116 protein-coding genes, 1 tRNA gene and 1 rRNA gene (1 of these 118 running past the window's edge) are annotated in these 115,343 nt (G+C 33.5%); 46 read left to right on the top strand and 72 right to left on the bottom strand.

Annotated elements, in window-relative coordinates; genetic code table 11:
- The 67 genes from AACW45_RS11365 to AACW45_RS11035 form a co-directional block, all read right to left on the bottom strand.
- Nucleotides 1-661, bottom strand: the 5' portion of a protein-coding gene (locus tag AACW45_RS11365; RefSeq protein ID WP_190627765.1) for a hypothetical protein. 215 nt of this gene lie to the left of the window's left edge; only the first 661 of its 876 coding nucleotides appear in the window; its start codon is at nucleotides 659-661; its stop codon lies beyond the left edge, outside the window.
- A 109-nt stretch (nucleotides 662-770) separates the two neighbouring features.
- Nucleotides 771-1,073 (bottom strand): hypothetical protein, encoded by a 303-nt coding sequence (locus AACW45_RS11360; protein ID WP_190627763.1) that lies wholly within the window; start codon nucleotides 1,071-1,073, stop codon nucleotides 771-773.
- A gap of 159 nt (nucleotides 1,074-1,232) precedes the next feature.
- Complete coding sequence (locus AACW45_RS11355) at nucleotides 1,233-1,505, bottom strand: hypothetical protein (RefSeq protein WP_190627760.1); 273 nt, start codon at nucleotides 1,503-1,505, stop codon at nucleotides 1,233-1,235.
- 219 nt (nucleotides 1,506-1,724) lie between these two features.
- Nucleotides 1,725-1,907, bottom strand: a complete 183-nt coding sequence (locus AACW45_RS11350) for a hypothetical protein (RefSeq protein WP_190627757.1) — start codon at nucleotides 1,905-1,907, stop codon at nucleotides 1,725-1,727.
- A 72-nt stretch (nucleotides 1,908-1,979) separates the two neighbouring features.
- Entirely contained in the window at nucleotides 1,980-2,135 is a 156-nt protein-coding gene (locus AACW45_RS11345; protein ID WP_190627755.1) for a hypothetical protein, read from the bottom strand.
- A gap of 152 nt (nucleotides 2,136-2,287) precedes the next feature.
- On the bottom strand, nucleotides 2,288-2,548 hold the full coding sequence (locus AACW45_RS11340; protein WP_190627753.1) for a hypothetical protein: 261 nt from the start codon (nucleotides 2,546-2,548) through the stop codon (nucleotides 2,288-2,290).
- Nucleotides 2,549-2,580: 32 nt separating this feature from the next.
- Nucleotides 2,581-2,653, bottom strand: a tRNA-Ile gene (locus AACW45_RS11335).
- 212 nt (nucleotides 2,654-2,865) lie between these two features.
- Nucleotides 2,866-3,093, bottom strand: a complete 228-nt coding sequence (locus tag AACW45_RS11330) for a hypothetical protein (RefSeq protein ID WP_190627751.1) — start codon at nucleotides 3,091-3,093, stop codon at nucleotides 2,866-2,868.
- A gap of 409 nt (nucleotides 3,094-3,502) precedes the next feature.
- Nucleotides 3,503-3,784, bottom strand: a complete 282-nt coding sequence (locus AACW45_RS11325; protein ID WP_190627749.1) for a hypothetical protein — start codon at nucleotides 3,782-3,784, stop codon at nucleotides 3,503-3,505.
- Nucleotides 3,784-4,194, bottom strand: coding sequence for a hypothetical protein (locus tag AACW45_RS11320; RefSeq protein ID WP_190627746.1), 411 nt, complete (start codon nucleotides 4,192-4,194; stop codon nucleotides 3,784-3,786). The genes AACW45_RS11325 and AACW45_RS11320 overlap by 1 nt, the downstream gene beginning before the upstream one ends.
- Nucleotides 4,195-4,959: 765 nt before the next feature.
- Entirely contained in the window at nucleotides 4,960-5,202 is a 243-nt protein-coding gene (locus tag AACW45_RS11315; RefSeq protein WP_190627743.1) for a hypothetical protein, read from the bottom strand.
- A 121-nt stretch (nucleotides 5,203-5,323) separates the two neighbouring features.
- On the bottom strand, nucleotides 5,324-5,698 hold the full coding sequence (locus AACW45_RS11310) for a hypothetical protein (RefSeq protein ID WP_190627741.1): 375 nt from the start codon (nucleotides 5,696-5,698) through the stop codon (nucleotides 5,324-5,326).
- A 169-nt stretch (nucleotides 5,699-5,867) separates the two neighbouring features.
- Nucleotides 5,868-6,626 (bottom strand): hypothetical protein, encoded by a 759-nt coding sequence (locus AACW45_RS11305; RefSeq protein ID WP_190627740.1) that lies wholly within the window; start codon nucleotides 6,624-6,626, stop codon nucleotides 5,868-5,870.
- Nucleotides 6,627-7,358: 732 nt separating this feature from the next.
- Nucleotides 7,359-7,952 (bottom strand): hypothetical protein, encoded by a 594-nt coding sequence (locus AACW45_RS11300; protein ID WP_190627738.1) that lies wholly within the window; start codon nucleotides 7,950-7,952, stop codon nucleotides 7,359-7,361.
- A 316-nt stretch (nucleotides 7,953-8,268) separates the two neighbouring features.
- Entirely contained in the window at nucleotides 8,269-14,364 is a 6,096-nt protein-coding gene (locus AACW45_RS11295; RefSeq protein WP_199330919.1) for an A1S_2505 family phage non-structural protein, read from the bottom strand.
- 89 nt (nucleotides 14,365-14,453) lie between these two features.
- Nucleotides 14,454-15,566: a hypothetical protein gene (locus AACW45_RS11290; protein ID WP_339385079.1), complete on the bottom strand. Its 1,113-nt coding sequence runs from the start codon at nucleotides 15,564-15,566 to the stop codon at nucleotides 14,454-14,456.
- Nucleotides 15,567-15,876: 310 nt separating this feature from the next.
- Entirely contained in the window at nucleotides 15,877-16,410 is a 534-nt protein-coding gene (locus AACW45_RS11285) for a hypothetical protein (protein WP_190627735.1), read from the bottom strand.
- A 121-nt stretch (nucleotides 16,411-16,531) separates the two neighbouring features.
- Nucleotides 16,532-17,011, bottom strand: a complete 480-nt coding sequence (locus AACW45_RS11280) for a hypothetical protein (RefSeq protein ID WP_190627732.1) — start codon at nucleotides 17,009-17,011, stop codon at nucleotides 16,532-16,534.
- An 81-nt stretch (nucleotides 17,012-17,092) separates the two neighbouring features.
- The gene (locus AACW45_RS11275; protein WP_190627730.1) at nucleotides 17,093-17,524 is read right to left on the bottom strand and encodes a hypothetical protein; all 432 of its coding nucleotides are present in this window, start codon (nucleotides 17,522-17,524) and stop codon (nucleotides 17,093-17,095) included.
- A gap of 71 nt (nucleotides 17,525-17,595) precedes the next feature.
- Nucleotides 17,596-18,009: a hypothetical protein gene (locus AACW45_RS11270; protein WP_190627728.1), complete on the bottom strand. Its 414-nt coding sequence runs from the start codon at nucleotides 18,007-18,009 to the stop codon at nucleotides 17,596-17,598.
- Nucleotides 18,010-18,154: 145 nt separating this feature from the next.
- Entirely contained in the window at nucleotides 18,155-18,739 is a 585-nt protein-coding gene (locus AACW45_RS11265; protein WP_190627726.1) for a hypothetical protein, read from the bottom strand.
- Between the two features lie 139 nt (nucleotides 18,740-18,878).
- Nucleotides 18,879-19,370, bottom strand: a complete 492-nt coding sequence (locus AACW45_RS11260) for a hypothetical protein (protein ID WP_190627724.1) — start codon at nucleotides 19,368-19,370, stop codon at nucleotides 18,879-18,881.
- 71 nt (nucleotides 19,371-19,441) lie between these two features.
- Nucleotides 19,442-19,579, bottom strand: a complete 138-nt coding sequence (locus tag AACW45_RS11255; RefSeq protein ID WP_190627722.1) for a hypothetical protein — start codon at nucleotides 19,577-19,579, stop codon at nucleotides 19,442-19,444.
- 72 nt (nucleotides 19,580-19,651) lie between these two features.
- The gene (locus AACW45_RS11250) at nucleotides 19,652-20,323 is read right to left on the bottom strand and encodes a hypothetical protein (RefSeq protein ID WP_190627720.1); all 672 of its coding nucleotides are present in this window, start codon (nucleotides 20,321-20,323) and stop codon (nucleotides 19,652-19,654) included.
- An 89-nt stretch (nucleotides 20,324-20,412) separates the two neighbouring features.
- Nucleotides 20,413-20,877, bottom strand: coding sequence for a hypothetical protein (locus AACW45_RS11245; protein WP_190627717.1), 465 nt, complete (start codon nucleotides 20,875-20,877; stop codon nucleotides 20,413-20,415).
- A gap of 73 nt (nucleotides 20,878-20,950) precedes the next feature.
- Nucleotides 20,951-21,622: a hypothetical protein gene (locus tag AACW45_RS11240; RefSeq protein ID WP_190627715.1), complete on the bottom strand. Its 672-nt coding sequence runs from the start codon at nucleotides 21,620-21,622 to the stop codon at nucleotides 20,951-20,953.
- 69 nt (nucleotides 21,623-21,691) lie between these two features.
- On the bottom strand, nucleotides 21,692-22,237 hold the full coding sequence (locus AACW45_RS11235; protein ID WP_190627713.1) for a hypothetical protein: 546 nt from the start codon (nucleotides 22,235-22,237) through the stop codon (nucleotides 21,692-21,694).
- Between the two features lie 70 nt (nucleotides 22,238-22,307).
- Nucleotides 22,308-22,739, bottom strand: a complete 432-nt coding sequence (locus AACW45_RS11230) for a hypothetical protein (protein ID WP_190627711.1) — start codon at nucleotides 22,737-22,739, stop codon at nucleotides 22,308-22,310.
- A 6-nt stretch (nucleotides 22,740-22,745) separates the two neighbouring features.
- Nucleotides 22,746-23,327 (bottom strand): hypothetical protein, encoded by a 582-nt coding sequence (locus AACW45_RS11225; RefSeq protein WP_190627709.1) that lies wholly within the window; start codon nucleotides 23,325-23,327, stop codon nucleotides 22,746-22,748.
- Nucleotides 23,328-23,397: 70 nt separating this feature from the next.
- Nucleotides 23,398-23,961, bottom strand: a complete 564-nt coding sequence (locus tag AACW45_RS11220; RefSeq protein WP_190627707.1) for a hypothetical protein — start codon at nucleotides 23,959-23,961, stop codon at nucleotides 23,398-23,400.
- 75 nt (nucleotides 23,962-24,036) lie between these two features.
- A complete protein-coding gene (locus AACW45_RS11215; protein ID WP_190627704.1) occupies nucleotides 24,037-24,462 on the bottom strand; it encodes a hypothetical protein in 426 nt (141 codons plus the stop codon).
- Between the two features lie 72 nt (nucleotides 24,463-24,534).
- On the bottom strand, nucleotides 24,535-24,828 hold the full coding sequence (locus tag AACW45_RS11210; RefSeq protein ID WP_190627702.1) for a hypothetical protein: 294 nt from the start codon (nucleotides 24,826-24,828) through the stop codon (nucleotides 24,535-24,537).
- 76 nt (nucleotides 24,829-24,904) lie between these two features.
- Nucleotides 24,905-25,375, bottom strand: coding sequence for a hypothetical protein (locus AACW45_RS11205; protein ID WP_190627699.1), 471 nt, complete (start codon nucleotides 25,373-25,375; stop codon nucleotides 24,905-24,907).
- 75 nt (nucleotides 25,376-25,450) lie between these two features.
- Nucleotides 25,451-25,735, bottom strand: coding sequence for a hypothetical protein (locus tag AACW45_RS11200; protein WP_190627697.1), 285 nt, complete (start codon nucleotides 25,733-25,735; stop codon nucleotides 25,451-25,453).
- A 193-nt stretch (nucleotides 25,736-25,928) separates the two neighbouring features.
- On the bottom strand, nucleotides 25,929-26,414 hold the full coding sequence (locus AACW45_RS11195) for a hypothetical protein (protein WP_190627694.1): 486 nt from the start codon (nucleotides 26,412-26,414) through the stop codon (nucleotides 25,929-25,931).
- A 164-nt stretch (nucleotides 26,415-26,578) separates the two neighbouring features.
- Complete coding sequence (locus AACW45_RS11190) at nucleotides 26,579-26,983, bottom strand: hypothetical protein (RefSeq protein ID WP_190627692.1); 405 nt, start codon at nucleotides 26,981-26,983, stop codon at nucleotides 26,579-26,581.
- A gap of 678 nt (nucleotides 26,984-27,661) precedes the next feature.
- Nucleotides 27,662-28,162, bottom strand: a complete 501-nt coding sequence (locus tag AACW45_RS11185; RefSeq protein ID WP_190627691.1) for a hypothetical protein — start codon at nucleotides 28,160-28,162, stop codon at nucleotides 27,662-27,664.
- A complete protein-coding gene (locus AACW45_RS11180) occupies nucleotides 28,155-28,760 on the bottom strand; it encodes a hypothetical protein (RefSeq protein WP_190627689.1) in 606 nt (201 codons plus the stop codon). Before AACW45_RS11180 ends, AACW45_RS11185 begins: the two co-directional genes overlap by 8 nt.
- A gap of 53 nt (nucleotides 28,761-28,813) precedes the next feature.
- Nucleotides 28,814-29,251, bottom strand: a complete 438-nt coding sequence (locus AACW45_RS11175) for a hypothetical protein (RefSeq protein ID WP_190627687.1) — start codon at nucleotides 29,249-29,251, stop codon at nucleotides 28,814-28,816.
- Between the two features lie 20 nt (nucleotides 29,252-29,271).
- The gene (locus AACW45_RS11170; protein WP_190627684.1) at nucleotides 29,272-29,562 is read right to left on the bottom strand and encodes a hypothetical protein; all 291 of its coding nucleotides are present in this window, start codon (nucleotides 29,560-29,562) and stop codon (nucleotides 29,272-29,274) included.
- Nucleotides 29,563-29,564: 2 nt separating this feature from the next.
- Complete coding sequence (locus tag AACW45_RS11165) at nucleotides 29,565-30,044, bottom strand: hypothetical protein (RefSeq protein WP_190627682.1); 480 nt, start codon at nucleotides 30,042-30,044, stop codon at nucleotides 29,565-29,567.
- Nucleotides 30,031-30,243, bottom strand: coding sequence for a hypothetical protein (locus AACW45_RS11160; protein WP_190627681.1), 213 nt, complete (start codon nucleotides 30,241-30,243; stop codon nucleotides 30,031-30,033). Before AACW45_RS11160 ends, AACW45_RS11165 begins: the two co-directional genes overlap by 14 nt.
- Before the next feature lie 39 nt (nucleotides 30,244-30,282).
- A complete protein-coding gene (locus AACW45_RS11155; RefSeq protein ID WP_190627679.1) occupies nucleotides 30,283-30,864 on the bottom strand; it encodes a sugar transferase in 582 nt (193 codons plus the stop codon).
- A complete protein-coding gene (locus AACW45_RS11150) occupies nucleotides 30,861-31,877 on the bottom strand; it encodes a glycosyltransferase family 2 protein (RefSeq protein ID WP_190627677.1) in 1,017 nt (338 codons plus the stop codon). Before AACW45_RS11150 ends, AACW45_RS11155 begins: the two co-directional genes overlap by 4 nt.
- Nucleotides 31,870-32,286, bottom strand: a complete 417-nt coding sequence (locus AACW45_RS11145; protein ID WP_190627675.1) for a hypothetical protein — start codon at nucleotides 32,284-32,286, stop codon at nucleotides 31,870-31,872. The genes AACW45_RS11150 and AACW45_RS11145 overlap by 8 nt, the downstream gene beginning before the upstream one ends.
- On the bottom strand, nucleotides 32,273-32,560 hold the full coding sequence (locus AACW45_RS11140) for a hypothetical protein (protein ID WP_190627673.1): 288 nt from the start codon (nucleotides 32,558-32,560) through the stop codon (nucleotides 32,273-32,275). The genes AACW45_RS11145 and AACW45_RS11140 overlap by 14 nt, the downstream gene beginning before the upstream one ends.
- 48 nt (nucleotides 32,561-32,608) lie before the next feature.
- Nucleotides 32,609-33,499, bottom strand: coding sequence for a glycosyltransferase family 2 protein (locus AACW45_RS11135; RefSeq protein ID WP_190627671.1), 891 nt, complete (start codon nucleotides 33,497-33,499; stop codon nucleotides 32,609-32,611).
- A 3-nt stretch (nucleotides 33,500-33,502) separates the two neighbouring features.
- Nucleotides 33,503-34,654, bottom strand: a complete 1,152-nt coding sequence (locus AACW45_RS11130) for a polysaccharide pyruvyl transferase family protein (protein ID WP_190627670.1) — start codon at nucleotides 34,652-34,654, stop codon at nucleotides 33,503-33,505.
- Nucleotides 34,651-35,907, bottom strand: coding sequence for an oligosaccharide flippase family protein (locus AACW45_RS11125; RefSeq protein WP_339381973.1), 1,257 nt, complete (start codon nucleotides 35,905-35,907; stop codon nucleotides 34,651-34,653). Before AACW45_RS11125 ends, AACW45_RS11130 begins: the two co-directional genes overlap by 4 nt.
- On the bottom strand, nucleotides 35,897-37,108 hold the full coding sequence (locus AACW45_RS11120; RefSeq protein ID WP_190627665.1) for a hypothetical protein: 1,212 nt from the start codon (nucleotides 37,106-37,108) through the stop codon (nucleotides 35,897-35,899). The genes AACW45_RS11125 and AACW45_RS11120 overlap by 11 nt, the downstream gene beginning before the upstream one ends.
- Nucleotides 37,089-38,426 carry a hypothetical protein gene (locus AACW45_RS11115; protein ID WP_190627663.1) on the bottom strand — a complete coding sequence of 446 codons (1,338 nt, stop codon included), beginning with the start codon at nucleotides 38,424-38,426 and terminating at the stop codon, nucleotides 37,089-37,091. Before AACW45_RS11115 ends, AACW45_RS11120 begins: the two co-directional genes overlap by 20 nt.
- Before the next feature lie 52 nt (nucleotides 38,427-38,478).
- On the bottom strand, nucleotides 38,479-39,426 hold the full coding sequence (locus AACW45_RS11110) for a cellulase family glycosylhydrolase (protein WP_190627661.1): 948 nt from the start codon (nucleotides 39,424-39,426) through the stop codon (nucleotides 38,479-38,481).
- Nucleotides 39,427-40,025: 599 nt separating this feature from the next.
- Nucleotides 40,026-40,250, bottom strand: a complete 225-nt coding sequence (locus AACW45_RS11105) for a hypothetical protein (protein ID WP_190627659.1) — start codon at nucleotides 40,248-40,250, stop codon at nucleotides 40,026-40,028.
- Nucleotides 40,241-40,447, bottom strand: coding sequence for a hypothetical protein (locus tag AACW45_RS11100; RefSeq protein ID WP_190627657.1), 207 nt, complete (start codon nucleotides 40,445-40,447; stop codon nucleotides 40,241-40,243). Before AACW45_RS11100 ends, AACW45_RS11105 begins: the two co-directional genes overlap by 10 nt.
- Before the next feature lie 13 nt (nucleotides 40,448-40,460).
- A complete protein-coding gene (locus tag AACW45_RS11095) occupies nucleotides 40,461-40,910 on the bottom strand; it encodes a hypothetical protein (RefSeq protein WP_190627655.1) in 450 nt (149 codons plus the stop codon).
- On the bottom strand, nucleotides 40,907-41,797 hold the full coding sequence (locus AACW45_RS11090; protein ID WP_190627653.1) for a hypothetical protein: 891 nt from the start codon (nucleotides 41,795-41,797) through the stop codon (nucleotides 40,907-40,909). The genes AACW45_RS11095 and AACW45_RS11090 overlap by 4 nt, the downstream gene beginning before the upstream one ends.
- Before the next feature lie 8 nt (nucleotides 41,798-41,805).
- Nucleotides 41,806-42,531 carry a hypothetical protein gene (locus tag AACW45_RS11085; protein ID WP_190627651.1) on the bottom strand — a complete coding sequence of 242 codons (726 nt, stop codon included), beginning with the start codon at nucleotides 42,529-42,531 and terminating at the stop codon, nucleotides 41,806-41,808.
- Nucleotides 42,532-42,849: 318 nt separating this feature from the next.
- The gene (locus AACW45_RS11080; RefSeq protein WP_190627649.1) at nucleotides 42,850-43,047 is read right to left on the bottom strand and encodes a hypothetical protein; all 198 of its coding nucleotides are present in this window, start codon (nucleotides 43,045-43,047) and stop codon (nucleotides 42,850-42,852) included.
- Between the two features lie 284 nt (nucleotides 43,048-43,331).
- Nucleotides 43,332-44,087 carry a prohibitin family protein gene (locus tag AACW45_RS11075; protein WP_190627647.1) on the bottom strand — a complete coding sequence of 252 codons (756 nt, stop codon included), beginning with the start codon at nucleotides 44,085-44,087 and terminating at the stop codon, nucleotides 43,332-43,334.
- A 548-nt stretch (nucleotides 44,088-44,635) separates the two neighbouring features.
- Nucleotides 44,636-44,998 (bottom strand): hypothetical protein, encoded by a 363-nt coding sequence (locus tag AACW45_RS11070; RefSeq protein WP_190627645.1) that lies wholly within the window; start codon nucleotides 44,996-44,998, stop codon nucleotides 44,636-44,638.
- 54 nt (nucleotides 44,999-45,052) lie between these two features.
- Nucleotides 45,053-45,205 carry a hypothetical protein gene (locus tag AACW45_RS11065; protein ID WP_190627644.1) on the bottom strand — a complete coding sequence of 51 codons (153 nt, stop codon included), beginning with the start codon at nucleotides 45,203-45,205 and terminating at the stop codon, nucleotides 45,053-45,055.
- A 57-nt stretch (nucleotides 45,206-45,262) separates the two neighbouring features.
- Nucleotides 45,263-45,580, bottom strand: a complete 318-nt coding sequence (locus AACW45_RS11060) for a hypothetical protein (protein WP_190627642.1) — start codon at nucleotides 45,578-45,580, stop codon at nucleotides 45,263-45,265.
- Nucleotides 45,567-46,151 carry a hypothetical protein gene (locus tag AACW45_RS11055; protein ID WP_190627640.1) on the bottom strand — a complete coding sequence of 195 codons (585 nt, stop codon included), beginning with the start codon at nucleotides 46,149-46,151 and terminating at the stop codon, nucleotides 45,567-45,569. The genes AACW45_RS11060 and AACW45_RS11055 overlap by 14 nt, the downstream gene beginning before the upstream one ends.
- Nucleotide 46,152: 1 nt before the next feature.
- Nucleotides 46,153-46,359 carry a hypothetical protein gene (locus tag AACW45_RS11050; protein ID WP_190627638.1) on the bottom strand — a complete coding sequence of 69 codons (207 nt, stop codon included), beginning with the start codon at nucleotides 46,357-46,359 and terminating at the stop codon, nucleotides 46,153-46,155.
- A gap of 66 nt (nucleotides 46,360-46,425) precedes the next feature.
- A complete protein-coding gene (locus tag AACW45_RS11045) occupies nucleotides 46,426-46,602 on the bottom strand; it encodes a hypothetical protein (protein WP_190627636.1) in 177 nt (58 codons plus the stop codon).
- Nucleotides 46,603-46,708: 106 nt separating this feature from the next.
- Nucleotides 46,709-47,491 carry a WecB/TagA/CpsF family glycosyltransferase gene (locus tag AACW45_RS11040; protein WP_190627635.1) on the bottom strand — a complete coding sequence of 261 codons (783 nt, stop codon included), beginning with the start codon at nucleotides 47,489-47,491 and terminating at the stop codon, nucleotides 46,709-46,711.
- 235 nt (nucleotides 47,492-47,726) lie between these two features.
- Complete coding sequence (locus tag AACW45_RS11035) at nucleotides 47,727-48,230, bottom strand: hypothetical protein (protein WP_190627633.1); 504 nt, start codon at nucleotides 48,228-48,230, stop codon at nucleotides 47,727-47,729.
- A 72-nt stretch (nucleotides 48,231-48,302) separates the two neighbouring features.
- Between AACW45_RS11035 and AACW45_RS11030 the strand changes: the two genes are divergently transcribed.
- From AACW45_RS11030 to AACW45_RS11000, 7 genes are read left to right on the top strand one after another with little or no spacing between them, the layout of a single operon-like run.
- A complete protein-coding gene (locus AACW45_RS11030; protein WP_190627631.1) occupies nucleotides 48,303-48,680 on the top strand; it encodes a hypothetical protein in 378 nt (125 codons plus the stop codon).
- Nucleotides 48,673-48,927 (top strand): hypothetical protein, encoded by a 255-nt coding sequence (locus tag AACW45_RS11025; RefSeq protein WP_190627630.1) that lies wholly within the window; start codon nucleotides 48,673-48,675, stop codon nucleotides 48,925-48,927. The genes AACW45_RS11030 and AACW45_RS11025 overlap by 8 nt, the downstream gene beginning before the upstream one ends.
- Nucleotides 48,906-49,163: a PAAR domain-containing protein gene (locus AACW45_RS11020; protein ID WP_190627628.1), complete on the top strand. Its 258-nt coding sequence runs from the start codon at nucleotides 48,906-48,908 to the stop codon at nucleotides 49,161-49,163. Before AACW45_RS11025 ends, AACW45_RS11020 begins: the two co-directional genes overlap by 22 nt.
- A complete protein-coding gene (locus AACW45_RS11015) occupies nucleotides 49,163-50,008 on the top strand; it encodes a hypothetical protein (RefSeq protein WP_190627626.1) in 846 nt (281 codons plus the stop codon). The genes AACW45_RS11020 and AACW45_RS11015 overlap by 1 nt, the downstream gene beginning before the upstream one ends.
- Nucleotides 49,999-50,364 carry a hypothetical protein gene (locus AACW45_RS11010; protein WP_190627624.1) on the top strand — a complete coding sequence of 122 codons (366 nt, stop codon included), beginning with the start codon at nucleotides 49,999-50,001 and terminating at the stop codon, nucleotides 50,362-50,364. The genes AACW45_RS11015 and AACW45_RS11010 overlap by 10 nt, the downstream gene beginning before the upstream one ends.
- On the top strand, nucleotides 50,361-50,621 hold the full coding sequence (locus AACW45_RS11005; protein WP_190627622.1) for a hypothetical protein: 261 nt from the start codon (nucleotides 50,361-50,363) through the stop codon (nucleotides 50,619-50,621). Before AACW45_RS11010 ends, AACW45_RS11005 begins: the two co-directional genes overlap by 4 nt.
- Nucleotides 50,618-50,902, top strand: coding sequence for a hypothetical protein (locus AACW45_RS11000; protein ID WP_190627620.1), 285 nt, complete (start codon nucleotides 50,618-50,620; stop codon nucleotides 50,900-50,902). Before AACW45_RS11005 ends, AACW45_RS11000 begins: the two co-directional genes overlap by 4 nt.
- Here AACW45_RS11000 and AACW45_RS10995 read toward each other — a convergent pair.
- A complete protein-coding gene (locus tag AACW45_RS10995; RefSeq protein ID WP_190692774.1) occupies nucleotides 50,891-62,002 on the bottom strand; it encodes a hypothetical protein in 11,112 nt (3,703 codons plus the stop codon). The two genes, AACW45_RS11000 and AACW45_RS10995, sit on opposite strands and share 12 nt — an antisense overlap.
- A 117-nt stretch (nucleotides 62,003-62,119) precedes the next feature.
- Between AACW45_RS10995 and AACW45_RS10990 the strand changes: the two genes are divergently transcribed.
- From AACW45_RS10990 to AACW45_RS10980, 3 genes are all read left to right on the top strand, one after another.
- Nucleotides 62,120-62,482, top strand: coding sequence for a hypothetical protein (locus tag AACW45_RS10990; RefSeq protein WP_190627616.1), 363 nt, complete (start codon nucleotides 62,120-62,122; stop codon nucleotides 62,480-62,482).
- A 263-nt stretch (nucleotides 62,483-62,745) separates the two neighbouring features.
- Nucleotides 62,746-62,937 carry a hypothetical protein gene (locus tag AACW45_RS10985; protein WP_190627614.1) on the top strand — a complete coding sequence of 64 codons (192 nt, stop codon included), beginning with the start codon at nucleotides 62,746-62,748 and terminating at the stop codon, nucleotides 62,935-62,937.
- A 73-nt stretch (nucleotides 62,938-63,010) separates the two neighbouring features.
- The gene (locus AACW45_RS10980) at nucleotides 63,011-64,588 is read left to right on the top strand and encodes a phage portal protein family protein (RefSeq protein WP_190627612.1); all 1,578 of its coding nucleotides are present in this window, start codon (nucleotides 63,011-63,013) and stop codon (nucleotides 64,586-64,588) included.
- A gap of 27 nt (nucleotides 64,589-64,615) precedes the next feature.
- Here the strand turns inward: AACW45_RS10980 and AACW45_RS10975 are convergent, their stop codons facing one another.
- From AACW45_RS10975 to dps, 3 genes are read right to left on the bottom strand one after another with little or no spacing between them, the layout of a single operon-like run.
- A complete protein-coding gene (locus AACW45_RS10975; protein ID WP_190627610.1) occupies nucleotides 64,616-65,035 on the bottom strand; it encodes a hypothetical protein in 420 nt (139 codons plus the stop codon).
- A complete protein-coding gene (locus tag AACW45_RS10970; RefSeq protein WP_190627608.1) occupies nucleotides 65,032-65,967 on the bottom strand; it encodes a hypothetical protein in 936 nt (311 codons plus the stop codon). Before AACW45_RS10970 ends, AACW45_RS10975 begins: the two co-directional genes overlap by 4 nt.
- The gene (gene dps, locus AACW45_RS10965; RefSeq protein ID WP_190627607.1) at nucleotides 65,960-66,439 is read right to left on the bottom strand and encodes a DNA starvation/stationary phase protection protein Dps; all 480 of its coding nucleotides are present in this window, start codon (nucleotides 66,437-66,439) and stop codon (nucleotides 65,960-65,962) included. The genes AACW45_RS10970 and dps overlap by 8 nt, the downstream gene beginning before the upstream one ends.
- 133 nt (nucleotides 66,440-66,572) lie before the next feature.
- Between dps and AACW45_RS10960 the strand changes: the two genes are divergently transcribed.
- From AACW45_RS10960 to AACW45_RS10885, 16 genes are all read left to right on the top strand, one after another.
- The gene (locus AACW45_RS10960) at nucleotides 66,573-68,117 is read left to right on the top strand and encodes a hypothetical protein (RefSeq protein ID WP_190627606.1); all 1,545 of its coding nucleotides are present in this window, start codon (nucleotides 66,573-66,575) and stop codon (nucleotides 68,115-68,117) included.
- Nucleotides 68,118-68,141: 24 nt separating this feature from the next.
- Complete coding sequence (locus AACW45_RS10955; protein ID WP_190627604.1) at nucleotides 68,142-69,455, top strand: major capsid protein; 1,314 nt, start codon at nucleotides 68,142-68,144, stop codon at nucleotides 69,453-69,455.
- 117 nt (nucleotides 69,456-69,572) lie between these two features.
- Complete coding sequence (locus tag AACW45_RS10950) at nucleotides 69,573-70,664, top strand: hypothetical protein (RefSeq protein WP_190627602.1); 1,092 nt, start codon at nucleotides 69,573-69,575, stop codon at nucleotides 70,662-70,664.
- 9 nt (nucleotides 70,665-70,673) lie between these two features.
- Entirely contained in the window at nucleotides 70,674-71,195 is a 522-nt protein-coding gene (locus AACW45_RS10945; RefSeq protein ID WP_190627600.1) for a hypothetical protein, read from the top strand.
- Nucleotides 71,196-71,207: 12 nt separating this feature from the next.
- Nucleotides 71,208-73,400 (top strand): hypothetical protein, encoded by a 2,193-nt coding sequence (locus AACW45_RS10940; RefSeq protein ID WP_190627598.1) that lies wholly within the window; start codon nucleotides 71,208-71,210, stop codon nucleotides 73,398-73,400.
- Nucleotides 73,390-74,157 carry a hypothetical protein gene (locus AACW45_RS10935; protein WP_190627596.1) on the top strand — a complete coding sequence of 256 codons (768 nt, stop codon included), beginning with the start codon at nucleotides 73,390-73,392 and terminating at the stop codon, nucleotides 74,155-74,157. Before AACW45_RS10940 ends, AACW45_RS10935 begins: the two co-directional genes overlap by 11 nt.
- A complete protein-coding gene (locus tag AACW45_RS10930; protein ID WP_190627594.1) occupies nucleotides 74,154-75,128 on the top strand; it encodes a hypothetical protein in 975 nt (324 codons plus the stop codon). Before AACW45_RS10935 ends, AACW45_RS10930 begins: the two co-directional genes overlap by 4 nt.
- A complete protein-coding gene (locus AACW45_RS10925; protein WP_190627593.1) occupies nucleotides 75,121-78,837 on the top strand; it encodes a hypothetical protein in 3,717 nt (1,238 codons plus the stop codon). The genes AACW45_RS10930 and AACW45_RS10925 overlap by 8 nt, the downstream gene beginning before the upstream one ends.
- Nucleotides 78,838-78,839: 2 nt before the next feature.
- Complete coding sequence (locus AACW45_RS10920) at nucleotides 78,840-79,187, top strand: hypothetical protein (RefSeq protein ID WP_190627590.1); 348 nt, start codon at nucleotides 78,840-78,842, stop codon at nucleotides 79,185-79,187.
- A gap of 83 nt (nucleotides 79,188-79,270) precedes the next feature.
- On the top strand, nucleotides 79,271-81,565 hold the full coding sequence (locus AACW45_RS10915) for a phage tail sheath C-terminal domain-containing protein (protein WP_190627589.1): 2,295 nt from the start codon (nucleotides 79,271-79,273) through the stop codon (nucleotides 81,563-81,565).
- 136 nt (nucleotides 81,566-81,701) lie between these two features.
- Nucleotides 81,702-82,391, top strand: a complete 690-nt coding sequence (locus AACW45_RS10910; protein ID WP_190627588.1) for a hypothetical protein — start codon at nucleotides 81,702-81,704, stop codon at nucleotides 82,389-82,391.
- 123 nt (nucleotides 82,392-82,514) lie between these two features.
- A complete protein-coding gene (locus AACW45_RS10905; RefSeq protein WP_190627587.1) occupies nucleotides 82,515-84,398 on the top strand; it encodes a hypothetical protein in 1,884 nt (627 codons plus the stop codon).
- Entirely contained in the window at nucleotides 84,391-85,296 is a 906-nt protein-coding gene (locus AACW45_RS10900; protein ID WP_190627586.1) for an HNH endonuclease, read from the top strand. Before AACW45_RS10905 ends, AACW45_RS10900 begins: the two co-directional genes overlap by 8 nt.
- 3 nt (nucleotides 85,297-85,299) lie before the next feature.
- Nucleotides 85,300-86,835, top strand: a complete 1,536-nt coding sequence (locus AACW45_RS10895) for a M15 family metallopeptidase (RefSeq protein ID WP_190627585.1) — start codon at nucleotides 85,300-85,302, stop codon at nucleotides 86,833-86,835.
- Nucleotides 86,836-86,838: 3 nt separating this feature from the next.
- Nucleotides 86,839-87,315 (top strand): N-acetylmuramoyl-L-alanine amidase, encoded by a 477-nt coding sequence (locus AACW45_RS10890; protein ID WP_190627584.1) that lies wholly within the window; start codon nucleotides 86,839-86,841, stop codon nucleotides 87,313-87,315.
- 142 nt (nucleotides 87,316-87,457) lie between these two features.
- Entirely contained in the window at nucleotides 87,458-88,798 is a 1,341-nt protein-coding gene (locus AACW45_RS10885; RefSeq protein ID WP_190627583.1) for a M23 family metallopeptidase, read from the top strand.
- Here the strand turns inward: AACW45_RS10885 and AACW45_RS10880 are convergent.
- Nucleotides 88,795-89,424: a hypothetical protein gene (locus AACW45_RS10880; RefSeq protein WP_190627582.1), complete on the bottom strand. Its 630-nt coding sequence runs from the start codon at nucleotides 89,422-89,424 to the stop codon at nucleotides 88,795-88,797. The two genes, AACW45_RS10885 and AACW45_RS10880, sit on opposite strands and share 4 nt — an antisense overlap.
- Before the next feature lie 37 nt (nucleotides 89,425-89,461).
- Here AACW45_RS10880 and AACW45_RS10875 point away from each other — a divergent pair, with 37 nt between their 5' ends.
- From AACW45_RS10875 to AACW45_RS10780, 20 genes are all read left to right on the top strand, one after another.
- The gene (locus AACW45_RS10875) at nucleotides 89,462-90,139 is read left to right on the top strand and encodes a hypothetical protein (RefSeq protein ID WP_190627580.1); all 678 of its coding nucleotides are present in this window, start codon (nucleotides 89,462-89,464) and stop codon (nucleotides 90,137-90,139) included.
- A complete protein-coding gene (locus tag AACW45_RS10870; protein ID WP_190627578.1) occupies nucleotides 90,112-91,434 on the top strand; it encodes a hypothetical protein in 1,323 nt (440 codons plus the stop codon). The genes AACW45_RS10875 and AACW45_RS10870 overlap by 28 nt, the downstream gene beginning before the upstream one ends.
- A 4-nt stretch (nucleotides 91,435-91,438) precedes the next feature.
- Nucleotides 91,439-95,107, top strand: coding sequence for a hypothetical protein (locus AACW45_RS10865; RefSeq protein WP_190627576.1), 3,669 nt, complete (start codon nucleotides 91,439-91,441; stop codon nucleotides 95,105-95,107).
- A complete protein-coding gene (locus tag AACW45_RS10860) occupies nucleotides 95,104-95,481 on the top strand; it encodes a hypothetical protein (protein WP_190627574.1) in 378 nt (125 codons plus the stop codon). The genes AACW45_RS10865 and AACW45_RS10860 overlap by 4 nt, the downstream gene beginning before the upstream one ends.
- Nucleotides 95,481-95,903, top strand: coding sequence for a hypothetical protein (locus tag AACW45_RS10855; protein WP_190627572.1), 423 nt, complete (start codon nucleotides 95,481-95,483; stop codon nucleotides 95,901-95,903). The genes AACW45_RS10860 and AACW45_RS10855 overlap by 1 nt, the downstream gene beginning before the upstream one ends.
- Nucleotides 95,904-95,929: 26 nt before the next feature.
- Entirely contained in the window at nucleotides 95,930-96,952 is a 1,023-nt protein-coding gene (locus AACW45_RS10850; protein ID WP_190627571.1) for a baseplate J/gp47 family protein, read from the top strand.
- 7 nt (nucleotides 96,953-96,959) lie between these two features.
- The gene (locus AACW45_RS10845; RefSeq protein ID WP_190627569.1) at nucleotides 96,960-99,446 is read left to right on the top strand and encodes a hypothetical protein; all 2,487 of its coding nucleotides are present in this window, start codon (nucleotides 96,960-96,962) and stop codon (nucleotides 99,444-99,446) included.
- A gap of 1 nt (nucleotide 99,447) precedes the next feature.
- Nucleotides 99,448-100,284, top strand: coding sequence for a hypothetical protein (locus AACW45_RS10840; RefSeq protein ID WP_190627567.1), 837 nt, complete (start codon nucleotides 99,448-99,450; stop codon nucleotides 100,282-100,284).
- Entirely contained in the window at nucleotides 100,285-101,394 is a 1,110-nt protein-coding gene (locus AACW45_RS10835; protein WP_190627565.1) for a SidA/IucD/PvdA family monooxygenase, read from the top strand.
- Complete coding sequence (locus tag AACW45_RS10830) at nucleotides 101,378-101,959, top strand: hypothetical protein (RefSeq protein ID WP_190627563.1); 582 nt, start codon at nucleotides 101,378-101,380, stop codon at nucleotides 101,957-101,959. The genes AACW45_RS10835 and AACW45_RS10830 overlap by 17 nt, the downstream gene beginning before the upstream one ends.
- Before the next feature lie 6 nt (nucleotides 101,960-101,965).
- Complete coding sequence (locus tag AACW45_RS10825; RefSeq protein ID WP_190627561.1) at nucleotides 101,966-106,342, top strand: DUF4815 domain-containing protein; 4,377 nt, start codon at nucleotides 101,966-101,968, stop codon at nucleotides 106,340-106,342.
- Nucleotides 106,332-109,145, top strand: a complete 2,814-nt coding sequence (locus AACW45_RS10820; RefSeq protein WP_190627559.1) for a DUF4815 domain-containing protein — start codon at nucleotides 106,332-106,334, stop codon at nucleotides 109,143-109,145. The genes AACW45_RS10825 and AACW45_RS10820 overlap by 11 nt, the downstream gene beginning before the upstream one ends.
- Nucleotides 109,146-109,151: 6 nt before the next feature.
- A complete protein-coding gene (locus AACW45_RS10815) occupies nucleotides 109,152-109,343 on the top strand; it encodes a hypothetical protein (protein WP_190627557.1) in 192 nt (63 codons plus the stop codon).
- 29 nt (nucleotides 109,344-109,372) lie between these two features.
- The gene (locus tag AACW45_RS10810; RefSeq protein ID WP_190627555.1) at nucleotides 109,373-109,903 is read left to right on the top strand and encodes a hypothetical protein; all 531 of its coding nucleotides are present in this window, start codon (nucleotides 109,373-109,375) and stop codon (nucleotides 109,901-109,903) included.
- Nucleotides 109,904-110,309: 406 nt separating this feature from the next.
- On the top strand, nucleotides 110,310-110,996 hold the full coding sequence (locus tag AACW45_RS10805) for a hypothetical protein (protein ID WP_190627554.1): 687 nt from the start codon (nucleotides 110,310-110,312) through the stop codon (nucleotides 110,994-110,996).
- Nucleotides 110,997-111,170: 174 nt separating this feature from the next.
- Complete coding sequence (locus tag AACW45_RS10800; protein ID WP_190627552.1) at nucleotides 111,171-112,088, top strand: ferritin-like domain-containing protein; 918 nt, start codon at nucleotides 111,171-111,173, stop codon at nucleotides 112,086-112,088.
- 243 nt (nucleotides 112,089-112,331) lie between these two features.
- Nucleotides 112,332-113,120, top strand: coding sequence for an isoprenyl transferase (locus AACW45_RS10795; RefSeq protein ID WP_313933722.1), 789 nt, complete (start codon nucleotides 112,332-112,334; stop codon nucleotides 113,118-113,120).
- Nucleotides 113,121-113,466: 346 nt separating this feature from the next.
- Entirely contained in the window at nucleotides 113,467-113,724 is a 258-nt protein-coding gene (locus tag AACW45_RS10790) for a hypothetical protein (protein ID WP_190627548.1), read from the top strand.
- Nucleotides 113,725-113,936: 212 nt separating this feature from the next.
- Complete coding sequence (locus AACW45_RS10785) at nucleotides 113,937-114,575, top strand: histidine phosphatase family protein (protein ID WP_190627547.1); 639 nt, start codon at nucleotides 113,937-113,939, stop codon at nucleotides 114,573-114,575.
- Nucleotides 114,576-115,247: 672 nt separating this feature from the next.
- A 16S ribosomal RNA gene (locus AACW45_RS10780) occupies nucleotides 115,248-115,343 on the top strand; the annotation flags it as partial.

The raw sequence follows: 115,343 nt of genomic DNA, 5'->3' as shown, positions 1-115,343 counted from the left end.
AGGTATATTCTACCTTCTCATTCCAAGCGTTTAGAATACCATAGTCACTTAGATTAAAGTGAGTAGGAGTAGTATCCAATATAACCTCTACTGAGTAGGGGATATGTTTTTGTTGGTGCCATATTTCTAGGGGCACCAGACCATACCCATTAACCCAAACAAGCCGCCCTTCTCCATATTCACTAGGATATGGAAATGATTCAGGTAATAGATATACCTTTAAGGCAGATACCCCATTCTCTGCTAAGTCTCTAGCTTCCTTTAGACCTAATGAGGGATTAGCATTTCTAAGCTTATTAATCTTGGTAATAATATCATCTGTTGATTCAAACTCAACATTTAACAGAAATCTATTCTGTTCTTCTAGAAGGCTAATCAATCTACCAGCTAACTCACAAGCTTTCTCTTCGCCTATTAAAGCTTCAACTAACTCCTCTCCTAGTTTTAGTGCTAGGTTACTATCATCACTTTGAGTAGCCTCACTTATTCTCTCTTTTAGATTAGGTACCGCACTTCTAGGAAATTTAATAACTCTATTATTGATTCTATCAGGAGAAACAATATGTACCTCCCCATCTAATACGTAGATTAAAGATAAGCTATCTACATAATTAGCACCTATGGGTAAACCGTAACTCTCATCTAATTTAACAGTAACCATCTCATCCTCCAATAACTTTAAATAGAACTGTTAATAATACTATTTAAATAGATACATTCTTCTAATGAGGTAATACTATCTCTAATAGAAGAATGTATCTATTTAACTATCACCAGGTTCCCATATCAGTCTTAGGTAGAAGGGGGATCTCTTCTTCTTGCCGCCTCGCTACAATATCCTTAATCTTTTCTACTCCTTCCGCAGAGAGGATATCTAGTTGGGCCTTAACAATACCATTCTCGCTACCCACTTCCTTCAGCACTTCATCCCCGCACATTTCAAAATCACAAACATTGTGCGGGTCAAGGAACTCTACTACAGCTTCAATATCCTTTAACGAATCTGGTACCAGAATATAACTAATATTACGTGTAGTTAACTTGTTATTTGTCTTCTTTAAGAAATAAGCCATATCCTCATCCTCCACTAACTAATCTACTTAACCTAACTAGGCGGCTAGTATCGCCGCCTATCACCATTAACCTAATCTAGTTAAGTATAGTACATTTCCTTTTGAATCAATAGAAACATACTATACCTATCTAGACTATTTACCAGCCCCTTCTATATCTCATCTACCCCAATAGCCTTTCTTCAAACCAGCAATACAAGAGCCGCCAACATAACGACCACCACCAAGGAACTTATCATTTCCTGATGCACATTCTAATGCATCATCAGTTTTATAGGTACTTTTAGTAATCCATCTATAGGACTTCCATTGCAGACACTTACCTAGTACCTTCATACTGCAATATTTAGGTGCCGCCTCTTTAGCACTAACAGGAACATTACTACCAATTACTAAACCAACTACTAACCCAACCACTAATACCTTTCTCATCTGACTCTCTCCTGGAGATATTTTTACCAATTGTTGATTGATGGGTAGGTATACCTACCAATTACGACCCGCCCCGTAACCTTTATATTCAACGCGGCTATAGTCTGTAGTAGCTACTACAAATAGGCTATAGATTCCTTGAATACCTAGTATCCCCACTAGGCATATTAAGATTACATGTAATAGTGCGCTTCTGATTGAAATATCCATATCTACCTCCTAAAAGTAAATGTCACCTTCGTAACCACTTCCATCGCCTAATCTAACAGGCGAATATATATGAACCTTACTGAGGAATTCATCCAGTAAGGCTCTCACTAACTTCTCATGCCCTCCTTCGTGGTATTCATTACTGCTAAAATGGTATGAAGCTTTCTTCTCTCCTGATTTACAGGATTCCATAACCTTATTAAATTCTCTTTCCCAAGCTTCCATAATTAATTAGGCGGCTAGAATGCCGCCACTACTACTAAACTATTGATAGGGGATAACTACTTCCCCTTTGTTGAAGAGAGTGGTTACTGGACTAGGTTTTAAGTCATACTTAGCATTCACTAAGCTTAGACCTATAATCGCGCTACCTAAAGTTCCAACTACCACTACACTAGTTAATACTTCAACGATTCTCATGGAACCCTCTCCAATAAACAATTAACCACAAGGATAGTTGCTAGTTATCCTTATGGTTAATTAGTACTAGATAGATGCGCCGCCCTTAGTACTAGATAGATAATACATTCTTCTAATGAATCATTAGGAACATATATATCTACCTAGTACTATTAACCTGGAATCAATCCTTTCATCACTTCTCCAATACTAAACATAGCTGAATAGTACTTCCAATTAGGTCTATTCTCTACGACCCATTTAGTTAAGTGATGCGCCTTCCTCCACTCACTTTGAGGAAGCCCATACACTTCCCAATCTTCAACATAGACAGAATCATCTATATTGTTAGCAACATGGTCAACTACGGTATGACCTTCTTCAGTGATAATAACTAACGCATATTTATCTTTAGCTTCTAATCCATAAAGCATAGTAATTCCTCCAGTTAAATTAATTGGTTAAATAGACGGTGTGAGGATCGAACTCACCTATGGCGGCTTATGAGGCCGCTACTATCTCCAGATAGTTAACCGTCCAGAACAATACCGCTCTGTCAACTGCCCTAGTTATAGATGCACCCTAAATTAATTATTTCTTCTGCAATCCCTCATTAGCAGTCCAAACTATCTTATCTTCCCAAATGAACCATAGATCCCCATATGGTTCTACTTCAGAGCTTGTGGTATAGAACCTTAACTTTAGAGGATGTAGATTCAATTCTACACTCCCTCTAGTGAATTCTAACTTACTAATCAATAGTAAGACTAGAGTAGTCAAGATTCCCAGAAGATACGTAATCATAGTTTCTTCTTTTCCTCTTCCTAATAGGTCTATCAACTGGAATGTATCTGAATATAACCTTCTTCTTTAGATGAACAAGGATATCACCTTCCCATTCCACTTCATTCACCGCCCTAGTTCCCCTTAGTATTCCTATAGTAGGATCTAAGGTTTCACTCATTATCTCTGGAACCATATCACTCCACTCCAGAACCCGCGCCCTCTATCACCTACCCATGTAGGAGTAGAGATAGTAACCTTCTGACCTATCCCTATGAAATGAGTAATCAGAAGGTTATATAAATGTTCGTAAGCCAAGTCATTATACTCTGCCCCACTAAGGTAGTAGGTACAGAGTATAGAGTTAGGCTGCCTCCATACATCCAGTATCTCTTTGAACTCTCTAGTAGCAGCCCTTTCGTAGAGAGGTATAGTTACTTGGATTGTTCTATTGGACATGGAGGCTCCACTTTAGATATTTGATATCTAGTCCAACCAATGCCAGCTAATACACCCACCATGAATATAATGAATGCAGAGATAGCTATATTAGCTAACTTCAATTCTAAATAATCGTTATCTTCCTCAAACATGCCGCCCCTAACCTAAACTTTTACGTCTTGATAGAACTCACTATCAGGAAACCACACCTTTCCTACATACGTTTCAGTATGACCAAACCAGATAGGCGCTTCAATAGATATGTTCTTCACTCCTTGAGTAACTATAAGGCTGCTACTCATATGCCCAAATGCATTAGAGTGATATTCATTAGGAGTGAAGGAATAGCTAACGACTGCCATTCCTTTCTTCCACGCTTCTATCACTCGCTGATATTCCCTCTCAGCGACATCTGCTACTTGAGAAGGAGATAGTTTAGATTCCATTACTCAGTTACCTCGCAGCTATTAACTATCGTCTCTCCTTCTACAGCTAGATTTAATACCTCTCTTTCAAAAGGAGAGATACGAAGGATATCATTACTCCCTTCTGCTTGGGTTAGAGTATAAAACTCCTTCACCTTTTGTACGAAGATTGTTTTCAGTTTCTCGCTAACTGAATCCTTATGTAAGGCAGACATTACCTCACAGATATTCTCTAATTTATGTATCTTAATAGTTTCTCCATTTCTTAATAGGGCGGTCATTATCATCTTCACTTCAAAGGTGATATAGTCATCATCATCGTCATCATCTACTTGAGAGACATACACCTCTTTCATCTCAAAGTAGACTAGTTCCTCCACATCTACTATTTGAATAGATTCGCCAACAGAAATATCTCTAAATTTAGCCATGACCCAACCTCCAATTAAATAAATTAGTTAACAATACAGGTTAGAGGAATCGAACCTCCCCTACTGATAAATGGGTCAAGATCGCCACCCAAGTTCAATAGTTCCGTATACCTGTTACCAGTCATTCGGTCTCCTATCTATTGCTAGATAAGAGTTTGGAGCAGTTCCACCAGCTAATTGTTATAGGAGGTAACCAGCCTCCTATTAACTTAAAGGCAGATTAACACTACCTAGTTAGCATGGTTCTCTTATAGATGAAGCTACCACCCTTCATCTATATTTCTTTACGTCCTTTGGTAGGACTTAAGAACGGGGTACCAAGCCGTCCTTTATAGGTTAGAGAACATGAACCTAAGATTCTATTCAATAGTGGTTAATCTATCTCCTAGAATATCTACTTCCCTCTAGATAGGAAATAGCCCAATCTTTTCTTAATCTCCCTATCTCTACTTTTGAAAGATAGTTCGACACCTTTTCATCTAATAGGCACCTATCAGAATCAAGGGGGCTTATTGAGTTACCCTTAATCATTAGTTCATCAACTGTTACTTGGGAGGCTTATAACTTGTTCATCTTCTAAAAGCTGCCTCATAACTCCTAGAAAACTATTACCTAATCCACCATACCTTATTAACTAATCAGTTAATAAGAACATTTCCACTATAGGTAACATAGTGATTATCTTCCTAATGGAAAGTGGGCAGGTAGTTCTACCACTAAAGCCGCCTAAAACATTAACGGATTAGACCAGCTTTTGCCAGCTCTCTAAAGACCGCTTACAAAAGCTTGGCTCTTAGATGGGTGCCTTTCATTCCAAGCATGAACCGCCTGGATGATTTCCACTGGAGCATCTAAGAAATTTCTAGATTCCCAGCTAATACACATCTCTAGAATATTCTTGGGAACATCCTTACTGATAGACATGGCAAAAGGCCCTTTGCCATCTTCCTTACGAGTTATGTACCAGCAGTCAAACTTAACATTATATTTAGTAATATATGCAGACATACATTTTTCTCCTTATGGTGTAAGGTTTACAAATGACTATGGAATTATTGCTAGACTTGGGACTAGCCTCTTCACAAGAAGGGTTCCTTAATGCAGATAGAGAAATATCTGCATCCCTCGGTTAATTATTCTGAGACAACATATATTCATTGACTATTTCCATAGCTTTGTTTCTCTGCTTTTGAGATATCACTTTTGTCTCTAGAGAATTGTTTCCTTCTAAGAGATAAGTAACCAACGCAGCTAGACTTCCAAAGTCTACTTCTAAATTAGAGGTCTGTTCTCCCCTTACTAGCTCGTAAAGGTAACTAGTAAAAGTTATTCCTTCTTTCTCAGCCTCTACTCTAAGCTGGCTGTATATGCTGATACCTTCTTTAGGGTCAGCATATAAAGAGGCAAAGATTAGATGACTAACAGTTAAACGGAAAACTCTAGTTTGTAGAATGTTTGGGCTGTTGACTTCTAAGTAAGTTAGTAAGTCGCGTAAATTGTTCATGTTTGATTCTCTCGGACTCTGATATTGTAATAGCATTTTCTCCGTGTTCGATCAACAATTGTCTTAGGGCTGTTTCTATCAAGGCGTGTTGTGTTTGCATATCCCCAACTTGTTGCTGTTCTTTATGGTCTAGGTAGTTAGGGAACTAGGAGTCCCCTAACTAGATAGGCTACACGCCTACTTTACTGAGATCTTCTTCGCTAATCTCAGCTACTTCAGAAGGCTGAAGGTCAGGTTGAGTAGTTTGCGAAGTTTGAGCAATAGTATTACCCATCATCATATTGCGACGAGCAGCCCGACCTGCTTCAATGCGATTATTACGAATTTCAATAGAGGTAGCCCGATTAGCCCGTGCTAATTCTCTTTGCTCCTCGGCAGTAGAAGGTTGAGTGCCTTTAGGGGCAACCATGTCTCCTAACCACTTTAGCCCATTTGCAAAGAAGATACCGCTAACATTCATGGTGAATGTATCACTGGTAATCACATCGAACTCTACGGCTCTGCCTCTCTGACTACTTTCTGGACGGGCATTGAAATTGCTCTCAAAGATTTCCATGTCTTCCAGCGACATACTGATAGCAATAGTGCTTTCAAGCATGGTATCTTCTGGATGATTTGGGTCATTCCATGCCAGCTTATCTTTGGTAGAAGGAACTGTAGTGTAGGCAATGCCTTCCATGCTTGTACACTTAGCATAGATTACCCCAGAAGCAATCTCTGGATGAGATTCACGTAAGAATCCTCCTTTAGTACCAGATGCAGCAACTACTAAGGTATATCTTATTTCGCCTTCATTAACCGTCTGAAGAGCAGCTAGCTCTGCCTCCCGTTCTTCTTGTAACTTCTTGTGTAGCTCTTGTTGCAACTTCTTGATAGCTTCTTTGTCTTCAGCAGAGCGGTTAGAAAACTTTCCATATAAACCAGCCATGAGGAACCTCCATTTGAATACTAGTATTGGCTTATTGGTGCTGGTAATGAAGCGAATAGACCATGCACCAAAGAAGCGAGACATGTTAGCATGGCTACTAGCTAACTCTTCTCGACTTATTAGTGAAGGTCAGCTAGCTTACAAGCGGCTCGACAATCAGCACACTAATAAGCTTCCAATAAGCATACTTCACCAGTCCATCTAGTGATGGTCAACTGGCGCACAACCAGCACACTTAGAGCATACTAAGACAGCTCTAACGGTGCATGGACAAAGAGCATACAAAAAGCTTACAAAAAGTACTCTTAGGGAGTACCCCAGATATCACTGATTATCTATTTAAACTTATAGCTACCCTATCCTCCCCGGCATTCTTTCTTCAAGCGATCAACGGTATAGATTCTAGAGTGATAGCTACCTAACTTACATTCCGGCATTCTTTCTTCAAGCGATCAACGTTCAGTTTGTTAGGCTTCTAAATATTTACTCTACTCCAGGATAGCCATAGGCCATACAACCTTCGTAGAATAATTACATAGAATTTGTTTATCTAGATAAACAATTTATCTGAAGATGTTCTGTGTGTCAAGCAGAACACTAAAAGAAAGAAGGGGGATATCCCCCTTCAGTTATTTAACTAGCTTTGATTATTGCTCAGTTACTTCGTGTCTTTTCATTCCACTTAAGTAACGTTTAATCAATTCGATAGCAATAGGATCCAGTTTTGTTAATTCACCACTTGTATTCAAAGCTACTTATTGGACACTTACCTATGATATCAAAGAACTCTTTAGTGTTTTTCTTGAATATATACACTCTAGGGTTTCCTTGATTTGTATGTAGGCTTGTATTTAGATTAGTATACTTTGCTATTTTGTTACTCAATGCTTCAGCTTCTTCAAAGCTAAATCCATCAGTAGCAAAGTATATTCCTCCTTTTGTAGCTTTGCTTCCATCATCTAAGTACCAATGAAGTAATAGATGTTTATCTATTATCAGGTCATTAGGCAGTATCTTTTTACTCCCTATATACCACCTACTTCTTTGGTTCTTGAAGAATAAACTACTTTTAGTACCTATGTAATAAGAATAGTAGGTCTTTCTTGTTCTTTTATCAAAGACAAACTTATTCCAAATAGGTCTATTAGTAAAGTAATTTACTTTTGTAGAAAGCCAGATTAGATATTCTTTATGCTTAGAATAATGTAGATATCTAGGAGCATTTGTTTCTTTGCTCTTATAGACTATGCTACTATCTCCCAACATATTGCCATCAAATCTTTGCTTCTCTTCAAAACTTAGATTATATTCTGTTAATATAGTCATTCTCTGCATCACATTTAATTATGCAGAAAGTTTAATTAACAGAATCAGGTGAATGGTAGGCCGTTACTTTATTCCTCCTACCTCTTTCTTTTATTACCCTAATGTTAGTTAGTGTTGGATTATTAGAAAGCTCAGACTGTATATTAATCCATACGATTACTATGTTATTAGTAACCCTTTATTGTGGATTGGGTTGTCAGTCGTTTGCACCTCTTAATAGTATTTCAACTATCAGTGTTGTGTCAGTCTAGAGTATCCCTACCTTTAACTGAAATTCCCCTTATTTCCATGTAGATTACTCTACAAAGCGGCAATATTATTTACCGTCACCATCACCACGATTGGATTTAGCCCATAGTAGAGCATTAACTTCAATGTGACCCAGTGATACGTTCTCATCCATTACTACAATGCAATAGAGTTTAGCAATCTGAGGTGTTCTATAAACTGCCACCACAGATCCTTCTATGTAACCTCCTACCTTGACGATATCGTCATTTGGATTCATCTTCACTACTGGAATAGAATACTCTACTCCTTCATGAGTCACAATCTCATTCGGACAGGAATGGCTAGACATTACTTTACCACCTTGAGCAAATGGTTCAGTTCTGCCTATTCTACGTAAGAGTCCTGCTTTTAACATTTCTCTCATTTGACCTTGGATACCAGCTAGGGCATTTCTAGCTTTAGTAGTCCAGTTCTTAGGTCTATTCTCGTAACGATCTACCATTCCATGTAGCAATTCGACAATGCTTAAACCAATACCAGTAGAAGAACCGCCTCCCATAAATGCAGCACTCTTTAGTAAAGCGCCAAAGTTAAAGTACACTTCCAGATCGGTTTCTTTGTCTGGATTCTTCCCATCGATGGAACATATAACGCATCCATTAGGATAACGATTATGTGCCATCTTCAGAGTTTCCTCAGCGCTTAAGGCTTCAGTCCAGAAATGCAATGTTTCATCAAACTGATATTCTGTACCATTGAAGTCGGTTACTTTGTAGACTGACTTTAGTACTTTGGTAGCATCAGCTTTCCGATACTTTGTATCTCTCTTTCCATCTTCACCAATAGGACAGAATCTTCTTACTACTTCAAAAGCACCTCCTAGTTGCTTAAACTTTAAGAATTCTGTCGAGCCGCTAACTACAGTTCCATAGTTATCTTCGTCTACTGAACTGTACTCCAATGGAATAAATGGAAGATCAATATCTGCATCAGGTAAAGTGACTAGAACTCTACTTTCTCCTGCATTAGCAGTAGGTTTCCGTTTAACTCTTGGTGACTCATTCTTTCTTAGTGAAGTTTCATCGCCAGCCGCACTAATATTACGAGTCAAGTCAGCAAACTCTGTTTGAACAATCATAGATTTGTAGATCTTCCTACGGAGGAAGTAAGGTACTTTGTTTTGTACATCTACCCATCTTTCTCTCAAGAACATCCAAACTGAAATACCACCAGCTTCAGAATTGTCTTCTTCTTCTGGTGTTAGGAAGTTTGCAAATCTTCCTTGGTCACATCTACGCATCGCGCCGCATAATGCAACCATATCTAAATCTTCTTTATCTTCTACTCCTTCATCAGTTAAGTTAAACGCTTTAGCAACACCTTCAGGCCCAGAAGTATATTTCTCAAGAGCAGAGATAGCACGAGCTATTCTATACGCCCATAAGAACATAATTACTTCATTATCAGAGAATTTAGTATTAGCTATCTTCTCTAGTTGACCCTTAATCTGTTCGATTACCGCCGAGAAATTTACCTCCTCATTATCTTTTGATTTAGCCACATAACCTTTTCGGAACATGTGAAGTTTGTTAGCCAACTCCATGCCTTTTAGGTTATAACCACACAACCAGCTATCTTCATAGCCTGTTAGCCAACACATACCTTGAACCTTAGCTACAAGCTTCATTTTCTCCATAGCTTTAGCAAAAGCTACTTTGTCTTTAGCCTTACTAGCCTTGATCCACTCATATCGAGTCATAGCCGCTACACAGGCCATTACGCTTGACATATTATATCCAGAACCCACGTTTACTTGATAGTTCCACGCAGTACCTTCAATAACATCTCTTACGCTGAAGTCTACCTTACCGCCTTCCATTGGTGCATTGATGCCTACTTGGTTGACTAAGACGGACGGTTTGAACTTCTTGTCTGTTCCTGGTTCGCTGAAAGCTAGGAATGGGTCATCACTCTCACCATAGATATTTGCATATCCCATAGAGAACATACTAGGGTTGAGACTTTCTGCTATTTCTTTTGCAGATATGTCTTTACTACCTACTTCCCAATCTTTACCTTCTACACTCAACTCTCCACTATTGTTTAGATCCAGTAGAGTTGGATCATTTAATGCCATAGCTGCACACCCAATGATTGCATCTTCAGTCTCTTGTGCATTCTCTAGCAGTGCATATCCTAAGGAAGGATAAGCTGCATAAGCGGAGCATAGTTGTTGAAGCGTTGGTGATTGTGCTGCTACTGTTGTTTCTCTAGTAGTAGCCATTTCGACTTGGAAGGTGTATGGAGCTAGTACACCAGTTACTCTCTCTTCTATTAGTACTAGTCCATCTTCTGTTAACGCCTCCTGGATTTTATTAGTTGGTTTACCAGTCTTGAGATTAATCAGGGTAATAACAGCATTAGCTTCATGAGATAAAGCTTTCTCTACTAGAGAGTAGTCGCCTTTATTACCCATCTTTGCATGACCAAGAACTAAAGTTTGGAAATAGTTCTCATAGTCTACATAGTCGCGAATGAAATAACTTTCGCTTCTGCCTTCCCACCACTTGTAGAAGTGACAGGTTTCATCAGCTAAGTCTTGTACATCATATACACCTTCTTCAGTCAATGAAGGTGTATGCAGTCTTTCAAACTCCTTTGTTTGATAATCTGTTACTAGATAAGAAGACTTACCAGTTTGTTCTAGTAGCCACTCGCAATATTGGTGAAGCCTAGCAGCGTTACCCTTTAAACACTCGCTGTTTAGGGCTACTTCCCAGTTGAGATCACTACCATCTCTTCTGGAAATGCTAACTTTTCTACCATCCTTTAGTACAGCTTTGATGCCAATACCGCGACCCTTAATTTCGTAGTCGCTAGCAAAGTATACTACGGTTAATTGGATAGATAGAGATTTAGATGTAGCTAGCTTGCGCACTTGGAAGCTACAACCATACTTAGAACTGAGGATTATGTCTTGGTTTAGTCCACGGTATTTAATTAACTCCTTACCACGGAATTTGAAGATGACTTTATCCTTGTGTTTCGAGTTATGAGTAATGACTTTATCACTCGCTAATATTGCCATTAACTCTTTCTCTATCTCAGCTTTCACTGAGTCTAAGCTTTCATCTTTCTTCAGAGAGACAGCGTTGAAAGTAGCTCTTAATGTCTTGCGAGCACTATAAGCAAACTTCTTGCGTGTTAAACCTACACCAGATCCATTTGTTAGGAATCTACCATCGTGAGTTAGGGTCATTGCTTTGTCGCCCTTAACTACGATATCAGTCTCTTCTCCTTCTTCGCTAATGTGTTTAAGCACAAGACCAGCTTGTTCATAAGGCTGGTATCCGTCTTGGAAATCTAAACCTTGCTCTGCTGCGATCGCAATTTTGTTCCAGCCTCTATTCAATACTTTACCTGGTTTCTTAACGTCCAAGATAGTAGAGAATATATCTAGATCGAAGTCCATTGCTACGCATAGAGCTGTAACACCAGCGCCAATAACAATTCTCTTCATGGCATTCTTATCAGTCATGAAAGGAATTCGTTTGATGCTAAAGTATTCTACAGCCTCTGCTACACCGTCCTTACTATTATTGTTTTCCAGTCTGAAGTATGGGAATATTGGATCAGGACTAACTTTTAGTAAAGAACAAGTGTTCTCTCTAATTGTTCTTAGTTCCTGATTAGTATCCATCACTTGACCATATAGGTCTTGCTCTTCCCACAATTGAGTTAGTCCAGCCACAATACCATCAAGAGTGGTTTGACCTACTGACCATTGATTTAGCTTGCCAATTTGAAGACCCAGCAATACCATTAGAGTAGTGTTTGTCATAACACCAACTCCACCTAAGAAACCTTGACTTCTTACGTTGTGGTCTCTACCAGTTTTGATAACAGCATTATTGAAGTCAAAGATAGCTTCACTATAGCCAGCAGTTATTCCACTAGGAGAAAGAGTTAATACGCCTGGTTCTATTAGCTTGAACGAACTAAAGCCGCTTAAGAATTCAGCTTTCTCATGGTTAGATAGAGATTCACTGATCTTTGTAATATGTGCAGCATCAAGCCACTCAAGAGGTCTAACCCAAGGGCATTTAGAACGACTAGACAAGTATAAAGTGTTTGGTTGTCTAGTGTCGTACTGATATTCTAGTACTCCATATGTTTGATAAGATTTACTGGGCTTCAGCTTCTTTTCTTTTCCATCCCATAAAGCGCTATAAAGAGGAATCCCAAACTCTTTTATAGTTTTGATTTTAGTTAGGCTATTGACACTATCTACTAAGACAATAGCATCATATTTAGCTAACCATCTTGGGAATGGTGTAGAGTTAGCGTTTAAATAGCTAGCTAATACTCTCGCGTAGAATTGCAAAGTAGTATTTGTCCAGGTTTGGTAACTTTCCATGCTGCGGTTAAGCCACATAGAGTCAATTAAATCCAAACGCTCATCCTTAATGATTTCCTCGAATAAAGCAATAGCTTCTTCTTTAGGCATCTTAGGATCGTTCACAAGTGCATATTTCATATTGTTATCTTCAACCACGCCAAAAGGGTTCAGGGAAATATCACCCACTACTGAGTCGTCAGACTCTTTCCCTGTAGTAGTGGACGTTAGGTAATCTACAAACTCTCTAGGGAGTAGTACATTACTGGGAATATACTTGTCAGCAAAAAGGGTAGCTATCTCTTTGACAGCATATCCAGCAAGGCCGCATCCTAACTTGGTAACCAGAAATTCTAATTCAGGATGTTCAGTAGCAAAGGTTAGGAATATATCTATTTCCTTCTTGATACTTTCTAATGGAACACCTCCTTTAGTTAAATCTTTAGTTACTATTGCGTAGCTTTGACCTTGTAAACCACGAGCTTGACCATAGATAGCTCCAAATTTATCACGAGCTAACTTAGCTGCACCTTTACCATGTCTACCTTGAGTATTGCTACCAAAGACAAATACTTGGTTAGGGAGTATAGTTTTTATCTCTTCAGGTGCGATTCTGTAACTTAATGATCCACAAGCTACTCTTGCTTTCAAAGTATATTTCATCTCCTTTATTACTAATTCAGGATTGAACATCAAATAGTAAGCTACTGATTCATCATTAGGTAATAACTCTTTAAGAGTTTTAATGCCTAACTCTTCATAGTAACTATCAGCAAATAGTCTCTTCATTTCACCTAAAACTGCTTCAGCATCAATACTAGCTTCTTCACCTACTAGTTCTTTTAGTTCATCTAATGGCATCTCTTTAGGGAATACTCCATTATCCTGACCCAAGTGAACTAGCTCATGAGCTAGTATGTATTCTGCTAATGCACCCTGATTATTGAATGTATCTTTGATATGGATTACTTTTATATCCTTTTGGATATAACCTGCCTCATCAAGATCACTGAACTCAACAACATAACCATAATTCTCAGCTAGATTAACTAGCTCTTGCCAGTGGTTATTACTGGCAGCCTCAATTATTGATTTGTTAAGAAAGCTTTCTACTAGAAGACATTTCTTGCCACTTCTAGCTTTTGCAGCAGACTTACTCACTCTATTAGTTGAGCGAGGCTTGTCTTTGAACTTCTTACCTACACAAGTACGACCCTTAATACTTTTCTTCTCTTTTCTAACCTCCTTCAATGATTCAAGTATTGTTGGTAATCCACCTGTCTTTCTAACTATTACCTCCTCTTTACGTAGTATTGGTTTCTCAACAGGCTTCCTATCTTTCTTTAAGATAGGTTTCTCGAATGTTTTAACTGGTTTATCTTTCTTAAGAATAGGTTTAGGAATATCTAACTCCTCTTTTATTCTTATAGATAAATCCAGTTCATCAAACATCTCTCTAACTACTCTACCCACTTGTTTAGTTAGTAGACTCCATTTCTTAGGAGCTTTACTAACAGACTTAGGCTTTCTATTAATCTTCCTAGATAATTTAGCAATCTTCTTTCTATTGCTCTTCTTTCCTCTAGGTAAAGAACAGTATTTAGCAAAACCTATGCCAGAAGTGTCTGGTAGTGTATTTGCATAATATGTAGTTTCATGTCCCACTAATGTTGGAACTTTCACTTTAACTGTACTAACTATTTCTCCTTTAGCTCCAAGGATATTCACTTCCTTGTTGATAGAGCTAACAGAATAGAAACGCACAGTTGTAGTTGTGATAAACATATATTTCTCCTAGTGGGCTGGTAAAGTAAATGCCCTACTAGAAAGAAAAGAGGGGGAGTTTCCTCCCTATCCCCTATTCAATTAAATAATTAGATACCTCCCATTGACATAGACATCATATCGTCTTCATCGATCTCTTCAACTTCAGCTTTGGATTGTTCTACTTCTAGATTCCTTGCGGCTTCATTGAGTAGAAATTGCTCCTGCTTCTGTTTACGGCGAGCTCTCTTATAGTCAGCAGTACGACGACTAGTACGAGTACCAGCAACGCCTCCTTCATCTGGAGTTAAAAGATTAATCGCAGCTTGAGCCATTGCGTTGGCGGCTTTGATTTCGGCTTCTTTCTCATTGAAGGTTTGTTCGATAGCATAGGCTTCCAGGTCTTCAGCCATTTCTCCATCCACCCGCAGTTTCCCACAAGTTTCTAGAGGCATGTAGTCTTCAGTCCAGCTAAGTACCTTTTGCACTTTGACTATGGGAGTCATAAATGCATCAGGATTTTCGCTGAACTCTAGAGTTATTGCTAAGACTAAAGTATTGCCTAATACACCTGCTTTCTTACCTGAATCTAAAGCTATTTGTCTTTCGGCGCGTAAGCGATCAGCTTGCTCAATAACTTGGTCATGGGAGCAAGGCAAGTCAAAGGAGATTTCTTGCTGACACATAAAGGATAGAGTTAGTTTATCTTTCTTCAACTTCTCTACTTTTGCGGCCAGTTCAATCTCTCCATCTTCTTGCATACGGCTGATATAGTCATTCAGGGTAAATAATATTCCACCCATGTAGGTACCAATAAAACCTTGTGGCTTAGACTTGATACCAGGAACTTCTATACCTTCCTTATTCTTCTCTACTGCTGGTGGAGCTATCCAAGACTTGCGGTTTTCAGACCAGTAGAATATCCCAGTCATTAAACCTTTTACGAATACACTTCCGTCTTGGTTAAGACGTATGCCCATCTTATTAGACACAATAGGAGTAGAAGATTTATCTTCACTTCCTCTGCGTTCGTAATATTTCTCATTAGCTCCAACGTTGATAGCGACAATCATTTGTCCCTTCTCGTAATACTTAGCAAAGGTATCAGAGAGTTTAGCGGGAGCAGCTTCGACGCTCACTTCAACGTTGTTAGCAGCAGCACGTAACTTTGCAAACAAAGACATATTAATTCCTCCCCTTTCTGGGAAAGTAAACTTCACCAAAAATAAAAAGGGGGACTAGGTATATTTCTTTTTTTCTCCCCGCTAGGTAAATATTTTTATTTAAATGTAAATATATTTAATCAGTAATATTACTTACTGTATAAGCTTTTGTTTATGTATATATATTTTCTTATACTTAAATTAACCACACTTAATTAATATAATTCATATTTCTTCTTGCTAATTCATGTAAATGTGTTATATAAACTAGCCTTAAATTTTGATTTATAGATTTCAGTCTATGAGACCCTTAAGAAAAAGGGGAGTTAAATTAACCCCTTTTATATGTTGCTAAAAGCGATTAGATCATTTATGGAATCAGAAATATCTTCTTAAATTCCATAGCTGATCTAATGTCATCTTCACAAGCTTCTTCAAAATCTGGATCTTCAGTAGATACTGAGTTACCTGTATCTATTAGGCGAATCCCATCTCTTGTTAGAATTATATTGTCCCAGTATCTATCAGAACTAGATACTGCATGAGATGGACGCTTTATATCCCAATGAGCAAAACCATTAGAATGTAGTTCTTTTATTTGTTTGATAAATTCCTCAAACATTCTTTCTCTTTCTACAACAGTAATAGCTCTGTATTGAAGAGGATATAACCTCTCCATAATCATTAATTCTTTGCTGTAGTTAGAAGTAAACTCGGTTTTAAGAAATTTACAGACTAATTCGTTTATTTGATTAGCTTGTTGCATAAGAGAAGTTTCTCTTTTAGAGTCGCCTAATTCAAATATCTTTGCAACTCTATTAGAATCAAGCTCTATAACCTTTCCATTGGCTCCTTCAGATAGAAGGTTATATTTCTTTTTGTCGATCATAATTACCTTAAACATTTTATTCTCCTAGTGAATGGGCTGAGTGCCCATAAAGTTCACTAGAAAGAAAAAAAGGGGAATGCCCCTCTATTGTGTAGTAGTGTTACTCCCTATCTCTAGGGAATAATAGAATCAAGTTCTATAACTTCCAACGACGGCTTATAAACCCACCTCTAATATCAATCCACTTCTGGCACAGTGGATGAATCTTCTCACTCGGCCCAAATTGAAATCCATAGATAGGAGGAAATTCCTCTCTATCTTTCTTCGGACTAATACGTTCATTCCATAATCCAGTCTGACTTAACAAAGTCAAACCTATATAGTTAGCATCGCAGCCAACTCTAGTCATTAGCAGTAAAGACTCGGCATCTCTACTATCACGTAGTCTATCTAATAGATAGCAATGCACTCCACTTCTAGTAGGGTAGATTACTATAGGAAGTTGTTCTTCTTTAGAGAAGGTAATCAATCTGTTTGCTGCTTCTGCCCTGCTCTTTGCAGATATACTCGCCATATCTTTGTGACCAGGCCCTTTGCAATCAATATCAATCATCAATACATTAGTGCTAATGATATGTAATCCATTCTTAGCTTGAGATAGTTTAACTTGTAACATTCTTTTTCTCCTAGTGAAACTTTTGTTAACGGGATTGTTAACTTCACTAGAAGAAAAAGGGGAGATATCTCCCCTAAATGTTTATTTATCTATCCAGGCTTTTCTTTCTCTCCAAAGTTTCTTATTATAGAAACTTAAAACCCATCCATCATCCATAGTTTCACCTATGGAGATTTTGTTCTCCCCTTGCCACTCAGGGAATGGAATAATTAACTCGCCGCCAGGAATACCCCCACCTACCTGCTTATCTTGATGACAGCAGAGTAAGTAAAGATCTCCTTGAGCTAGTTCAGGTTTTAACTGAAATAAAGTAGTTACCCACTCTAATGGGCTAACTATCTTATCTTCATGGACAATTCCTCCATTAGAATCACCATGACACAACATGAATCTGTAACCCTTCTCACATTGGAAGAGTACAGGTCTAGGGAAATCCAAGGCAGCCGCATTAGCTACCTTCTTCCCTCTGTTTTCATCTAATGTAATGTCAATACCTGGAATAATATTAGACATGTTTTCTCTCCTAGTGAATGTAGTTAGTCACTAGAAAAGTAAAAGGGTGGCATTACACCACCCCAATACTATTAGAATAAGTTACCTAGCATTTCTAATAGATACATAAATCTATTACTAGCTTTATCTTCTAGTTCTGCTAATTGTTCTCTTTTCTCTTCAAGAGAGATGAAGATAGAACAACATTCTTGGGGTAAGTCTTTTAACCCAAGAATGATATCTCTATGACGACCTATTTCCTGTATATGCTCTTCAGAAGCAGTACAGTATAATTTACCTAGATATTCCCAGTAATCATCTTCTTCTGGATCAAAGTCTGCCCAGAATAAATCTTCCTCTACCTGCATTCTATCTACTATTACTCCACCTAGATTAACTAGGTAGGTAGCAGAGTACTCTGCCTTTAACTTTTGATAAGCTAACTCAGTGTTAGCTAACTCAACTTTAAGTAGAGAGATTTCAGCGCGTAGTTGTTTAATACTCATTATCTTTTACTTTTTAGTGAATACAACCTATTCACTAAAAAGTAAAAGAGGGGGAAATTAATCCCCAATACTAACTAAAGGAATCGAACCTTTCTTTAAGTGGAATGTACGCCACTTTTCACCAGATAGAGTTAGTTATCTCTTCTTATTTAATTTGTACTAAATCATCTCCTTCTAGTACCCATGTTTCAGACACCATTGAATTGAATCTTTTCTCTTCCATTTGACGTTTAACTTTAGCCTCATGTGTCCCTTGGACATATCTTTTTAAGATATTAAGAGTTTCTCTTTGGAAGTAGTCATACTTTATCTTCTCAATTTTTTCATTGTACTTATCATCCTCTTCTTTAGAGTAGTAAGGGTTAGGAATGCCATTCAGCTTTTGATACCGTTTGGCAGATATAATTCCGTGCTTATCGTCACGGAAATAAATTTCCTCTAGCTGTTCCTCTAGAGGTTTGAAGGTTTCTACAATATTGCAAGCATAACCCACAAAATCTTTATCTATTTGGGTGCATCCTTTAACTCCAACACCAAACATTAATAGTTGTAACATCAAGTGTTTTACGACTTGATATTTATACACTACTTTATTTGAGTTAAGAATTAAATCAATGCAGACATATACCTCCCCATCTACTACATTACCACGAAACTGCCAAGCAACGTCTTCAGCAGTTTGTAACATTGAATTCTCAGAGAAGGTAGGAACAAATTTAACTACTAGCATTTCTTCACTCCTAGTGAATATTGTTATCACTAGAAAGAAAAAAGGGGGGGGATTTCTCCCCTACTAACTAAAGGAATCGAACCTTTCTTTCATGAGTATGTACACTCACTTTCACCAGATAGAGTTAGTTATCTCTTTTTTATTTATGCCGTTGCTTTCTTACAAACTCTTCATGTCTTGTTTGTACTTGATGCAGAAAAGCAAATCTTAAGACTTCTATTTCTTTCTTATGGAGAGCTTTGAATTTCTCTTCCATAATCTTTACTTTAGCTAAGTTCATTTTAGTAAAAGTCTTAAGAGTTACAAGACCTCTCTCTTCTGTCTGTCTATATAGATCTTCAATTTGATCGTAGATACAAGAGAAGGCTCCTGACTCTCTACAATCTCCTTGAAAATTATTATCAACAGAAGGACACCCTTGCACCCCAACCCCAAACAAGTGAAGTTGAAGCATAAGATGTTTAACGATCTGCTTGGATGTAGCATACATTTTTATATGAGGAAGCATAATATCAATGCAGACGTATACTTCTCCATCAACTACATTTCCACGTAGTTGCCATGCTACTTCTTCAGCACTCTTTAGCATAGAGTTGTCATTGAAGGTAGGAACAAATTTAACTACTAGCATCACATTCTCCTAGTGAATGTTGGTTATCACTAGAAGAAAAAGGGGGAGAGATATCTCCCCTATAATTATTACTAACGAGTTACTCTCTCGTTAGTAATTGGCTGTGCTTTAACATTCAAGGATAAATATAACCCTTGAATTACTAATGCTGTAGATACTACAGCAGATACTAAGATTACAACCAAAGTAAGTTGCTTATCGCTAGACATATTAGATTCTCCTTCTAGTGAAGTAGAGTGTTCACTAGAAAGAAAGAAGGGGGATTTCTCCCCTATCTTTATTTAGTCTTCATAATCTTCAGAAGGTTCGTATTCTCCTTCATATTCTTCATCTTCTGAAATAGGTTTGACATAAACCATATCTAATGCTTCTTTAGATATAATCATTCTCCATTTAGTAAAGAATGATTTACCCCACTTATTGAGGTCTGTTTCAACAAAGCACACTATGAAGAATTCTTTAGCAAGCTCTTCATCTCTTTCTCTTTCAGATGAATAACTTGCTTTGAAGGGCTTTTCTACAGTATAAGGAAATGGACATAAGGGTCTTAATCCTTCTATCCATTTCTTATACTTAATTGGGAATCTAAATTCCCAAGTACCTTCTTTTCCAGATCTATGAAAGTCAAAATAGTCTTCACATTCTAGAATCCAAGAATCTTCTAGCTCTTCTACTGCTTTCCATTTGTAGGTGCCTACACACCAGTAGAATCCAGAAAGATCATGGGCTCTCATAATACCAGTTCTACCAAGCCATAATCCTTCAGTTAAAGGGCTTGTGAATCCTGTTATATTCTTGACCTCCTTTAAGACTAAAGGATGACTATTTTCTAGTATCATATCTTCTCCCTTTCCGAAGAAGAAATGTTTTAACCATATAGGAGCATAAAGCCCCATATTATAGTTAGTAGAAGAGAAGATATTTGATAGCTTGTCAAATATTTTATTCAACATGATTTTTCTCCTAGTGAAAATTTAGATAGCTGTATTGCTAACTGTCACTAGAAGGAAAGAAGGGGGATTTCTCCCCTATCTTTATTTAATTAGAAGTAATCAGGACACCACTTATCTCTCCATTCAGGATGCCCTTCACTATAAGCTTCTAAGCAGTTAGCTCTAAGGATTTTATACCTTAGAGTTTGTTCTGGAATAATAGTGTCAGCTATCTTCCAAGCGTTAACCTCTGCCCGGAACTTAACTTCACTCAATTCTTCATTGTTGACTAACTGAGAGTTAAGTTCTTCTAGTTCAGGGTCAAGGCTGTGACCTATCTCATGAACTAGAATGTACTCAAAGACCTCTTCAGGTTCCCAGTTATTGTCTCTAGCAATCATTATTACTTCATCAATGAGAATCGTAATAAGGTTTATCTCCTGTATATAAGAACAGAAGATATCTACTTCCTCTTCATCAATCCATATAGTAGGATTAACTCTGAGAGAATGCAGAGATATCTCTGCACTAGTTAATGATTGATATTTCTCAACAATACCTTTTAAGTTAAACATGTCATTCTCCTAGTGAATGTAATTTTCACTAGAAGAAAAAAGAGGAGATTACTCCCCTCTTTTAATATATTAATTATCTAAAGCCTCTCCATAAGATAGACTTCTTAACAGCTAATTTCTTAGCCGCCTTAATCTGTTTCTTAACTGGATATACCTGCTCCATTCCTTGATTAGCTATTAGACCTAGCTCATCAATAGTAGATGGAGAACCTTCTACTTGAACATGACCACAATAAGCACCTTCAAAGCCATGTTTCTTAGACATAGTATCTAGTCTGCCTATAATGCCACTTATATCTCCAACATCTACTGATAACCAAAAGAGAAACTCATCACCTGAGTTTAGTTGCCCATCAGTAAGGAGATGTATATCCCCACTTCTGAAAGAAGTACGAATCTCTTCTAGTAATTCAGTCATAGCCTCATTAGTAGCTATTTCTCCTCTAGAAGAGTTACTGTTACCCATTCCACCAATGTCAATAGTAACTAGAGTTATCGTCCCATTTGGCTTTCTTCTTCTATCTTCTCTAATAGCAGCTTTAGCTTTATTCAAGCCAGCCACTCTATTAAGAGTATTGAAGTTAGGGTTAGTAGATAGCTGTTCTACCTCAGCTTCTAATTCAGCTATACGAGCCTGAGCAGCAGCTAACTGAGCACGTAGCGTTTCTATTTCTATATCTATCCCTATTGCAGAGATAGAGTTACAGTTAGAATAAGCTAAGTCAGCAGTATTTAAAGTGGACATATAATTTCTCCTAGTGAGTTATAAACTTCACTAGAAAAGAAAAGAGGGGAGCAATCCCCTCTTTTCTAATTATGAGCAGTAAATTAATCTAATTAGCATCTGCTTCGTTTCTTCTGCTTGGTTTCTCTTCTTCCCTAAAGCAATTTCCTGCTTCCGACACACATTATATACTTGCTCAAGAGCCCATTTCTCAGAGCTATTTCCAAAGAGAAGCCTCGAAGCTTCTAAGGCCTGCTGACCTTCTTTGGAGAATTTAATTTGCAAGTTTACATATGATTGCCACTCTTCTCTTGCTTCTTCTAAGAAAGTTAAGAGTTCCGCCTTGGAAGCAGATTGGTACTTTTCTATCTTATTGAAATAGTTTTTGTACTTCTCTTCATCAAGAGTTTCTACCATAGAGGGTAGAAATTGTTCTTTAAGATATTGGAGAGAGTGTTTCCAAGCACCCTCCCCTTCTTCTCCTTTGAAGGAACAAAGAAGATATAAATCTTTTCCAATCCAGAAACTTGAATCAACTTCTTCTGGAAGCGATCTTTCAACTGTTATTGGATAACCTTCAGCAAAGACTGTGAAGGTTAAAGAATTTTGACAATCATTTAGTTTTAGTACAAACATCTTTTCTCTCCTAGTGAGGATGTAAACTTCACTAGAAAAGAAAAAAGGTAGGATAATACCTACCAATTATTTATTTATAGGTGTCCAGAGAGTAATCTCTGAACATATAGAACTCTTCTGGGGGATTTCCCCAGTTCTCTTTATATACTTCTTCAGCTCTATTCCAAGCATCCTCTTCTAGAGGATAGAAGTTACCTGTCATATGAGCTTTGTCAATCATCTCTACTGGTTGTAGAGAGTGGCCGAACTCATGTAAGGTAGTGTAGAATTCTACTTCTACCTTAGATAGTAGACATCCTTTAGACATGTCTACTATTTGTTCTGGTTTTATATTTATAGACCTAGACATGTAATTGTAATGGCAGTCTATATTGTTCAAGCGAACAATTAAACCCGCATTAGCAATTAACTCAAATAATCTTTGAAACATTTTTTCTCCTTGTTGTGTTGCAGAGATGTCAACAAAAGAGAAAAGAAATAAGGGAGGTGTTACCCTCCGCATATTTATTTATTCGAGTTCATCAATCTCAATACAGATAACTCCATAAGAGAAATCTCTTCCTGCATTGATATACTCTTGTTTTCTAAGAGTGTATACAACATAGGACTTAAAGTGCTGCCACTTTTCAGGTAAGTGGTTAGCTATAGCAAACATTATTCCGTGTTTGCTATATGTTCCCCAAGCTTTCACTTGTTCATAGACTCCAAATATTTCAGATACGAATTGTTGGTACTCTTCGCTCTGTACAATGGAGTACATGGGAACTGCACAAATGTCTATATACTCTCCTTTCAGAGAGTAATAGCATTGAACTATAAAGAGATCTGATCTGTCTTTAATAGTCAATCGTTCTACTGTAGTATTACTACTTCTGCCTCCAAAGGGACATTTGTGTGCCCACTTCTTTGGTAAGTAACAACTAACTATCCATGTTGCTTGGATAGCTAGCATCTCATCCACATGATTGGAATGAGTAATATACAATAGTCCTTTCTTACCATTCAGTTCTGCAACTACAACTTCCCCTATTCCTCCTATAGAGGCAGGTACTTGAGAAGTTACATTGAAGATAACTTTCATGTAAGACATATTGTTCTCCTAGTGATGTAAAGAGTTCACTAGAAGAGAAAAAAGGAGGTGTTACCCTCCCAGTATTTAATTAGGAACCTAATATGATTCTTAGGTTTCTACTTGGCACTCTGTAGCACCAAGCATTTACATCGTCCTCGTAGTCTAGATTGGGATCTACTTCATCCCAATCTTCGTTAGTCTCCATTACGGAATAGTATCCGTCCCACCAAGCTTGCCACTCTGGAGTGAAAGCTTCATATGGACACTCCACAGTGGGAAATGGAGAACTGTCATTAGAAGAAGACTCTTCTCCCCAAGAGTATCCTTCTAATGGAGTGCAGGAAGGATATTCATCCTTCCAAATAGAAGCGGTGAGTATGCATCCTTCTAACTTGGTATCTACTAAATACTTCTCATTCCCTCCAAAAGGAGAGAGATGATTATATTTACTGGGAAGACCGCAAGTTATTATCCACTTGGCTTTTTCTACAGCGCTTCTCTGTAGATTCCATTTATGGCAGACATGGAGCCATCCTACTTCTCCTGTTTCTAGATTCTTAGCAGCAACAGCCACTCCTTGGGAAGAGTGACGTTCAGTAACAAATTTAGAAATGTAGGTAGGATGGATTTCAAATCTTACAGAAATTTTCACAGGTTTCTCTCCTAGTGAATGTAATGTTCACTAGAAGAGAAAGAAAAAGAGAGGATTTCTCCCCTCTTTCTCTATTTACCATTTAGGTCTTCTTCTTTTCTCTTCAGGCAGTGCTGCCAATTCAGCAGCAGCTTGATGATAGGTTTGAATGGCATCTATCCATGCTATATGGAATTCAAGTGGTGGCTCACCCCACAAGAGGCAATGGATGTGGTATGCCCGTTCCCAGGCATCTTGCTCTTCCTCTACCTTAGAGGTAAAGGAATTGATATGTTCATCAAGGTGGGTTGCATGACCCAACTCATGCAACAACCCATAGAATTGGTATTCTATGAGAGAAAGTCCTGTCCTTTTGAGATATTCAGGTAGATATTCATTCCTGAAATCTAATTCGATCCAGCCCGATCTGTAGTTATTCCCCCTTGAGCAGAAGGGGTTTAAGTCAACTTTAATGCCACAAGAGCGGCATAGGTCAACTAACTCTTCAAACTTATTAGGCATATATTTCTCCTAGTGTTGTCACTAAAACATCACTAGAAGAAAAAAGAGAGGATTTCTCCCCTCTTTAATTAGTTACTTAACTACCTCTTGGTTAGAGGTAGTATTACAGTACATTAGATACTGTCTAGATGCAGTACCTACCATCATTAAGATGGTAATAGCAAATGCAGTATACCAGCCCCACATAGCTGGTACTTGTGTGTACTTTGGACGAATACCATTAATCACTTGAAAGTCCTCTTTAGAAAACTCGTAAACCTGCCCATTAGTTAGAGCTTCCTTCTTTTCACGTTGTACTCTTTCAAGTACTTCGTCAGCAGATTCAGATCTAACTAAAGAGATGATTTCATTGAATAAAGATTTCATAATTCACTCCTAGTGAATGTAAATGTTCACTAGAAGAAAAAGAAAAAGAGTAGGAATTATCCTACTCTTTTTCTTATTAAGCTAATAACTCAGCTTTTACTCTTAATAAATCATTCTCACGATCTAATAAGAATTGAATTTTATCCATGTTGATTCTGTATATTTCAGAATATACAAATCTTTGTGGGCTGCCTTTTTCAGCTTTTAGCTCTTTAGCAAGAACTTCAGTGTTCTCTCTATATAGAGAGACTAACGATGTTCTAATATCATTCAGCTCTGATACAACTGTTTGATATTGTGGGTTTCTAATCTTATCTAGAAAGCTATTTTGCTTTCGGCAAAACTGCTCTTTTAGATATCTCATAGTATGAGCCCAAGCTTTACGCCCCTCCTCGCTCTTGTAGGAGCATTCCAATACTAAGTCATCTCCATCCCAATAAGAGGCATCAACCTCTTCTGGTAAGGACTTTTCAACTTGTACTGGATAACCTTCCACATAAACTGTGAAGGTTAAAGAGGAAGCATTATTTAATCTAACTGTAAACATTCTAGTCTCCTAGTGAATGTAAATGTTCACTAGAAGAGAAAAGAAAAAAAGAGTACTAAATAGTACTCTTAATTATTAGAATAAGTAATCTTCATCCTCTGATAAATGAAGTACTTCGAGTTCTCTAGAGAACTCGTTCCACCATTTAATATCAGACATGCATTCTATTTCTAGAATGCTCTTAACAGGTAGAGAGTTATATTTCTCTACAACTTGCTGATATAACTCTACTGACCACTCATTGTTAAGTGAGTAATCAATATTGTTTTGATTATTCAACCCTTCACACTCTTCATAAGATAGTAACTTCTCCATCTCTAGAGAAGTTACTACTAACTCCTCTACTATGGAAGTAGACAAGTTTAGAATAGTGTGAACTAAATCATGACTGAATCTGAAAGGATCTAAACCAAATCCATTATCCTTATGGAAGGAATAGACTTGGTTAGCGGTTTCAATTGCAGAGATATTGTTAAACATATTTTCCTAGTGTTGTCACTAAAACATCACTAGAAATAAAAAAAGAGTAAGAATTATCTTACTCTTTTATGCCTTACTTAAATAAGTAATCTATTTCTTCATCTCTGAATATAAGATTACTTGCAATCCATATCTTATATTCATCTGTATTTCTTAGAAACTTAATTCTAAGAGAAGGATTTAATAAGACTACCTCACTCTCTTTCGAGAATGAGGTATAAAGGCTTAAGTCTTTACCAACTGCTCCTAGCATAATTATTAAGCTGGCCTCACCCTGAGAAGAGGCAAAGCAGTTTTCATTATGGTGAATAGCAAATTTTCTAGCAACTTGGATGGAACTACTAGTACTTACTATTCCTCTAGGAGACCATACATTACCCTCTATTTCAGAAAGTAAGTGCTTGGTCTTTGTTCCCCTAGCTAAATATGGAAATACTTGGCTAGGTAAACTTTCCATTTCCTTTAAAGTATTAATAGCCTTCTCAGAAGGAACTCTCTCCCTGAAAGATTTATTAATAGCTTTAAATGAAGTGTTGGTGTATTCTTTTACTAAAGACATTTTATTTCTCCAGTGTGTACTGTAAACATCACTAGAAGAGAAATAAAAAAAGGATAGATATATACCTATCTATCTATTATCTAGAGGAATCGAACCTCACTAGATGGAATGTACGCCATCATTCACCAGATTGATAATAGATAGATATATGTATATATCTATCATTAGAACACTACCTTATTCATTAGTACTACTACCCTCTCTCCTAAGGAAAGATTCATACCAAGAGCTTGTTTGAACTTAGCTATCACTAGGGTAGCGTTGTTCTCATTGGTATAAGCTTCAGCTTCTATACTCCAAGCGAACTTAGGATTAGCTTTGACTGAAGAGGTTACTCTAGCAGGTAGACCTACTAGAGTACCTAGATAATCTTGTAGTGCGTGGATTGCTTCATGCACTATAGAGTCATAGGTACAACCTACTCTATAGACTATCTGCTTCCTATAGTAAGAAGCTTGTTGGTTACGAACTAGTTTAGTCTTAGCTTTCTTGCTAGTGTGGGGTACAACCTCCACACCAATCTTAGAAAGTAATCTACCTAGTTCTTGTACTTGTTGTTTAGTAATCATTGTCTTCTGTCCTTTGATTGTTAACTTCACTAAAGAACAGAAGAAAAGAAAAAGAGTGTTAACTACTAACACTATTAATTAATTGACTAGCTACCCTAGAGACTCTTTCTATCAGGGCAGCTTGATTATTATTTAATTGATTAAGAAATAATTACCATACCCCTAGGGGGACTATACGAGTACCATCAATATCCAACCTTTTACCCAGCAAGATTATCCAAATACAGTGCAAATTCTTTACTATCCAACCTTTTACCTAACGTGTAGCGATCCAGATATAGTACAGACTTTAGCTCCCTCTTTTATTGAAGAATGAGATAGAAGCTAGTAAAATTAATAGATAAAATAAAACCTACTTAGTAACAAGTAGGTTTTAAAATAGCTCCTCTTCTATTGAAGAATGAGATAGAAGCTGAGAAATATTTTACGAAATACAGTGTTCTCTATTTACGAAGATAAGCCTCACCTAATAGAGTTCCCCAGACAGAGCCTGTACTACAAGCTATTAGATAGACTAATGAACGTTTCATACTGAAGTGAATTGTATGATCACGAAGTACTATGATAGTTTCACAGAATATAAAAGTGGCGGCGAAGGAAATGATAAATATCTTAAAGTATCTTCTTAGCATTTTAATCCTTTAATAGAATAGACGGCTAGTAGGCCGCCTCATTAGTTTACTCTTCTGATTCTTCTTTAAAGTCTATTGTTCTCAGACTCTCAATAAATTCCTTATTCATTTCTATCATCCATTCAGGTAAAGGCTCATTATCTTCTGGGTCATTGCCTTCGTCATCAGTAAAGCAAACTACATGTCTATGTTTGTTATTAATAAAATGAACTAAGTCATCATCTTCTCCCGGATATAAAGGGATTACTTCTACATCTTTTATTTCTCTTTCCATATGATAATGGACATCATAGTTTTCTTGACTACTAGCTTTCTTATCTATTCTGTTAGCCCTTCTTTTGCTTCTTTCCTTAGCTATTCTTTCTGCTTCATCTAGAAGTTCATCATCATCTCTATCATCTCTTTCATCAGACCTAGAATTAAGTCTAATAAAATAAAACTCTCTAAATAGAGATCTTCTCCTTTCATCTCCTTCTGCCCATTTTATAGTAAATACAACAGCAGTACTTACAATTACTAAATAAAGATACTTTTCTACATCACTCATCTTTCTTATCTCCTGATTTATCATTACTTTCTAATAGGTCTAGATCTATTATTATTCTTTTTACTCTACTACCTATGTAGTCAGCTAAAGGTTTACAGACTACTTTAGATAAGTCACTCTTATCTACCCTTTCCTGATTTCTCTTAGTTACTTTATTAACGCCGCCTTTGTTTTTCTTATCTGAATTATTACTCTGCTTTAGCTTTCTAAGCTCTTCTAGGGTTAGGTCTTTATGAGCATCACCTACTACTTCACCAATAGTGCTTCCTTTAATACAGTGTCTACTATATTCAGCAGCAGTAATCATGCTAGGACAATTACCTTCTGCTATACAATTTCTAATCTTCTGAATAAAGTTCTTTCTAGCTTCTTTACCTGGGCTAAATCCCATAGCCCAAGGCCGATTCATATATCCATAGATACTTAGTCCTGCTATTAGAAGAGCAATACCTATTCTTATATTTCTTCTACGTTCTGCTGGGCGGTCTCTAATTATGTAGTAAGTTTTATCTCTACGTCTTCTATTGATATCACTACCAAATAATTCCCAATCTTCTCCAGTACTAATTTCATTCTCATTTCTATCTTCATTATTCATATTATTACTCTCCATTAAATAGTAAAGGCGGCTCAACTAGCCGCCTACTTAACTTAATTAACAATACATATATGAGATATACCTTCTTTTAGAAGATCTCTATTATTCAAGTAGTCAAATAGAATAGGAGCCCCCTTACTTTCCTTCCTTTTCTTAAGAGTATCTTTAATAAAGTAATTAGGTAGAGGGACTCCTAGGTAAGTACATTCATACTTTTTAATAGTGGGGTCTATGAAGCAATCATATCTAGTATCAAATAACCAAGCATGTTCTATAGGTATTCCTACTTTATGTACTAGACAGTAACCTTCTACATAGATTAGATGATGATATCTAAGACATAAGGTTTGACAGTTATGAAAACAATATTTAGGATATCCATTATATTTAGTGGGTTTTGTTTTACCTTCAACACCTAACTTAAGAATTAACTCTTCTACGCCATTAAATTTCCAATCTTTTCTATCTTCTCTAAAAGAAGAGATACTCATCAAGTACTGTCTAATAAAATCTATACCCATCCTATATACCATTCTTTATAATCAATTAGACACTTTTTAATAATGCCAATATCATTAATATCTTCTAAAGGATATTCACAATTATCTTTTCCAATACCATGATTAATATAAAGTCTTCTTTCTGCGGGGTCTATTAAGAATCTAAGTCTAGTACTACTATCTGAGTACCATTGAATATAAGCCCCATCTGTTGTCCAAGTAAATTCAACTTCAAATATTTCACTAGCTATATCTCTAATAGAGTCTATTTCTTTACTTGCAATTATATTTACTTTATTCATATTTAATCCTTATCAGCAGTAGGGTAATAATTATCATATTCTTCTAGGAATTCATCTACTAGTTTTATTCCTAGTGCCTCCTCATTCTCTAATATTTCAGCTAAAGCAAACTTAGGTGATAGTCTTTCTTCTTTAAATAGTTTAAATAGGTAGTTAATTAGCTCTTCATCTTCTACACATTCTAACTCTAGTACTTCTTCTAGCGGCACAGTATCAGAACAAGCAGACCAATGTTCTAATTTAACACCTACTAGTTCTATACCTACTTCTCTTTTATTCTCCCTAATCTTTTGTAAAGCTAGATCATAAGAGACATTATCACAATAGATATGATCAGCTAATACTTCTATTAGTTCTCTACCTTCTAGTTTATTAATCCTTTCATGGACACATTTACTAGAACAGCATTCCCATTCTGCTTCTGGAATATATCCGCAACTAGAACAATAATGAAAATGTTTACCACAATTAATACAGTTCATCTTGTTCACCTAATAATTTACTTATAGTCTCTTTAGAGATATAGCCTCTTTCTATTATCCAACTCATTTGTATTTCACCATCTCTATATGGAGATAGTTCATCAGGATATAAGCCGTATTGAGATTTAAAGTACTCTCTCCAACTATCTCTAAACTCACTTATGGCTTTAGATAAATTTTCTTGATCAGAATTATTCATATATTTAAAGAGGCGGCTAGATATGCCGCCTAACTAAGATTACCTGTTACCTAAAGTAACAATATACAGTATTGTCCTAAAGATAATATAGAGATCCCATAAGAAGTTATATCCTTCTGAGTACTCTCTATCAATCTTTGCGATCGCACTTTTATCGAGCACCCATCTTCTACCCTTCACTTGCCATGATCCAGTAATCCCTGGAAGTACCTTATCTAATCTATCTTCTGGGTAATTAACTGCATCATATTCAGCAAAGGGTCTAGGCCCTACTAGACTCATCTCTCCTCTTAGAACATTAATAAGTTGAGGTAGTTCATCTATACTAGTCCTTCTAATGAAACTACCTATCTTAGTAATGCGCTTATCAGTTTTTAAGTACTTACCAGATAAGTCATCTACTTGGACTAATAACTTATCTGCATCTCTGACCATACTTCTAAACTTGTAGGCTACAAATCTATTACCCTTATATCCAACTCTTGTTTGAGAGAATATGAAAGGCATACCGTCTTCTAGCACTATCAACAAAGCAACTAGACTCATTAATGGGAATAAAGAAACTAATAGTATAGACGCGCCTACAACATCTAACACTCTTTTAAATTGTTTATAACTCAAGCTAAATTCTTCCTTTGTAAGTTACCTGCAAATTCAGTAAGAAATCTTTTAACTCTTTTGAAGAATGAGTGAGGAAGAATATTACTTAGTACTACTACTACCACTACATAAATAGTAATCTTCCATTCTTTCCAGATTCCTAGATTAGTAGATAACGCCCTGATTAAATAACCTAATGCTTTCCTAGGTTTTCCTAGTTCCATACTTCTCCTAGATAAATATCTCAGCATATAAGCTTTGCTAAGAGAGTAGTATTTCTTTACTAATAATGGAGAATGCCCTTTAACTTTCTCCATAGTTTGTTCCCAAGCTTTGAACTGCTTATCAGTATCAGCACTTAGAGATTCAGGATTAACTCTATAACCCGTTAATACTTTAGGAATACCCTTTAGTGTCCAACTTGTTAAAGCATTAATCCTAATCCAGCATTCTATATCCTCAGCCCGCCGCATATCTTCATCGAAATAGCAGACTCTATCATTCTCAGTAGGATGATCAAAAGCAATCTCTTCCAAACACTCTCTTCTAATTACTGGACTACTACCATTACCAGGAGGGTTACGATACATCCAATAATCAGCTTCATAAGAGCCCATATCACTCATCTGATAACTATCAATCCAGTTATCTTCTTCATCTAGTAATTGACTCCATGTATAGGTCATACCTACATCTGGATTATTATCTAGAAACTTAACACACTCCTCTAACTTAGTAGGAAAGAAGATATCATCACTATCTAATAGAGCTATGTACCTTCCTTTAGAAGCTCTAATAGCAGTATTCCTAGCACCTGCTAATCCTCTATTGATTTGTTTGATAACAGTAATCTTATCTGGATACTTATCAAAGTATTCCATAGCTATATCAATAGCATTATCAGGAGAGCTATCATCAACTATTACTATTTCCCAGTCCTGAAACGTCTGATTAACTACACTTTCTAGAGCTTGTCTAAGATATTTCTCAGTTCCCCAGACAGGAACGATCACTGAAACTGTTGAATTATTCATTTTCTACTCTTTGAATTAATTTAATCATTAAACAAGTTTTACCTATCTCGCCTCTTCTACCCTTTAATTGACCTAAGAAGTGATGTTTTTCTCCTTTAGAATTAGATAGTTTTACTTCTAATTCTTCTTCTACTTGAAACGATATCTCTTCTTGAATTCCATCTATAATGCAGTTCTTAGGTAAAGATTCTTTAGCATCAATAACCCAATAATTAACTGTTACGTTTATATTATTTAGAGTTACATAATGCTCTAATTCTTTTAGAGGAATATAAGATTTATCTTTTATCTCTTCTCTAAAGAATTCTAAGTCTTCATTAATAGCATATTTAAGAACTTCATGAAGTCCTGCTATCTTTAGAGTCTTATAGATGTCTTGGTAGTGCTTCCTAACATCACTCTTGTTCATATGATTTCTCTAGTAAATAATAGTCATACTTCATGTCTATAAACTCTTCTGGTTCTTCTTCTGCACCTTCGTAATATGTCATTATTTCAGAAGCTTTTCCATCTTCTCTATACTCTAAGAAGGCTTCTCTTTCTCCATTAGCTTCTTCATAAGTTTCACTATTAGTACTTTTCCAACCTATATCATCTTTATGATCCCAACCATAAAAGAAAAACCTTATTACTGAAGTCAGATAGTCCATAGCTATCTGACTTATTTTATTTGCAGTGCTCATCTTACATCTCCTTAAATAAATAGGCGGCTAGTTAAGCCGCCTATCCATCTACTTCTTAACTCCTCTATCTAATAAATATCTAGGTACTATCTTCCAATCAGATTTGATAGCTTCAATAGCATACTTAATAGCTAACTTCCAATCTTTATTTCTCATAGCTCTAATAGCTACTGTCTTACATTGATATGCTCTAGCTAACCAGTAAGTACTATTTACTAGAAGAGGGCTGTACATACTTATGATATCTATCATCGTATCCCATTCTTTAAACTGCTTCTCTACATCACTTTGTAATGAAGAAGGAGTGATACGGTAGTAGAGAAGAGGCTGTTGAATAAACTCTAATCTGCCACCAAGCTGAGTAAGAATTTTAAACCAGCACTCATGATCATCACATCTCTTTAGGTTAGGATTGAAGTATGGATATCCTATCTTCTCAAAAGCTTCTCTTACAATTAAAGGATTACTAGCAGTAGCTACATAGTTCTCTAGAAAGAGATCAACTCTATTTACTACAGAAGGGCATTTAACTTCTTTAAGAATAAAGCCATTCTCATCCACAACTCTATAGTTAGTACAGACAATAGATACTTCTTTCTCTTTATCTAGATAATCTACTTGTTCCTGTAACTTAAATGGATGCCAAGTATCATCTCCATCTAGAAAAGCTATATATTTACAATCTGGAAATGACACTAGAGTAAAGTCTATAGCAGTATTTCTAGCACTAGCCGCCCCTTCATTCTCTTGACTAATTAAGTTAAATCTTCTATCAGTCTCTACATATCTAACTGCTATCTCTCTAGTAGAATCAGTACTACCATCATCTACCATTACACAATTCCAATCATAAAATGCTTGCTGACTTAATGATCTAAGAGTATTGCCTAAATACTTTTCACAGTTATATAGAGGCATTACTACAACTACCTTACTCATCTTTTATTCTCCTATTGAAGAGTACGCTTTATAACCTTCACCAATTTGATGTATTGCCCTATTAAGAAGTCTTTTCTTATCATCCTTACTAAAGACCCAGTAATCACTGATAGCACTAAATAGATTTCTATAGATATTACTAGAAACAGATAAGTCAACTATGCGGCAACCTATACCAAACTGTTCTATCAATCCATTAAATTTCTCTCTATAGTATTGAGTAGCCGCTAGTCCTATTACTGGAATACCTTGAGAGAGAGCAAACACGGCAGCATGATAACTAGTAGTAATAACTAACTTACAATTACCAACTCTTTGTATTACATCAAGGGGACTATTTACATTACTACCATCATCATCTACTCCTATTTCTTTAGTACTAATTACATCAGACTCTTCTTCTAGTAGAGAGATAGGAATAGTAATTACCTTACAGCCATTCATACTTCTTATATCTTCAAGAAGTAATTTAATAATCTGTACTGCTTCTTTTCCTATTGAAGTGTAGTTACTGAATCTAATATTCACTCCAATAGTATTACTATCTATTCCTTCAATTCTATTCTCGTATGCTAATTCAATAGCATCATCTCCAGTTACTATCAATTTATGAGAGAATCCATGAGTAGCTAAACTTCTTAGATACTTCTTACTAGTTGCTGGTTCTCTTAGAAAGATATAATCTACTTCTTCTAGTACTCTACTAAGGCTCTTATTGAACTTCTTATCAGAGCACATACTAAAGCCATGACCCAGTATTATTACTCTCTTATCCATCTTCTTAGCTAATAATAGAGTATCTAACATACTAAGACTATGAGCCTTAAATGCGTTTACTCCAAAGTAGCCGCCACCAGCAGTAACTACTACATCAGCCCATTCAACTAACTCTCTAACCTCATAGTTAAATAGATGTCTATATCCTACTAGAATCTGACTTACCTTATCTAGATATCTATTACCATATCTTTTGATACTAGTAGCATATGTTCTATCAGGACAATACTTATCTAATTCTCCTTGACTAACATCAGTAACAACCTTCATTATTGAATCTGGGTATAATTTTCTGATGCGATTTACAGCTACTTGTAACATAGCTAAGTCACCCATGTTCTTTAAATGAGGGCTGCCATTCTCAATCAATACTTTCATCTCAGATACCTTTTACTAACAAACCAAAAGTAGATAGGTAGATACACCCAATGAACTATTAAAACTGCTAAAGATACAGCTACTATTCCTTTATTAACTGCTACTAACACACCAGCTACAAGAAATAAAGTCAGACCTATATCCCATCCTAGAATTACATAGGGCTTATTTCTAAGTTGTAATAAAGCGCCTGTTGAAACCTTTAACACCCTAGGTATTGCAGATATAGATACTATACTTATAACTGGCATAGCTTCTATCCATTTATCTCCAGATATCTTCTCTATTACTAAAGGCATCAATATTGCGATCGCAATACTAAACTTACTAATATGTCTAATCATTCTCTTAGTATCTCTATAGTAGATATCTTTAAGAGAATCTTCATCGCCTTTGTACTGATTAAGATTAGGATAAAAGCTTTGGTAGTAGGAATTGATTATGCCTAGACAGAAGTTAATGCCACTAGTAAAACCAAAGTAATAGATACCCATCTCTTTATCTCCAAGAAAGATACCTATTATCCAATAGTCTATATTACTTCTTAATTTATCTAGACCTTCAGCTAACATTAGTCCACTAGCATAGTTAAAGATATTCTTTATACCTTTAAGACTGAAGCGATTTATATGCCAGGGACTAATGTAAGGTATAGCTATAGCTGTCAATACATTGTTCAATATCAGGGGGATTAATATAGACCAAAACCCATAACCTAATAAAGCCATTACTATCGTAATAACACCGCCACCTAAACCAACTATTATATTTAGTTTAGCTAAAGGCACTAAGTTATTAGTTTTATAAAGTAGGGCTATATTAATAGAGAATACAGGAAAGAGTAGATAACAGAAACTTGTTAAAGCTATAGCATCTCCTAAATTCTGATTATCTATTGATAACAGATGAATAGTACTACCTATAGCTAGTTGAATGCTAAATAGTAGAATAGCTATTATCCAACTTAAGTAATAAGTAGTAATGCTAAGAGACTTGAATTCTTTGGCAGAACAGTTTATTAATTTAGAATTAAAACCTGCTCTTCCTTGGAACACGCTTAATAATTCCATAAGAGGTATTACTTTAGCTAGTATTGCCCAGTCATTAGTACTAAATACTCTAGTTAAAACTAATTGACTCAAGCCGCCCCTTATTACTCTATTAAGCATTTCTGCCATACTTAGCCATTTACTATTATGGCTAAATTTATCTGAACTCTTTCTTATAAATCTCTTGTAGGTACTAACTATCATCTCTAAAGCCTATCCCAACTAATATCAACCCAGGCATTAATAGATAGGCTAAACTTTTCCAAGTTTCCCCAATACTATAAAGCCCCATAACTAATAGAAAGCTAAAGCATACTCTATTAACTTTTCCTTTATTTATATCTAAAGCAAAGTTAACTAGAGAAACTATATAAGCTATAGCTATAGTCATAGCTCCACAGATTCCATTTACAAATAAATACCCAAACCAAGTATGGTGAGTACCTAAAGGCATGTTAGCTACAATCCTACTGCCTGGTTCAGTAGAGCCATGACCAAACCATAATTCATTCCACATCTTATCTTTAACTAACTCTTGTAACCTTTCTCTAACTAGAGAAGAACTTGCCCTAGCAGAAGTTAGATTATCTTTAGTATCTATTACTATCTCCTTAATATCAGATAGAAAAGTAACAAATAAGCTACCTAGACCAGTAGCTATTACAGCCCTACTAGAGGTATTTACATAAGAGACTAAAGTAGTTATTAATAAGGATAAAGGTAATACTATCTGACCTAATCTAGATACAGATATGAATAACATTATTGAACTACCTATCATTCCTAAATACTTAAGTATCCTATTACTTTCTTCTCTACATATGTAAAAGAATTGAGCTCCAACAAAACCTAATGCTGGAGCCCAAGGACAGAATAAAGATAACCTATTAGGTTCAAGAGGATTAAAGAAAGTAATCTTATAACTATTAGGGCCGCTTTTAATAATCTTATCAAAGAATACTAAAGGAGATATATAGCTAGGAATCCTAATATAAATCATAGCTATGAAGAAAGGAATCATAACTATACTTTGAATTACTAACCAACATACTGCCCTATAGATAACTTGCGGTCTAATAGATAAGCAGCCGACCAAAGGAAAAGCAGCTAATAATCCATTAGAAAAGAATTCACCCGCTAGATTTCTAATTAGATTTATCCCTCTATATCCAGTGTTAATACTACCAATCAGAGTAAATATCTCTAATAGAAAGAAAGCTACTAACCATAACCACACTCCTTTAGGAATAGATATCTTACCTCTATACCATTTCCATAAAGCGACTATAGCCAAAGACCAACCTAGTACTGAACTAAATAAATAACTGGCACCTATGAAATACCATATATAGGTACCAATTAAATACAACCATACTAATCTCTCTTCAAGACTCTTTAAATACATCTACTATTCTCTTCTTGTTTAATCTAATGTAGATTAGACCCCATAAACTAAATGTACCCCCTACTCCTCCTAAGACAGCATATAAGGTATTAGGAGAAGAATGACCGCTTGGTAAACTAGGTTCACTACTAAGTTGAAATAAAGGATACAAAGCGTATCTATCATACCCTCTCAACTTGTTAGTACTCTGTAGATTACTATAGATAACACCAGCAGCTTCATATTCTCTAACTAGATTCTTATAGGTAGGTAAACTACTTATAAGTTTTACTTCTAATTCTTTACTAGCTTTCAGACTTCTATTTAGAACTTCGTACTGCTTCTCTAATCCTTCTAACTCTCTACTAAGATTTAAATAGCTAGAGTACATTTGAGTTCTTACAGAGCCGCCTTCACTAACTAGGTTAATTATCTTTCCTATAGATAAATCTCTATTAGATAGCTCTCTAGTTCTAGATTCAATAGCATCTTCTAGCTCAACTCTTTTAGCTTCTAAATTAACTATCACTGGATTCTCTTCAGTAAACTTAGAGGTATTTACTTTTAAGGAGTTAATAGTATTAACATACTCATTTACTTGTCCTTTAAGTAAAGGGTCTACTTGAATATTAAGAGAATCAATAGCAGATCTTTCTGTTACATTTAATAGACTAATAAAAGAAGAAGTTTGCTTCCTTCTAGATTCTATTTCTGCTTTTAGTTTAGTTAGTTCTATTTCTTTTCCTCTATTAGAAGCTATCAGTTGAGGTACCTGTTCTTCATAAGCTAGTCCACTAGCAATTCTGAATTCTTCTAATCTTTTACTAGCTACATTTAGATTAATCTTTGCCCTATTTAAATCTTCAATAAGGGGTTTCTCTTTATTCTCTTTTTCATTATCTCTGAGAAACTCTATCTTCTTATTAAAAGCCTCATAGAATAATCTAGCTTTCTCTCTTGCTTCTTCAGGACTATTACCTTTTACTCTAACAGCTATATTTGGTGTCTCTAAGATAACCCTAGTTTTAATACTTGATTTCATATCTTCAATAGAGTATTTAGATCCTTTAGAAGCTTTCTCGAATATCTCATCACTATTTAATATCTTGTCATAGAAAGCTCTAGGATCTACTGAGCCACCAGCATAGGTTAAATTAACTCCAGGATTAACAGTACCTTTATCTCCTTGTAGAACAACAGAAGGATCTACTCTATTACCGTTAAGAGTAATAGTCATATTACTTGTATACTTCTTAGGGGTAAAGTTTAAGTAACCTACTACTAAACTAGCCAGTAAAGTATTAAGACCTATTCCAATTAGAATTACTTTCTTACTCATCTTTGTTATCTCCATTAAATGAATTAGGCGGCTAATCTAGCCGCCTATCTTACTAACTAATTCGATTATCGTCCCAGATTAATAAACCTAGTTCATTTAGATTAGTAGGTTTACTGCCGTCCACTTTATCAATAGCCCAGCCCCCACCATTCCATCTAGTAGTCAGATCTCCATTATCTCTACCTTCCCATGCCCAGAAGATTCTACCCAACCTATATTTATTAGCTAACTGAATAGCTATCTTAGCAGCAGGAGTAGTGTCTATATTATTCCATTGAGAGTATTCACCTATTATTAAACAAAGTCCTAATTCTAGAACTCTTTTAATATACTCTTCCATCTTCCATACTGAATAATTCCATTGATCATAAGCATGGAAACTAAAGACAATATTCTCATAAGATTCTAATAGAATCTTTCCATAGGTAAGGAAGGCGCTATTAGTACTCTTAACCGAATTATTATTCCATTCACCTACTTCTTGACCCCAGAAAGCCCCATCACAGATAACTATATTAGTACTACCTAAAGCTCTAATATACTTAATAACTTCTTTATGGAGAGTTAACCATTGATTACTAATGGGGCCTGGTTCATTCTGAATATTAAACCAGACGTAAGGGTTGTTAATATATCTAGCAGCTAATGTTTGATAGTAGGCTACTACTTCACTAAGAGAAGGATCACTAGTATTACTAAAATAACTACCAGTCATATCATGTAGTTCAATAATACAAACAATCTTCTCTTTAGTAAAAGTGTCTATTATCTTATGAAGATCTGGATTAGCTTTACTTGAAGTATATTTATCCTTAGGTTGATAGTCTGGTTTAAGTAAAGTATTTATTCTTATGGTATTAAACTTCCATAGTTTAATAGCCCATAAATCATTGATAGTATCCCTATCCCAATACCAATTAGGGCCATTTACATTAACCCCTTTAATTACAAACTCTTTTCCATTAGGGTCATATATCTTATTCCCTATTACTTTAAACATATTAGATTTTCTATTATTACCCCAACATCTTAGTAGACAGGTAATAGTGCCTAATATGCTAAATCTTAAGAATCTGTTTCTATTCATTAATATCTAACTTAGATATTAGATAGGTAATTAAGGAGGCTATAAATATACTACCTAATAATCTAGGATCTTTATAGCTTCTAATTCCCCACCAGAAGGTACAGCTAGCAAAGGCACACAACCAATACAATACATAATCTATCTTCATGTATCTAACCCACTCCAAAGAAATAACAAAAGTCCCACTAAAACAGTTAGAGGAATACCCAATATAAAACAGAATAGTAATGCTATTAAGGATTCCCCAACTCCTATATTAGATGCTGTTATTAGAAAAGCAATTACACCAACACAACTGATATAGATAGTCTTTATGTCTGGTTCCATAATCACTCATCTTTAATTAGGTCAATAATAAATAAGGCGGCTAAAGAACTAATCCCTCCTATTATTACTGAATAGACTAATATTTCTTCAAAGCTAAAATTAACTTCTGCTAATTGAAATGAAATTAGACAAGTAAATAGCCCAATTATCCAACACAAGATGAAAGTTTTATCTATATCCATCACTCACTCTACTTCTTCATCTTCCTCTGATATTGGATACCAGCTATCTCTTTCTTCAACAATGTATACTTCTAGTTCTTCATTATCTTCTTCTTGACATTCAGTAGCATATTCAGCACCAAATATCATAGCGTCAGCAGGATTAGAAAAGTATTCACTAGTTCTAGATACGTCTTCTTCTCCCTTAACTCTAAATACAGCTCTGAATAAGCTATAGATTACTCCCATGTCTTTTCCTCATCTGTAAATAACTCAGTTTCTATTAAATGACATTCTAATAAAATGCCTCTATACTTCCTAAATTCATCACAGTAATGAGAGGCTTCTATTAAACAATCAGCTATATTCTGATACCAATTTCTACCAGAATGCATTCTTCCATCTTTTACATTGGTATACATTGGTTTAAATAGTTTTACACTCATATTTAAACTCCCTTTATTCTTTCCTTTCTAGAGGTCTTATTAGACTCTCCTTCCAACTAAAGTTATCTTTCTCTACTAAGTAGATATGATTAATATCTTGTCTATTCTTTTCTTCTTCTAAAGAAGCCAAACATTCAGGAATAGTTAGAGTATTAACCCAAGGTTTAACAGTAACCCCTACTTTACTAGCATCTTTCTGACCTTCTAGAAACATGGATATTTTATTAACAATATCCCAATTTAAGATAGGCCCTAGACTACTAACATTTAATACATCTTTAGAGTAATAACATATAGCTACCTGATCAGTTAAATCTCTAATAGAGTAGTTCTGATTACTATCTATCGAATAAACTATTTCATTATTTAAAACAGTTAAATTCTTTATAGGCATACTACATTTATTGACTGCTATAGATGCAATAAAAAGTAAGGCCCCAAAACTAATAACCTTTAAATTCATTTCAAACTCCTAAAGTAATCTTTAATCTCTAGATCATTCCAACTAACTTTCTTATCTACATCTCTACTTGAAGGACTATATATCCCTTCTACAGTATCTATGTAGATACTTTCTTCCATTTGGTAAAATACTTCCCAGCTTCTTTTACTAAAGAATCTCTTAACGTTCAGTTGTTCAATGGCTAAATTATCAAAGCTAACTATCTTCTTACCAAATAGCTTAGGTAACCACATTTGCCACTCTCTTATATTCCTCTCAATAGAAAGAGGATCTAAGTCATAGAACTCTTTACCTAGACCTAGATTTTTATAGCCAAGTATTAGTACCTTATTGTAGGGACTTTCTAGAATAGTATTTATATTATCTAGTCCAGCAATACAATGCAGTACAGTATTCTCATACTCTAATAGAAAAAGAACATTATTAGATTCATATCCTTTTCTATAAGAGATACCTAATCCCTTAACTATATCCTGGTTAATTAACCAGTTAATATATCCCTTATATTTAGGTAAATGTATCTGATTAACTGTTAAGTTAACTACAAATCCTATTTCATTAGCCCACTCTAAGAATTCCATTAGTCTCTTAGTAAACTCATTGACAGCTATAGCTAACTCTATTCCTCTAGGTAAAGGTAATAACCTTTTCTTAAGGACTTTATAGTCACCTTCTACTCCATCCCTTCTAGCACTTACATGGCAATAAGAACAGATAGCTTTACCAGTTCTAGGATCTATACCATTACTACATCTACTAGAAACAGTTATGTCAATATTTAAAGGATATTCAAGTTCTAGGGTTCCTTCATATTCAAGATGACGAGTGCCATCTTTATACAAAGAAACCAGAACGTTTCCATTCTGGTATCTCTTTAGTAATTCCATTGTTCTATCTATTTAATCTTTTCTATGGTATAGTTAACAACTAACTTTCTAGGTTCTATATCCCTACTCCAAATATCTTCTACAAACTCAATAGTAGTATCAGTTACCTTCCTTTTATCTTCGTTATAAGGAAACTCATAATACTCTTCATCGCTACTATAGTAATAAGGTCTTTCTTCAGGAATATATTGATTGCCCTTTCTAGTAAACCTTAAACATAATCCCTCAATAGCTTCTATTAGTTTATCTCTATCAGGAAATTCTTCAAACTCCCATTGAGTAATACTAGGATAATTAGTAAAGACTAATTTCCAATTATATACTTTATCCTCAGTATCATAGAATTTATTGGGGGCCTCTTCATTATCATTACCTAGAAATAACCAACTCTTCTTATTGAAGATAAAGTTATGCAGTTTACTCTTATCTAATAGAACTGCATTCATCTGACCCCTCTCTACTGATTGATGATCTATATAACCATAGTTACGACTATCCCAATCTTCACTAGGTAGATTAAGTACTACTTCTTCACTTAGAGTCTGCTCTTTAATAACGTCATGTAGATTCTGAGTAGCTTCTTCTATAAGAGGTAAATCAACATATAAAAGAGCAGTAAGAGCATAACTAGCTTTAGTATATGCATCATTAAACTTATTCCATTCCCAACCAAACTTGCCGCTATTAATAATTACTCTTCCATTCTTATCTGGAATAATAGTATCTAGTAACATGTCTGTAGTATTAATAGCTAGACTATGGCTACTTGCGTTCTGTTATCGTAAAGCTTTTTATCTTTACTTCTTACAATTTATCATCTTGTAAGTTCGGCATATATCATCATCTTATAAAGATGTTGGATGTTCGTGGAGGTATTATTGTTAGGCTCAACCTCTATGCTCTGAACCCTATAGTCTCTTTTAACCTAAGACTATCTTGGCTGCTGATTAACCGTACATATATGAAGGCCTTCCAGCAATTTATCCAATTCATTTAACTTATCACTAAGTTAACGCCCCAATATTAAGGAATTAGTTTCAAATACAGACTTTCTAATTTTGATAGACATTAATTTCTCCTTCTATTTCTAGATCTTCTTCTACTAAATAACAATCTACTTCACCCTCTAGATTCTCTCTATAGAGGGCGGCATCAATAAGAGCATCACTAGGCTCACTATATAATCCACTATAGCAATCTAGATTTCTATTCTTTCTATTGATAAATAAAATCCTAAACCACTTATTCATATTCTTCTATAAGGTAACTACTTACTACCTTATTAATGAAGAAATATATGAGAAAGTAATATTCAATATTTAAAAGCAGACCTAGGAGTTGCACCTAGTAAAGAACTCTGGTTATGAGCCAGGTAAGCGCACTGTAGCTTAATATCTGCCATGTGGTAGTAAACCTAATACTCCCTAATCTTAATACTAGAGTCTAAAGGAATAATATTCCTCTGTGTTACTACCTTCTAGAATACACTAGCTATAAGAACTATATAGCTAATGTATTAATGAATCAAGTGGGATTATTTACTTTGAACAATTACAGGTTGTTTATTATCTCCTAAACTAAATACACTAGATTGACCGCTCCATTTCTCAATAGCCTGCTGTTGAACTAGGATTGGAGATAGACTATCAGCTAACACTTTATTAGTCTGGGCTGTAATCTGAGCTGTCTCATTATCAATCTTAGCCTGTTCTTTCTTCTGAGAAGCTATTACTTTATTTTCTATTGACTGTTGTACTTGGGGATCTAAGCTAATTCCTGTAACATTAATAGCAGTCAATATTATATTTGGCTGACTTTCTAGCTCTTTAATAATCCTTTGCTCAATCTCTTCAGAGATACCAGCTTGGTTAGAAATTATGTCATTCATAGTGTATTCAGCTATTACTGTCTTTACAGTAGAAAGAAGTTTAGGCTGGAGAGCTATCTTCTTAATCAAACTATTCTCTAGACCAATATGAATAGCTGTATCTGCGGCAACTAAAGGATTATTATTATAAGTTGCTGTAGCAGCTACCTTTATCTCTTGACCATCTTTAGATAAAGTAACGAACAATTCTTCATCAGCTTGTGTCTTAACATCTAAGCTTTTAACACTAGTGATAAAGGGTATTGCAAAGTTTAATCCGGGGCTAAGAGTCTCTTGACTAACCTTACCAAAGTGATATACAACTCCAACCTCACCGCTCTGAACGATTATTACAGAACCAAACCAAATCAATAAAGCCAGAATAGAACCTACTAACAAACTAATTAACTGAAATACTTTCATCTTATTGCTCTTTAGAAATGTGTACTACACTTTTTATGGATGAGTGTGAACCACTAAACAAATTAACTAAGGGTATTAAATAGATCCCACCACATACTATTTATTTTATTAGGCAACTCTTTATGACTATATTTGCAAATTTCAATAGATGTGTATACCATTATCAAAGCTCCAATAATATTGTTGATATCTATCCATATCCAAGTTGAATCGTGATACTTATTAAATATCGTGTAGGCAATAGCTAATATATCAGTAGTACCCATAAATGCTAAGACAAAAACTAATATATTCTTTGAAAATCTGGTCATAGTACCACATACTCTTACATACGTAAGCATGAAAGCATAGCAAACTAAATATCCTTTGATGCCTCCTATAATCAGACCGTAAAATATATTTGTAAGCAAATTAGTCTCTGTTTTTAGATAATGGGAGTCTATGAGTAATGTGTGAAGAATCTCAATTAATCCAGAAGATAAGCAAGACAGAAATATTGCAGCTATATATCTAACTAAACTTCTCAATCTATACAACCTCATACTTATTTAATCCCTCACAATTATTACTTCATTAACAATAGAGTCACTGTTGATTCTTTCTTCTTTTAGAAAGTAGATATTATGTTCTCTAGTAGAACTAACTTCTACCCCCGTCATAAATCTATTAGTTCTAAGATATATAGCTGTTATTTCTTCTACCTCATCTTGCATTTCTATTAGTCCCCAGTGTTCACTAGAATCAAAGTATTCAAATAATTCTTCACAGAAGCAGCCAGTGAAATGAAATTTACCTTTTCTAATTCTCTGTACTACTTCAAACTTTCCTTTGAATCCTTCATTAATAAGTCCCTTTCTATAGAAAGTTAAATCTATAAAAGGGCACTTAATCTCTTGAGAAGAGAGAATCATAAGACCACAGTACATATATTTCTATTGAATTCAATAGAAATATATTAACTTACCTTAATACTCTGGACTATCTTCATCTCTAGGAAATTGTTCTGGATGATCTTCTTGAGCTGCTGCTAATAAGTTTCCTAGTAAGTTAGGTAGAGTCCAATAGTTAGGATCATCTATTATTACTATTGGATCACTAGGTCTATCTGGATCAATCATATATACCTCACTAGTCTATTTAACTAAAATAGGCGGCTAGTTATGCCGCCCTAATCACTAATCTTCTTCTTTACCATAGACATCCCACATAGGATCTATACCTAGTAGAACACTATTATTAGGAGAGTCTTCATCTAGAAAGTCAATTAATTCATCATATTCATCTTCATTATCATTAAGAACTTGGATAAATAATCTCTCTATTGTCTTCCCTTCTTTTTCTAGATAACTTAATCTTTCTCTAGTTTTCTCTTCTAAGAGGGTCTGTCTATCCTCCCAAGATAATGTAGATGTATTTAATCTGAACTTAAACATTCTGTGAGCTGTGTGTGCTTTTCTATAACTCTCATTAGTACCTTTTCTAGTTAACACCATCCCTACTGTCACTACTACTAGGCATATTATTACGTTGTTCATTAATCCTCCCGTAGCACATATCTTTTATATACTGTGAGGTTTGATAGGCTTCTTCTATCTCTTCATATCTAAATAATCCATCTCCTGCTCTAACTACTCTAAGAGCCATATATTGAGTTAGGTTAGTATAACTATTGCCGCCAACTATGAGTTGTTTAACGCCACTAACAGTTAGTAGACTCTGATTAGGCTGTCTAATAACTTCTATATTCTTATAGTAGATATTATCTTTATCTACATCACACTCGCTATAAGGTTCTGTGAATGTATAACTATCTAATGGAAGTCTAGTTATATATTTAGTCCTATCTCTTTTGCCATAAGCTAACTCAATACCAAATATATATTTACTAAATTTATTACTTAAATGTTGTTCTACTTCTCTAGTAGAAAAAGGAACATAAAGTCCTCTCTCAAACTTAGGAGCTTTATAGAACTTTAAAGAGAATATATAATCTAGTATTTCTAAATTAGATAGTCTTTTATCTTCGTCTATTAGAATAGAATCTGCTCTAACTGATACTTGCATATTACTCTTGCTCCTCTGGTATAAAATAAATACCTTCCATAATAGTTAACTCAGCTTCATCTTTATGTGTTTCAGTTACATAACTGTAGTATTGAACGCCTTCAATTATTGCGTCTGCTACGGATTCATGTTCACTTCCAACTTCATGAGTATCTTGAGTTCTATTAATTAGCAGATACATAAACATTCTACCTACTGCTTTGAACATACACTGCCTTAAATTCTACTTTTGCAATTTAATAAAACAGGCGGCATAACTAGCCGCCCACTCTATTTATTCTTCAGTTAAAGTACTTTCTCTATCAACAATTTCTCCATCATCATCTATAGTCTCTACTATAGTAAGTCTAATGTGCCCGCCTTCATTATTTACATCTTCATATAGATAAGACTTATATCTATAGTTATCATTATCTTCCCTATAGATAAGACTTATATCTATAGTTATCATTATCTTCCCTATAGTAATCTATCAAGTCACCCATTCTATCAGTAGATACTTTTGTTCTTTCAGTAAAAGTATCTAACTTTAATAATCTAGCCAGCCACCTAAACATTTATTTACCCCGCCACTTATTTAACAATTCTCTCATCACTAACCATAGAAAGTAGACATTGCTTAGATATCTAGGTATTAATCTTCTATCAGTAAGAGCCCGATGTAGCCACTCCATACCAATTCTACCTATCCATTTAGGAGCCCTCTTTTTCATACCTACTAAGAATTCAGGAGAAGCACCTAAACCAATACCCAACTTAGCTCTAAGACCATGACCATATTCTATTAACCATCTTTCTTGTCTAGGGAATCCTAAACAGACTAGTACTATATCTACTTCTAGTTCCCAGATATCATTAGCTATCTGCTCTCTATTATTTCCTCTACCCTCGAATGGGAAAGAAGCTATAGAACTATCATACAGATTGATATTAGGGTAGTAATCTGTTATGTATTCTTTTAGCTTTACCTTTACTTCTTTATTTGGAAGGACAAATACCATACTCCATTGATTACTATTAGCTAACCAAAGCAAGTCAGAAAGCAAGTCACTTCCTGGTATTCTTTCTTTAAGAGGAGTACCTAATAATCTACTAGCCCATACTAAAGGCATACCATCTGGAATAAGGAAAGCTTCTCTATAAGTCCATTTCAAAGGTAATCTATTAAAAGACTCTAAAGATTCATCTTCTAGTTTGCAGATATGATCTACATTGGGTGTAAAGATATTTGTATATCGATTATTATTATTAATCCATTCTTCTATTTGAATTAATAAATCGTCCTTATTACCAGCATAGATATCTAAACCAAACAAATTCACTTTACTTAAACGGAACATAACTCTTTTAATCACCTATAAAAAAATAAAAGCGCCTCCTAATAATTTAGAAAGCGCCACGCATTAATATGTATTCGATTTATAATTTAAGGAGGATGTCCTTTAAGTAATAGCTCTTTATCAATATAGTTAGTGATATTTCTCATAGGCGTAACAGATATTAGTTAAGTATAAAAGTAATCTAACTTATTTCTATTAAATTGTTAATGTAAGAAACCCGTATATAATTTACGGATTATTCTATATTCATTACATAGTTTATTATTCTTCTATACTTATCTTCAGTTGTATGCCCATTCCATTTATTCTCTCTAAGAGGTAACCAATGGAATAGATATAGTTCACTATCATGGATATGCCAACTATATTGTTCCTCTTCATTTAATTGAATAACAATAATATTTCTCCAATCTTCCTCCCAATCTTTATCTTCAACAGGATGTAACCATCTTTCAACTATAGATGGATCTGCTGAATATAGAATATTACACAAGAAAGCTAGAAGTATATTTCTTTCTCTATATATATAGTTCTTATCTTCTTTAAGAATATTTACTTCTCTAGCTAAGTTAATTTTCTCTACTACTATTTCATGACTATTATCTATTAAGCATTGAATAGATTTACCTAAAGCTTCTTTCTCTTCTGATAATCTTTGTACTCTAGTTTCAAGTAACTTAACTTGTCTCTTTAAGGAATCGACATCTTGTAATAAACTGCTCTCTTCAATAGGATGCATACTTCCCACTCAATAGTTAATTAATCAATTAGTATAATATATATTATTAATCAACTATTAACAAATAGATCTATGGAAGATTTTAATTTTTATGCTATTAATCTACTTGTAGAGTTAGCTTACACAAAGAATATAGACGCTGTAGATTTATTTATTGAATCTATATCTCAAGTAACTCAAGAGAAACAGATGCACTTTATATTAGGAGAGGCGGCTGATTATCTTAATACTAACAATCCTGATCTTTGTATATGGTTAGTAGATACTATTAATGATATAGGAGCAGATGATATAGAATACTTTCCTTCGTTTAAAGATTTAGAACATGTTCTTCTTGATGAAGGATTAAAAGAAGGAATTGATTATACTATATCTAATGAAGTTATACATCTTAACAATACAGCTAAAGAAAAGCTAAGTAATTATTATGATATGGAATCCTTTGAATAGATTAGTTAGTATTATTAAATTTCTAAGCTCTATTTCATCTACCTCAGAGGGACTAGTTATTTCCTTAAATAATAGTTCTGTCTTATTTAGAGAAGATGGCAGTTTATTAATTAAATCCACTAGATATTTAGTAGTTGATTATGATAAAGGATTTCTTAATTGTAAGAATGAATTTATAAATTTTATTGATGGTATAGAAGAAGGTTATTTCCAAGAGGAAGAAGAATGCAATCAGCAGTTAGATTAGGAGACTTTGTTAGGAAGATATGTAGAGGTAGAGTTAGCGGGCCTTTTATATCTGCTTCTAGAACAACTTTTGTAAATGGTAGAGGACAAGTTAGATTATTTGATAGTTCCCTACCTGGAATTGCTGTTACTGGATCTCGTACTACTTTTGTAGATGGAAGACCCGCAGTTCGTATCAAAGATAGAGTTATATGTGGAATTATTCAAACTTCTTCTAGTGATACTTTTATAGGCTAATGACAGATATTAAAGAAGTTAATATACCAGAAATATTATCGGCATCTATCTCTAAGTATTACTCGGAGATAGATACCACTTGGGATTATGGAACTCAATTAACAACACTAGATAGGAATCCATATAGTAGAACATATAACGTTCTATCTTTTCCTAATGTTGATTCAACTCTAGATATTATTCAATTAGGAACTTATCTAGAAGAATATGAAGGTACTTTCTATTATCAAGTAAGTAACTACTTTCTAGAATCTATTTACTCTTCTTTTGTAGTAGGTAATCCTAATCAAGACTTTCTCAGATGGAAGAAAACCACTTCTAGGATTAGACAGGAGATTGTATATGCTCATAAGAACATAGGAAATGTTGAGTGGTCTAGACCACTTTTATCCCAACCTAATGTGCTGCCAGTAATATATAGTCCTTTAACAAATCCTTATACTCTTCCTATTATTGATGTTGGTAAAGCCTTAGGAGCAGTAGTCACATGTCAATATCCTATAGAGATTAGATTAAAGAATACTGTCAATGAAGAAGGTACATTAGTAGATCCTACTTTTATTCTTTTAACTAGTAGATATTTAGAGATAAGACTAATAGATGTGACTGATACTTCTCATACTTCTGTGAGAGTAGATTTCTTTGGAGAATATAAATGGAGAAGTTTTGTTCCTATGAATACTGAGAGTGAGGAAAACCTTATTCATCCTAGTAATACTCTATTATCTAATAGATTAAAGCCGCCAGGATTACCTAATTTATTAGATAACTTTTGGAATAGTAATACTACTTTCAATATAATATCCGATTTTAATAATAGGACTAATTCTCCAGTATGGATTTAGAAGTATTAGATTATAGAAGATTAACTATCTCTGAAAGAAGAGTTGAAATACCTTATGGGGATAAAGATAAGTTAGTAATAGATTTTAATATAGGTAAGACAGATATTAGGATACCAATAGAAGATGAAGCTATACCAAAGTTTCTAGCTTTACAAGATTATCTTTCTCTAAGTAAGAAGGAAACTTTAATTTATTTAATTAATTTCTATTATCAAACTGAATATAGTCATGTTATGGAAGCTAGAAGAAATATACTTAAGACTATATATAAAGGAGTTGATATAAGATATATTACTCAGATTAAATTACTATATACCGCCCTTGGTCATTTTCTTAAAAGGGCAAGATACTTATGATATTCACTAACTATTTAACTATTCAAGATAAAATAAACGCTAGTATTAATTCTATATATCCCTTTCTTCCTGAAGAAATAGAATCAGAGTATGTAGTACTTGAGTGTATAGAAGATACTTACCTAGTCCTTTCTATTAGTGCAGAAACAGAAGAAGAGATAATAGAACAAGCTGCTTCTATATGTTATATATTAATATCTTCTGGTTTAATTAACTTTACTTTTAATCTTAGTTCTTCTCTAGAAGAGAATTTATGAAGAAGATAAATCTATCTGAATATAAATTGGTATATGAGATAACTATCTTACCTCATATATTATTTGCTCAATTAACTAATGCTGATGAGCCTCTTTATTTTTCTAAGCCTCTTGAAGTACCTACTGAACTTCAACACTTTTCTATTGATCTTAGAGTAGGTTTATATTCACCTGAAGGAAGATTAATTGAATTAGCTAATAAGTTAGTTCACTATAAAACAGTTACTTCAGAATTAAATATTTTACCCCTTAAGATAATCCATAATTATTTAAGGACTTAATTCAGTTTGATATCCATCATAGGTATTATCAGTTTGAAATGTTTCACTAACCCCTTCGTTATCTAAATCTTCTGCATATAGACCTTGTTGGGTAGCAGTATTAATCTCAGGATCACCACTATAACTTCTATAAGTTATATATTCTACTATTCCATTACTACTTTCTAAATTAGAGTTATCGTCTAGTAATTCTTCATTAGATACTTGTTTTACTCTATTTAGATATTCTTTTGCACTTTTTAGAGTCTGTTCTAATACACTAGGATTACTAGGATTAACTATTTGTTTAGCCCCTTCACCTACTAACATACCTAATACAGCACTAGCTATACCGCCTAAAGCAGTAGCAGCCACACCCCTTATCCCTTCATATGTGTTGATATCTAATGTATGTTTCTCTCTTCCTAATGCTCTAGCAGCCACATTAGTAAACTTTTCTGATACGAGTCCTATAGTCGCATTCATAGCTATTTCTCTAACTGCCAAACCTGTAAGAGCTTTACCAATATCTCCATCTTCCTGATTCTGAATAGCCATCCTAGCTTTAAATGCCGTACCAGCAGCAATACTAGAAGCAGCAGTAATACCTTTTCCTAAATCAGTCTTCCCTGAGAATTGATAAGGTCTTGTATAGGCAAGAGCTGTAATACTATTTCCTATTGCTTGTTGGAATATTTCTGGATTAACTTCCCCACTGGCAATAGCTTGACCTGCTATTGCTAATAAAGGTAAAGCAAATATTTCTAAACCTATATCAGAATTCTTATTAATTAGACCTGAAGTAGTCTGTTTTAAATGCTGACCTAAGTTTATATTACTACCTTGATTTCTTACATTAGGTGCTATATATCCTCTCCCCATCTTCTGTCTTAAATCTGCTTCTGCTTGACTTAGTTCACTGCCATTACTATCTGGATTAGCTATAGACTTAGTTAATAAATAACTTAAATGTCTTTGTACAAATTCTCTAGCTGTTTCTTTACTAGCGCCTAATTTCTGTACATGTTTAACTAAATCATCTTCATTAATCTCAGATAAATTATCAGTACTTGCGCCTCTTTGCATTTCTAATACAGTTTGAGACATCATTCCATATTGAGTTTGTCTAACTCTAGCCATCATTAACTCAGCTACTTCTTTATCTTTTAATGCTGGGGCTAATAACTCAGCCATCCTAGCACTCTCTTCACTAGTATTAAGATTACCCATACTATTCATTGCACTAAGAACATCTTCTATTGAAGCATTACTCTTACCAGTATGTCTTCTAAAAGTAGCTACGTTAGCATTCATAAAGAATGCTAGAGTCTCATTATCTATTTTCCCTGAAGTTGCTGCCATTAGATGATTAAAGAAACTACTATCTTTACTTAATAATAAATTCTTACCGCCTGCCATAAAGTTACCACCATAAGCTTCAGCTCTATTAGCATTGAACTTAGCAAAGCTAATTAGCTTTTCTCCAAAGTCTCCAGCAAAGTGGCTTGTTTGTCCTTTAGTCTTTAAGAAAACATGAGCATGATATTTCTTATCTATCTCATCCATCTCTTCATACTTACTAACATGTTGAGCAGGAATCATAGACTTAATATAATCAACATATTCAGCTTCGTCTCTATTAAGAGTATTAATAGGTATTAGACTAGGGTTAGCTAGATGTCTACCAGCTATATCTATTAATGGTGTAATGGCTTCATCTATTGCTTTAAATTGAGGTAATCCTGATTCTAAATCTTCCTTAAAGATACTATATAAAGTATTACCAGTACTATCTGGACTGTTCCATCTACCGCCCTTATATAATAATTCTTTTCCTCTTCCTTTCTCAAAAGCATATGCACTAGTTACACTTACTAAATCCATCTTAGTTTTGTAAGCTGCTAGTACTACATTCTTATTACCATGTTTTTCTAATCCCTCTGAACTACTGGCATTTATTGTTCCATTAGGATTTACATACCCCAATCTTCTTAAGTATTCTTTATACTCTGGACTTTCTTCATTAATACCAAACTTTCTTAATAACTCTTGATTAGCTAATTTCTCATTAGTATCATTCTCTTCTCTTCTTAGTCCTTCTATATGTCTTACTAAATTATCTAATTGAACTAAAGCCTTTAATCCAGATCCAGGCCCGAAGTCTTCTACTAACTCTTGTATAATTCTATCTTTATCCTTCTCATTAGCTTTTCTATAGGCATCTAACTTATCATTTAATTCTCTGAAGAATCCAGCAGCATCTTTAGGTTTAATAGAATCTCTCATAATCTGATTAACAGTTTGTAGAAATCCCCCCATTTCTTGGGAGTATCCTCTAGCATATTTAGCACTCTGCATTAAATCCTGATATCCCTGATCTCCTATATTTCTCTTTACTAGATTACCTAGAGTACCTTCAGGATCATCATTCTCTAATGCATGAGCCATAGCTAACATAGGAGATTCAGCATATAATAACCCAGCCATAGTGTTATAAGTCTTACCTAATATCACACTACCTGCTTGAGCTAATGCTTTATTCATCATCTCCATATTCTCTGTATTCATGCCCGCACCCATTAACCCTCTAGACTGATACTTTTGAATTGCATCACTGCCTACTTGAGCTTGAGTCAACGAACCTAAATACTCTGTTAAACCTTTATCAAACCCATCTTTATTCTGATGTGCTTTTACTAAATTCTGTCTAATATCTTCTCTTAATCCATTATCAGTTTTTAATAGTTCATATAAATTATTATCACTACCTGTACTATGACTTATAATTAATCTTTCAAATGCACCTTTATCTTGAACTACTTTCTCATCTCTTCCTATAGCCATAAGACCTTCTAACATAGGCTTATTAACTATATTCTTCATACCATCAAATAAATCTCTGGCATGTTCTAAGAAGCTAAATATTACATTAGTATCTTTTCCTTCTAGAAAAGCCTTATCTATCTTTAGATAATTACTTACCCAACTAGCAGCTTTATCTTTAAATTCAGTAATACTATTAGTCTTCTCTACCTGTTGAAGAGTAACACTTAAGTCTCTATTCTCATTAATATATTTATTTTTTCTACTTTCTAACTTATCTAAAGCTTTATTTAAATCTGCTAATTTAGTAGGATCAGTTTCGTTACTAATCTTATTTGTTACATCAATAATACTTTCTTCTATATTTCTAATAATTACAGAGTTATGTTCTCTTTGTAGATCTAATCTTCTACTATGTTCAAATATAGCCGCCGCACTATCTCCATCAAAGTCACCGCCTTGACTAGTATAGAATCCTATAGGATGAAATAAACCTAAAGTCTTATTTCTATCTATATTAAAACTCATAGTAAAACCTTTCTCTTGAAGTCTATTATTTAAATCTTCAAGTGAGAATACATCATATTTACTATAAGTAATAAATTCATTACCTATAGGTGAAGCTCTAAATGAATTCATCCTAACTAGATCTAGCTCTACAAAGTTTCTAGATAAATCACTATTTAATAAATGTTTAATATCTGCTAACTCTTCTGGACTACTACTCTTGCTTAATCTAGATTGGAATCCATCTAATCTAGAATACATATCTTGTATCTTTTGATTAAGCTGACTCTTTAAGAAGAACTCTCCATGTTTAGTTTCTAAATCTGTTTGGTACTGCTTAATCTGTTCTCTAACAATATCTATATTCTCTTGTATAACTTGAGCATTCAAACTTCTCTTATCATCATTAAATCTATCTATTACATTCATAGTCCCCTTTCTAATCTCACCTGCTAGAGATTCAGCTCTCATCTTAGGCATGTACATACCTTTTCTACCACTACCTAACCTAAGACCTTCTATTACTGAAGGAGCATTAATTAAACCCAATGTATTAGCTTTCATCTTTTCAATAGTAGTATCACCGTACTTACCACTATTCCTACCTAATCTACCTAAAGCTTCCACTTGAAGAATCTGCATCTCTGCAATAGCAGCTAATCTAGCAAAGTAATCTCCTTCTCTAATAGAACTCTCCACTTTCAAATCTTGATAGTGACCTAATCTATCTTCTATATGAAGTAGTATCCTTTCCTTATCATCATTATTAGTAGCTGCACTAAGAGCTTCTCTAATCTTAGTAGACTCTTCTATTAATCTTGTTATTTGTTTTGTTCCTTTAGGCCCTAATCCATCATGCAACATTACATGTTGAGCGCTAAGTAATCTTCTATGGTCGTTATAATAACCTAAATCTTTAAGTAAATCATTTCTTCTACTAGCAGCTTCTAATTCACCTTTAGTAGCATTCTTCATATACTCCCTAAAGTCTTTACCTTTCCAAGGAATAGAAGGATTAGCCGCCTCTAACTCAGCTAACTGTCTTTTAGTTTTAATTATTCTATTAGTATTCTTACCTATTCTATCTTCTAGAATAACTAAAGCTTTCTTTCTATCTTCTGCTGCTTTACCACCAAACTTATTCTGAATAGCATCCATTCCTACCAACACTCCATTAGGAACTAATAGAGAACCAGCAGCAGTAAAGTTAGCTCCCTCCATAGGAGTCTTATTACCCATTACCTGTTGCAATCTAGTACCAGCTATTCCTCCATGTAATAGAGGAAATATATTCATAGCGCTATCTTGCCACCTAATAATATCTCTAGCTGCTTCCAATCCCACTTCTACTTCTCCCTCATCTCCCATGACAGCTATCTTGTCTAGTAATTTATTAACATGAGTCCCTACTGCTAAACCTTCCCAAACATCCATAATTATTTTTATTTCTTCACTCATCTGATCCCCATATTGTTCTCCTACAATACGAGTATCTTCAGCAGAAGGGGCAAAACTATATACTTTAACAGCTTTATTAAATCTGACCTTACCTCCTTCTATTTCTAGTAGAGGGAAAGAGAACCCCATTCTCTGCATTCCACTCTTACTCATCCCTTCTATCACTGAATAAGCGTGACTAATACCTTCTGCTTTATCACTAAGTAATTTATATTCAGTAGATACAGCTTCAAACTCTTTCATTACTCCTTCTATACCTAAACTAAGAGTAGTTTCAAACTGACCTCTTGATTGATTCTTTTCTAGAACTCCTAACAATCCTTTAACATCTTCCATACTGCCAACCTTACTACTCTTAATAAGATTTGCAATCATTTGTTTATCTTGTTCTGTGTAATTAAAACTAGTAGATCCCATCATCACTTGAATAGTACCAAATAGTTCATATCTTCTTCTTAAAGAATCAAACTGACCTGTACTACCTATCGCACTATGATAGAAACCTAGCATCTTACTCTTGAATAATGGACTTCTAGAATAGACATCCATTAAATCAAATACTTGTAGCTTATTAGTAGCCCCTACAAACTCATCTCCAGTGCCGCCCATCATTGCACCTAATAGGGTAGATACTAGATCTCTTAACTTAGCTACATTACCACTATCCTTAAATACATTAGCTTGAGCGCTGAAAGCCTCTGGTACTAGATATTGAGCTTCTAAATAGGCTTTACTTTTACTACTAACAGGTACTTTCAATTGAGAAGCAGCAGTAGGAGCTAATAGACCTACTATATGACTTGTATTAGCTAAGTAATTTAATAGTTGAGCATATTCATCTTTCCTATCAGACTCGATAATCTTTCTATAAGCTTGACCATCAATAGCAGCTAGTTCTCTAAAAGTATTCTCATCTCCTAATACATCTGCTACAGGAATAGTAATAGCCTTAGAAGTAATAAGCTGCGCCATTAAATCTATTCCCCCAGCTATAATACTCAACTCTCTACCTCTACCACTCTTATCCATTGCTAGATATTCTTGGTTAATAATTCCTTTAGTAGGATCTGATAATAATAACTTCAACTTATCTCTAAGATTATTAGCCGCCCCTCTTTCTCCTTTAAGAGATCTAGCTATATCATCATATTCAATAAACCCAATAGACTTAACGTTTAGATCACCTAAGTCACCAGTTAATGAATCTTTACCACTTAATACTTTTAGTGACTCACCAGTAGGATCTGCATTAATACCCTTAAGAAACGCCTTAGCTATATCTAAGGCATTAGTACTACCAGAATTAAGTGCTATATATTGATATCTATTTTTAAAGTACTCTCCTAAATCTCCTCTTCTAGCAGATTCAGCTAATGCAACCATAGCCTCATCACTACCTCCACCACCAAATCTATTACCCATACTCATCAATAATGAGGCGGCTAATACTCTAGTATCTGTATTAAGTAATGCTTTTAAATATTTACTATTACCTTTACTATCTCTTTCTTGTGTTAATATCTCTGCACCATGAGAGAAGAAATAACTCTTAAAGTTCTTAGGGTTAGCTATACCTTGTATCTGTTCCCTTCTTATATTAGCTCCAGTTAACGAGCCACCCCTTTGTCCTATCCATTCATCTAATACTCCATTCATATTAGTGAATATTGGAACACCTTTAAATAAACCACCAGCACTAGATTCAGTTCTTCTACCTCCTCCTTGTACTAGAGTTCTCATATAATTAACTTCTACTAGAATCTCATTACTATCTAAGTTGGCACTTAATATCCTAATATCTTTTAATACCTCTCTAGCATTCTCCTCGAAGAAAGAAGCAGTACTACTAGTAGCACTAACATAACTAAAGCTGGGTTTCTCTACTACTTTCTCAATAGTATCTTTGATAAGGGGAAACTGTTTCCTACTATCAACTACATTCTTTTTTATGTATTCTTTCTTACTCTCATCATATCTATATACCCAAGTTTTTCTATCCTCATTATCAAAAGCTATAATTTCACCACTTTCTCTCATTACATTATTCATTATATTCCAGCTATCTATACCTAATGCATCTATAAGATCACTAGAAGAAATAGTTGCTCTTAACTTACTTCCTTGAACAGTCTTAACACTTCTATCTATAAAAGTCTGTCTCATGCCATCTTCACCACCATATTCTGGATTAGCATAATACCAATCTGAATAAGCACCGCTTAATTGCATAAGCATAATAGGAGAACCATGTCTTCTAGAAGAAGCCATCATTCCTCTATCCATAGAAGCATGGGTATTAACATTTAATAACTTAGCCCTAAATATTTCTGCACCTATACCACCATAAGTTTCTTCTTTAGAGAAATTAAATTCACTCATTACTTGTGATCTAATATCTTCTACTACCTTACTTAATTGAGCGCTTAATACTGGAGCTAACTGTTGTCCTATCTCTGCTCCTATTGCATAATCGCTAGTTATTAAATCACTACTCTTACCAATACTTTTTAATCCTGTTCTTAGATCATCTAGATAAGCTGCTCTTAATTGATCACTGGTAGCCACATTAACTGAACCCTTACTAAATTTATTCTTATACTTAACAGCCTTCATAGTATCTATAAGCTGTTGGTATTCCATAGTTAGATCCATAAGAGGTCTAGTACCACCAACATTCTTTAATCTTTGGTTAATTTGAGAAGCCTTACCAATTCTGTCAAAGTAAAACATAAGGAAAGTATCATCCTCTCCACTCATCTCTCTCAATCTTTCAACATAATCCTCTCCAGTCTTACTAGCAAAACCACCACCTAAATGTTGAATAGTTTTAGCATAATCAGCCGCTTCACTAACTTTCAATATGGCACCAACTCCACTATCTTCTATAGTATCCATAAGAGTTAAATGACCCACACCAGCATGTCTATGGAAAGGAAGTAAAGCTTCATTAGTTAGATCATCTCCAATATTACCTATTTCTCTAGATCCACCTCCTTCAGCTACAGAGAAGAAAGCTAAGTCTCCTCTACCTAAATCACTAGAAGGCCCAAAAGCATATGGAGAATTAAGTAAAGCTAAACTAGCTAGCCCTCCTTGACTATTAATAATACGAACATCTCTTTCTCTTCCTCTATCAAAACCATATATAGGAACTTTTCTACTTCCTTGAGATCCACTATAAGTATTTATTTGTCCATATAAATATCTATCCTCAAACTTACTATTACTAACTTCTTTTATACCCTGCTCAATTCCTTTTCTATAAAAGCTATTAGAGTTAGCGTTAATAACGTCATATCTTAAATCAGCAAACTCATCCATACCCATAAGAGCTATGAATTGACTAATAATAGAATTACTGCTATCAAAATTACTTCCTCCTACTAGAACTCCAGCTCTGCTAGTACCACTATTAAGAGCCATTAACTTCATCGTATTAATTAGATTTCTTATCTGAACATTTCTATTACTATCGTTTAAAGAAATATTACTTAAACTCCTAACCTTATCTAATACGCCGCCATCTCTACCCGTAAATCTATTCTCAAACTTAGTAATAATCCCATATAACAAATCTCCTCCATCCATATCTAATAGAGAAGATATATCTTTTCTATTAACCCCACTCATCTTTAATAGGTAATTAACTACCATACTTCCTATAGCATCATAATTACCTCTATATTTATCAAACTCTTCTCTAGGTTTATTAATAAGTGCTTGATTACCTACCTCTATCGCTACTGAACTAAGTAATGCAATAGTACTTTCTATAGGAGATAATCCTACTCTTTGTCCATGTTGAACTATTAATTGTTTACCATCCCTTTCAAATCCAGTAACTAGATTGACTCCTGATGTATTAACTACTTCTGTTCTACCAATCATCTTAGATTTATTAAGTTCCATTACATAACCTTCATCTCTACCTGCTCCATTTAATAACGTAGTGAATTTATAACTAATAGGCCCTAATCCACTAACTCCTAATCTAGAGGGATCTAACCTAACAGATAAAGATATAGCTCTACTATGATTATCTCTATTAATTCCAACAGACATAATATTATCTACACCTAGATCACTAGTTAGATTCTTTAACCTATCATGTAGCTCCATCAATCTACTTCTATCTACTTGCTTTTCCCATTCTCCCCCTTGATAAACATCACTATATTCAATCTGACCTATTCTTCTAACTCTTATATCATTGACCTTCTCATGAAAAGCATTAGCCTGATCTCTCATCATTTCTTCTTCTTGGTTTCTACTTAAACCAAATCCAAAAGTACCTCTATCTCTCTGTACATTAGCCAGCTTTCTAACCTTATCGTTAGCAGTAATAAAATCTATTTCCCAGTTAGTTAAATCTTTTTCAAACTCATTATTTGCTAAAGCTCCAGAGTACATATTAGGGTTAGATGATCCACTCTTAGCAGCAATAGGAACCCATTTACCACTCTTATCTCTTTCTTCTGCTAACCACTCTTTACCATGCTGCATTGCTACATTAACAGACTGTATATTTCCACTAGCCATAGCCATAATTTGAACAGCCATAGATTCATCTAATGCCTGTCCTTTATAGCTATACTTCTTTAGTTCAGCCGTTAAAGAGTTAATTCTTTCTTTAGTAGTATTACCTACTGCTAAGTCACCTACTAACTTTGTTAGATCATAATTATAGTTTTTTAATAATCCAACTTCACTTAACTTATCCATTACTGGATCTTGAACTTTATCTCTATAAGTTCTGATATCTACATAGGCTACTCCTCTTCCTTCAATAACCATCTCTAAGAATTGTCTCTGCATCTTCTGAAAGACTTGAGCTTTCTGATTAATATATTGATTTCTACTATCAAATAATTGTTGAGAATGAGGCCCCATTTCACCTTTAATAAGACCTTTATTACCAAACATTAAATCTTTTTCATATTGAAGTAAGAATACTTGGTTTAGAATCATAGACATACGGGCATCATTTCTTCTACCAGCCCCATCTATATACTCAAGAGTTCCTTTAAGAAAATTAAAGTTTTCTACAGGGCCCCCTATATTACTCACTTCACTAGAAAGATTCTTTTCATTGGGTTTATTAAACGTTCTTTTCATTACTTGTCTAGCTTGCAGATATAAAAGAGATTGAGCATCTATATCTTTAGCACTCTTTCTACCAGCTCTAATCTCTTCTATTAATTCATCTGGGGTATATCCTTCTTGTTTATAATGAAGAACTTTAATAATTTCATAGTTAGATCCTGCTTGATAAACAGATTTACCAACAGGAGCAGTAAGGTTTTGAGATCCTAATATGGCGTAATTATCAGTTACTATAAATTTAGGGTGGCTTTTCTTATCAGCGAATAGAACATTAATATCTATATCATCTTTATATAAATCTTTTAATCTCATTAGTTTGTTATAGAAGCCCAAGTTAGATCCTAGAATGCCTGCCATAGAACCAACATCATGAGGCGCTTCTAAATTGAATGCCATCCTTATATTAAAACTAAACTTATCTGGGTTTTCTCCTCTAGCTATTGATTCTCTATAAGCAGTAGCTCTATTGATAATATTAGTTATGTAGTAGTCTTGTATTGTTCTATTCTGTAGTTGGAAGATATCTATAAAGAATTCTTTATTAGCTTCAGCTAACATAGCTACTGCTGGTAAGATACCTGGTCTATTAACAAAGTTAATATCTTCTAGTAAACTTTTACTTCTATTTAATCCTCCTCCAGTAATAGTATTAATACTAGAACTAGTACCATGAGCCCTTTCTTTAAATCTTTCTATATCATCATTGATGGCTTTACTAGCATTAGGAGCCGCCAATAATTCTCTATCTAATAATTCCCTTTCTCTTTCTCTTATATAGTTATATTGAGGAATAAGTTCTTTATTATCTACTTCTTCTCCTCTCATAAACTTACTTAAGTCATGAAGTAAATCTCTAGAGAATTCTCTATCTAAGTCATTATCATCAAATAGATTTCTAGTCTCAAAAGCTCCAAATAATCTTTTATATACAGCATTAGAATCTAATCCATCTTCTTCTAAAGAAGCATCAAATATATCTATTGCTCTATCTAATACTGCTCTTTTAACAGCTAATTCAGCTTCAGCATTAGATTCTTCGGCTCTTCTTTCAGCCATCTCCATATATTCATTATTAAGAAATCCCCTATATAAATCTTCTTGAGATTGATACTCATAGGGAGTACTACTTCTAAACAATAGATTAAATCTAGCTGTATTAAGTAGAGGATTGGATTTATAGCTTCTACTTCTTCTTCTTCTGAAAAGAGAACGATAATTATATTTACTCAAGGGAAAAGATACCTAATGCTATCTCTTCTATATAACTAATAAGACTATTTAAATAGTGCCCACTTTCTAGCAACTACAGTCTCTAGTATTGAAGATTAGAACTGACATATTGAGTTTATGTATAATATTAAATTACCTAGTGGTAAAGACATTTCTTTTAGAGCTCCATCATTTAAAGATAGAAGAGATATTCTAAGAGAGTTTGATAAAACAGCAGGATATTTAGCAGAAGATTTACTAGCAGTAAAGTGTTTAACCCACGTAGATAATATTGCAGTAGAACAATATTGGGAAGCAGAACCTATTACTATATTTGATAGTTGGGACTTAAGAGACCAATCTTTCTATATGGAAGTATTTATGAATATGTTTTCTCTTGATGAGAAAGCTAGAAAAGCTGCTGAAGACCAGGCAAAAAAGTTAATGGGAGTGACTGGAGATACTACGCAGAAACCAAAAGCAGCCAAGCTACCAGCCTAGAACCATTTAAACTAATATATTATTTCTCTGAAGATTCTGTATTAGTTCAATACTCTAGATTTAGTTCTATTATTCCTAATCATATAGATAGACATGCTTATTGGGATGGTTCTCTAACTCTATCAAATAGGTTTATAAATCAACCTTATCCTATTGATGAAGATTTAATATTTATTAAACATTCTTATGTAGAAAGAGTTGGTAATAATATTAGGAAGGCGGCATCTTTAGATAAATGGATAATAATAGCTAATATTACTCACATGTCATTAGAAGAGTATTTAGCTTTAGATGAGTTTTGGCAAGAAGCTGTTTATTCTTCAGTAAGTAATTTTGTAGATGAGCAGAATAAAGAACAGAAGAAGACTTTTGATGAGATGTCTAAAAAGATAGAAGACTTAGCTCCTGCTAATCATATGGCTTCAATAAATAGACCTACTTTTCATCTACCTTAACTACTTACTTAATAAGTACTTATCTATGTAAAGTTAGATAAGTACTTATTAATTTATATATTTATTTATCTAAATGGCTGATTTACATCCTACAGAAGGCAATATATCAGTAATTCCTACAGATCCCCCATCTAATACTACTGCAATATTTAGAAAGCAGCCTTTAGTATATAGTCAGTTAGGAAGAGCAACTTCATATAATTCTAATGGTGAGGAGTTTTCTTTTAGTACCAAGCCTTCCTATTATCAACTTGCTGCTTGGGATTCAGTTAGAAGAAAAGAACCTATTATTAAACAAGGTTTAGAATATATTATTCAAGCTTTAATAGCTCGAATTGGTTCCTATTCACATCCTGATCCTGAAATAGATGACTTTGTACAAGCTAATATTCAAGATAATATTAAGAAGTGGATTATAGAAATAGCTACTCCTTCTTTATGGTGTGGTTATGGAGTATCAGAAATAAATTGGCAGAAGAAGATAGGCCCTAATGAAACTCCTCAGGTATGGGTAGATAGTCTAATTAATTATCATCCACTGCAAGTATATTTACACTTAAATGATTTCGGTGTAGTTAAAGATGGAGATAAGGTAACACATAGTCCCTTCAAATCTGGTGTATGGGTACCAGCTCCTTATCCTTTACTCAATAGTAGATATTACTCCTCTAAAAGAGAGATCTTAGGTAACCTAGTCAGACTACCTAAAAGTAAAAGAGTATATATAACTCTTAATGGAGAAGGAAATAATCCATATGGAAAGTCTATTCTAGAACCCGTGCTTCCTTATCATTATTTTAAAGAAGCTTATAGAGATATGTTAACTGTAGCTCTTGATAGATATGGCACTCCTCTTATATATGTTGTCGTACCTCCAGTAGATACTAGAGAAACAGTAGAGGAGCCAGATGGAACTATAAGACCTAAGACTCTACATGAAGTTACAACAGAAGAGATGCAGAATCTATCTGGTGAAACTGCATTAGTGTTCACACAGATAAGTAAAGATCAACCTATTAAAGTAGAAGCCATTACTACTGGAAACAATTTCTCTGATAGTTTCAATCAAGCTATAGAACTTTGTGATAATAATATGATGATGGGATTGGGAATACCTAATCTTCTTATGAGAGATAATTCTAATAGATTAGGAAGTGGAGGCGCATCTGAAAGACAGTTAGAATTATTTAATACATTTGTATCTTCTCTATTTGATAGCATAGTTCAGCCTTTTACTAATCAGCTATGCGCACAGTTAATTCAATATAATTTTGATCCTAGAAGAAACCCAAAAGCCTATTTAAGTGGATCTATACAAAAGAGACCGACTAGAAATAGTGAACTGAAGACTCTTATAGAAGCTATTGATTCGTTATCTAATCTAGGGTTTATTAATCCTTCTAATGAAATAGATTTCAAACATGTTAGAGAGTTAGTTGAATTCCCAGATAGAGAAATTGATAAAGATGACTTTACTGTTATCTTCCCAGATAGAAGACAAGAACGTATTAATATCAATCAGAATACTAATATTGATGGAGATAGTTCTAATTCTTCTACCGCTTCTAAAGCTAAGAAAGATTCTAAAGTTATGCCCTCTATACCTAAGGCATCACCTATTAAAGATAAGAAAAAAGTAACAAGTAAATAAAATAGGCGGCTAATCTAGCCGCCTATTTTAATATCCTTTATCTAATCTATATTCATTTCCTCTAGCTCTATAATTGAGCATCCAATCTCTTAATATTAAATGACTACATCTACTAGATGGATTATAACTATTACCTTTACAAGTACAACTATTTCCATCTATTTGATATTCTTCTCCTTCAGGATTAACTACTATCCATCCTCCTTCTATAGGAAATATTAAGTAGCCTCTCATTATCATTAGAGCCGCTACATTAGATTCATATACAGTTTCTAATGGGCCCCAAGCTATCTTATCTAGATCAATAGATACTGATCTATCTCTCGTTAACTTAGCTATCTTAAATCTTAATTTACCTTCTTCTTTATCTATCTCTGGCTCACTAACATTCTTTTCTAATATTTCTAGTAGAGCTTTAGTAGATAATATTCTCTCTAATGATTTCATGCCGCCTCTCTTTTAACTATTAACTCTTTTAGTAATCTAGGAAATTGAGGTAAGATTCTCTCTCTAGCAAACCATAAAGAATCTTTTTTCTTCATCTCTTCTTCAATAGATAAATATATAGCTTTAGCAAAATCATTTACTTTTAAGAATCCTATATTTGACATCTCATCTATTAATCTCTTAGCTTCTTCTTGTATCCCTATAGGACTAAGAAATACTAACTTTACTTCTTTACCAAAGTGGCTCCTAGCTAGATTCATATATCCTTTCTCCCCTAAAGAAGTAGATACATCTTCTATTGTTAGAAGTCCTTTCTTTAATTCATATATAACTACTCTCTTATCTGATATATGAACTAAATCATATCTTCTTGTTCTAGCTAGATTGTTAGTCTTATTCTTTAGAAGATTATCAATTACATATTCTCTTCTTAAATTAAGATTAGAGTAAGAAGCTAGTTTTACTAACTCTTCTTGAATATCAAATTCACTAGCCCAACTAGTCTTTCCTCCATTAACTAATTTAAGTTTAGGCTTTTGAACTTTAGAAGTTTTACCAGCCGCATTATTTACTATCTTAGTTAAATAATCATAAGCATGTAACCAATCACCTATCCATAAGCTATTTAAATTAGCACCTAAATTAACCTTATGAATATCTTTATATATCTTTTTAAATGATTTGAGATTATCTCCTTTCAATAACATTCCTTTACCTTGAAGTTTATTAGATTTACTCCAATTCCTTCTATAGTTTTCATAACTCAGTTCTTTACTAGTACTAAGGGTGTGCATAATAAAATAGGCCCCCTTACCTAATTTAGAAGGAACCCATTTAAGATTATATTTATCTACTAGAAGCTGTAGTTTGTTGATTAAGGTTATATCAGCAGTAGGATTCTCAGAAAGAATAGAATTAATTAGTTTAAGCATTAGATAAGTGAGACTCTATAAAATACAACATTTTGTCTAACGAATATGCTAATTCTAGCAAAAAGTTAGCTGTTGTTATATCTCCACTAGAATCTAATGCGCCGCTATATTCTCTTAATAGAGAAGTAATCTTAACTATATTAATAGCTAGACTTTTTAAGTAACTAGCTCCATTAAACTGTTCGATAGATAACTCACTTAGAGTACTACTAGAAGCTGCCATCTTTATAGTTCCATAAGCTATTCCCCCTAAAGCTACTAATCTTTCAGCAATACTATCTACATGCCCATCCACTTCCCCTGCTAAGTCATCAAACATCTTATGTAAAGATATAAAGTTCATACCTTTTACATTCCAATGAGCAGTTTTAAATTGAGAATAAAGATCAGCCATAAGAGCTAGTAAATAGTTTAATTTATCAACTGCATCACTTCTTATACCTTGTGGAATATCTATTATTGTTGGATTCATATCTAATATCTATATTGAAATATTTCAATATAGATATTAGATAATCTACTCATAAACTAAATAGGCAATCCTTCCTACCACTTACTATTGCATATATAGATATTATTTAGATTGATAATATCAAAAGCAATATATGGATACAGATATATCTAAAGAAGAATTACTTGAAGATAGCATAGATCAGGTAATATCTCAGACTGGTTCTTTCTCTCAAGAAGAAGCTCTATATACTAATGAGTCTCCTCTCTATCTATCTAATAGAAGTATTAAATGTGAAACATGTAGCTATTACTACGAGAATGCTTGTTCAGTAGTAGAAGGTTCTATCAGTCCTCAAGGTTATTGTAGATTATGGATTAAGAAGGAGATAGAAGATATTTCTCCTAAAGAAGAAGTATATGAAGATATATTAGAAAGCCGCCTTTACTTTTCACAAGGTATGTTAAAGATACCTATTGCTAAGAAAGGAAATTTCTACCATGAGAAATATGGACAAGTTAAGTTTGATGACTATGAATTCAATTCAGTACTATCTAACTTTGAGAATGACGCTTTAGGTTTTACTTCTTATATTACTTATGGTCACTCTACTGATCCTGAATATGAAGCGGTAGACGCTGAACTTAAGAAAGGTGAACTACAAAAGTTATCTATAGAAGATAATATTCTATATGGTTTATATTCTTGTCCTGAAGATACTTATAAATTAGTTCTTAATGGAGAGTATGAATATGTATCTCCTGAACTTATAAGGAATTTTAAAAGTAAAGAAACTGGTGAGAATTTAGGAGTTGTATTAACTAGAGTTGCTTTAACTAATTCTCCTTTTATTCCTTTTAGGGATTTAAAAGTTCAAGCATTATCTGTTAATGCTTCTGAAGAAATAGATAATAGTAAGCAGAATGACTGCCCACAAAGCAGATCTGTATTCATGATTAAACTATCAATAGATGATACTAATTTAACTAGTTCAGATATTGAAATGTCACAACAAAACAATAATGTAGAAACTGTTACTGAAGCTGTTAATGCTGTACTAGAAGCTACAGGTAATACAGTTACAGGAATAGCTCCTACAGCAACTATTCCAACTCCAATTTTAGAACAACCTATTCAGCCTGCTATTGTTACTACTTCTTCGACATCTGTAGTTGAAGAGCCCCAAGCTAAGTTAGATGTAGCAGCTCTTATTAAACAGGTTACAGATAATCTTTCTATTGCTTACGAAAAGCAACTAGAAGCTATGAAGGCTCAGAATAGTCAACTTATTGAAGGTCTTAATAGTAAGATAGCTGATTTAAGTAATGCTTTAAATAAGCAGCAAGAAATCTCTCAAGCATTCTCTACTTCTGTAGCTAAAGCAGAAAGAACTGCTAGATACTCAAAGCTAGTAGATCAAGGAATGCCAGCTTCTTTTATTGAAAGATTTAGTCAAATTGAATCTGCTTTAGATAGTAATAGTAATGTTATTAAACTATCTACTGCTGCGGGTAACGAAGAATCTAAATCAGTATTGGAAGTAATCACTTCATTAGTAATGGATGCTATTAAAACTGAGCCTGTTACTTATGAACAGTTTGGTCAATCTATCAGCTCTCCAACTGGTTTAGAAGCCAGCATGAAAGAGATTATTCAATCTAATAAAGACAAAGCTACTAAATTAAAGCTGGGTCAATAATACTTTTAAGGTAATTAATTTATAATGAATCCTATTTTAGCGACTCCTAATTTTGGCCCTTATGTTAGTGAACAGATTACTGTTGCTAACCATTCGTTGCCTGGAGAACCTACGTTTACTGAACTAGCTAAATCTATAGTTCCTTTAGTAGGTAATACTCCTCTAACAGAATTGTTTCCAGAAGAAAATATTCTAGAGAGACATGTAGTTATAGAACAGAATTTCCAAGGTATTGATACCATTTTCCCAATGGTAGAAATGGGTAAGCCTGACGTTATTCTTTCTGATAACGAAGGTACGATGACTCGTAGAGTTGTTCAACCTCTTTATATTAGACGTTCTACTTTTATCTCTTATGGAGAAATTAATAGTAGAGTTAGACCTGGTACCTTAAATGAAAGATGGTCTCCAGCAGAACAGATTCAAACTAAGATGACAAGAATGGTTAATCAACATAACCAGACTTGGAATATCTATAGAGCTATGATGTTACTAGGTGGTATTAACTATACTGATCCTCGTACTCAAGTAGGCGCTGCTGTATCTAGTAGAATACCTGCTCATAACATGTGGGCTTATAATGTTACTTCAGGTTTTAGAGGTAGAGCAGAACATTCTCTATTTAGAACTCTAGTAGATGCTAACGTTGCTGATCCAGCAGCTAGTGGTGCCGGAGTTCCTTGGACAGAACCAGATGCAGCTATTATTGATTGTGTTACTAGATTCTCTAATTGGTTTAGAGATACTAATAAAGTTAAGCTAACTGCCATGTATATGGGCCCAGAGCTTAGAGATATTATCTCAATGAACAATGAGATTAAGATAGCTATGGGTGGATGGATTCCTCGTTTTGGTGTAACTGCTGGTCAGAATACTACTGCTGCTGGTGTGGGTCTATTAGTTCCTAATGGTGGAGTGCCAATGCGTAATGGTTCTATCACACTTGATGGTGAAGGTAAATTAGCCACTATTGCAGGTATTCCTATTCGTATAGTAGATACTATCTATAAAGATCCTACTGATGGTCTTGTTAAGAGAATTTGGCCTAAGAATAAAATTGTCTTTGTAGCAGAACAAGATAGTCAAGGTGCTAGTGAAGCTCCAGGTAGAACACAATATTGTGTATCTGAAGAATCTGGTGGAGCTCCTGGTCTGTGGACTAGAGTACAAACTGAAACACAAATCCCTGCTGCTCCTGGTATGTATGTACAAATGGGTAATGCAGGTATGCCATATCTCAAGTATCCAGATAGAGTTGCTCATATGACAGTATGTACTGTTGATCAAATTGAACAACGTCTTGGTGTACTTGGAGATCTTTTCCACTTACTTTTCTAATTATATATATACTATATTGATTCAATTTTATATATCTCAGTTAATTGTTATATCTGCGATTAACTGAGAGTTGAATCTTATATTAATCAAAATTTATACAGGAATTAATAATTAACAATGGGTTTACTTTTCTTAAACCAAATATTTCCCGGAGCTAGAACTCAAGGTGGAGATAAAACTTACGCTCAATGCTACCTAAAGAAATCTCCAACATATACTATTACTGATGATCTTATTGAATTTGATGGGGGTTTGCTTGAAGTAGAAGGTACTGATTATAGTTTCACAGGTAAATCAATTGACTTTAGTACTTTATCTTCTTTAGTTGCTCAAGGTCAATCTTTTATTATTGGTGCAGTACCTAAATATCTAGAACCTTCTAGTCGTTCTGCTGCTGAAGCTGCGGGTAATTCTTATTATGTAGCTGCTGATCCACAAACTGCTGAAGCTATTGCTCATACTTTCTTTCCTAGTGATGTAGAACAAGGTGTATTAGCTAAAGGTGGCTTACAAGCTTTATCTAAAAAAGTTTATAACGGCACTGCTACTACTGATGAAATCACAATCTTCAATGCTTATTATGAAGCAGAACGTAGACAGTGGGATCCATTATATCAACTACAACCTTTTGCACCTATTGGATTTGATCTAGTTCTAGCAGAAGTAGCTACAGTAGATAACTCTCCTAAGAGAAATGCTCTCTCAGTAATGTCTAGAGATCAGTTTTTAGATTTCAAGTCTAAAGTTGGTCTAATTCCAGCACAGAGAAGAGTATATGCTATAGCTGCGGCTAACACAGCTTTTATGCCTAGCAGAAAGTATCTATTAAAATCTGCTAAGAATTATGCTAGCCAATCAGATGCTATTGCAGATATTAATGGTACAGTTGTTGATTTAACAACTGCTAGTACGTTTACTGCTTCAGGTAAAACTCATGTAGCTGTATTTGAGTATGAATATGCTTCTAATATGCCTATTGGTCAAGTAGTAAAGAACTATGGTGTTACTAGATATCTTACTAAGAAAGATGCAGCTTCTTTAGGTCGTATTGATCCTATATATATGAGTCCTGCTCCTTTTACTTTAAGATTTGGTAATCAATTACCTGTTAGTAAACTAACACGTTATGGTGATCCAGAACCTTTAGTAAAGTTGACATTAGGGGCTAGTTTAGCTGTAGAATCAGTAGTTGAAATGTTTGCTAAATAATTTAGATTTATGAAAGTCAGAGTATTGGTATTAGCTCCTTTTAGATATGTATATGGTAGTAAGAATCATTTTGTTACTACTGGTGAAGACTTCTATTTAGATACAGATAAAGAAGAAGAATATAAAGAATTACTTTTTCTATCTTCTTCCTTCAATGATTATTCTCAAATGGTACATATAGAAAAGGAAGTACTAGCTCAACTATCTCTAAATACTAATAAAGGGGAAGCTATTCCAGATTTGAATTATACTCAGCCTCCAGTTATTATTGGAGAAGAAATGATATTAGAATCTAAGGGGGAAGTTCCCCTTTTAGATTCTAATGTTAGTCATTTAGTAGCTAGTATATTAGAACAAGAGAATAAACCTTCAACTCCTTTAAGAGACGAAAGAGAAAGAGAGTTATTAGGAAAGATTAGAAAAGATTTAGAAGTTATTTGTAAATCTTATAATATTACATATAGTACTAAATCTAAAGTCATCCAAGACATTCTGGATCAAGAATATACAATTCAGAAAACTGCCGAATAAAATAAAACTAATATGTCTAATTTTGGTGGAGCTAGTCCCGGAGAAGGATTCTTCTCTGGGAATTCTATTATTAAAGAGTTCCTTGAAGTAAATCAGATAGATTTTACTGATATGGTAATCTCTTATTCCTCTTTAATAAAACCTTACGAGAGGAAACCAACTGAAGTTATTAGAGTAGCTCAAGTACAGGTATATCCTAGAATAGGTCTTATATTAGCTGCCTCTAAAAACTTAGATAATACTTTCTTATTTAACAACAATCCAGTAGGACAATTAACTTCTGGTACTGGATATACTGCTCCTGGATATTCCACTAATGAAAGTAACTTCTCTGAGTTAATTCAGAACGTAGTTAACTTTATGACTTTAGGAACCAGTCCTTTCAGTGAAGGTATAACTAGTATAGCTGCTGCTCTAACGGCTTCTATCCTTATAAGACAATTACCTATTAATTCAGATATTAAGAATATAGATCTAGGTAATAAGATAGAAGAACAAGCTATTGTTGATTTAGATAGGATAATTAAACTATATGAGACTGGTAGAAAAGTAGAATCTTCTTCTATTACATTACCTAGTGCTAATAATTCTAATGAAACTATTTATATAGCTTTAGATATAGATAAAACTACTCTTCCTGAAAGTTTATTTAATCAGGTTCCTATTAAAGAACCTTTAAGACTAGAAGATTTAGATGTAGAGATGACTGTTAGAACTCTAAGTAGTCTATCTATACCATCTACTAAGATAGCATTAGGTTGGTATTATATATCTTCAATGGAAGGAGAACCTTTAATAATAGCTGATGCTGAACAACTTACACAGGCAGTAACTCAGATACATCCTACCTTACAAGTGAATCCTCCTATTGAAGGTTCTTTCTTTATTAGAGATGGATGGACTGCTGATGAAGTTATAGATACACTAGCAGATACTTTTAATACTGCTTGTTTGGAGAATAATTCCTTAACTGGCGGCGCATTAACTAATATCCTAGCCTCTCCTAATAAAGGAAGTGCTTCTTTAGCAAATATAGTACTAGTTAAAAAGAAGTTATATGAAATAGATAATGATGAACATGAAAGAAAGGTATTAGCCTTTAGAATGGTTCAGCAAGTTAACTCATTAACATTCAATGCTAGAAGACACAGCAATATTGTTAGTAGAGAATTAATAATACTAAAGTTCTATACTATAGATAAGATTGAATATGCTAAAGCGGTCAAACCTAATCTTATAACTTCTATTGCTTATAAAGGTAACTGGGATAATATTACTGCTTATGTTGCTGGTGATATAGTAGATGCGGCTGGTATCTCTTATATATGTGTTGCTGATAATACTGGTCAATCTTTAACTAATACAATCTATTGGGATAGTTTATATTCTGATTCTTCTGATTTTATTAATCCCTCTATTAGAAACAATACTAGTTACTCCATACCTTATATAGATGGTCTAGTATATGGACTTAATCCTTCTTATTCTTATCTAGATAAAAGGGGGCCTAAGTCTATTACTCTATTAGTTCAGAATGGAGATGTTAAAGCTCTTCTTAAGAATGTATCTAGTAGTTCTACTAGTACTGCTAAACAAGACTATATCTTAGATACCTTCTGGTTTAGATTAGCTGATGGTTATACTTCAGTTAGTGGGGAATTAAGACTTAGATTAAGTTCTTTTGATCCTAAATTATTTCCTCAAACTAAGAAATATCTAAATAATGATAATAGTTTATCTATAAACCTTAACTCATTATCAGTAGAAGATTCTCTGATAGAGATACTTAAAGCTATATATCCTATATCTCAATATACTGATGTATTAGCAGGATTAGTTTCTACTTTAATTCAGGATAGTAAGATATGTTATGGTTTACAATTTACGGCTTTTAAGAAAACTAAACTAGAAATAAAAGAAGTAATAGATATTCTTACAGAGATACCAGGATTAGAGATAGCTACTGGTAGATCTCTAGCTATAAAAACTGAATTTAGAGTTAAGCCCCGATCTTTAATTATTGATGCAACTTCTATGTCTGATTCTTCTTTAAGTAACTCTTCTACTTATATAGTAGATAATAAAGATTATGGTGTAGCCCGTTCTGTAAAGTCATCCCACTCTCCTAGAATACAGAATGTATACGATAAAATAGACTTTTTAAGAAGGGTTAATAATAGAGAGAACCCTAATCATGCTTTATAAATCTGTAGTTCCTTCGTTATCTCAATTATCTTATTCAATATTTAAATTCTTATCGAATCATCCTTTATTAATTGCTCCTTTAGTTCTTCATCCTATATCTAAAGAAGTTATACCTATATCTAATTTTAGATTTATGTCAGGTATTCCTTTAAATGAAGGATTAACTTGTTCTATATTTCCTGGATTTGCTCAAGTAACTGAAGATGGTAACTTCCCTTTACCTAGTGCAGTTAACCCTTCAGTTTTATATAAAGCTTATAATATGGGACGTAATATAGAAGAGGCTATGTATCATTTCATAGTCTCTTATTCTTATAGGGAAGTCTCTATTGATGGGTTAGATATAAGTGATGATAGAGATTTAATTACTATACCTAAAGAAGTAGTAATGAGTCCTTTAGATTATTACTCAACTAGTCCTCAAACTACTCAAGTAGAACTTTCTATTAATCCTCCTTTTGATATTATCAGTGACTATTTAGAATTAACTAGATTAGCTCTATATGATATATCTCACCATAAGAAATTTCCTCTTAATCCTGAATTCCCAGGACAGTTAGAAGGATTAGATATTATTCATACTAACTACTCTAGTTTTAAATGGAGTACTGGGGCTAATTCATATTTCCATATGGGACATATTCTATTCAGAATAAATGCTTATATAGATATGGGTTGGAGAGATAGATTTATTCCTCTAATAGAAGAGATAAACACTTCTATTGAATTAGTAGATGGAGAAGATATAAAAGCATGAAAAGGTTTCTATTCTTTCCAGCTCCTCCTTTAGAGTTTAATGTAATACCTGAGCAGATATATTATGTTTGTTTTAATCAGCCTTTACTTATAACTGTAGCTACTTCTTCTTCTTCTATAGGATTTGAATGGACTCAAGTTAGCGGCCCCTCTATAACTATAGAGAACCCAAATTCTATTACTCCTACAATAGTATTTCCTAATAACTTTGTAGCTGGTAATCAACCAATAGTACTAAGAATAACTTCTAGCTTTGATAGCTCTAAGTTTAAAGACTTAACTCTTAATACCTCTTTGTTCTCAACCTTACCTCTTTCTATTAGTAGGGTATCTGAGAACTATGTAGCTGATGATTTATTACCCCTTGATATTAAAGCAGGTGTATTAGGGCCTTTAGGAATAGAGAATAGTTACTATTTAAGTAATCTAACTCCTGAAGCAATACTAAGTTGGGATTATTCTAGTTTTAATATTAGTAAGGTATATAAAGCTGAACTATATATAAATACTACTGGTAACTATACTCTTGTTGATCAGGTATTAGCTAGTGAAACATCAGCTATATCTACTATTCAGGGGTATAATCATTTATTAGCTATTTATTATAAAGATGAGTTAGGTAATGTAGAAGTAAAGAGAACTAAACCCTTTTACTTTAAATCTAATTCTAACTTTGGTGTTGTAGAAGAGTTTATATCTAATAGTATTTCTTATGGTTCTAGTAATACTAAAAGCAATATTTCTTATTCTTTTAACTCACCAATTATTAATCAACAAGTAACTAGTTACTTAGTTAATCATTTTAGTTATGGCTCATCAAATAGTATAAATAATGTTTCATACTCTTTTAATGCTCCTTTAATTTATCAAGAAGGAACTAGCTATTTATTAACTAATACTAGTTATGGTTCTACAAACACTATAACTAATCAGCCATATCAATTTAATGCTGGAGGATATCAGATTGGATAATCTTTTACAAGGTGAATTTGAAATATCTATTAAAGATGAGAACACTTTAGTAGAAAGATTTAATAAGAGATATAAGAATAATATTACTAATAGTTTTATTAATAGAATAGTTAACTATTCAGATAGTATTTCCTTCCCTACTCTTATAGAAGAGAGAGGCAGTATATTTCTTAGTAATATTTCTATTTCTACTAATACTATTGATTATGGTAGATCAATATTATTCTTAGATGGATTCATTGCTACTGCAATAACTAATGTCGCTAATGCTGGCCCTTATATATCTATTATCCCATCTACTGCTAATACAGATTACATTATTGAAATAAGACAGAGATTAGGTTCTACTGAATCTTTATATGGGGTAGGTAATGGTTACTCTAGAACATTTAAAACTATAGCTTTAACTAAACTATCTTCTTCTATAGACCATTGTGGTAGTCAAGCTAACTATCCTGCTAACTCTTTATCTACTCAAGCTATGGCTTATGTAGTACTAGATACTCCATGTACACAGAATGCTACAGAAATAATAGATTTTGTATATAGATTAAGAGTGCCTTTTGATTCTGTATTTCTAGATTATGCTAAAGATGTAGGAGATACTATAACTAGTAATACTCCTTTTACTAACCATAACACTGGAGGTAGTACTCCTACTAATAGATCTCCTAATGGAAGATTATATGTAGGTACTCATATGCCTAGTCTATCTAATATTCCTAGTAGTAATTACACTAGACCTACTTTTTATAATCGTGGGACACATTTCCAAGCTAGTGCTAGTTCCTCATCCAGTACTATAGATAAATTACTTAGAAAAGTTACTTTTACTAGTACATTATTAAGTACTAATACAAGCTTTTTAGGGAGAATAGTTAGAAGTATTTATACGGGTCAGTATTCAAATAGTTATTCTGCCAGAAACATTACATTTAATTCTGTATTTAAATCCCTTTTTTCTCACTCAGCTAACGCTACTCTACCTTTTCAGGATGCTAATAATTTAGCTACTGGTTCTATTAAGCCTAATTTAGACGGTACTTGGTCAGGATTAAATGGTAATTCTTTTCCTGAACTTTATATGTTTAAGTTAATTACTGGAGGGGTAATAGGAACTTCTACTTATAAGATATATAAAAGAAAGACTACAGGGTTTAATGGTAATGTTTATAATCAAGTAGCTTCTTATTTAGGAAGTATGCCTGTTCAAGCAGATAACTCTATTTATTTACCTCACAATAATTTTCATTTAGAACCTAATGGTAAATGTAGATTTGTTAAATATTCAGAGAGGAAGATTCTTTGTTGGGATAAGAATGGTATTACTTTATTCCAAGTTCTAAATGGAGAGTATAAATCCTACGACACTAATAACTTTGATTTAGATGCAATAGATATTAGGCAATGTACTGTAGATACAACTACAGGTATTGTTTATATAGCTTGCGCTTCTACTGGATTATGGAGTGTAGATCCTGATAATGATACAGTTACTCAGATTAAGAATCTACCCTGTCATGGTGTAGATTATGGAACTAAAGTTTATGCTCTTTTTAATAACTCAGGAAGTGCAGAGTTATATAACTCTGATAATTGGAATACTTCTTTAGCATTCACCTTTGCTGCTAGTAATCTATATAGCTCTACTTATGACTCAGTATTCTTTATCAAAGCAGATCCTAATCCTTCTCCTTCTGGTGGATTGGATAGATTAGCATTATGTGGAGTTAGATCTGCTGGAGAGTTAGCTATATGGTGGTGGGCTTCTGATAGTTCAACAGTTAGTGCGGGGCCAGTAAATAATAATTGGATAGATTTTTATGGGGGTATAGCTGCTAACTCTATATGGACAACTAATACTTATAACGCTTTAGCTTTTCAGTTTAGTAATCCTAATATACTGGTATGTTCTGTAGATAGTAGATGGTATATTTCTGTAAGAGTACTCTATCCTTTTTCTGGAACATATGTATATCTCTATTCTTTTAATTTTGCTAGTACTACAGCTCTTACTAACTATATAAGCGGAGGTATAGCTAATACAGGTAATACTACTTATGACGGTCATATATTTCCTCGTCTTATAAACGGGAAGTATGTAGTAGCTAAAAATTATTTAATGGACTCTACTGATGTAACAGTTAATAGTTCTACTCAAGATAGCTTTTTATTAGGAAGTATTAATACAGATAATACTTTATATGGAGGTTCTATTGAATTAGAAAAGGGTGTGTTCTATTCCCCTAATACAGTATTTACTCCATTACCCTCATTTATTACTACAGCAGGTGTAACTACAGCAGCTAATACAGTAGGTGCAATACCTAATCCATTAGCGTGGGATTATTATTCTTGGGATAATATTAATTCTACTTGGGTATTAGATACACCTACATGGAATGGAACTAATTGGGTAGTACCCTCTACTGCTGCTAAACCTACCCATACTACTGTAGATAATCTAATAGGTATAGATGATGGATTAACCTTAGCTTGGGAAGAGTTAGGTAGTTCAGGGGGAGTTATTAATGAATATTATACTCAAGTAGTATGTGAAGGAGAGATTAAGGATATGACTAATAACTTATCTTTCTCTTCTACTTGGTATGGTGCCCCTACAGAAACTATTAATTTAAGTTCTACTAGTATTCCTAATAGCGCCCCTTATAGTTTACTTATACCTGAATCTCCTTATGGGGGTACAAGTCCCATATCTACATTTACTGCTATGGAACATGTAGATACTACTAAAATGTCTTTTTCTATATCTGGTTATAGTAATCCTGCTATTATTAGAACTAATCCTACTGATGTATTAGGGTTAAATGAAGTTCTTATTAATCCAGTAACAGGTACTTTAATCTTTAACTCAGGAGATGCTGGTAAGACTGTAACAGGTAGTTATTTAATAGTTAAAGGTGATACTTCTAGAGCAATACCAACTAATACTCTACCTAATCCACTAAATAAAATTAATAGTCCTACTTTAATATTAAGAGGAGAATTAGGAGTTACTTTAGTAAGTAGTAAAGTATCTGAATGGTTAGATACTTCTTCTGGATACAATAGATTATTCCAGCAAACTAATTCATCTAATAGACCTAGTATGACTGTTAAAGGTTCTATTGATGTAATGAGATTCACTAGAGCCAATGTAGAGTATTTAGACTTAGCTACTGCTAGTAATGGACTCTTTAATTTTGATAAAGGCTTTACTATATTCCTTATATATAAACCTAACAGTGTAGGAATAAATGCATGTATCCTCAATCTATTTAATCCCAAGATTAATGATACTGGAAATAGTGAAAGATATAATACTGGATTATACCTAGAGCAGAATTCTAGTAATCAATTAAGTTTATATTTGAGAGGATATAACTATACATGGTTTAGTCCTCAGATAAGAAGTAGTTCAGCTTTCTTAACTAATAATACTTGGAGTCTTATTTCTTTAACTTATTACAGATCAGATAATACTCTAGTATTTAGGAATAATGGATCTACTTTAACAACTGCTACTGCTGCTTTTAATCCAGAGAATGCGATATTTAATTGTAGAATTGGTGCCCCATTAGAAGCTACTCCTTCTACTAGTAACGCCATTAATGCAGATATAGCTTTCTTAGGGATATATAATCAATTAACTATTCCTGAAGTAAAGTTAGTAGAAGATGAATTAAATAGTATATATACTGTTTATTAGAAATGGATTATCTAAGCTCTAGTAAAACTACTCTAGATCCTTGTTGTTGGTTTCCTGCTAAACTTGAATACTTTATAGATAATAAATGGGAGCAGGTTGGTCACTTTACTGATGTATCTATAAATTATTTAGATAGAGAGTTTGAAATAGAAAGAGGTATAGTTAATCAAACTAAGATTAATTTACAGAGACCTAAAAGATTAATAATAGAGAATGATTATAAACCTTTTTATTTTCTCCTCCTAGAAGTTCAATTACCTTCTATAGAGCTAATATCTATGCCTGGAAATAGAAAGGGTATACTATCTCTAAAAGGAACATATAGAAGTAAGCGAATTATACCCTTTTAAATAACTGCTTACTAAGAACGTTTACCTATCAATTACTCTCGTAATGAGTATGACCTATAGGTAAACGTTTTTTAATTACTCGCATGAAAGTTCCAAATATAATATTTAATGAGGCTAATGTAGGTAGAACGCCTATTAGCCAGAATATAAGAAATAGAATTGGTATTGTTGGGGAGTTCAGTAGAGGCCCAGCTAATACTCCTAGTTTTATTACAGGTTTTACTGATTTTGCTAATAGATATGGTTCTGATATTAAGAAAGGATCGTTAGCTTTCCAAGCTGCCTATGATCAAGGTGCAGTTGATTTTTCTCTAATTAGGGTACTAGGTTCTTCTAAATTAGCAAAAGGTAATGTTACTTTCTCTGGAGTTGCTGAGAAAGTTAATACTTTACTTTTCCATATTAAGTTTTTAGGTGAAGTAATAGATAGAAGCACAACACCTATAACTGCTTTTATTTCCAGCTCTGGTAGCTTTGTTGGAACTAATAGTGGAAGATTCTACTTTAGAGTTACAGGGATATCTGGTGTCAATGCTACTGTTAAATATGTATTCCTACCTTTAGGAACTGAACCTACTAATTCTCTTACAGGTACTTTAATTACAGTAGAAGAAGAAAACTCCCTTAAGAAAGTCTATATAAACTGGTCAGCTATAACTGATTCTATAACTGTAGATGTAAAGAATGGTAAGGGTGTTGCTGTAGAAGTAACAGATGGATTATCTTTAACTTTTGGTATTGCAGGTCAAACAACTGATATATCTCTGAAAGTAGGAGATCAGTTCACTGTCCGAGCAGATAGTTATATCTACTCTATTCCTATTAATGAAGGTGATTTACCTAACCAAATTGTTACTAATTTTAGTAGTACTGTTATTGGTAGATCTCCTATTGGAGAGATTACTAGAAATACAGCAGATAATGGAGCAGTATTTGAAGTAGATCCCAACTATACAGGATTACTAGGTAATAAATTTAGTTATTACTTTACTCTATTAGATGATCAAGATCCAGGTATTACTATAACTCCTTATGGTGATGAAGATTCGGAATTCTTTCAAGGTGGTGTAGAAGGCCCTAGAAATGCAGTCTTAGATTTATATTCTAAAACTGGGGCTCCTTTACTAAGACTATTAGCTGTCAGTGAAGGCTCTTGGGGAAATCAACTTAGAGTTTCTGTTTATCCCCTCTCTAATAAGAAATTCAGATTATCTATTGAAGATTTAAATTCTTCTAATTTTAATCCTAAGTTAAGTCCTGAATCTTATATATTAGATTTCACTGATGTAGATGCTAATGGATTTCTTAATCAGTTAAAGAATTCTATTTATGTAAGAGGTATATTTCTACCTAAGTTTAATAGCCCCTTATCTTATGAAGTTTCTCTATTAGAGACAGTTCCTCAAAGATTAGCGCCGCCTGATTCTTCTATTACTGATTTAGAAGATATTAGACATCCTGATTATTATGGCCCCACTTATCTAACTAATCTCTCTTTAGAGAATGGATATGATGGCCCTCCTATAACAGAAAGTGATTATATAGCAGCATTAGGATCTTTTGAAAGTCAACCAGTTCATATAGTACTCTGTGCTGGTCAATATAATTCTCCTAATATCAAAGCTGCTTTAATAACTCATGCTGAGTCAGCTAAGGAATTAGAAGGACTTAGAGTAGCTATTATTAATGCAAGACCTAATGTTAGTGTAAATGCAGCTTCTCAAGAAACAATTGGATTTGATTCTAGAAGAGCTGTTATAGTAGCAGGTTGGTCTACCTATGCGGGACAACCTAATGCACCTAGATTTGGATTATCTCCTGATGCTATCTATGCAGGTAAGTTAGCAAGTACTCCATTCTTTGCTGGGCCTAATGCTAGAAGAACTAGCGGGCCTGTATTTAATGTTATTGAAGTAGATACTATAAAGGTTTCTACTATGAGCGCTCTTCAATTACTTACTGATGCTCGATTAGAAATATTAGCTTTAGATCCAGCTACTCAGAATTATGTGTTCACTAATGGTAGAACTCTTTCTTCTGATCCTGCTTGGGAGAAGATATTTATTAGACGTACTTACGATATTATTAGACAAGATATATATGATCTACTTCAGCAATACAAAGCTGAACCACATACTAATCTATTACGTTCTCAAATAACTTCTGCTATTAACGCATATATGGGGGAAAGACTTAGAAATCAACAGATAGCTAACTTCTCACCTTCTGTAGCAGATAATAGTAATAATAGTGCTAATGATTATATCAATGGTAGATTGAATATTTCTTTATCTTTCTTACCTCTATATGCTGTAGATGAAATCTACATTACTCTAATTAGAGACAGTGGTACTGGTCTAGTTACTTTTAGTAATTAATTATTAGTTTATAAATACTTAAAAGATGACTTACTTTATTTAAGTCATCTTTTTTTATACTTATCTTTCCCATCTTTTACTATGTTGATTGATGTACAGTTTGGGCATTGAATCATATTGGTTAATAAAATAAATTATGGTATCAAATTTATATGACGCTCCCGTCAATAACTTTGGTTTAGATCCTCTTCAAGGATATGATTTTGAGACTTGGTGCCAAGATACTTCTAGTGGAAAGATTGCTTGGTTTGGTAAATTTCAATCTCTTACTCTCTCAGTAAGAAATGCAACTGAAACATATCTTGAGCTAGGTCAAAGAGTTCCTATCTATCTAGACGGTGAAATCCAAATAGCATGGGTATTAGAACAAGGTTTAGTTGATATGGCTTTTATCGAAAGAACCTTTGGTACTGATACTATTACTAGAGACTCTCAATTAACTAGAGGGCCTAGATTCCAGATTACTTTTGATGCACTAGCTACTAGACTAATCATTGATGATGCTTCTTTAGGACAAAGATCAAATGATCAAATTAATAGATTAGGTGCAGCTAGTATTCTTCCTGCTAGAGTCAATGCTAGTAAACTAGGTACTATTCCTGCTAATAGAGCAGCTAGTGGTAGATACGAATTACAAAGATGTAAGCCTGACTCTGTATCTTTAGGTATTATGCCTGGTAGAAGAGTCGCAGCCGTTAGATGGGAAGGTGTAGCTGAAGGTATTAGATATATTCCCAATCAAACTGTTCAACAGGCTAAGAGTAATACTACTACTTCTAGTGAAAATAATACTACTGGTGTTGTTAATAATGCTGCTGGTAGATAATAGTTAACTATTTATATTAAATATTTATTTAAGATCTACTATTAATAGTAGATTTTTTTATGCTTACTCCTTAAGCAAATATGAAATATAAAGTTAGTAATATTTAATTAGTATATATATATAATGAAAGTTTGGTCTCAATCTGAGAATGTTCCTGCTGCTTGCATAACATATGCAGGAGGTAATTCTAATAATCAACCTATCCTATTTACTACTCAACATAGTCATAAAGGAACTTATATAGATGTTGAGTCTAAGAAGACTCAAGAAGTAATCCTTGAATGGACTATTAAATCAGTAGAAGTAACACTAGTTAGAGATTGGGGAACTTCTACTGCTCTTGTTATTCTTGTTTGTAATCTACCAGACCATAATACACCTGTTCCTCCACTACCAGATTTATCCATTTATAGAGGAGGAAATTATCCTAATCTTACTTACGAAGATGAGATTAGAATATATGCGGGCTATTTAGCTTCACCCACTATACCTATTAGTGCAGATTTATTAGATGAGACTCCAGTTAGATTTAATGATTATAATGGCAAAGAATATACTCCAGATTCTAAAAAACCTTTAGCTCCTATATTCTGGGGATTTATAGATAAATTAGAATTCTCAGGAGATACTAAAGGATTACAACTTATTCTTTCTTGTAGAGATAGAACTAGAATATTAGCTGATACAAGAATATTATCTTTACCTCAGTTTCAAGGAGTTGCTAATACTGGTAATGAAATAGATGCAACAGGTGTTATTAAAGGAGATAGAATTCCTTTATTACATGGAATATTAAATGCTGCGGCAGGTTATACGGCTCTATCTAAAGATGAATGTAGATGTTGGAAACCAGTAAATCTAGGCCCTAAGAATGTACAAGGATTCGCTTTTGATGTTGATAATAGTGTGATTATTAAACCACCTACAGATAATCCAGCAGAATGGCTTAGATATTCTACACTTAGACCTTTTGCACATAAAGCAGAGCCTAGATTAAATGTATGGGCTGAGAGACCTCCAGTAGTAAAAGGTAATCCTAATTCTACTATTCAAGTTATTAATAAAACTCCAATGGAAGTCATAGATTATATGGCTAAATCAGAAGAGAGACCAACTGATTTCTTTGCTTCTCATGTCAATGGAGACTTTATATTTGGGCCCCGTTCTATAGACTTCTCAGGATTTGAAGATGAAGATAGATCATATAGAACATATTTCTTTAGAACTTGGCCTAAAGAATTAAATGCCGCCCCTCCTTCTCCTAATCAAATAATCCTATCCATTAAAACTCTTAGTTCCACAATTGCTACTTTTAATAAATTTGTAGTAATAGATGCTAAGACTAAATCTCAAGGTAAATCTCTTTTGAATTCTGTTAAACAAGGTATCTATTCTATGCCTTGGCAATTAGAAGGTAGAAATCCATCTCCACCATGTAGAACACAAATATGTTATGACGCAGCTATAGGTACTTATTCTAATGAGAATGAAGGTGCCATTATTGTAGGTATGTCAGCAGCTAGAATATGGTCAAGAGATGTAAATGGTATCCAAGTCAAATTATTAGGAGACCCTACATTTTATCCAGGAGAAGCTATAAGAGTTTATAATACCCTTCTTCATGACAATAATATTCTGATTATAAGTGACTACACTGAAGCTAATAATAAAGATAAAGAAATCAGATCTAGAGTAGAAGGTATAGCTAAGGAATCTGAAAATTTATCTAACAACGATAAGTTAGATCCCTGTCTTAATACTAAACCCAGTGAATTATTTAATGAGATGGTAGGTATAACTAATCCAGGTAGATCTAAAACTACTTTATCTAAATTAGTGCTGCCTATCTATAAGATTAGAACTGTTCAACATAAGATAGTTGCACAAGGACAAAAGGGTTGGACAACTAGTTTAAGTTCGACCGCAGATTACAGCATACTACTTTTAATAACTTCAGTATGGTACGTTATATATACATTGATATATAACCCCCACTACTATGTTTAAATCAGTACCTAACAGTAAATATTTTATTAATGAAGATGGTTCAGTAGTAAAAACTGAAAAGATTATAGTCTCTCAATCTTTAGATCAGAGGGGATACAAGAAAGTTAATGTAAATATAAAAGGTAAACAAACTATTAAAAGTGTTCATCAGTTAGTAGCATTAGCTTTTCTTGGCAATCCTCCTGGCCCTATAGGTAAAAGAAGAGATGAATATCAAGTAAATCATAAAGATGGGAATAAAGTTAATAATCATTATTCTAATTTAGAATGGGTAACCTGTTTAGATAATATTAAACATGCTACAGAATATAAACTATTTAGAGGTTTAAAAGGTATTAGTAATCCCAATAGTAAATTAACAGATGAGTTAGTTTATCAAATTAGAATTAGGGCTTCTAAAGGAGAATCTTGTACTTCCATAGCTAGAACATTAAATATGAATCCTACTCATATATCAAGAGTTATCACTGGTAAATGTTGGAAGGAAGCTCCTGGGCCTATTACTAAAGAAAGAAAAATGAATAATTATTATATATTAATAAGCCCTTCTAATGAGGAATATACTACTTTTAGCCTAAAAAGGTTTTCTAAGGATCATAATATTAGTTTTTATAGCTTATTTAATTTAGCTAGAGGAAGTAGTAGAGAATCTCCAATAGGCTGGAAAGTTATTAAATACTCTAAGGGAAAAATAGTAAATAATATTAAACCATATGAGAATAAATTCTTATATACATTTATATCTCCCTCTAAAGAAGTATTTCAGACTATTAATCTTAAAGAATTCTGTAGACGCTATAAAGAACTTTCCTACAAAACTCTTACTAATAAATCTTTTGAGTTAAAAGAATACAAAGGATGGATTATCCAAAAGCAGCAATATATTCCTAATCAATAATTTATGAGTTTTATATCTAATTACAACGATCAATATACATGGAGTCATGGATTCCAAAAGGTATATCAGGCAGAAACTAATCTAAAAGAAGGAAGAATAGTTAATGTAACTAAACAAAGTCATATATCTAATACCTATGATGTTGAACTATTTGAAACTGAGATTCTAATAGAAGGATGTAGAGTAGCTACTTCTTATAGTGGTTTCAATGGAGTAGGTACTATTCAACCTTTAGAAGAAGGTACACCAGTATTAGTCCAGTTTAAGAATGGTGTAATGCAAGATGGCTATATAGTTGGCTGCTTCTTTACTGAAGGTATATATAAACAATTCTATAAAGAAGGGAAACTACAAGAGCCTAATCAATTAGTAGAAGGCTCAGAATTTAACCAAGTATCTGGACATCCTAATAGAATTACTCAAGAAGAATCATACTTTAAGGCAGTAGGTAGTAAAGTAATAAATTCTTCCTACTCTTCTCCTGAATTACTTACAGATCCTAAAGATAAATATTCTAATAGAACAGTACCCTCTTCTATTGAATTAAGAAACCAAGGTGGCGATATAGTTCAATATTCTATGGGGACTAATGTAGTATATTCAGATGGTAATATAGTACAAGTATCAAGCGGTTCTAGAGAAGAGAAGACTACTAAGTTACTAAGATTAGCTGCTATGCATCTTAAGAAAGCAGAAATGGTAGAAGGTAAATATGCTATATCTCCTACTGAAGCAACTAATCAAAAGAGTCCTACTGGATTGAAATCTTTATTATCTAAACCAGTAGTTCCTGATAATAAAACAGTTACTCCTAATGTAATATTTACTCCTGAGTATATAGCTAATCAAGAAAGGAAGTTAGCTGAGTTATATACACAGGCGGCTCAAGTTCAAAGTCAATTAACAGCAGCAAGACAAACCGCCGCTCAATCTCTAACCCAGCAATATGGCACAGAAGTACCAGGTAGTACTAGTGATGTTCAAGGAGGTACTCCTACTTCACCTAATTACAAACCTAATGAGAAGGGTAGAGATATATTAGGTAAGCCTAGAGGATTTGGTCAGATATTTAGTAATGCTTCTAGTACTGTAATAGCTGATAATGGTCAGAGATTACATCCTGAAGCAGCAGCAGCATATCAAGCTATGAAGAAAGCTGCTAAAGCTGATAATGTTTTTATGTATATAAAATCTGGATATAGAAGTATTGCTACTCAACAAAGTATATGGGATAGCAAGTTAGCAGCAGGTCAATCTAGAGAACAAATATCTAGAGTTAATGCTGTTCCTGGTAGAAGTGAACACCATACTGGTTACGCAGCAGATATCCTAGATAGCACTGTTAATACAGGTTTAGAAGCTAGTTTCAATGGAACACCTGCTTATAAATGGTTAGCTAAGAATGCTGGCAGGTTTGGATTTGAGAATAGTTATCCAAATCCAGTTAATTTCGATGGTGTCACTTATGAGCCTTGGCATTGGAGATATGTAGGATCTGCTAATGCTAAAGCTATATTCTCTAAAGCTTATGGAAGTTAATGTATGTATGATCCTTTAATAGTTCTTCATGAAACTATTTCTCCAGGAGATAAAGTTATAGCCAATCTTCAGAATAATAATACTTCTAGTAGCTATCACGTTCTTATTTCTAGAGACGGTACTATTAATTATTTAGTTAACTCTAGAAATAAAGCTTCTGCTGGATATAACTGTTCTTTTAATGGAGAGCAGGTAGATAACTCAGTAGATGATTTCTCTTATCATGTAGTTCTAGAAAGCCCCCCAGATATAGATTTAGATAATGATTATCATACTGGATATACAGAATCTCAATATTATTCTCTTGGCTACTTAATATCTAAAACAAATGTTCCTACTACTAGAATAGTTACACATGCAGAGATAGATTTATCTAAGAAAAGTAAAGATCCTTATAAATTTGACAAAGAATATTTCTTTAATGTCTTAGCTAAATTCCCTAAGACTAAAGAGATTTATTTTGGTATTGCTGGTTACTAACTTCTAGTTACTAGTAATATGTAGAGTTCAATTAAATATATTGATTAACTTATTATTCGCTGCTTCTGTTACTAGTAATTTTATAGTTCCAGAAGTAGTCTTACCAAATATAAATACACCTAAATTACAGGAGGTTAAATCTATGGGAGTTTTATTAGAAAAGACGTTAGAAAGGAGTCTAGCTAAAGGATGGATTCAAAAGTCAGACTTTGAACCTATCACTAAAGAGATAAATAGAATAGCAGCTAAATATAGAATACCTGAAGAAATGATAGTAAAGATGGTATTGATAGAAGCAGAAGGATTCAATAGTAGATTAGTATCTCCTACTGGATGTACAGGTATTACTCAAGTATGCAGTTTCAGTACTGTAGTTGATCAAGGAGGACTGAAAGAAGTAGGAGGTTCTCTTAAAGGATTAGCCAATGCAGGGCCAGTTAAACAGCTTCAATTATGGGATAAATACCATATGGATTACTGGACTAAACGAGCTAGTCGCCCCCCTAAAGATAATGCGGAGTTATATATAATTAATCTATTCCCCGCAGCATTTCTTAAGGCAGCTTCAGGTAAATTAGGTAGAGATACACCAGTTAAAGTAGTGTCTCCTTCAGAATGGGGGAGACAGGCAATGGTACTATATGCTGATTATGACCCAGTTAAGAAATATAGTCCTCGTTTAGAATCAGGTAACAGTAATGTAACTCTTAATTCTATAGAGAGGGGTCTGAATTATAAAATAGTAGAAACTCTAGGTAGCGAGTTTAGTAGTTTATTGGGCACTACTTCCCCAATTCCTAATTCTATAGGTTCCCAACCAGGAGATTATTCTAGTCCTACTGGTGCCTTACCTAATCTTGTAGCAGATTCAGCTCTTCTAAAAGGAGAGAACTGTCCTCCTCCTCCTTATACTCAACAAGATAGGATTATCTATACAGGATGTAGCCCTAAGATTAATTCTGTAGTTCCTAGTGGTGGTAATTCTCTAGGTTATCCTGCACCTGCTGTAGGTACTGTTAATGGTACTCCAGGCAGCACTTCAACTAGTACTTATAAATATGATGGGCCTCTTAGTCCAGGTGGCTTTATTATGCCTGCTAAAGGAACTATTACTTCTAAATGGGGAATGAGATGGGGAAAGATGCATAGAGGTTGGGATATAGCTAATGGAGTAGGCACTCCTATAGTAGCTATGGCTAATGGAGTTGTTACTAGAACTGTCACAGGATGTCCTCCTTCTAGAGGTGTAGGAGATAGTTGTGGTGATTTTTATGGTAATCAGATAATAATAGATCACGGTGGCAGTATGTCTACTATGTCAGCACACCTTAGCGAAGTATTAGTTAGAGAAGGGCAGCAGGTTAAACAAGGTGAATTAATAGGTAAGATGGGTAGTACTGGAAGTAGTACTGGTAGTCACGTGCATACAGAGATAAGACTTAACGGAGCAGCACAAGACCCAGCTAAGTATCTTAAAGGTTAAGCAGACTTTTTACGTTTAGTAGGAGTACTTAATATCTTTTCTATAGACCATCCTCTTCTTTGCCTTTCAAATAAAGTAGTATTATTGCATCCTAATTCTCTAGCCCATTCACTAACTGTTTGGTCTTTACCTTTATAACTCCATCTAACGTTATAATCTCCTCTATTATTGTTCTGAACATATATATCTACCCATCTGCAATTTTCAGGCTCATAATTTTTACTACTATCAATTCTATCTATTGTCATACCTTCTGGTACATTTCCCATATCTTCATAGAAGTTCTGAAATGTATGCCATCTCTCACATACAATTATTCCTTTACCTCCATATAAAGGATATTTATCTTGAGTAGGTTGATAACAACGTTTCATCATCCCTCTCCATACATTCCATTCTTTAGTATCAGTCATTCCATGTTTAGTTTTCTCTACTCCATTTCTAACTATTAAGCAGCCACAGCTTCTAGTAGTACCAGCCCTTAGAGCCTTACCTGTTACAGTAGTTTCATTACCACAAGAGCATTTACATAGCCATAATGCTCTTCTATCTTTATTAAATCCTATTTGTTTAATAACAGTTAATCTACCAAATACTTGACCAGTTATATCAATAATCTTAGACATATAGTTAATACGTTATATAGAATCATTAAATTAAGTAATGCCAGCAATATTAAATAACGATTCATTAAACAATAATCTAATATCTACTATTAAGAGAGCAGTAGCATATTCTAATGGAACTCCTGCTCAAGTAGCCCTCTACGAATATTTAATAGGTAGGTCTATGGTAGGTACATCTCTAGAAGGAGAAGAAATAACTTTACATGATAGTAGAGCTGGTGGAGCTATTCTATTTCTATTTCCCCCTTATATTCAATTAATACTATCTATTCTTTTATATACAGAAGAACTAAATACTTATAATTACTTTTCTAGTTCTGGATATTATAAACAGCTTTCTAATAATATATGGCAGCCAACTCAGTTACTTAATATAAATGAGAGAGTAATACCTACTACCTATGGATCTGTTATTTATAACCTAGCTAAGGATATAGAAATATCTTCTAAAGATTACTTGAAATATTTTAATGTTTCTTTAGATATGTTTGATCTATTCAATCCTGATAGCTATTTAATAAACAAACTAAATTATCTATTTAATAGTTTGGATTATGTAAATGATTTCTCTAAGGACTATATAGATATAGTATTGACAAATGATAGGTATAAAGCAGCTATGTATATAGCTAATAAGTTTAATTATAAAAATGATTCAGTTAAAACTATAGGAGATTGTCTAGAAAAATGGATAATAACGAATTCCTTTACCTAGATTCTACATCTATTCAAGAAGATCTTCTTAAGAGAGATTTGAATTCTACTGAGATATTAGGATATAGAAGACAGCTTAATTTATCTCTTGTGTCCTCTAACTCAGAGAATAGATTAAGAGAGTTATCTTCTATACTATATGAAAGCATTAAAGATAAGGTAATTAGTTTTACTGACCTTAATAAATTAATAGAAAGTTATTTAATATTATTTCTATCCACAACATATATAGGAAATATAGATAATAGTAAATATTCTTCTCATTACTATAAGAGAAAGTTAATAGTACCTAATCACTTCTCTCCTATATCAGAAGAATACTTAGAAGATCTATTATATTCTGGTAATAAAATATGGGGCGGTAAATATGGTTCTCTATTATATTACAGATATATTCAAACTAGTTATAGTCACTATAATCATCCTTCTGAATTAGTTAATAGTATAACTAACTATATTATTAATTCTTATTCTAATAACTCTAATGATAAGGTATCTAAATTCTCTAAAGATTTTATAAATCTTCTACTTGAAGATAGAGAGACTGTAGATGTAGATATATATGATTATAGTTTCAAGATATTTAAGATATTCGATTTAGATAAAATTATAAAGATATTAACTTATTTACAAGTGTGGTTACCTAAAGCATATGACTACTATAACTTAGATGTAAATGAATATCTACCTAACTCTTCGGTTTTCTTTGCTGCCACTATATTAAAAAGAATAGTTATTTACTCTTATAAATTAGGTATTGATTCTACAAGTCTTAGTAAAACTAATTTAATTTATTCTTTTATACATTCAGAACTTAATCCAATATTCATCTCCTTAATAGATGAGATTATTCTTATAAGAAAAACTTTATCTTTATCTCAGGATAGTACTAATACTCCATTGGAATTATTAGTTGAAGATTTATATAAGAATATAGATATAAATATTTCTTCCAGTGCCCTAAAAGAAACTAGTTACTATATATTATCTGAGTTCTTTCCAGTAGGAGGATATAATCAATATTTACTTATACTAGCTTTATCTTTATTAAATAGGGCTTATATTATTACATTTCCTTCTAATAATGTTTATAAGAACTTTGTTGTTAGCCCTATTAAAGATTTCTATCAGCCTGCACTAGATTTATTGGGTAGAGTTGAAAGGATATTTTATTTAGCTGGTTATTTATTGAAGAAGAGTAATTTAGATCATCTTCAAATACTAGGTAGCAACCTAATTACTATGTCTTCAATAGAAGATGATAGTAGTGATGCTATATACAATTTAATGGAATAGATAAATGACTATAAAAGAAATTAAAAGTAAAAGTCCTTCTACTATAGCTAAAGATAAGTCGATAATTCAGACTACTAAGCCTGTTAAAGAAGCAGCAAAGATTAATAAAGAAGGACAAGAATATTCAGCTAATAAGACATTAGAAACTACTCAAGCAGCTTCTTCTATAAAAGATGGCTCTAATTTACCTAGAAATATTTCCTATCAGATATTAGCTGAACCACTTAAATCAGTTTCACCTGATGAGCTGGTTAATAATATTATTGCCGCTTCAACTAATATGGCTGATGCTTTTCTTAGTCAATTAGAAGAGAAGATAACTCAAGTATCTAATCTAGCAGGCGATCCAACTAAGATAAATAATCCAGAACTTAAGAACTGTCTAAAGAACGCCTCTAAGAAATGTGCCACTATTGCTAAGTCTGAAGCTGATATTGGTGAACTAGCTAATGGTGGTTTATTAGTATCTTCATTTGGAAGATATACTTTAGGTGCCCAGACAGTAGGTATTCTATCTAATAGTAACTTTAATCTAAGTAGTCCTTTTGTCTTTCAGAATTCACAGGATTTTACTATTCATTCCAATAATTCTTATTCATTAATTAGTGATGTTAAATATCAAGAATTAAAACATGATACTAAGTTTATTGAAGGCACTTCAATAAAACAAAGTCAGAACTCTATTAATATATCTACTAACAACTCTGATTATATTAGTCAGAATACTAGATTAATAGGGACTAAAGAAGCCTCTATTATGGGACAAGATACATCACTAATTAGTGATAAATCTCATATTAATATATCAGGAGGTAGAAGTTCATTTGTATCCTATGACAGTTTAGGTATACAGAGTGGTAGGAATATTAGTATATTAGCAAGTCCTTCTAGTGATATTTCTACTGAGGATGCTGCTACAACTGATGGAGCTAAAAGAGCTATTGAAGCCGCCTCTTCTTCTATTCTCATATCTAATAAAGGTAAGACAGCTACTAATACCATTGTTATGGGAGATACAGGAGTTATATCTACTTCTACAGGTAGTCAAGCTGTTCTTTCTAATGGGGTTACTTTAGTTAGTGGTACTACAGCTACCTATATGGTATCTGAAGGGGCTACTTACATGGGTAATAATGAATCAGGAATACTTTATAAAGGCGGCAAATTATTTATTAATACTATTCCAATAGTATTCTCTCCAGTTCCTACTGATAATATTATTGAGTTTCCTGGATTACCAGGTATTCCTTCCTTTCCTTCTAAGTTAGATAACTGTATACCAGATAAATATAAACAGCAAACTCCTCTTTATGAAGACTTCTGGGTAGATGATCAACCAATTACAGAAGATATAGATGGTCATGCTAGTGATAAACCTAGTAATAATCTACCTAATACTATCTATAAGGAAAAAGAATTAGACCTAAGCCGTCCTACTATAAGTCCATCAGATACAACAGTAGATACTCCTAAAGAAACAGATAGTAAACCAGTTAATATTCTTAGTTCTAATAAACCTAATACTAAACCCCCAGTAGTTAATAAACCTACTAAGCCTTCAGTATCTAATACTTCTAATAAAAAGAATACTCCTACTTCTAAAGTCAAACCTAATAAACCTACTAGTTCTTTAGATCCCACTAAACAAGATAATAAACTACCTCCTGTAGCATCTCCTAATTCTAACTCTACATCTGGTACTAGCCCTACTCCTCCTATTCCTCCTATAGTATCTCCTTTAGCTGGCGGCGGTCTTAATATTTATCCAGATAAAGTAGGAGAAGAAGGTAGACCTAATGAATACTATAAGGATTTCTTTAAGACTCTTCAAGAAGGAAACTTTACTATAGGTACCTTAGCTAATCCTGCAAAGACAGATGTACCTACTACAGATAATAGTACTACTCAAGTTATCTCTCAAGAATCTGGAATCTATAAAGAAGATATAACTAAGATTAGTCCTTCTGCTCAATCTAGTCTATCTAATCTGTCTAATGAAACTATTAAAAAGGTAATTTTAAAATATATTAAAGGAAAAATTAGCAAAGCTACTATTGATTATGATAACTTTCTTGATGATGAAAGTGCTGGAGTTATTAGAGACTTACTCAAACTTCCTTTAGAATTACAGATATCTTTAAAAAGTAAAGATTCTAAGAATAGAACATTAGAAACTATAGACTTAAAGCCTACTTTTCCAGATGAGTTCAGAAGAGTAGATATTTTATATGTACTAAACAAATACTATATTAATAAGTTATATCCTAACCCTTTAAATAAAATCCTAGCAGAACTAAGAACTATGATTGGTATAGGTTTCTTAGGATTTGTATCTAGTCTTATCTCTAATGTAAATAACATAACTCAAGAGATTGCAGAGTATAGTAACTTTCCCAAATTAATTAGTTCTGCTACTAAAACTGGACAATATGGAGAATTATATTCTGCTGCTAGACCTTTATTATCAAAAGCTTTTAGAGGTACTGCTATAGAGGAATTACTTAACAATGATGACTTATCTCAGTTGGCAATAAAGTTAGTTAATAATGAGCAGGCAGATAAATATCTCTCAGAACTATTAGCTAAAGAAGTAGAAAAACAGATTACTAATTTATTACCTGCTGATTTAAGAAATGTAGTGCCCGCTATTAAAGATTTAATTATAAGTATTGAATCTGGTAAGCCTTTAGATGAACAGACTTTAACTAATCAAATATCTAATATACTTTCTGCTAGTGGTATTGTTAACTCTAATGATCTTAATAAAGCTAGAACAGTATACTCTTCTATAAAAGGAATTATCTCTGATGTATCCAATAAGAATATAGGGAATATATTAAAGGATGTTTTAAATGGTAATAATTTAGAGACTTTAGTAAGTACTATATTTGGGGATAGTAGCGGTCTTATTGGTCAGACTTTTAATTTTATCCGACAGGGTATTGGGGCGGTAGAAGCTATATCTAAAATTCCCGATCTTATTAAATTGATGGATAGCTATAAGATTCCAGGATTAGAACAGGTTAATATAGCTCTATCTTGTTTAGATTTATTTAATAAGGTTAAAGGATTAATAGATGCATTTCCTAAAGCTAGAGGTTCTAATCAATCTGCTATGTCTCTATTAGAATATAGTCCTAGAATAATACAAACTATTAATACTATTAATGAAGATGATGAACTATTAGAAGATAACTTAGATGAAGACGAATTAAATAGTATAGAAGTTCTTAAGAATATTAAGATAAATGCAACTCTTGATACATGTTTTAGAGTTCCTGTTTTATCTCTATTTGAGGCAGATATAACTGTAGAAGATGTACAGATGGGTATTGTAACTTTCTCTCTTAATAGTTTAGATATTCTTTCTAGTAAATATGCATCTCTTCCTAGAAGAGGAGATAGGGTTCAATTAGTTATACCTTCTTATACTAAAGTTAATTCAAACACTAAATTAATTCCTTATCAAACAGAGTTCCAATATACTGCAACAGTTCATACATTTATTATTGATTCATTTGATGTAGTTAGAAATAAGGGTATAGCTTATTATGAGCCTACTGTAGGTTCTATTATTCTAGAAGATAATGATGGACTGTTATATGAATATTCTAGTCAAGCTTTAGGTGTTCATATAGAACCTATTATTACTGAAGCTTATTTATTAGCATGAAACCTATACAGCCCCCTCAAATTATCAATAAAGGTATAGCTATCTATAGTCCTTATCTAGAAGGATCTATACCTGGATTATTATCTATATCTATTTATTTCAGCAGTACTAATCCTTTATTTAATTGGTTAAGTTGCGATAGTACTGAGTCTTTAATATGGAAAAATAGTTCCCCGCCCTCTAAACAAGGAACTCTATTCTTATATGAACCCAAAAGTGATTTAGAATTAGGTTTCTATAGAATAGAACTATCTCTTTTTAAAGTAAATATGTTACCAGTTAGTGGTGAAACCAGGGTAGCTATATTGACTCCTACACCATACTTAATAATAGGCTTACCATACTCTGTATATCCGCCTATTGTTTTGACTTAATGATAGATATAACTATATTTAATCAAGATTTACAAATATCTTCTATAGATACAGAAGAAGATGAACCTTTATATGATCTAGTACTATCTCAACCACTACCTACTGAAGATTTATTACTTAAAAGGGTATTACAAACTCCTTATGGATATATAACACTTTGGGGTTTAGATGAAGAAGGTATTGATTATCTAGATGATGAATACGGTAATCAACTCTATTCTATATTAGGAGAACCTTTAACTCCTTCTTGGATAAATGATTCTAATAATTATCTTAAGAAAGCTTTATCTTTTATAGAAGATGTGGTGTCTATTAGTTTTGTAGAAATGTATCAATCTACTATTGATTCTATTAGTTTTAGAATCACCTATACTTCTGTTAAAGGCAATACCGAAACTATTAATACTTCCTTCAGTATATGAGAACTATAAACCAAATTATAATTAGGATGAAAGAGGCCCTATCTTCATTAGGATCTCCTTTATCTAGATTCAGTCAGTATAGTAATATCTATATTCTTTTTCGTTCTATTGCTTCAGTTATATCTGAGCATGAATATCTTATAGATCAGTATCGTAGATCTACTTCTATAACTCTAGCTGAAAGAGATGATCTAGATGTTAAAGCTTATGACTATTCTTTATTTAGAAGACCAGCTACTCCTGGCTCTGGTTTTGTATTAGTTACATCTAATGAGATTACTCAATTAAGTGCTGGACTTATACTATCCTCTGCTGATGGTCTAGTACAGTTTACTTTAGATGATAATTACTTTGTTAATAACTCCGAAGTAGCTTTACCTATTACTTCTATAGAAAGAGATTACTCTGTTAATCTTTCTGCGGGCACTTCTTTATATTCTACTTTCTACCCAAATATTAAATTTGTCATAGGTCAATATAGAGATTCTAAAGGTAAACCTCAAATAGGTATATCTGGAGCTTATCCAGAAGAGTCAGATGATACCTTTAGACAGAGAATTCTTTTCTACTTAAACTCTTTAGAAAAGGGTACCTATACTGCTGTTTATTCAACTATTCTAAATTCTGGTATAGATAGATTCTATATAAAAGAACATCAACCAGTTACAGGTTACTTTACTGTATTTGTGAATACTTCTAATGAACGTAAGTTAAGGGAAATAGAAGAAGCTATTGATTCAGTAAAAGCTTTGGGTGTGGCTTTTATAGTTAGACCTTTAGAAGTAGTATACTTAGATGTTCTTTTGACAGTTAAGTTAATTAATACAAGTAATATTAATTCTACTGTTAATGCTATTAGAGAAAAGATAATACAGTATTTCAATGATCTAGATTTAGGACAGCCAGTTGATAGATTAGCTATTAAGAATTTAGCTTTATCAGTACCCAATGTATCTGCTTGTAGTATTCAATCTCCTTCAAATGTTATTAGTCCAAATACTTTAGGTGTATTTGCTATTAATAATTTATCTATTAATATTCAGTCTTAATGCAACTATGAATATACATTTAGAAAGAATAAAAGAATTAAATAAACCTTCAGGTAGTTCCATTTATGGTACAGATATTAGTTTAGATTTTATTAAAGGGGCTGCATATTCTTATAGTGGCTCTATTCAACTTAAAGTAAATGGAATCTCACTTAATTCTGATTCAGTATTTGAAGGGGGCTGTTTCTTAGGGGACTGTTTTGAAGGAGGTGGCATTTGGACTACTGCTGTTAAATCTTCTATTACTAGAACAGTTAGTAATGTTACTCAATATTGGATAGAAGGAACTACTGATAGTTTAGGAAATGTATGGCTCTGTGATATCGGTGTAATATGCCCAGACTTTTCTGAGTTCTATTTCATTGATAAGAACTTACCTATATCGTCTTTAGGTATAGTAAACACTATTAGTAAGATTCCATCTGGACTAAAGATAGCTCAATTAAAAAGAGTTACATCATCTTCAGCAGAAACAATAGCTTATCTATATGGAAAATATCTAAACAATGATCCATTAATTAGAACTACTTTTAATAGTACTCTAGAGTATTCTTATGAAGATCAAGTTACTAATATTGAAGATATAGCTTTAGGTATTATATCTCTTATATTTAATACTTTTATTGATGTAAAACCTAATAGCAATATCTATTACTTAGCTGGCTATATAGAATCTTATATAACTAGTCTAGTTGAATCTAACTTTAGTAGACTATCTAGATTAATAGATACTACTTCTAGTAATAAAAGATATGGTTCTATTCCTTATAAGCCCGCTACTTTTACTGAACCTGAACTATTATATGGGGATAAATCTGATAACTTATTTGCTAACCCAGAAGTTAGAGTATTTGAAGAAGATTGTTTTGAAGAAGGATGTTTCAAAGTAGATACTAGTAAACTACTACATTCTAGGGAGGTATCTACAAGAGCTATAGCTTGGTTAATTATTTCCTTAATTCTATATACAGAATATTGGCAGTCTAAAAAGTTTAATAATCTATTAAGTTCTTTAATCACTTATTTAATTAATCAGATAAGTCCATCAAACAATTTAGTATCTAAAGGATGGACTCATTCTAATAAACTATCAGATTCTACTTCTATAGAAGAATATAATTTATCTACTTCTGTTGTTTCTGTTATTGCTTTATTCAAGATATTTCAATATACATCTGATTATAATTACCTAGATAAGGGCGTTGATATATATAATTCAATTATCAATAAATTCTATTCTTATAGAGATAGAACTTTTACAGATAGCCCGCAATCTAATCACCTTGATACTATTACTTATGGGTTATTATTCTCTACTGTATTTAACCTAAGTGAATTAGTAGAAACTTCTATTTCTAATCTAGAAGTATTATTAGATAAAGACTTTAACTTAAGTAAAGAGATTCCATTATTTAACAATACTGGCGGCTATCAATATAATTTAGATGGCTCTATAAGATATGAAACTACTACTGGTATATCCTATACAACTGTATCCAATAATAATTCTCTCTTATCTTTTATTAATCTATTAAGCAATTCAATTAATTTACAGACTCTAGTTAATAACCAAATTATTACAGGATCTTTAATATCTAAGTTAGATAACAATTCTTATTCTTTCAGTAGTCTATTTAAAGATAATTTTGAATCTTTTACTTCTCTTCTTACTAATGAGAAGTATTTTAATACTTTTACTTCTTGTTCTTTTCTATTAACTAATCAGCTATTTAGTAATGAAGATGTTATTAGATTACCTCTTATATCTATACAGTCTTTAAATTTCTACAGAAATTATATATACAGTAAGTTAAGTAATCTTCCTTTAGACTTTTCATGGTTTAGTAAAGAGGCATTATCTATAGAAGGCAATCTAGGTAAGTTATTGTTCTCAGTATCTAAAGCTCTATCTGTCTCTAGAGTTAGTATAGGAGCTAATAGATATGCTCCGCCTGCATTTATTTCTATTAGAGATTTAGATATAAAAGCTAAGGAATTAGGTCTATATAGAGTCAGACAAGAATCTTATTCTAACTTTCTAACTTTTGTTAATACCCATATTCAAGTTAGGGCTAAAGGAATTAGTAAGAACAATGTAATTAATTATCTTTCTAGATATTCTATTGATGTAAAAGTAAAAGAAACTTGGTCTGATATATTATCTTTCAATAGTTTCAATGATAAAACTTTCTCTACTTATTTAGGAGAAGGTTACTATTCTGGTTCTCAATACTCAACAGCTTCTCTAGTAGAGATTACTATATATCAACCTATAGATTCTATTATTAGAAGAATAGTAAGTTCTATATTACCTCTAGGAATAGTTATTAGATATGTCGAGAATATTATTATTAAATCTTCTTTGAGTATTAATGTAAAGAATAGTTGTATTAGGATTATTGAATCAGATGTAGTAGAAGATAAACTTATTCTCCAAGAAGATGGAGATAGAATTCTTACTGAAGATGGCGACTATTTAGAACAGGAAATTTAAAATGACTAATAAAAAAATATCAGAATTTACTACTGCTACAGGTAATGAATTAAATGAAGATTCTATTTTACCTTTGGTAAGTACTTCTTCTCAGAATAGAAAAGCTACTATAGGTGCAATATTTCCCAATGCCACTAGTCTTATCAAAGGGGGAATATTACTTACTGGAGATCTAGGAGGTACTTATAATTCTCCTACTGTTCCAGGTTTATTAACTAAAGCTAATATTAATTCACCTACATTTACAGGAACACCTAATGCACCAACTCCTTCTACATCGGACTCTAGTACTAAGATAGCTACAACTCAATACGTAACCAATCTCTTAACTAATACTCTAGTAGATGCTACTACTTCTATTAAAGGTATTCTAAGATTATCTGGAGATTTAGGAGGTACGGCTTCTTCACCTTCTGTAAGTAAATTAGGTGGAACAACAATTAACTATTCAGATATAGGTGAAGGTAAAGTTCTTACATATAACTCAAGTACAGCACAACTTGAATATAAAAATCCTTTAGCAAACCTAGTAGAGACTATTAGTGGACATATAGAATTACCTCTAGTCCAAAGTTATTATTTAGAAGTATCTGCTCCTTATGCATATAAGGTTACTAAATTATCTATTAAGTTAAATAATGGGGGCGGGGCTGTAGGTTTATTTATAAATGATGTAGGTATAGATTCTTTATCTAGTATAACCCTTAGTAATAATCTATTAGAAATAGATACTTCTTTATATAATAGTTTAGATGTAGGAGATAATTTAGTATTAAAAGTACTTAGTATAGTTCAGGGAGAAGATTTAATATTTACTATTAAGACAGTGAGAGTATAGATGCAAGATTTAATAATAATAGGAGGCGGCCCTAGAGGTATATCTTTAGCTCTACAAGCAGTTCATAGAGATATACCTGTTACTCTAATAGATCCTGACCCTTTTTCTTCTTGGAAGGAACCTAATATTATTCCTAATATAGAAATGAGATCACCTCTTTCTTTTGATCTTGTTACTTATTTAGAAGACTTATATCCTTTCTCATTAGCAAGATTTCTAGATTATCCTGATAGATTACTAAGAACCCAAAAAGAAATAGAGACAGATGATATTAAAGTTACTAGGTATCAGTTCTGCGCTTACTTAAGTTATATATGGGAACATATTCTATCTAAGATCAACTATATTCAACAGGAAGTAAAAGAGATAAAGGATGGATCTATCACTCTTCTAGATAACACTGAGCTAATAGGTAAAGCTGTTGTAATAGCAACGGGTAATAAGTATTCTAAGGTAAATATACCTCATTGGGTAACTTATGCTTTTCCTCAAGAGAATATAGTTACATTAAAAGATATATTAAGTATTCAACCTAGAGATAAAAGAATTACTGTATTAGGTAGCGGGCAGGGAGCAGCCGAGTTAGTTTATTTATTAGCTTCTTTAGATAATAAAGTTAATTGGTTACTAAAGAGTATTCCTAAAATAAATCAATATCCTGCCCCTTCTTATTCTTCTTGGTATAGTAAGTCTGCGTTAGGTTCTTATTACTCAAATCTAATATCTCCTTTAGATAGAATGAATTATCTAGAGAAGATAAAAGCTTGGCAGCCTTCTATTACTCCTTATATTAAAAGTAAGTTAGATAGTATCTTTTATAATCAAGTATGTTCTAAGGATTATAAAGATTTATCTATTGCTAATTCTTCAGATTATTTAGTTTTAATGACAGGTAGAGTTCTAGATATTAATTTAATTCCTATTGAAGAAATTAAGCCTAATAAATATCTACCACAATACCCTAGTGTAGATAGAGAGTTTAAGCTAGAAGGATTTAATAACGTTTATATAACTGGTTTATTAGCTCTTGCTTATGACGGCCCAAGACAAAACTCATTAATAAGTGCAGGTATTACAAGTAGGAGAATAATAAATGACATCTATAATTAACTACTCTCTATCTACTACTGGTTCTGTAGATAGACTTTTAGATTTTATAAACTCTAATGAATTCTTTTTTGCAATAGGTAAATCTACTCCTTGGACAAATCAATGGGGAGATGAAGTTGATGATACCAATCCTCCTATACCATTAGCTTCTACTAAATATATTACTGACCCAATTATTTATAAAAGAGCTTTTATAGTCAATCCTATAGTAGAAAGTCAATGTGGAAATATTGAATTTGAAAGCTGCGGCGAAGTTTCATATAACAATAAACTATGGACTAGATTAGACCAAACAAAATTATCTAAAGATACCTTAGATATACTAAATCCCTCTAATATATATTTCTCAGTATCTATTAATAGTGGTGATTATAGTTCCCCTTCTTTTAGGATTATAGGATTATATTCCAAGCTTTCTTTATTAGAGAATGTAACTACTAATAAGGTTATCTATCTACCATCTGAAGTAGATAATCCAGGTATATTACATTGGATTGGATATATTACTCCTATATTAAGGAGTACAGATAAAACAACTACTTTTGATTTATTACTATCTATCTAAATAACTATGACTTTTGACTATAAAAATAATCCTCTATATCCAGATAGATATTCTAGAGATAAGCGTTGGGTAAGAGTATTACCTGTACCTGGAAGACCTATTCAAACTGCTGAACTTATAGAAATACAATCACTATTAAGTGATCAGATTAAACAAGGAATAGACACTTTATTCAATAATGGTTCTATATTAGAAGGATTAAAACTTAGTATTGTATCTTCTACTGATACCAACATAGAGATAAATATATCTCCAGGTAAATTATATGTAGAAGGTTATGTAATAGATATTGATTCTAATACTATTACCTTACCTAAGACTGGTAAATATTCTATAGATGTAGCTATTCAAGAACTAATAATTACTGAAGACGATGATCCTATCTTAAGAGATCCAATTAAAGGTGGAGCTATATATGGTCTAGAAGGCGCTTCTAGATTAATGTGGAACCCTGTTATTACTGTTAATAATAGTAATGGATATACAATAGGTCTCTTATCAGATGGAAATTTATCGCAGAACTTACCTAATACTCTTACTAAGATAGAGAATATACTTGCACAATATACTTATGAGAGATCTGGTAACTTTTGTGTAAATGGTTTCTCTATTACTTCTTTACCTGGAGAGTCTAGAGTAATAGAAGATAGAAAGAAATATGATTCTTTAGAAAGATTAGTAGATAATACTAATTCTGCCGCCCAACAAGCTTTATCAGATAGTAATGCCTCGCTAGTTAGACTTAATCAACTAAAAGCTTCACTTAATAATGCTATTGAGAATGCTAGGATATCTCCTACTTCTGCTAATAATGCGGCTATTGTAAATATACAAGATCAGATTAATAGAGAACAAACTTTCTATAACAGACTATCAACTTTATATAGTTCTAAGCTAGCTTTATATCAAACTTCTCTTGATAATCTTAATGCTAATAAGAATCTTTTAGTTGATAAAGTTTTATTCTCTATATCAGCAGGCATAGCTTATGTTCAAGGATATAGGATAGCAAAGAATACTCCTACTACTTTAGTAGTTGATAAATCTCTAGATACAACTAGAGTACAGAACGCTCAATTTACTTATTCTGGTAGAAATGCTAGTACTAAAAGGGTATTCTCTTTAGGAGAGAACTACACTTTTACTGATGTAGTTAATCAAAGAACACTTATAACTATAGTTATAGATAAATTAATATATAACCAAGAGTTTATAGCTGTTACATTAACAGTTAATTTAGCTGGTTCTACTATTACTAGTATTTCATCTTTATTAGATGCATTATTTAATTACATTAATAAAGGAGATACTAATACAGTATTCTCCTTATCTTCTAGCAACAATACTCTTACCACTCAAGATCTAGTAACTATCATTAAAAGTAATTTAGAGATTACTAGAGAGGCTACAAACGGTCTAGTTTTTAGATCTACATCTATTGCTAATAGTGCAAATCAAATATCTATTGCTACGGCTATTAAACAAAGAAATAGTTCAAATGTTGTTATAGGAGATTCATTAGCTTTATTAATAGATGTAGCTAATTCTAATCTTTCTGGTGGCGGCTCTTTTAATTCATTTCAATTAGGGTTTAAACCTGTAGCAGAAATTATCTCTCTAGTAGCAGAATTAGAAGAAGTATTAAAACCTATAGTAAGATCTAGTACACCAGGAACATCTGATTTCTTAGGTGACGATTCTATATTTAGAATTACTAAAGTAGTACAAGGTTCTACTACCTACATAGAAGGAAGAGATTATATTCTGATTAACCAATCAGAAATTGACTGGTCTCTATCTTTAGCTAACTCTATTGAACCAGATCCAGGTACTACTTACTTTGTTTCTTTTTTATATACACAACCTTTAGTCATAGATAAAGATTTTACTTTAGATAAAAGTACAGACTCAATTAGATTTATAGGAACTACACCAGCTACTAATCAGAATTTTACTGTGTCTTATAGTTACTACTTAGCTAAAGCTGGTGTTATATATATAACTAAAGAAGGTGATATAAAATATCAATTATCTTCTTCATCTAGTTCTCCTATTCCACCTATAGTATCTGAAGAAGTATTATCTATAGCTACATTTAAACTATTTGCTGATTCAACTTCTATTACTCCTACTGATTGTAGAGCAGTCTCCTTTTCAGAAATAAGTCAGCTAGCTAATAGAGTTAAGAAGAATACTAATGATATTGAACTTTTAAGTTTAGATATTCAAGGTTATAGAAAAGCAGTACAAACAATATCTACGTCTCCTATAGGCATATATACAAATACCTTACAAGATTTAAGTAGAATAAATTTATCTAATGTTTTATCAACTGGTACCCTGTCTCCAGCTACTCAAGGAATAACTAATGGTTATTTTCATAAGGATGTTCCCTTAAAGTATGTATCTGGAGGAACTAAGTCATTAGATTCATTAGGTAAAGATTATTTTATAGTACTGCCCTATGTATCTAGTGCAGTTCTTAGTCAAGTAAGAAGTACTAACTCTACTAAGATAAATACATTAACTCATGTAAAACAAAGAGGAAGAGTATTTATATCTCCTAATATCAGTTTCTTAAATGAAGGGTATAAATATCTATCTCCTTGTGATGCTATTACAAATAGAACTAATTTACTATCTAGAACTTCTACTAATAGACCTCTTATATTAGATAGTATTTCTAATACAGTTAGAAGTTTATTTAAAACTGCTTCTGAAGAGATTGTTAAATCGATAATAGATGGTTGCCCCATATCTACCTTTAGTAATGATCCTAATAGTTATTTATATTTATTAAGTACTTTATCTAAAGTAAAACCAATACTAGTTACTGTTAAAGTAGATAATTTAGTTCCATCCTCTGAAGGATATAAAGTCTATCTATCTGGAAAAGAAATAACCAATTATACTCTTACTAATAGTACTGCTTCTAGTATTAGATTTCCAGGAACTATTAAAGCTAAAGTAGATGGCAGCATACACTTTACTTTTACTACTCCTACTGATCTTAGATGTGGTTCTCATCTATTAGAAATAGAATCTTCTGACTACTATGCCAGTGGACTTCTAAATGTATTTAATAATTTAGCGACCCAAATAGTATTAGCAGCTATTAGTAATTGGGATACAGTACCTTCTAGAATAAGAGCTAACTCTCTTATTCCTTTAGATAAAACAGATTACTCAGATATTCTACCTACTGTTCCTTCTAATACTTTAGTTAATAGTGGTACTGTACCTTCTACAGAAATCATTAGTTTAACTAAATCTCAAAAGAATCCTAAACTACACGATGTAGTCAATCAAACAATAGATTTAAAAGATTATTATTTCATTACTTCTATTAAGTTAAAGATTAGGAAAATTAATACTACTAACCCTTTATTGGTAAAACTTAAAGGAGCCTCTGATGAAGGCCCCAATAAAGATTTATACGGTATAGCAAAAGCCAGTTCTTATCAAGTAACTGATAATGCTTCTAGTTGGACTACTTTTACATTTGACTACCCAATATTAATACAGCCTAATAATAAGTATTCTATCTCTCTAGAATCTATTGGAGAAGGTTATGAAGTATATACAGCAGAGATAGGTTCTAAAGATATTATTACTAGTAGTATAGTAGGTGATCAGTTATTTCTTAATGGTGATTTATTTATTTCTACCGATGGTTACTCTTATAAGAAACTACCTAAAGAGGATATTACTTTTGAATTATATAGAGCGGTATTTACTACTATTAATGAAGTGGTAGTAGATTTAGGTAGATATGGTAGCCCTGATTCTATGAGTGGATTATCAGCTTTCTCTATTAATACTAGAGATATACTTCCTATTGATACTAATATTGAATATCAATATAAGACGACATCTTCTGATTGGATTACTATTATTCCTAATAATGTAGTTTGTTTAAGTACATCTTCTACTTATATAGATGTAAGAGCTAAGTTATCTAGTAGTAAAGCTAACGTATCTCCTATATTAGTTATACAAGGATCTTCTGTATCTCTTTATTTAAATAACTTATCTTCTTCTATAGTTTCTAAACAAACCATTTATCCTGTGCCTTATAAGAATGTAGTTGTCAATATTCAGTATATACAGCCTGCTAACACTACTATTAAAGTTTATTATTCTCCTACTGATGGTCTTCCTATAGAAGGTCAAGAGTGGTTTGAACTAACAAAAGATGTAGCAAGTGAAAAGTATATTGACCAAGGATTAGGAGTATTAGAAGCTAATTATAAAATTGAGAATTCAAGTTTGTATATTAATAATGTTCTACCTAGAATTAAATTTAGATATCGAGTAGATATATCTTCTACTGTTATAAATAATCAACCTGTCATTAGGAATATTATCTCTTATGTCTATTAATGATCCTTTTCTTATATCTAAATATCCTAATAGGTTTGATGAAAAGAATCCTTGGAGGAAGATATTATTTAGACCAGATAAGAAGAGTCAGCTCGCTGAAATTCATGAAATCCATTCTGTAATTAATCATAACTATGGAACTAACTTTTCTCATCTGTTTTCTTTCTATGAAATAACTAAACCTATTTCATTTACATTAGTAAGTAATAGAACTAATGACTATGTAATTCTAATGTCATCTGGGCAAGTCTATTTAGAAACTGTATTTGGCAGCTATTTTATAGATATTGAATCTAGAGAATTTACACTACCTAACAATTCTAGATCTTATATAGGTGTACTACCTATATTTAGATTATTGAAAGATGAAGATTTCTTAAGAGATCCTTTAACTGGATCTAATTCATTTGGAGATTTAGGTAGCAATAGGTTAATACTAGACTATACTGTATTAGTTAATAAAGACTCCTATCCTTTAGGATTAGTAGAAGGAAGGGGGCCTATCTATCCTCCTTATATATACTATTACGTATCTAAAGGATACTCTAATTTATATAAAGATAGTTATCTAACTCCAATAATCACTGATTATTTAGCACTTAGATGGTATGAGGAGGCAGGTAATTATATTGTTAATGGTCTTCATTTATCTATAGTTTCTAATAGAACTGTACTTATAACTTCAGGGAAAGCTTATCTAGAAGGAAAACCAATATTATATCCAACGTCTTTTTCTTATGAATTACCTAAAATATTAAATTCTAATATTGATAATTCATACTCATTCTATTTAAGACATGATGGAACTATATTAGTTATAACTTCTAAAGAATTTACTTTTCCTTTAGACAGGTCTATTTATCTTGGTTCTATAATACCTGATAAAACTATTAGAGAATATATAGCTATTCCTACTGATAGTAGAGCTATAAGCAATAGTGAATTAATTCTAATAGATGAATATAATAAATTAAATAATAGAAGTTTAATAGAACTAGCTTTAGATCTATCTACTCTTAATGATTTACAGATAAGAGAGATTCAGATATCTGGTATATTTACTGACACTTTTAGTTCTCTTAAGAAGAGTGATATAAATCATCCCTTATATAATGCTTCTATATACCCTTCCAATAATTATTTAAGGGGCGGCATTACTTCTAATACTATTACTTTTAGTAATGTAGTTAATACATTAACAGAAGATATAAATATAGTATCTAAGAACAACTTACCTTATTACGTTGCACCTATAACTTCTGAAAGAGTTCTAATAAATCAGAGTAAAGTTACTAATTGGGTAACTTTATCTTCTCAAAAGAATATACCTTCTCTAAATATATTCCCTAATAAACCTACAATAAATTCTTCTACTAGAACTTATAACTATATATATGGTGAGATAGGTGCCGATTTAATTATTACTAGTGCCACTATTAGATTAGAAGCTAGTGGATTTCCTGCTTTAGAAGATAATTTAATTATTACATTTGGTAACACTAAGATTACTAATTTTACATTGTTATCTAATACTTTAGGCGGCACTATAGCTTCTTCTATAAAAGCTAAGTTAGATGGCTCTTTACAAGTAGAGTTTAAGATCCCTGATAATTTACCTAATACTCCTTATGTAATAACCATATCAAATAATAAATGGACTGCTTCTAATACATTCAATAGTTCTGATAACTATACTTATCAACTTACTAATGGATTATTAGCTCAGTCCTTCACTGTAGAGTTAGATGTGGTTATAGGTGAAATAAATCTAGCTTTAAGAAAAGCTCCTTCTATTTCTATAGATGACTATATTATTGCTACTGTATCTATTGTTAATACTTCTTTAGGATTCCCCACTAAAGAAGTATTAAGTCAAGGAGATTTATATTTATCTGCTATTACTACAAGTAGTAATGGTAGTTCTCTAACTAATATTCAATTAGATAAACCTGCATTCTTAAGTAAAGGAAAACAGTACGCCATAGTAATATCTTCTAATGTACCTTCTAACTTAGAATTCTTTATAGCTACTATAGGAGAGAAAGATATATCCTCTAATACTTCAATAGGAGTACAACCTCTTATAGGTGGAGAATTAATAGTTAGTAAAGAAGGGGCTTGGGAGAAGAAACCTAATTCTGATTTAGTATTTAATCTTATACAAAATATACCTTCTTCTTTAGAAGGTATATATGATTTCACTATAGAGAATCCATTAGATAAGATTAATTCTATTAGTTCAATACTTAAATATTACTGCCCGCCTTCTACTTCTCTATCCTTTCTATATAACTTAAAGGGATCTTGGTTACCCCTTAAAGATGTACAGCCATTAATTGACTCAACTAATTTTATAGATATAAGAGCTGTATTTAAATCTACTAGTTATACTTACCCTATATTCTATTTAGATAATTCTTATTTCATAATTTCTTCTAACAAGTCTTCTTCTACTTGGGTAAGTAAAACAATAGATTTGATTAACCCGTATACTAATATTGAACTATCTTTTCAATATTATCTTCCTCAAGGGACTACTATTACCCCTTATTTCAGCTCTAACGCTGGAGAAAGTTGGGAGCAATTCTCCTCAGATTTTAATCCTATTCTAGTAGATGGTAATATTCCTTTATATACTACTACCCTAACAGTAAATAATCTATCCAATACTGTTAATATATCTGATATTAATGGTAATACTTCTTCTATCTTAAGAAGAAGATTAACTATTAGGTTTGATTTATCAAGTCAAGATTCTAATATAACTCCTTATATTAAAAGATTGGCTTCTAGTGTTTACTAAACTATTATGGACTATACTAATTTCCTTCCTCCTAATGCTCATGTAGATCCTGAAACAGGAGCATTAATATTTAATAATCCTCCTAAAGAAGATGTACTTAGTCTAATAGCTCGTATAGAAGAGCTAACTAATAAGTTACATTCATTAGAACAATCAATTAATCTTATAATAAACTCTAACCAATCTAATCTAGACTAATATAGTTATTCTCTATAGGAGTATTAACTATGAATGCGGCTGAGTTTATTATTCAATCTGAACCAGGTACTTCTTTATGGGATTGGGTTCAGGTTAAATCACTTGATAGTGTTTATATACCAACAATTACTAACACTGGGATTTTATCTACTGATTATTTCCCAGTGTTTCTTATTAAGGTAAATCAAGGTGAAAGCTGGACTATATCTAATCCTCCTCAGGCACATATCAAGATAGGTATGTATAGGTTTAATAATGTTGTACCTATCTATGTACTTATTAAAGTATCAGGTATTGACTTTATCCATGAAGTATGGATAAACCATTGCTCACAAGACACTCCCTCTCCTCTAGCTCACCTTTCTAGAATGAAGTATATACATATCTTTCTTTATGAAAGTAATACTCAGCCAGAAAGAACAATTAAGTTTGTAAATAACTTTACCTATAAATCTATCATAGAAGAAATTAGAACAGCTCCTCGTTGGTCTAATTTAGAGTTTGATCAAGCTAAAGAAATAGCCCCCTCGAAAGATATCCTCTGGCAATACAATATGTAATTCTTTTACTATGTCCACTCTATAAACCCAACTAATGCTGCTTCAGCGTCCATTCTGTAGCGAAGAGGTTAGTGAAATTTGAGAACATAGATTAATCTACAATCCCCTGACCCAATTTTCGGATAAGATTTTGTGAATCCTACTTTTTTCCCTACTTTGTTGACCTTGGTTTACAGGCGAAAACAATAAAGCCATCTGGTCGAATACAATAAAATTCATTAAGTCATCTCAACACCATCATTATCTCTGATGAGATCCGACCCTTACCAATCTTTGCCTAGTAGTGCTGAACCTCCTTGTTCAAACGATATCTTTGTGGATAATTTAGACCGAAGAGCTTGGCGAAGCCTATTGGTGATTTATTATAAAGTTGAAGAATGATAAAAAGTAACTTTTCTAAAAAATTATGAGCGCAGATATAGATAATTGGTTATTAGATACTCTAATCTACTATCGCCAAATGGATTTTTTTACTCAATATCAAAATCTTTCAAATTCCGAATTACTAATTGAAATCAAGAAAGTAATTAAACGGTTTTATTCAAATAACTACCTTTATTTCCTGAAAGAACGGGATGATTGGTATATTATCAGATTAGATAACCAAAGAGTATTAAATATAGACTTTGATGTGATTTATGGAAATGACTTAGGGATAATAGATATAAATGGAAGTATTGGAAATCTTTTGGATATTTCTAAGAGTTCTAGAGGATTTTTTGCTCCCGAGCAAGTGATAAGTTACTATATAAATGAATATAATGAAAAAATTTACACAACAAAAGATTTATTAAGATATTTTGATAGTTTACATCCAGATGATAATATACATAGATGTTACAAAAATATAGTAGAATTTGAAATAAATGGTTCTAAATATTCGGTAGTTGGTGACTACGATCCATCACTCATGGCATCTCAAATAAATCAATTAATTATCAAGACAGGCTATCAATTTTATTTGGGTGGATTTGGCGATCCTACACCTATGCTTTTACTCAATCAAGTAGAAGAGCAAAAGTTGCAGCAAGAAAGAAGTTTGAGATTTAGTTTAATAAAACCCCGTGTCAGCTTGGTGAGATTTAACCAATAATCTTGAAGATGAATTATGAATTGGATAACTGTAACTTTCATTAACACAACAAAGAAATCTGACTTTTTCGCCGACTTTAGCAACCACACAAAATAAAATTGCCGACTTCAGCCGACTGACAACAGAAAGTGCGATCGCTTAGGCTATTGGGCATAGAGTTAAAGTATACAAATTATGCTAAATACCGCCAGCCCACATATAGAAACATCGGGCGCGCAAAGCTGGCAAATACAGCGTCGGATTCATTCTCTCATCGATAACTATCTTGCAACTGCAAAACTACAAGAACGCTTGCAAGATTTACCCTTACAATTTACCAATCCCCAACCGCGCCCCTGGAAACCGATTAATTGGCAAGCTATTAACCGCAATCAAATTATCGGCATCAAACCAGAAGTATTTTTATCTATCTTAATTGGTGCAATGGATACAGAAGCCCCGATTCGCGGTTACACCCAAACCAGCCGCCAGTATTTAGAGAAATTACATCCCCAGATGGCGCGGTTTGTTGGTGGAATAGTCGGTGAAGACAGCGAACTTCAAGAAATTGGCTTGTGGGAAAAAGAAGAACGCCAGCACACACCCGCATTAATCAAGATTTATACCCAATTAACAGGCGAAAAAATTACCCCCAAACACCGCACCGTCAGAGGCTATATCCCTACAGATAACCCTCACGAAGATTTATATCGCCACGGTTTACACCGCGTAGCTACAGAATATGGTGCCACCTGCCTTTACCTGTGGCTGATGGCGCACACCACCGACGCACTCCAAGATGTTCTCGAAGAACTCACCAAAGACGAAATTAACCACATGACTAAATTTTGGGGCTTTGGAGTCTGGGCTTTCCCCAATACCAGCTTAATCCGAGTAGGAACCACCCTCATAAAAACCCGTTCCCAAACCTATAAACGTAACAACCTCATCCGTACCCTACGCCGAATGATGGCAACACTCAACTGGGATGCTTGGACTTTCACCAACAAAGCCACCCTCCTATACACCTTCACCTACGCCATACATCGCCTCTGGAAATGGCACAACAGCCTCACCCCAGAATATCTCAACAATCTACTACAGCAATCATAGATAGGCTGTGAAAAAAAATTATGATACCGAACCCCTCAATAAACTTAGGACTTACGCAAAGCACCTTTGAAACTCTGATTTCTTCGTGTACTTCGTGTCTTCGTGGTTCGATTCTTCCGTAGTTTGTGCGTAAGTCCTAAAACTAACTAAAGCATTTCACGACTTCATCGCAAATTCTCAGCGTACCTCTGCGCTTACCTTAGCGCCCCTCTGCGTTTAAATTTCCTACCTCAAATCCCCACGATTTTACTCAAAGCTGTACTAACGAAAGAAAATTTTCACAACATGATCCCCCTACCACCAGACTTAAACCCCGAAAAAATGCCCCAACACGTAGCCGTAATTATGGATGGTAACGGTAGATGGGCAAATAGCCAAGGACTACCACGCATCGCCGGACATCGCCAAGGTGCAAGCACCCTTAAACAACTATTACGCTGTTGTAAAGATTGGGGAATTAAAGCCCTCACCGCCTACGCATTCTCTACAGAAAATTGGCAACGTCCTATTGAAGAAGTAAACTTTCTGATGCTGTTATTTGAGCGATTGCTACGCCGCGAGTTAGCCCAAATGCACCAAGAAGGCGTGAGAATTTCCTTTATTGGTGATTTATCAGCTTTACCGCCATCTCTGCAAACAGAAATGGAACGTTCCATGACAGAAACATTACATAATCAAGCAATTCACTTTACTGTTGCTGTTAACTACGGTAGCCGCAACGAAATTACTAGAGCCTGTCGTCAAATAGCCCAGCTGGTGCAACAAGGTAAACTGGGTGCAGAAGCCATCAATGACAGCCTTATAGAACAACATCTCTACACAGCAGATACTCCAGCACCAGATTTACTGATTCGTACTAGTGGCGAGATGCGCTTGAGTAACTTTCTCTTGTGGCAAATGGCTTATACAGAAATGTACTTTACTGATATTCTCTGGCCGGATTTTGATAGAGAAGCATTTTATCAGGCTTTGTTGAGTTACCAAAAACGCGATCGCCGTTTCGGTCAAGTTAAAGCTTTACTCTCAGCCTAACACAGCTATAATCCTGACTTCTGCTATTGCAGACTAGTTGTCAGCTGGTTGTAGTCGCTACATCCATAATCTTTGACTGCAAACAACCTTCTTCACAAAGTCCTCAACTTTGTTGCATAACATCTATACGAAACTCATTTTTTGAGCTATGCGAACTTCTCAGATTAGATTGCAATCCAATGCGATCGCACTAAACACTGACAAGAAACTCTTACTAGACAGCTATCAATAAGCTTCTAGTTATCTGACTTAGCTGATGCCAAATCAAATAAGACTTTTATAGTCCAAGCAAATCAGCAATTTGCCATTTTTGAGAAAAAAATACCAGCTAAAATGGGGCTATATTATGAAAATTGAACGACCATTATCTCAAGAACCTACACCAGAAGAAACTCTGGAACTTGAACAATTGAAAATCATGATTGAGAAGTCTATTAAGGACGGTAAAATCACTCATCAAGAAATCCAAAACTTTTACAGTAAAATTTTCGCCCATGGAAAACCTAGCGTAGATCGGGTTTACCGATCGCTGGAGTTATATAGAAATATTGTTGGCGAACAACTTGACAAACTGGAAGTTTGGTATGAGCCACCCAGCGATTAAGCTGTCAGACAGAAAAGACGATCTGGGAGATATGCTAAAATTTGCAACAGCTGTCGTAATTCATACCGCCATCAGCAAAGCCCGATTTCACAAGTTTGTGGTTGATTGACTTTTTTGGCTGATTACTTTGTCCTAGCGGTACATACCCGATTGCGAGATTGATGTTAGTTTATTTTTGCACAAACTCCTCGATCCCAATCGCGATACAAGCTATGACACTCAATTTATATTTACTGCGACATGGAGAAACTACTTTTAGTCAAAGTGGTAATTTCTGTGGTGAAACTGATGCGGAGTTGACTGCAGAAGGAATAGAGATGGCAAAGAGTTTTGCCGATATTTACAGCAGATTGCAGTGGGAAGCAGTATATGTTAGCCCGATGAAGCGCACAATTGCAACTGCCAAGCCAATTTGTGATGCTATTGGTATGGATATGCAGTTGCGTCCTGGGCTGAGAGAAGGTAGTTACGGTGAATGGGAAACTAAGAGTAAATCGTTTGCTCAAGAGAATTACGCCCAAAACTATGTAAAATGGTTGACAGAACCGGCTTGGAATGCACCACTAGGTGGAGAAACTGCGGTAGAAATTGCTAACCGTTCTATGCCCGTAATTGCAGAAATTCAAGAAAAACATCCCCAAGGTAATGTTTTGGTAGTTTCCCATAAAGCCACGATTCGGATTATGCTTTGCAGTTTACTGGGAATTGATTTGGGACGCTATCGTTATCGGGTGAATATTTTGGTCGCGTCAGTAAGTATGGTTAAATTTGACGTTCATGGCCCATTGTTAGAGATATTAGGCGATCGCCATCACATACCCGATCATCTGCGTTCTCGTCCGGGAACATAATAATCCCTACTTAGTAAGTCATTATTATTGGGTAGAGCGTTGTCCATTAGGCTAAGTATGTAAAACGGGCAAAGCCTGCAATCGCTTTTTGAACCCAGAACCCCCGCAATTCAATTGCGGGGAGCTACGTCTTAAATATACTTGTTGCAAAAGTCCTGATTCTTTGCACGCCAGTGAGGGAGCCGACGGAGCGCAACAGCGCACAGGCTAGTTTTTGCGTGAAACAAGAAGATATTTATGCAAGAGACTCCATAAACTGCATTCACAAGAAACAATAAAAATCAATCATCCCAATGCCCAATGCCCCATGCCCCAGAGAGATTGCTAAAGTCTAAGTTAATTTGAGCGATCGCTGTGCGCAATTAACCTAAAAATCATCTTCCAAACTTTTGGGAAACGCCACAAACCCTTGTAAATCAAGCAGAAACAAAATTTCCCCAAAAAAGTTTGTCGAACCCCTTGACGAACTAGAAAAACAATTGCTATCTTGAATAAGTGCTGAGGCGAGAGACCGCCGCAGCAACCGAACCGAGACAAAAAAATACTTTGAAAGCTAAAGAAAAACCAATCCTCGTCAATCAGGTTTTTTGAGTAAACTCAAAACTTAACCAAAAATTATAGCAGGATTTCCGAAGTCGAAAGAAAAATTCGGAAAGAAAAAATCAACTCAACAAAATGGAGAGTTTGATCCTGGCTCAGGATGAACGCTGGCGGTATGCTTAACACATGCAAGTCGAACGGTCTCTTCGGAGATAGTGGCGGACGGGT

Source organism: Calothrix sp. FACHB-168, assembly GCF_963889195.1.
Lineage (GTDB): Bacteria > Cyanobacteriota > Cyanobacteriia > Cyanobacteriales > Nostocaceae > Aulosira > Aulosira anomala_A.
Note: the sequence above shows the minus strand (reverse complement) of the source record. Positions and strands in the feature narration are given on the sequence as shown.

What these genes read in the sequence shown, in the direction of transcription:
- AACW45_RS10935 (WP_190627596.1), top strand. Translation starts at nt 73,390, where the DNA reads ATGCTTTATAAATCTGTAGTTCCTTCGTTATCTCAATTATCTTATTCA.
- AACW45_RS10800 (WP_190627552.1), top strand. Translation starts at nt 111,171, where the DNA reads ATGCTAAATACCGCCAGCCCACATATAGAAACATCGGGCGCGCAAAGC.
- AACW45_RS11135 (WP_190627671.1), bottom strand. Translation starts at nt 33,499, where the DNA reads ATGAGTAAGGTAGTTGTAGTAATGCCTCTATATAACTGTGAAAAGTAT.
- AACW45_RS11230 (WP_190627711.1), bottom strand. Translation starts at nt 22,739, where the DNA reads ATGCGGAGGGTAACACCTCCCTTATTTCTTTTCTCTTTTGTTGACATC.
- AACW45_RS11010 (WP_190627624.1), top strand. Translation starts at nt 49,999, where the DNA reads ATGGATTTAGAAGTATTAGATTATAGAAGATTAACTATCTCTGAAAGA.
- AACW45_RS11325 (WP_190627749.1), bottom strand. Translation starts at nt 3,784, where the DNA reads ATGGAATCTAAACTATCTCCTTCTCAAGTAGCAGATGTCGCTGAGAGG.
- AACW45_RS11320 (WP_190627746.1), bottom strand. Translation starts at nt 4,194, where the DNA reads ATGGCTAAATTTAGAGATATTTCTGTTGGCGAATCTATTCAAATAGTA.
- AACW45_RS11125 (WP_339381973.1), bottom strand. Translation starts at nt 35,907, where the DNA reads ATGATAGTTAGTACCTACAAGAGATTTATAAGAAAGAGTTCAGATAAA.
- AACW45_RS10880 (WP_190627582.1), bottom strand. Translation starts at nt 89,424, where the DNA reads ATGTCTAAGATTATTGATATAACTGGTCAAGTATTTGGTAGATTAACT.
- AACW45_RS11160 (WP_190627681.1), bottom strand. Translation starts at nt 30,243, where the DNA reads ATGAATAATTCTGATCAAGAAAATTTATCTAAAGCCATAAGTGAGTTT.
- AACW45_RS11170 (WP_190627684.1), bottom strand. Translation starts at nt 29,562, where the DNA reads ATGAATAAAGTAAATATAATTGCAAGTAAAGAAATAGACTCTATTAGA.
- AACW45_RS11190 (WP_190627692.1), bottom strand. Translation starts at nt 26,983, where the DNA reads ATGATTACTAAACAACAAGTACAAGAACTAGGTAGATTACTTTCTAAG.
- AACW45_RS11350 (WP_190627757.1), bottom strand. Translation starts at nt 1,907, where the DNA reads ATGGAATCCTGTAAATCAGGAGAGAAGAAAGCTTCATACCATTTTAGC.
- AACW45_RS10790 (WP_190627548.1), top strand. Translation starts at nt 113,467, where the DNA reads ATGAAAATTGAACGACCATTATCTCAAGAACCTACACCAGAAGAAACT.
- AACW45_RS11080 (WP_190627649.1), bottom strand. Translation starts at nt 43,047, where the DNA reads ATGAATAAGTGGTTTAGGATTTTATTTATCAATAGAAAGAATAGAAAT.
- AACW45_RS11130 (WP_190627670.1), bottom strand. Translation starts at nt 34,654, where the DNA reads ATGAAAGTATTGATTGAGAATGGCAGCCCTCATTTAAAGAACATGGGT.
- AACW45_RS11270 (WP_190627728.1), bottom strand. Translation starts at nt 18,009, where the DNA reads ATGAGTATTAAACAACTACGCGCTGAAATCTCTCTACTTAAAGTTGAG.
- AACW45_RS11140 (WP_190627673.1), bottom strand. Translation starts at nt 32,560, where the DNA reads ATGAGCACTGCAAATAAAATAAGTCAGATAGCTATGGACTATCTGACT.
- AACW45_RS11180 (WP_190627689.1), bottom strand. Translation starts at nt 28,760, where the DNA reads ATGAATAATGAAGATAGAAATGAGAATGAAATTAGTACTGGAGAAGAT.
- AACW45_RS10835 (WP_190627565.1), top strand. Translation starts at nt 100,285, where the DNA reads ATGCAAGATTTAATAATAATAGGAGGCGGCCCTAGAGGTATATCTTTA.
- AACW45_RS10855 (WP_190627572.1), top strand. Translation starts at nt 95,481, where the DNA reads ATGATAGATATAACTATATTTAATCAAGATTTACAAATATCTTCTATA.
- AACW45_RS10830 (WP_190627563.1), top strand. Translation starts at nt 101,378, where the DNA reads ATGACATCTATAATTAACTACTCTCTATCTACTACTGGTTCTGTAGAT.
- AACW45_RS11255 (WP_190627722.1), bottom strand. Translation starts at nt 19,579, where the DNA reads ATGTCTAGCGATAAGCAACTTACTTTGGTTGTAATCTTAGTATCTGCT.
- AACW45_RS10805 (WP_190627554.1), top strand. Translation starts at nt 110,310, where the DNA reads ATGAGCGCAGATATAGATAATTGGTTATTAGATACTCTAATCTACTAT.
- AACW45_RS11305 (WP_190627740.1), bottom strand. Translation starts at nt 6,626, where the DNA reads ATGGCTGGTTTATATGGAAAGTTTTCTAACCGCTCTGCTGAAGACAAA.
- AACW45_RS11030 (WP_190627631.1), top strand. Translation starts at nt 48,303, where the DNA reads ATGGAAGATTTTAATTTTTATGCTATTAATCTACTTGTAGAGTTAGCT.
- AACW45_RS11075 (WP_190627647.1), bottom strand. Translation starts at nt 44,087, where the DNA reads ATGAAAGTATTTCAGTTAATTAGTTTGTTAGTAGGTTCTATTCTGGCT.
- AACW45_RS11245 (WP_190627717.1), bottom strand. Translation starts at nt 20,877, where the DNA reads ATGTTTAACTTAAAAGGTATTGTTGAGAAATATCAATCATTAACTAGT.
- AACW45_RS11175 (WP_190627687.1), bottom strand. Translation starts at nt 29,251, where the DNA reads ATGAGTATCTCTTCTTTTAGAGAAGATAGAAAAGATTGGAAATTTAAT.
- AACW45_RS11055 (WP_190627640.1), bottom strand. Translation starts at nt 46,151, where the DNA reads ATGCAAGTATCAGTTAGAGCAGATTCTATTCTAATAGACGAAGATAAA.
- AACW45_RS11020 (WP_190627628.1), top strand. Translation starts at nt 48,906, where the DNA reads ATGCAATCAGCAGTTAGATTAGGAGACTTTGTTAGGAAGATATGTAGA.
- AACW45_RS11315 (WP_190627743.1), bottom strand. Translation starts at nt 5,202, where the DNA reads ATGTCTGCATATATTACTAAATATAATGTTAAGTTTGACTGCTGGTAC.
- AACW45_RS10895 (WP_190627585.1), top strand. Translation starts at nt 85,300, where the DNA reads ATGAGTTTTATATCTAATTACAACGATCAATATACATGGAGTCATGGA.
- AACW45_RS10825 (WP_190627561.1), top strand. Translation starts at nt 101,966, where the DNA reads ATGACTTTTGACTATAAAAATAATCCTCTATATCCAGATAGATATTCT.
- AACW45_RS11045 (WP_190627636.1), bottom strand. Translation starts at nt 46,602, where the DNA reads ATGATAACTATAGATATAAGTCTTATCTATAGGGAAGATAATGATAAC.
- AACW45_RS11070 (WP_190627645.1), bottom strand. Translation starts at nt 44,998, where the DNA reads ATGATTCTCTCTTCTCAAGAGATTAAGTGCCCTTTTATAGATTTAACT.
- AACW45_RS11355 (WP_190627760.1), bottom strand. Translation starts at nt 1,505, where the DNA reads ATGAGAAAGGTATTAGTGGTTGGGTTAGTAGTTGGTTTAGTAATTGGT.
- AACW45_RS10985 (WP_190627614.1), top strand. Translation starts at nt 62,746, where the DNA reads ATGTCATTAGAAGAGTATTTAGCTTTAGATGAGTTTTGGCAAGAAGCT.
- AACW45_RS10940 (WP_190627598.1), top strand. Translation starts at nt 71,208, where the DNA reads ATGTCTAATTTTGGTGGAGCTAGTCCCGGAGAAGGATTCTTCTCTGGG.
- AACW45_RS11120 (WP_190627665.1), bottom strand. Translation starts at nt 37,108, where the DNA reads ATGTATTTAAAGAGTCTTGAAGAGAGATTAGTATGGTTGTATTTAATT.
- AACW45_RS10930 (WP_190627594.1), top strand. Translation starts at nt 74,154, where the DNA reads ATGAAAAGGTTTCTATTCTTTCCAGCTCCTCCTTTAGAGTTTAATGTA.
- AACW45_RS11300 (WP_190627738.1), bottom strand. Translation starts at nt 7,952, where the DNA reads ATGACTATATTAACAGAATATAATCTAAGTTTTGAAGAGAAGCAAAGA.
- AACW45_RS11235 (WP_190627713.1), bottom strand. Translation starts at nt 22,237, where the DNA reads ATGTTTGTACTAAAACTAAATGATTGTCAAAATTCTTTAACCTTCACA.
- AACW45_RS10920 (WP_190627590.1), top strand. Translation starts at nt 78,840, where the DNA reads ATGGATTATCTAAGCTCTAGTAAAACTACTCTAGATCCTTGTTGTTGG.
- AACW45_RS11060 (WP_190627642.1), bottom strand. Translation starts at nt 45,580, where the DNA reads ATGGTGTTAACTAGAAAAGGTACTAATGAGAGTTATAGAAAAGCACAC.
- AACW45_RS11250 (WP_190627720.1), bottom strand. Translation starts at nt 20,323, where the DNA reads ATGTTGAATAAAATATTTGACAAGCTATCAAATATCTTCTCTTCTACT.
- AACW45_RS11260 (WP_190627724.1), bottom strand. Translation starts at nt 19,370, where the DNA reads ATGCTAGTAGTTAAATTTGTTCCTACCTTCAATGACAACTCTATGCTA.
- AACW45_RS10875 (WP_190627580.1), top strand. Translation starts at nt 89,462, where the DNA reads ATGCCAGCAATATTAAATAACGATTCATTAAACAATAATCTAATATCT.
- AACW45_RS11345 (WP_190627755.1), bottom strand. Translation starts at nt 2,135, where the DNA reads ATGAGAATCGTTGAAGTATTAACTAGTGTAGTGGTAGTTGGAACTTTA.
- AACW45_RS10785 (WP_190627547.1), top strand. Translation starts at nt 113,937, where the DNA reads ATGACACTCAATTTATATTTACTGCGACATGGAGAAACTACTTTTAGT.
- AACW45_RS10910 (WP_190627588.1), top strand. Translation starts at nt 81,702, where the DNA reads ATGGTATCAAATTTATATGACGCTCCCGTCAATAACTTTGGTTTAGAT.
- AACW45_RS11310 (WP_190627741.1), bottom strand. Translation starts at nt 5,698, where the DNA reads ATGAACAATTTACGCGACTTACTAACTTACTTAGAAGTCAACAGCCCA.
- AACW45_RS11100 (WP_190627657.1), bottom strand. Translation starts at nt 40,447, where the DNA reads ATGAGTGTAAAACTATTTAAACCAATGTATACCAATGTAAAAGATGGA.
- AACW45_RS10945 (WP_190627600.1), top strand. Translation starts at nt 70,674, where the DNA reads ATGAAAGTCAGAGTATTGGTATTAGCTCCTTTTAGATATGTATATGGT.
- AACW45_RS10845 (WP_190627569.1), top strand. Translation starts at nt 96,960, where the DNA reads ATGAATATACATTTAGAAAGAATAAAAGAATTAAATAAACCTTCAGGT.
- AACW45_RS11005 (WP_190627622.1), top strand. Translation starts at nt 50,361, where the DNA reads ATGATATTCACTAACTATTTAACTATTCAAGATAAAATAAACGCTAGT.
- AACW45_RS11085 (WP_190627651.1), bottom strand. Translation starts at nt 42,531, where the DNA reads ATGTTACTAGATACTATTATTCCAGATAAGAATGGAAGAGTAATTATT.
- AACW45_RS11330 (WP_190627751.1), bottom strand. Translation starts at nt 3,093, where the DNA reads ATGGTTCCAGAGATAATGAGTGAAACCTTAGATCCTACTATAGGAATA.
- AACW45_RS11265 (WP_190627726.1), bottom strand. Translation starts at nt 18,739, where the DNA reads ATGCTAGTAGTTAAATTTGTTCCTACCTTCTCTGAGAATTCAATGTTA.
- AACW45_RS11340 (WP_190627753.1), bottom strand. Translation starts at nt 2,548, where the DNA reads ATGCTTTATGGATTAGAAGCTAAAGATAAATATGCGTTAGTTATTATC.
- AACW45_RS11150 (WP_190627677.1), bottom strand. Translation starts at nt 31,877, where the DNA reads ATGAATAATTCAACAGTTTCAGTGATCGTTCCTGTCTGGGGAACTGAG.
- AACW45_RS10970 (WP_190627608.1), bottom strand. Translation starts at nt 65,967, where the DNA reads ATGCTTAAACTAATTAATTCTATTCTTTCTGAGAATCCTACTGCTGAT.
- AACW45_RS11205 (WP_190627699.1), bottom strand. Translation starts at nt 25,375, where the DNA reads ATGTTTACAGTTAGATTAAATAATGCTTCCTCTTTAACCTTCACAGTT.
- AACW45_RS10820 (WP_190627559.1), top strand. Translation starts at nt 106,332, where the DNA reads ATGTCTATTAATGATCCTTTTCTTATATCTAAATATCCTAATAGGTTT.
- AACW45_RS11090 (WP_190627653.1), bottom strand. Translation starts at nt 41,797, where the DNA reads ATGGAATTACTAAAGAGATACCAGAATGGAAACGTTCTGGTTTCTTTG.
- dps (WP_190627607.1), bottom strand. Translation starts at nt 66,439, where the DNA reads ATGAATCCAACAATAATAGATATTCCACAAGGTATAAGAAGTGATGCA.
- AACW45_RS11040 (WP_190627635.1), bottom strand. Translation starts at nt 47,491, where the DNA reads ATGTTCCGTTTAAGTAAAGTGAATTTGTTTGGTTTAGATATCTATGCT.
- AACW45_RS10810 (WP_190627555.1), top strand. Translation starts at nt 109,373, where the DNA reads ATGAATGCGGCTGAGTTTATTATTCAATCTGAACCAGGTACTTCTTTA.
- AACW45_RS11110 (WP_190627661.1), bottom strand. Translation starts at nt 39,426, where the DNA reads ATGTTTAAAGTAATAGGGAATAAGATATATGACCCTAATGGAAAAGAG.
- AACW45_RS11105 (WP_190627659.1), bottom strand. Translation starts at nt 40,250, where the DNA reads ATGGGAGTAATCTATAGCTTATTCAGAGCTGTATTTAGAGTTAAGGGA.
- AACW45_RS11000 (WP_190627620.1), top strand. Translation starts at nt 50,618, where the DNA reads ATGAAGAAGATAAATCTATCTGAATATAAATTGGTATATGAGATAACT.
- AACW45_RS11240 (WP_190627715.1), bottom strand. Translation starts at nt 21,622, where the DNA reads ATGTCCACTTTAAATACTGCTGACTTAGCTTATTCTAACTGTAACTCT.
- AACW45_RS11225 (WP_190627709.1), bottom strand. Translation starts at nt 23,327, where the DNA reads ATGTCTTACATGAAAGTTATCTTCAATGTAACTTCTCAAGTACCTGCC.
- AACW45_RS10850 (WP_190627571.1), top strand. Translation starts at nt 95,930, where the DNA reads ATGAAAGAGGCCCTATCTTCATTAGGATCTCCTTTATCTAGATTCAGT.
- AACW45_RS10975 (WP_190627610.1), bottom strand. Translation starts at nt 65,035, where the DNA reads ATGAAATCATTAGAGAGAATATTATCTACTAAAGCTCTACTAGAAATA.
- AACW45_RS11145 (WP_190627675.1), bottom strand. Translation starts at nt 32,286, where the DNA reads ATGAACAAGAGTGATGTTAGGAAGCACTACCAAGACATCTATAAGACT.
- AACW45_RS10815 (WP_190627557.1), top strand. Translation starts at nt 109,152, where the DNA reads ATGGACTATACTAATTTCCTTCCTCCTAATGCTCATGTAGATCCTGAA.
- AACW45_RS11285 (WP_190627735.1), bottom strand. Translation starts at nt 16,410, where the DNA reads ATGTTTAAGGTAATTATGATCGACAAAAAGAAATATAACCTTCTATCT.
- AACW45_RS10960 (WP_190627606.1), top strand. Translation starts at nt 66,573, where the DNA reads ATGGATACAGATATATCTAAAGAAGAATTACTTGAAGATAGCATAGAT.
- AACW45_RS11275 (WP_190627730.1), bottom strand. Translation starts at nt 17,524, where the DNA reads ATGTCTAATATTATTCCAGGTATTGACATTACATTAGATGAAAACAGA.
- AACW45_RS11035 (WP_190627633.1), bottom strand. Translation starts at nt 48,230, where the DNA reads ATGCATCCTATTGAAGAGAGCAGTTTATTACAAGATGTCGATTCCTTA.
- AACW45_RS11215 (WP_190627704.1), bottom strand. Translation starts at nt 24,462, where the DNA reads ATGCCTAATAAGTTTGAAGAGTTAGTTGACCTATGCCGCTCTTGTGGC.
- AACW45_RS10860 (WP_190627574.1), top strand. Translation starts at nt 95,104, where the DNA reads ATGAAACCTATACAGCCCCCTCAAATTATCAATAAAGGTATAGCTATC.
- AACW45_RS11195 (WP_190627694.1), bottom strand. Translation starts at nt 26,414, where the DNA reads ATGTCTTTAGTAAAAGAATACACCAACACTTCATTTAAAGCTATTAAT.
- AACW45_RS11360 (WP_190627763.1), bottom strand. Translation starts at nt 1,073, where the DNA reads ATGGCTTATTTCTTAAAGAAGACAAATAACAAGTTAACTACACGTAAT.
- AACW45_RS10890 (WP_190627584.1), top strand. Translation starts at nt 86,839, where the DNA reads ATGTATGATCCTTTAATAGTTCTTCATGAAACTATTTCTCCAGGAGAT.
- AACW45_RS11095 (WP_190627655.1), bottom strand. Translation starts at nt 40,910, where the DNA reads ATGAATTTAAAGGTTATTAGTTTTGGGGCCTTACTTTTTATTGCATCT.
- AACW45_RS11185 (WP_190627691.1), bottom strand. Translation starts at nt 28,162, where the DNA reads ATGAGTGATGTAGAAAAGTATCTTTATTTAGTAATTGTAAGTACTGCT.
- AACW45_RS10905 (WP_190627587.1), top strand. Translation starts at nt 82,515, where the DNA reads ATGAAAGTTTGGTCTCAATCTGAGAATGTTCCTGCTGCTTGCATAACA.
- AACW45_RS10885 (WP_190627583.1), top strand. Translation starts at nt 87,458, where the DNA reads ATGGGAGTTTTATTAGAAAAGACGTTAGAAAGGAGTCTAGCTAAAGGA.
- AACW45_RS10865 (WP_190627576.1), top strand. Translation starts at nt 91,439, where the DNA reads ATGACTATAAAAGAAATTAAAAGTAAAAGTCCTTCTACTATAGCTAAA.
- AACW45_RS10980 (WP_190627612.1), top strand. Translation starts at nt 63,011, where the DNA reads ATGGCTGATTTACATCCTACAGAAGGCAATATATCAGTAATTCCTACA.
- AACW45_RS11050 (WP_190627638.1), bottom strand. Translation starts at nt 46,359, where the DNA reads ATGTTCAAAGCAGTAGGTAGAATGTTTATGTATCTGCTAATTAATAGA.
- AACW45_RS11015 (WP_190627626.1), top strand. Translation starts at nt 49,163, where the DNA reads ATGACAGATATTAAAGAAGTTAATATACCAGAAATATTATCGGCATCT.
- AACW45_RS11280 (WP_190627732.1), bottom strand. Translation starts at nt 17,011, where the DNA reads ATGTTACAAGTTAAACTATCTCAAGCTAAGAATGGATTACATATCATT.
- AACW45_RS10840 (WP_190627567.1), top strand. Translation starts at nt 99,448, where the DNA reads ATGACTAATAAAAAAATATCAGAATTTACTACTGCTACAGGTAATGAA.
- AACW45_RS10915 (WP_190627589.1), top strand. Translation starts at nt 79,271, where the DNA reads ATGAAAGTTCCAAATATAATATTTAATGAGGCTAATGTAGGTAGAACG.
- AACW45_RS10990 (WP_190627616.1), top strand. Translation starts at nt 62,120, where the DNA reads ATGTATAATATTAAATTACCTAGTGGTAAAGACATTTCTTTTAGAGCT.
- AACW45_RS11065 (WP_190627644.1), bottom strand. Translation starts at nt 45,205, where the DNA reads ATGATTGATCCAGATAGACCTAGTGATCCAATAGTAATAATAGATGAT.
- AACW45_RS11165 (WP_190627682.1), bottom strand. Translation starts at nt 30,044, where the DNA reads ATGAACTGTATTAATTGTGGTAAACATTTTCATTATTGTTCTAGTTGC.
- AACW45_RS10900 (WP_190627586.1), top strand. Translation starts at nt 84,391, where the DNA reads ATGTTTAAATCAGTACCTAACAGTAAATATTTTATTAATGAAGATGGT.
- AACW45_RS11295 (WP_199330919.1), bottom strand. Translation starts at nt 14,364, where the DNA reads ATGTTTATCACAACTACAACTGTGCGTTTCTATTCTGTTAGCTCTATC.
- AACW45_RS10870 (WP_190627578.1), top strand. Translation starts at nt 90,112, where the DNA reads ATGGATAATAACGAATTCCTTTACCTAGATTCTACATCTATTCAAGAA.
- AACW45_RS10955 (WP_190627604.1), top strand. Translation starts at nt 68,142, where the DNA reads ATGAATCCTATTTTAGCGACTCCTAATTTTGGCCCTTATGTTAGTGAA.
- AACW45_RS11115 (WP_190627663.1), bottom strand. Translation starts at nt 38,426, where the DNA reads ATGAGTAAGAAAGTAATTCTAATTGGAATAGGTCTTAATACTTTACTG.
- AACW45_RS11210 (WP_190627702.1), bottom strand. Translation starts at nt 24,828, where the DNA reads ATGAAATCTTTATTCAATGAAATCATCTCTTTAGTTAGATCTGAATCT.
- AACW45_RS10950 (WP_190627602.1), top strand. Translation starts at nt 69,573, where the DNA reads ATGGGTTTACTTTTCTTAAACCAAATATTTCCCGGAGCTAGAACTCAA.